This window comes from Mycolicibacterium wolinskyi str. Jessa 2025, from assembly GCF_049241375.1.
GTDB classification, from domain to species: Bacteria; Actinomycetota; Actinomycetes; order Mycobacteriales; family Mycobacteriaceae; genus Mycobacterium; species Mycobacterium wolinskyi.
In genome coordinates this window covers 6060337-6175679 of sequence record NZ_CP185960.1, presented here as the reverse complement: position 1 = coordinate 6175679, position 115343 = coordinate 6060337, and the positions used below count along the sequence as shown (strand labels likewise).

Genomic DNA, 115343 nt, shown 5'->3' with positions numbered 1-115343 from the left:
ATGAACTTGCCGGAGTAGCGGCGGTCGGTCAGCGACTCGGGTGGATCCATATCGCTGGCCAGTCGATCGGCCACCTCCTGCTCGACTTGCTTTTCGATATCGGCGATCGCCGCCCCGGCAGACAAACCGCGCGACCACAGCAAGGGGAATTCGAGGCACCGACCGATGTACTCCTTCTCGTCCGGAAGCCACTCGGCGCGGTAGGTGTACTGAGTCATGGCTCGATCATCGCGGGGGACTCCGACAACCCGAGCACTGATATCACCCGTGATGGCGCACTTCAAAGGGCATTAGGCGTTCCGAAACGGCCGATGTCCTAATTTGTGGGGTGCATGGCGTAGACGACATCGCCGGATGTCCTCAACACTGGAGACGTGACGCGATCGGTGGTGATCCTCGGCTACTCCGGCGTGCAGGCGCTGGATCTGGTCGGGCCATTCGATGTGTTCACGAGCGCGACGTTGTGCCTGGCCGGCAAGGAGAACTCCGACGGCGGCTACGCCGTCACTCTCGCCTCCGTCGACGGCCAGCCCGTCACAACCCTCACCGGTCTCGAGTTCGTGGCCGCGCCGCCACCCGACCCCCACGGCTCGATCGACACCATCGTGATACCTGGCGGTATGGGTGCGGAGGCGGCGCGGCAGAATCCCGCTGTCATCGAGTGGATCAACACCGCGGCCGGCCACGCCCGACGGGTCGTCAGCGTATGCACCGGCGCGTTCCTGGCCGCGCAGGCCGGTCTGCTCGACGGTTGCCCGGCCACCACGCACTGGGCGTCGGCCAGTCGGCTGGCCGACGAATTTCCCACGGTGGCAGTCGATCCCGAGCCGATATTCGTGCGCAGTTCGGAACGGGTGTGGACGGCCGCTGGGGTCACCGCCGGAATCGACCTCGCGTTGTCGCTGGTCGAGGACGACTACGGCACCGAGGTCGCCCAGACCGTCGCCCGCTATCTGGTGCTCTATCTACGCAGACCGGGCGGGCAAACCCAGTTCGCCGCGCCCGTGTGGATGCCCCGGGCGAAACGTGCGCCGATCCGCGAAGTGCAGGAAGCCATCGAATCCGAACCCGGTGGCGCCCACAGCATTTCCGCGCTCGCCGAGCGAGCCGCCATGAGCCCACGGCATTTCACTCGGGTGTTCACCGACGAGGTGGGTGAGGCGCCCGGCGCGTACGTCGAGCGGATCCGTACCGATGCCGCCCGGCGTCAGCTCGAGGAATCCGACGACACCGTGACCGTCATCGCCGCCCGGTGCGGATTCGGAACCGCAGAGACCATGCGTCGCAACTTTGTTCGGCGACTAGGCATTTCACCCGATCAATACCGGAAAACCTTCGCGTGAGGAGACACCATGCAGATCGCCATCGTGCTGTACCCCAGCTTTACCGCGCTGGACTTCATCGGACCCTATGAAGTGTTGCGCGCCCTGCCCGACGCCGAGGTGCGGTTCGTCTGGCACGAGCCAGGGCCGATCACGGCCGACTCCGGCGTGTTGCTCGTCGGTGCCACGCACAGTTTCGACGAAACCCCGGCACCCGACGTCGTATTGGTGCCCGGCGGACCCGGCACGGTAACCACGGCCCGCGATGAGAAGGTGCTCGACTGGCTGCGGCGAGTCCATCCCGGCGCCACCTGGACCGCGTCGGTGTGTTCGGGATCGGTGGTGCTGGCGGCCGCGGGTCTGTTGGACGGCAAGCGTGCGACCTCGCACTGGTCAACGCTCAGCGCGCTCAAGGCATTTGGCGTCACGCCGGTCGGCGATCAGCGGATCGTGCACGAAGGAGACGTCATCACCGCTGCCGGAGTCTCGGCCGGCATCGACCTCGGCATGTGGCTGGCCGGCCAGATCGGCGGCGAGGCCAAGGCCAAGGCAATCCAATTGATGATCGAGTACGACCCGCAGCCGCCATTCGACTCCGGACACATGTCGAAGGCGTCGGCGACCACGAAGGCCGCAGCAACCGCCCTGCTGGGTAGAGACATGATCAAGCCCGAGCTGCTCAAGGACAGTGTCCTGCTGGCGTGGGACCGCGCAATCGCAAAGGTGCGTGGCCGCCGCACCGCGTGACCTTCCCCTGCACCGCGAGCGACCGTGTTTGTACGCCGACACGCCGCAAACTGCGTACAGATATGGTCGCTCGCGCTCTGCCGCAGTGCGCGATCACACGGCGACAAACCGGCGGCAAGGTCGCCGTACCACGTGATCTGATGCACTTAGCTCCATGAAGTAGCGTCGGCCGGGTGAATCTGGCATACGACGACCGAGGCAAGGGCGACCCGGTGCTGTTCATCGCCGGACGGGGCGGTGCGGGCCGCACGTGGCATCTGCATCAGGTGCCTGAGTTCCAGCGGGCCGGGTACCGGGTCATCACGTTCGACAACCGGGGGATCGGCGCCACCGAGAACGCCAGCGGCTTCACGACCGAGCAGGTGGTGGGTGACACGGCATCGCTCATCGACAAGGTGATCGGCGGGCCGGTCCGGGTCGTCGGGGTCTCGATGGGCTCCTACATCGCCCAAGAGTTGATGGTCACTCGGCCAGACCTGGTCAGCCAGGCCGTGTTGATGGCCACGCGTGGTCGCCATGACAAGGCCCGCGAGTTCTTCAACAACGCCGAGCGGGCGATCATCGACGCGAAGGTGACATTGCCGCCTGCCTATGACGCGAAAATCCGCCTGCTGGAGAGCTTTTCGCCGAAGACGTTGAATGACGACCGCGCGGTCACCGACTGGGCGGAAATGTTCACGATGTGGCCCACCAAGCACACGCCGGGGCTGCGCAGCCAGCTTGCGGTCGCGCCCGAAGGCAACCGCCTGCCGGCCTACCAGCACATCAAGGTCCCGGTGCTGGTGATCGGCTTTGCCGACGATCTCGTCATACCTCCGCATCTGGGCCGTGAGGTCGCCGACGCCATCCCGAACGGCCAATACCTGGAGATCCCCGACACCGGGCATCTGGGCTTCATCGAGAAACCGCAGGAAGTCAACGCCGCGATCCTCAAGTTCTTCAGTGCCCAGTAGGACCCGCCAGGTCGGCGAATAAGGTGGAGTGGTGAACCCATCGACGGCACAGGCCCGCGTCGTCGTCGACGAACTCATTCGTGGCGGCGTCCGCGACGTCGTGCTGTGCCCCGGCTCGCGCAACGCACCGCTGGCGTTCGCGCTGTCCGACGCCGATCGCGCCGGGCGGATCCGGCTGCACGTGCGCATCGACGAGCGCACCGCGGGCTATCTGGCGATCGGGCTCGCGGTGGCCGAGCGCGCCCCGGTGTGTGTGGCCATGACCTCGGGTACGGCCGTCGCAAACCTGGGCCCCGCGGTGGTCGAGGCGAACTACGCGCGGGTGCCGCTCATCGTGCTCAGCGCCAACCGGCCCTACGAACTTCTCGGCACGGGCGCCAACCAGACCTTCGAGCAGCTCGGCTACTTCGGAACCCAGGTGCGGGCGAACATCAGTCTCGGGCTCGCGGAAGATGCGCCAGACAAGTGGGACACGCTGAACGCGCAGTGGCGCTCGGCGACGTGCCGGGTGCTCGTGGCCGCCACCGGATCACGCAGCGCCAATGCCGGTCCGGTGCAGTTCGACATCCCGTTGCGTGAGCCCTTGGTGCCCGACACCGAGGACAACTCGTTTCCGCCGGGCCGCCCCGACGGCAAGCCGTGGACCTACACCCCGCCCGTGACGTTCGATCAGCCGCTCGACATCGACCTCACCCCCGACACCGTCGTGATCGCCGGTCACGGGGCCGGTGTGCATCCCAACCTGGCCGAACTGCCGACCGTCGCCGAGCCGACCGCCCCGCCTGCCGCGAACCCGTTGCATCCGATGGCGTTGCGCCTCGTGCACCCGCAGCAGGTGATCATGTTGGGCCGGCCGACGCTGCATCGCCCGGTGTCGGCGCTGCTCGCCGATCCGTCGGTTCCGGTGTTCGCGCTCACCACCGGCCCGCGTTGGCCCGATGTCTCGGGAAACTCCCAGGCCACCGGCACCCGGGCGGTCACAACGGGCGCCCCGAGCGCGGCATGGTTGCACCGGTGCGCCGAAGTGAACGACCACGCGGTCGCGGCCGTCCGCGATCAACTCAAGGCTCACCCCCTGACCACGGGTCTGCACGTCGCGGCCGCGGTCGCCGACGCGCTGCGCCCGGGTGACCAGCTCGTGCTCGGCGCGTCCAATCCCGTCCGCGATGCCGCGCTGGTCGGGCTGAACCCGCAGGGCGTGAAGGTGCGCTCCAACCGTGGGGTGGCCGGGATCGACGGGACGGTGTCGACGGCCATCGGCGCCGCGCTCGCACACGACGGCCGGACCGTGGCGTTGATCGGCGACCTGACGTTCGTCCACGACAGCTCGGGCCTGCTGATCGGGCCGACCGAGCCGATGCCGCGCAGCCTGACGATCGTGGTGTCCAACGACAACGGCGGAGGCATCTTCGAGCTGCTCGAACAGGGCGACCCGCGGTTCTCCGACGTGTCGTCGCGCGTCTTCGGCACCCCGCACGACGTCGACGTGGGTGCGCTGTGCCGCGCCTACCACGTCGAAAGCCGCCAGATCGAGGTCGACGCGTTGAGCGCGGCGCTCAACGAACCGTTCGAGGGCATGCGGGTGCTGGAGGTGAAGGCCGACCGGTCGTCGCTGCGTGCTCTGCACGCGTCGATCAAGGCAGCCCTGTGAGGGTGCCCGCGGTCGTCAAGCGGCTCAAGGCCGCCGCGCAGCCGTTGCTTCCGCATCTGTACGGAGAGCCCGGTGAGACCCGTTCCCAGCGCATCATCCGGCGCGTCCGCATCGGGATCGTGGTCGTGGCGTGCCTGGTGACGTTGCAGTCGGTGCTGCTGGTTCTGGGTGCCTGGCGCAACGACCGCCAGATCGAGCGCAACATGGGGGTCGCGGCCGCCGAAGTGCTCAGTGCCGGGCCCCGACGCTCGACGATCGAATTCGTGACGCCCGATCGGGTGACCTATCGCCCCGAGCTCGGCGTGCTGTACCCGTCCGAACTCGACACGGGCATGCGGATCTACGTCGAGTACGACAAGAACGATCCCGATCTGGTGCGGGTGCGCGACCGCGACGCGTCACTGGCGATCATCCCGGCCGGGTCGATCGCGGTCGTGGGCTGGGTGGTCGCCGGCGCGGCGCTCATGGGTTTGGCGGTCGTCCAGCGCCGGCTCAACCCTTCGCCTTCGACATGAGTTTCGACAACCAGTTGTTGTCGTAGATGTCGACCTTCTCGTCCCCGGCGAGGTCATAGACCGTCGGCGTCCCGCCGTAACTGTCGATGTCCATGAGGAATCCGGTGTTCTGATCGGCCATCTCGACCACGTCGACGCCCTGCTCACCGGCAGCGATCTTGGCCACCTGCTCGGAGCCGACCCCGCTTTCGCGCGCCATGTCGGCCAGTTCCTCGTCGGATGGCCCGTCCCCGCCCTGGTCTTGATGACCCCACAGGTCCTCGACGAAAGCCTGGAACGCGACGCCGTCCGTGCCGGGGCCCGCGGCCAGGAACAGCGCGTTGCTCACCCGGGCCGAATAGTCGGTGCCGTCATCGAGAAAGGTCATCGGGCGATACGTGATGGCGAGCTGGCCCAGGTTGACGTAGCTGGCCATCTCCTCGCCGAAGTCGTGCTGCAGCTGGGCGCAGTGCGGGCACTGCGGTTCGGTGAACACTTCGATGCGCGCAGTGGCCTTCGGGAAGCCGATGAGAATGCCGGACCCGTCCTCGGTGATCTCGCTGGGCGGCTTGTTCGGATCCGGCTGTGCGGAGCCGTCGACCACCTGGCTGCAGCCGGCAGCGGTCAACATCGCCGCTGCCAGCAGCGCACCGAGACCGCGCGATAACCGCATGTCGGCAACATTAGCCCGGTTGCCTGATCCGTTCGCGGGCATCAGGTTTTTGCGTGTCGTATCCCCGCAGGCAACCTCTTCGACAGTTCTCGGGGAGACTATCTTGACGTGCGCGTTGCAATCGTCGCAGAGTCGTTCCTCCCGAATGTCAACGGCGTCACCAACTCGGTGCTTCGGGTGATCGAGCATCTCCGCCGCACGGGTCATGAGGTTCTCGTCATCGCTCCGGATACGCCACGCGGCCAGCCGCCCGCCGACCGCGTGCACGACGGTGTGCGGGTGCATCGCGTGCCGTCGCGCATGTTCCCGAAAGTGACCTCGCTGCCGCTGGGCGTGCCCCGGCCGCGGATGGTGAGCGTTCTGCGTGGATTCGATCCCGACGTCGTGCACCTCGCGTCGCCTGCGCTGCTGGGCTGGGGTGGCGTGCACGCCGCCCGGTACCTTGGCGTGCCGACCGTGGCGGTGTTCCAGACCGACGTGGCCGGCTTCGCCGAGAGCTACGGGATCGGCATGCTGTCACGGGCGTCGTGGGCGTGGACCCGCCGCCTGCACAGCAAAGCCGACCGCACCCTGGCGCCGTCGACGTCGGCGATGGAAAACCTTGCCGCCCATCGGATTCCACGCGTGTACAAGTGGGGACGCGGCGTCGACATCACCGGCTTCGCGCCGTCGGCCCGCGATCAGGAACTGCGTGCGGCGTGGTCGCCCGACGGTCGGCCGATCGTCGGATTCGTCGGACGGCTCGCACCCGAGAAGCATGTCGAGCGGTTGGCCGCGCTCGCCGGTCGTGATGATCTGCAGCTCGTGGTGGTCGGTGACGGCGTCGACCGGGAAAAGCTCGGATCCGTGCTGCCCTCAGCGGTTTTCACCGGCGAGTTACGGGGTGAGGCGCTCGCGGCGGCATACGCCAGCATGGACGTGTTCGTTCACCCCGGCGAGCACGAGACGTTCTGCCAGGCCGTGCAGGAGGCGATGGCCTCGGGTCTGCCGGTGATCGCACCCGACGCAGGCGGCCCGCGGGATCTGGTGTCGCCGTACCGGACCGGGCTACTGCTGCCCGTCGCCGAATTCGAGGCCGCGCTGCCCGCCGCGGTCGAGCATCTGATCGCCGAACGTTCGCGGTACTCCGTGGCGGCCCGCCGCAGCGTGCTCGGCCGCACCTGGCCGGCGATCTGCGACGAGCTGATCGGCCACTACGAGGCCGTGCAAGGCCAGCGCCGGCTGCGCGCGGCCTGATCTACTGCTGGGTCGCGAGCCAGGGGATCAGCCCACCGGCGAGCACGTGCTGGACCTGACGCGGTGAAAGCCGGTGCCGCACATCGAACGACGTGTTCTGCGTGGTGTTGGTGACCGTGATCGGCTGACCGTCCGAAAGGGCTTGGCGCACACCGGCGATGGTCAGCACATCGTCCTGCGCCACGGTGTCGTAGTCGGCGGCGTCGGCGAATTCCAATGCCAGCACACCGAAATTGGCGAGGTTTTGCCAGTGGATGCGGGCGAACGACTTGGCGATCACCACGAGCAGCCCCAGGTGGCGGGGCGCGATGGCAGCGTGTTCACGTGACGAGCCCTGGCCGTAATTGTCGCCACCGACGATGATATGGCCCGGCACGGCCTGTGCCCGCTCAGGATAGCTTTCGTCGACCTGGGTGAAGCTGAACATCGCGAGCTTCGGGATGTTCGACCGGAACGGCAGCGCCCGCGCGCCTGCCGGGGAGATCTCGTCGGTCGAGATGTTGTCGCCCACCTTGAGCAGCACGGGCGCCTCGATGTCGTCGGGCAGCGGGGTGAGGTCGGGCAGGCTGGAGATGTTGGGGCCCTTGACCACTTCCACATTGCGGGCCTGCTCGGGTTCGGGCGGGGCGACGAGCATGGCGGTGTTGACACTGTGATGGGACGGCAGCTTCAGCGTGGGGTAGGGGATGCCCTCGTCACGGGCCCATTGCCGAGGGTCGGTGATGACGCCCGTGATCGCCGATGCCGCAGCGGTTTCCGGCGAACACAGCCACACCGAATCCTCCTTGGTGCCAGACCGGCCGGGGAAGTTTCGCGGCATCGTGCGCAACGAGTTGCGTCCCGTCGCCGGGGCCTGCCCCATGCCGATGCAGCCCATGCAGCCGGCCTGATGGATCCGCGCGCCGTTGATGACCAGTTCGGTCGTCGCACCCATTTCCGTGAGGTCGGTCAGGATTTCGCGTGAGGTCGGATTCACATCGAAGCTGACCTCGGGTGAGGTCTGGTGGCCGCGCACCATCGCCGCCGCGATCGCGAAGTCGCGCAACCCCGGATTGGCACTGGACCCGATGACCACCTGCGACACCGGCTCACCGGCCACCTCGGACACCGGAACCACGTTGCCCGGCGACGACGGCTTGGCGATCAGCGGTTCGAGTTGCGACAGGTCGATGACTTCGTCGATGTCGTAACCGGCGCCGTCGTCGGCGAGCAGCTCGGTCCAGTCGCCGCCGCGGTCCTCGGCTTCGAGGAACTCACGCACCGCTTCGTCGCTCGGGAACACTGTTGTGGTGGCACCGAGTTCGGCACCCATGTTCGCGATGACGTGCCGGTCCATGGCCGACAACCCGGCGAGTCCCGGTCCGTAGTACTCCATGATCCGGTTGACGCCGCCCTTGACGTCGTGGCGTCGCAACATCTCCAGGATGACGTCCTTGGCCGAACACCATTCCGGGAGTTCACCTTCCAGCCGGATACCCCACACCTCGGGCATCCGCAGATGCAATGGCTCACCGGCGATGGCCAACGCCACTTCCAGGCCGCCGACGCCGATCGCGAGCATCCCCAGCGACCCGGCCGCCGGGGTGTGGGAGTCCGAACCCACCATGGTCTTGCCCGGCACACCGAACCGCTGCATGTGGGTGGGATGCGATACGCCGTTGCCGGGCTTGGAGAACCACAGGCCGAAGTGCTGCGCGGCGGTACGCAGATACTCGTGATCTTCGGCGTTCTTCTCGTCGGTCTGCAACAGGTTGTGGTCGACGTACTGCACGCTCACGTCGGTGCGGGCCCGGTCCAGACCCAGCGACTCGAGTTCCTGCATCACCAACGTGCCGGTGGCGTCCTGCGTCAGCGTCTGATCGATGTGGATGGCGATCTCTTCACCGGGTGTCATCGTCCCGGACACCAGATGGGAACCGATCAACTTCTGCGTGACGCTCTCGGGCATTCACATAGGCTTCCCGGCCTGCTACCGGGTGAAACGACCTCAGGAGCGGAGGAACTCCAGAAGATCGGCGTTGATGGTCTCGGCCTGCGTTGTCGGCATGCCGTGCGGGAAGCCCGGATAAGTCTTGAGCGTCGAGTTGGGCAGCAGTTTTGCCGACAGCGGCCCGGAATTCGCGTACGGCACGATCTGGTCGTCGTCGCCGTGCATCACCAACGACGGAATCGTGATCTTCTTGAGGTCCTCGGTGAAGTCGGTCTGCGAGAACGCGACGATGCCGTCGTAGTGAGCTTTGGCGCCGCCCATCATGCCTTGGCGCCACCAATTGGCGATGATCGCCTCCGACGGTTCGACGCCGTCCCGGTTGAACCCATAGAACGGGCCTGACGGCAGGTTCCGGTAGAACTCCGACCGGTTCGCCGCGAGCTGCGCCTGCAGATCGTCGAACACCGATTTGGGCAGGCCACCGGGATTGGCGTCGGTCTGCACCATCAACGGCGGGACCGAGCTGATCAGCACGGCCTTGGCCGCCCGGTCCTGACCGTGGCGGGCCAGGTAATGCGTCAGCTCGCCGCCGCCGGTCGAGTGCCCGACGTGAATCGCGTCGTACAGGTCGAGATGTTCGACGACGGCGGCGAGATCGTCCGCGTAATGGTCCATGTCGTGACCGTCGGCCACCTGCTCCGAACGGCCGTGCCCGCGCCGGTCGTGGGCGATCACGCGGTAGCCGTGGTGCAGGAAGAACAGCATCTGGGTGTCCCAGTCATCGGACGACAACGGCCAGCCGTGACTGAACACGATGGGCTGGCCCGAACCCCAGTCCTTGTAGAAGATCTCGACGTTGTCAGAGGTGGTGATGGTGGGCATGGCGCTTAACCTACGCCGCCCGGCCTACCCCTGTGCCTCGATCGAAACCGGCTGCCATTCCTCCCAGGTCTTCAGCCGGCTCGCGTAGTCGGCCTTGGCCAGTTGCAGCGGCAGCTCGCCGAAGAACACCCGCAGCGGCGGATTCTCGGCATCGACGATCTTGAGCACCGCGGCGGCCGATGCCTTCGGATCACCGGACTTCGCGGTGCGCTGTGCCCGGGCCCGCTGGGCGGCTTCGCGGGCCTCGTCGTACGCCGGCAGCGGCGTGGCGTGCTTGGCCGACGATCCGGCCCAGTCGGTGTCGAACCCGCCCGGCTCGATCAGCGTCACATGGATGCCGAACGGCGCGACCTCCTGAGCCAGCGACTGTGAGAAACCCTCCAGCGCCCACTTCGACGCGTGGTACATGCCCACGAGCGGGAACGCGGTGATCCCCCCGATCGACGACACCTGGATGATGTGCCCGCTGCCCTGCGCGCGCAGATACGGCAGCGCGGCCTGGGTGATCCACAGTGCGCCGAACACGTTGGTTTCGATCTGCTCGCGGGCCTCGGCCTCCGACAGCTCCTCGATGAACCCGAACTGTCCGTAGCCGGCGTTGTTGACGACGATGTCGAGGCGGCCGAAATGATCATGGGCCTGCGTGACCGCGGCGAAGTCGGCTTCGCGGTCGTTCACGTCGAGTCTGAGCGCAAGCAGCGCATCGCCGTATTTGTCGGCCAGGTCGGTGAGGGTCGAGGTGTCGCGGGCGGTCGCGGCGACCTTGTCGCCGCGTTCGAGGGCCGCGATCGTCCACTCCCGCCCGAAGCCGCGTGACGCACCAGTGATGAACCAGACTTTTGCACTCATATCGGGCTACAGCGGGCCTGCGGCTCTCCCCATTCCCGGATTACGGAAGTTCACAGGTAGCGTCGGCGACGTGAGTCGAGCCAGCCTGGAGAAGAACCCCCACGAAGTCGCGTCGATGTTCGACGCCGTGGCGCGGCGCTACGACCTGACCAACACCGTGCTCTCGCTCGGGCAGGACCGGTTCTGGCGCCGCGAGACCCGCTCCGCGTTGCGCATCGGGCCTGGTGACAAAGTGCTCGACCTGGCGGCAGGCACTGCGGTGTCGACGGTTGAGCTCGCGACGTCGGGGGCGTGGTGCGTCGCCGCGGACTTCTCGGTCGGCATGTTGGCCGCCGGTGCCGGGCGGCCGGTGCCCAAGGTGGGTGCCGACGCGACGCGGCTCCCGTTCGCCGACGGCGTGTTCGATGCGGTGACGATCAGCTTCGGGCTGCGCAATGTCGTCGATCACGTGGCGGGGTTGCGCGAGATGGCCCGCGTAACGCGGCCGGGTGGGCGCCTGGTGGTGTGTGAGTTCTCCACGCCGACCAATCGCATGTTCGCGACGCTCTACAAGGAGTACCTGATGCAGGCGCTGCCGCGGATGGCGAGCGCGGTGTCGAGCAATCCCGACGCCTACGTGTATCTCGCCGAGTCGATCCGAGCCTGGCCGACGCAGGCAGAGTTGGCACGTCAGATCGCCGACGCCGGGTGGTCCCAGGTGCGCTGGCGCAACCTGACCGGCGGGATCGTCGCGCTGCATGCGGCGACGAAACCGTTGTAACTGTCGGCACCTGGAGCGGGGTATGCCCGTGCCCGCCTATGAGCGACAATGTCGCTGAAAACGCCTCTGGCGCAACACTTGTCCCTTCGTTACCAAGCGCCGAGTCACATCAAGCCCAGCGCCCTCATCGGCCACGTGAGTCTCACGATCTGGCCTGCCCGATTGCGAGCGACTTTGTCGCTGGTAGGCGGGCACCCCGAAATATGTTGCGACTGTTGCCAATGCGATGCCGGAGTCAGATGTGAATCGCAAAGTTGGTGCCTGCGTGACAGACGGTGCCAGGTTGGCGATCTCAGCGACAATGTCGCGCATAGGCGGGCGCAACGGTCGCGTCCAATGAAAGGGTCTGTGCGGCAACCTCCTCCAGCGCACGATGATGGCCTGCGCGGTGATGTGAACATTCACCGGCATCTGCGAGCGGCTGGATGTGAACCCGCTTACTGAAAACAATTCCCAACAACTTTAGGATGGCCGGGTGAAATCGGTACCTGTGTTGGCGATCGCGGGCTACCTCGGCGCCGGCAAGACGACGTTGCTCAACCATCTGTTGTGGAACAGCCGCGGCGTGCGCATCGGCGCTCTGGTGAACGACTTCGGCGCCGTCAACATCGACGCCATGCTCGTGGCCGGCCAGGTCGACGCGATGGCGTCACTCTCCAACGGTTGCATCTGCTGTGCGGTCGACGCCGAGGAAGCCGGTGAGATGCTCGGCAAGCTCGCCGCGGTCAAGCCACGTCTGGACCTCATCGTCGTGGAAGCCAGTGGCCTGGCCGAGCCCGCCGCGCTCGCGCGCACGATCGCCACCGCCGACGACAAGCGCTATCACTACGCCGGGCTCGTGCTCATGGTCGACGCCGTGGAATCCGCGCGGGGCGATCTCGGGCACAGCGTGCGGGTCGCCGATCTCGTCGTGCTCAACAAGGCCGACCAGGTGAGCGCCGACGAGCTCGCGGCCGTAAGGGCGAAAGTGGCCACGCTCAGCCCGCGCGTGCCCATCGTGCCGACCGAGTTCGGCCGGCTGGACCCCGCTCTGTTGATCGACCCGTCTGAGCAGGCACCGCGCGCCGGGCAGCTGAGTCTCGACGAAATGCTGTGGGCGGACCACGATCACCACGAGCACGAGCACGCCGCGTTTCAGAGCGTCGAGTTCATCTCAGAGACTCCGCTCGACCCGCGCCGGTTCATGGCGTTCCTGCAGAACCGGCCCGCGGGTCTCTACCGGGCGAAAGGCTTCGTCGACTTCGGCGCCGCCGGATCGGGCCGCAAGTTCGTCATGCAGCTGGTCGGCTCGTCGTTGCGGTTCGAAAAGCAGCGGTGGGGGAGCGGCGAGCCGCACCGCACAGCGCTGGTGTTCATCGGCACGGAGATGTGCGCCGATTCCGTGCGCGACGCGTTGGCCGAATGTGTGAGTGTCCCAGGCGAAAACGACGAGCAGGGGATTCTCGGAGTGCTGCGCTACGTCGGGTGATGCTGAGCAGTCGATGCGTGAGTTCTACACCCACCGCATGTCGAAGCCGGCCCTGCGCTCCGCGAGCTGCTGCTCGCGCTGCTCGGGTGTCACGAACTCCACGTTCGGTAGGTCGTCCAACTCGTCATGCGACACGACCTGCTGATTGACGATCCGCGGCGCGTTGTTCGGATCGCCGCCGAGGTTCTGGAATCGGATCGAGATCAGACCCTGGTTCAGGCCGCCCGTCGAAACCCAGTTCGCCGCACCAGGATCGCTCGGCGAGATGACGACGGTATAGGTGCCGTCCGGGTTCGCCGTCATCTGGTCGTTGTTCAGGCTGGTCGGCTGGTCCCAGTAGTTGTCGGTGATGGTCCAGTCGTTGTAGGTCGGTACGACGAAGTAGCCCGCGTCGCCCGGATCGATCGTCAGCACCAAGGCTTCGTCGTCGTCGAGCTGGAACTGGCCGTTGCTCTGCTTCTGGTTCGCCAGGAACTCCGCGTTGCTGGCCGGCTCACTCATCACGTTGGGATCGCCCGCGGTCGCCAACTCCATGTACTTGGCCTGCTCGTTGGCGCCTCGCACGATCAGGATCAGCGCCGTGACCGTGCCACGCACCGCGGGCGGCATATTCGGCAGCGGCGGGATGGCCGACACGATCGACGTCAGCACCGGGCTCTGATTCACCACTGAGCCGAGGAACGTGAAGCCGCCCAGCTGAGCGAACAGGCTGTCGGGCGGGCCGCCGACGCGTTGGATCTCCAGGCCCATCGGCTTCTCGGCGTTCCAGTCGCCCAACGTGTTTCGGGACGCGATGATGGTGGAGCCCGGAGTGAGCTGCAGGTGGTTCGGCCGACCGTCGGCCGGTTCGGCGCTCACCGTGATCTCGAATGTGCCGTCATCGTCGATCTCGAATTCGTCGTCGACCGTCAGCAGTTGCGATGTTGTCCCGGCCGTGCCCTCCAGCACGCTGAAGCTCGTGTCGGCCGGCATGTCGTCGCGGAAGTCCCCGTCGCCGTCGACGTCGTAGAACTGGCCCCTGATCACGTACTCCGACGATGCGCTGACCCCGGTGAAGCGGTAGATGGTGTCGGGATTGTCGTAGAGGATCCGCGTACCGCCCGCACTCTGGCCGTTCCACGTGTGCGGTGGCGCGACCTGCGTGACGAACTTCGGATTCATCGGGTTGAGCAGTTGCTGCTGAAACGCTGCGGCCAAAACGAATTCGTCGACGGCGTTGTCCAGCGCGGCGAGGTTGTCAGCGTCGGGACCGCCCGGGAACTGTTGGTGGCCGGCCACCAGGAACCCGGCTTTCAGAACGACTTTCATGAGCCGCACCGGCAGGGTCTTCACGGTCCTGGCGGCGATCTGCTCGGCTTCCAACTGCTCCGGCGTCTTGAGCGGGCTGTCCTCGGTGGACACGGATACAGTCTGCGCTGCGACAGTCGTTGCCGGAGCGGTCTTCACGGTCTTGGCGGGGCCGGCGTCATGCCCGATCTCACGACGCACGATCGCGGCCTTGACCCACTCGGCCGGTGTTGGCGGCGGCTCGACCGGATCCTTGTTCGCCTCTGCCGACAGGCCAAGCGTGGACAGCACTTTCGCGGCCGGCCGCTCGGTGCGCCGGGGCGTTGTTCGTTGGGGCCGGTCCGTGGGTTCTGAATCCGTTGCGGAAGATACGTTTTCGCCGTCGGCCGAACGTGACTCCGACGAATCACGCTGCGCGGAGCGTTTGATCGCGTCCCGAATGGAGTTCTTCTTCGGCTTTGCCGGTTTGGCCTTCTCCGCGGACTTGACCGACGGCCCGGCCGAGGTTTCCGACGACTCTGACGAAGTCGATTCTCCGGTGTCGGCAGACGCGATACCCGGACTGTTGGCCACCGCGATTCCAATGCCGAGCGCGACTGCCAACCCGCCGACGCGACCGATGAATTGACTGCCGGGGCGATACCGGTTCGGATTCACGAATTGACACGTTAGGCCGCGTATGGGTGTGCCGGGCGCGAATTCGGGTAACAAGTACTTCATGCGACCGAACACACTGGTTAAGACCGCATCCGCAGCGCTCGCCACCGCGCTGGTCGGTGGATTGGCGAGCCGCCCGGCGGAGTCGTCGTGGTACGCCGCGCTGCGCAAGCCGTGGTTCCAGCCGCCGCGGCAGGCGTTCCCGATCGTCTGGCCGATTCTCTACGCCGACATCGCGGCAGTGTCGGCCTCGACGCTGGAGAAGATGCGTGCCGAGAACCGGAGTGATCAAGCGCGGGCGTTCACCGCGGCGCTTGGCGCCAACCTCGTCATGAATGCCGGCTGGTCGTGGATCTTCTTCTCGCAGCGGCGGTTGGGCACGGCGGCGGTGGCCGCGGCTGCGCTCACCGTCAGCAGCGCCGACCTCACGTGCCGGGCGGTTCAGGCCCAAGGCCCGCGGGCGGCGGTACTCGCGCCCTATCCGCTGTGGTGTGCGTTCGCGACCGCGCTCTCGACGCGGATCTGGATGCTCAACCGCGGCCGCTAGCGCCTTCACCCGCCTCAGCTGAACGGCTTGCGCTGATCCAGCCGTCGCGACGCGAGGCCGGCGGTCCGCCACACTCGGGCGATCGCGTCGGCGTCTTCGTCGGTCACCAGATTGCCCATCACCCGCACGGCGATCCGCATCAACGTCGTCGACCGCATGGCAACCGGCCCCGTCAATGGCAGGAACCGCGGCAGAGTGAGGAGAAGCGCCAATCGCCGCGCCACCGAGAACCCGCGTGCGTAGTGCTCGGTCAGCAGGGCGGGCCACGCGCGTGACAGATCTCCGGATCCCAGAAGTTCGGCGGCCAGCCGGCCGGTCTCCAACCCGTAGTCGATGCCCTCGCCGTTGAGCGGGTTCACGCATGCCGCGGCATCACCGATGAGCATCCAGTTCGGCCCGGCCACTCCGGACACCGCGCCACCCATCGGCAGCAGTGCCGACAGCCCGGCCCGCGGCTCACCGGTGAAACCCCACTCCTCGCGGCGCAGGCCGGCGTAGTAGGACATCAGGGGGCGAAGTGCCGCGTCGGCCGGTCGTTTCGAGGTGGCCAGAGCGCCGACGCCGATGTTCACCTCGCCGTTGCCGAGCGGGAAGATCCAGCCGTAGCCCGGCAGCACCTTGCCCTCGGGGGAGCGCAGTTCGAGATGCGACGTGATCCACGGTTCGTTCGCGCGCGGCGTGGCGATGTAGCCGCGGATGGCCACGCCGTAGACGGTTTCCTTGTGCCACGTCCGACCGAGGACGCGGCCGAGAGTCGAGCGGGCCCCGTCTGCCACGATCAACTCGGTGCAGCTCACCGAGCTGCCGTCGTCGAGCAACACGGTGTCCACGCGCCCTTGTGAATCGTGCTGTACCCCAACTGCTTTGACGCCGAGAAGCATCTTCGCGCCGTCGTCGGCGGCGACCGAGCGGATCCGGTCGTCGAGCTCGGTGCGCGGCACCGCGCTCCCGGTCGACGGGAACGACGGGCCCGGCCACGGCACTTCGACGTCCGCGCCGAAACCCGACATCCGCAGACCGCGGTGCCGGATGCGGGTGTCGAGCCACGGCCCCATCCCGAGCCGTTCGAGCTCGGCGACCGCGCGCGGCGTCAACCCGTCACCGCACGCCTTGTCGCGGGGGAATTGCGCGGCGTCGATCACAAGCACGTCGCGGCCGGCGCGCGCCGCCCACGCGGCGGCCGCCGAACCCGCTGGTCCGGCTCCTACGACGACCACATCCGCATTGGTGCTCACGCTTCCCAGTATGTTGGCAGGGTGAGGACACCAGCGACCGTGGTGGCAGGCGTTGACTTCGGCGATGCGGCATTCGCCGCCGATGTCCGCGACGGTGTGGCCCGGATCGAAGACATGATGTCGGAAGAACTGGGCAAAGCCGACGAGTTGATGGCCGAAGCCGTCCAGCATCTGTTCCAGGCCGGTGGCAAACGGTTCCGCCCGTTGTTCACGGTGCTGTCCGCGCAGCTCGGGCCGCAGCCCGATGCCTGGCAGGTCACGGTGGCCGGCTCGGTGATCGAGCTCGTGCATCTCGCGACGCTCTACCACGACGACGTGATGGACGAGGCGCAGGTGCGCCGCGGCGCCCCGAGCGCCAACGCCCGGTGGGGCAACAACATCGCCATCCTCGCAGGCGACTATCTGTTCGCGACCGCGTCGCGGCTCGTGTCGCGGCTCGGACCGGACGCCGTGCGTGTGATTGCTGACACATTCGCGCAATTGGTCACCGGTCAGATGCGGGAGACGCGGGGCGCGGCCGACCACGTCGACTCGATCGACCACTACCTCAAGGTGGTCTACGAGAAGACGGCCTGCCTGATCGCGGCGTCGGGCCGCTTCGGTGCGACGTTCTCGGGCTCCGACGATGAGCAGATCGAGCGGCTGAGCCGGCTCGGCGGCATCGTCGGCACGGCGTTCCAGATCTCCGACGACATCATCGACATCGACAGCGACCCCGACGAGTCGGGCAAGGTTCCCGGCACTGACCTGCGCGAAGGCGTGCACACGCTGCCGGTGCTGTACGCCCTCAGGGAGACCGGGCCGGAGGCCGACCGGCTGCGCGAACTGCTGGCCGGGCCGGTTGAGCGCGACGAGGACGTGGCCGAGGCGCTGAGCCTGTTGCGCGGGTCGCCGGGCATGGCCCGGGCCAAGGAGACCGTCGCCTCCTACGCGGCCCAGGCGCGCGAGGAACTGGCCAACTTGCCCGAGGGGCCGGGTCGCCACGCACTCGCGTCCCTGGTGGACTACACGGTCAACCGCCACGGCTGATGCGGAACCCAGGAGGGGTTGCTGAGCGTTGAATCGGCGTCAACTTTCCTAGTTTGTAAAGCGAGGAACTCCGATGACCTGGAATCCGCACGCGAACAGGCTCAAGACATTCCTGCTCCTGGTGGGCATGTCGGCGCTGATTGTGTTCATCGGTGCGCTGTTCCAGAGCCGCGCGATCCTTGGCCTGGCGGTGCTGTTCGCCGTCGGCATGAACGTCTACGTCTACTTCAACAGCGACAAGCTGGCGCTGCGGGCCATGCACGCCCAGCCGATCACCGAAGTCCAGGCGCCCGAGATCTATCGGATCGTCCGCGAGTTGGCCACCACCGCGCATCAGCCGATGCCACGCCTCTACATCTCCGACACCGCCAACCCCAATGCGTTCGCCACCGGCCGCAATCCGCGCAACGCCGCGGTGTGCTGTACGACCGGCATCCTGCAACTCCTCAACGAGCGCGAACTGCGTGCGGTGCTGGGCCATGAGCTTTCCCACGTCTACAACCGCGACATCCTCATTTCGTGTGTGGCAGGCGCGATGGCGTCGGTGATCACGGCCCTCGCCAACATGGCGATGTTCGCGAGCATGTTCGGCGGCAACCGCGAGGGCGGCAATCCTCTTGCGATGCTGCTGGTTTCGTTCCTCGGCCCGATCGCGGCCACGGTCGTCAAGCTCGCCGTGTCACGGTCGCGCGAATACCAGGCCGACCAGTCCGGTGCCGAGCTGACCGGCGATCCGCTCGCGCTCGCCTCGGCGCTGCGCAAGATCTCCGGTGGGGTAGAGGCCGCGCCGCTGCCGCCGCAGCCCCAGCTCGCCGACCAGGCCCATCTGATGATCGCGAGCCCGTTCCGCGCCGGCGAGCGCATCGGCAAGCTGTTCTCGACCCACCCGCCGATCGCCGACCGCATCCGCCGCCTCGAGGACATGGCGGGCCGCGGCCTCTGACCTCTCTTGCCCCTCTTGCACCGCGAGCGACCGTGTTTGTACGCCGACACACCGTGATCTGCGTACCTACGCGGTCGCTCGTACCGTTTCAGCGCCCTCGATAGATACCCCCTGGGGGTACTTGTGCCCATCGCCTGACCCGCGTAGCGTCAGCTACGTCAGATACCCCCTAGGGGTATACATGAGAGGAGCGAGCGATGACGGTGACGACCACGACGGACTGGTCTCTGCGGGGCGAATGGTTCGATGTGTGCAGCTGCAAGTTGCCTTGCCCGTGCAGCTTTGCCCAGGAGCCCACGCATGGCGACTGCCTGTTCACGCTCGTCTGGAAGATCCACGAGGGCTACTACGGCGCAACGGATCTCAGCGACCTCGGCGTGGTCGCGATCGGCGAGTTCAAGGGCAACATGTGGGTCGGCGACCCGGACGCCACGATGTCGCTGATGTTCTACATCGACGACAAGGCCGATGCGGACCAGCGTCATGCGCTTGAGCAGATCTTCACCGGGTATGAGGGTGGCTGGCCCGGCGAATTCGGCAGTCTCATCGGTGAATTGCGGGGTATCGAGTACGCCCCGATCACGTTCGATGCGGCTGAGGATCTGGCGTATTGGCGGGCCGAGATCCCGGGCAAGGTGGACGTTCGTGTGGAGGCGCTGACCGGGCCGACGGCCGATCCGAACAAGCGGGTGACGACAGTCAACGCGCCGGGCGCCGAGGTGGGCCCGGGCCAGGTGGCCACATGGGGCGTGGTCAAGAAGGACGAGGCTGTCGGTTTCGACTTCTCGCATGAGTATCGCGGCGGGTCGAGCAAGCACTTCCCGTTCGACTGGCGTCCGGAGTCCTGACGGCACTGCGCGAGCGACCGGGTTTGTACGCGATTCACGGAGTGTCGCTGTACAAACACGGTCGCTCGCGGTGCAAGGGGACCCAAGGGGACCCAAGTGGACCCGCTACGCGGCGTCGGCCAGGGTTTCGACGTAGGTCGGGGTCACGCGCAGGACGCCGGCGCTGGGGATGTCGTAGAACAGCCCGATCACGTTGACGCCTTGGGCCAGTGGGTGTTCGCGCAGGGTCTGCACCTGGACCGCGATGTTGACCATCGACAACTGATCCACCAACCCGAACCCGGCTGCCGCAGCTGACCGAGCGACCGGGTGCCGCCCGTCGTCGAAGGCCTCCAGCGTCGGATTGCCCTCGGCCAGCCAGGTTTTCAGATACTCGTCACTGGCACCGCGAGGTTGCATGTTGCCGAGCAGGGCATTCATGGCTCCGCAGCTGGAGTGCCCGCAGACCACGATGGAGCTGACATGAAGCCGGTCGACCGCGAACGCGATCGCGGCCTCCATGGACGCGTCGGTCTGGCCGGCCGGGATCATGTTGCCGACATTGCGGACGGTGAACAGGTCGCCGGGGCCGCTGCTGGTGATGACGTTGGGCACGATGCGCGAATCGGTGCACGTGATGAACAACGTCTCCGGCCGCTGGGCGTGCTCGAGCTCCTTCATGTGCGGACGCAGCACCGGCGCGGTGCGGCGATGGTACGTCGCCAGCCCGTCCAGCACCGACGTCGAGTTCTCCTGCTGCTGCCACGAGCTCCACGGCACCACACCGGACCGCTTGTCGAACGGCGTGAACGCCCGAATCGGCGGTCCCGCAACAGCACTGGCCATCTCAACCGCGCCGACGTCATGGATGTCGACCGTGCCGCCGGTGGCCACGTGCTGGCGCTGCCATTCGTCGATCGCCTGGTGTGCGGCGTGGTCGATGAAGTCCACGCACAGCTCGACGGTGACGTTGGCGCCCGTTGGCACGGTGGCCAACGCGCTGGTCAGCTTGGGCAGCGACAGGAACGTGCACGAGCCTTCGACGACGACGCGCCAGGTGTTCTCACCGACGGGCTCGGCGTGAATCTTGGCCCGCACCACGCGCCACACGGTCAGCGCGATCGCCAGGGCCAGCCCGATCAGCACACCCTCCAGCAGGTTGAGGAACACGACGCCAAGGACCGTCACCACGTACACCACCAAATCGCCGGTACGCCGGGCGGTTTCGATGTGCGCGCGCTTGACCAGCTCGCAGCCGATGACGATCAGCAGGCCGGCCAGGGCCGCGGTCGGGATCAACTGGGCCAGCCCGGCGAACGGCAACGCGAACACCAGGACCCAGACGCCGTGCATGATCGCCGACGCCCGGGTGCGGGCACCCGCGGCGACGTTGGACGAGCTGCGCACGATGACGCCGGTGACGGGCAGGCCGCCGACCGCGCCGGAGATCATGTTGGCCGTACCCTGGCCGAGCATCTCGCGGTCGAAGTTCGTCCGCGGCCCGGTGTGCATGCGGTCGACGGCCACCGCGCACAGCAGGCTTTCGACGCTTGCGATGAGCGCCACGGTCAACACACCCGCGGCGAACGCGCTCCAGTTGCCGTCGGGCAGGCTCGGCAGCGCGAGGGCGTCGATCAGCGAGCCGTCCAGCTGGATGCGGGGCACGTTCTGGATGGAGCTGAACGGCAACAGCACGCTCAGCGCCGTCACGCCGACGATGGCGACCAGCGGGCCGGGGACCTTGCGCACCGCCGCAGGCATCCGTTTCCAGCCCACCAGAATCGCGATGACCAGCACGCCGAGGAACAGCCCCGGACCGTGCGCGGACATCAGCTGACCGGGCAGCTCGGTGACGTTCGCCCACGCCGAGCTGTTGGAGCTACCGCCCAGCAGGACGTGCACCTGCTGCAGCGCGATGGTGATGCCGATGCCGGCCAGCATCGCGTGCACGACGACGGGCGAGATCGCCAGCGCGGCACGCGCCACCCGGCTGAGGCCGAACAGCACCTGCAGCACGCCCGCACACACGGTGATCGCACACGTGACGGCCCAGCCGAACTGCGACACCAGTCCCGCGACGACGACGGTCAACCCGGCGGCGGGTCCACTGACCTGAAGCGGGGACCCGCCCAGTGCGCCCGCGACGATGCCGCCGACGATCGCGGCGATGATGCCGGCGAGCACCGGTGCGCCCGAGGCGACCGCGATGCCCAGCGACAGCGGGAGCGCGACCAGGAACACCACGAGCGAGGCGGGCAGGTCGTACCGCAGCACCGCCTCGGCTCTGTCTTTTAATGGAATCGTTTGCTGCATCTCGTGCTCCCGTCCGGGGTGGGGTGGGCATCCGGGCAGGCGTCGTCGCGGGCCCGGTCAGTGTGCTGACACCGTTGTCACTGATACGTGGTTGAAAGACGTTGCACGACAGCGCGACACAAGTCGACTTATGGTCCGCTGCGGTAAAACAACATCCAATTGCTGTGGGCGAGAGTATTTATCGATTTCTGAACCCGTCAAGGAAGCGTGGCGGACACATAGAGAACCCAAATCTTCGCGCCTACCCCGTAGGGTGCGAATTAGGGTGCTATGCAGGCAAAACATCCCACGCGGAAATACCGGTGGTTACCAAGAATTAACGGATACGTATGAAAAGCTCTGTATCGCAACAAATCTGGGTCGGCTCACGTAGTGATCTTGAAGGTGATACACGTCATAGTCGTTTGTATTCAATGGGTTTACCTGAGAACTCGATATGAACTTCGTGACAGGCATCTATGCGCTCCGCACAATGGGATCATGACGATGATGTCGGTATCCCCGCGTTCTCAGCAACCGCGGCAGGCCATCCTCGGCCAGTTGCCGCGGATCCATCGCGCCGATGGTTCGCCGATCCGGGTGTTGCTGGTGGACGATGAGCCGGCACTGACCAATCTGGTCAAGATGGCGCTGCACTACGAGGGCTGGACCGTCGACGTCGCGCACAACGGACACGACGCGGTGACCAAGTTCGATGAGACCGAGCCCGATGTGGTGGTGCTCGACATCATGTTGCCCGATATCGACGGCCTGCAGATTCTGCAACGAGTGCGTGAGGCCGACGGCTACACGCCCACGCTGTTTCTCACCGCGCGCGATTCGGTGTTGGACCGCGTGTCCGGTCTGACGGCCGGCGCCGACGACTACATGACCAAGCCGTTCAGCCTCGAGGAGCTCGTGGCCCGGCTGCGCGGTCTGCTGCGCAGGTCGAGCCACACCACGCCGCCCGCCGACGAGGTGCTCAAGGTCGGGGACATGGTGCTCGACGGGGCCAGCCGCGAGGTGACGCGCGCTGGTGAGCCCATCGGGTTGACCGTCACAGAGTTCGAGCTGCTGCGCTTTCTCATGCGCAACCCCAGGCGGGCGCTGAGCCGTGCCGAGATCCTCGACCGGGTGTGGAATTACGGCTTCGGCGGCAAGTCGAGCATCGTCGACCTCTACATCTCCTATCTGCGCAAGAAAGTGGACGCCGGCCGCGAGCCGATGATCCACACCGTGCGCGGCGTGGGCTATATGTTGCGCCCCGCCGACACGGTGCAATGACAGGCCCTCGATGGTGGCCGCGCTCGCTGCGCAGGCAACTGGTGCTCGGGGTGACGTCGATCGTGTCGGTGGTGCTGCTGTCCGTCGGCGTGCTGTCGGTCTACAGCCTGCACACCTACGTGTCGACGATGAGCGACACCGAGGTGTCGCGGTCGCTGGCCGCGTTCAGTCACTCCTACGACAAGCTCCGCGAAAAAGAGGAAAAGCACCAGATCACCAAGGACGAGGAAGCGCTCACCGCGTTCGTCGGCCAGGCGCCGGGCAACCTGATCGCGGTGCTGCACGACGGCGAGGTCGTGCAATCGGCGATGTTCTCCGACGGCGAGCCGCACCCCGCGCCCGATGCGGTCGTCAAGGCGCTCGACGCACAGTCGTGGGATCAGCACGAGCCGCGCACGATCAAGCTCCCGGTGCTGGGTTCCTACCGGGTGTGCAGCCAGCCCGCCGGCGACGGGGACGTGCTGGTCTCGGGCGTTTCCCTGGACAGCGCAAACCTGATGATCGCCCGCAAGACCGTGACGGTTGCCGTCATCATCATCGTCGCGCTCATCGTGACGGCGGTCGCGACCATCGCGGTGGTGCGCTTCGCGTTGCGGCCGTTGCGCCGGGTGGCGGCCACCGCGGCCAAGGTGGCGACGCTGCGGCTCGACGGTGACGATCACCGGATCACGGCTCGGGTGCGCGACAAGGACACCGATCCGGACAACGAGGTCGGCATCGTGGGCGAGACGCTGAACCAGCTGCTCGCGAACGTCGACAGCGCGCTCGCCGAACTCGCCGCCTCGGACCGGCGCACCCGGCAGTTCCTCACCGACGCCAGCCACGAGTTGCGCACGCCGTTGGCCGCGATCCAGGGATACGCCGAACTCACCCGGCAGGACAGCGCGAACCTTCCGCCGACCACCGAATACGCGCTCGCCCGCATCGAAGCGGAAGCGCGCCGGATGACGGTGCTCGTCAGCGACCTGTTGCTGTTGTCGCGGCTCGGCGAGGGCCAGGACTTGGAGACCGACGACGTCGACCTCAGCGATCTGATCGTCGACGTCGTCAACGACGCCGCGGTGTCGGCGCCGACGCACACGTGGGTGGCGCGGCTGCCCGACGAACCGGTCTGGGTCCGCGGGGACCACATCCGCCTGCATCAGGTCGTGAGCAACCTGCTGACGAACGCCAGAATGCACACGCCGCCCGGTGTGACCGTCACCATCACGCTTGCCGTCGATGGTGAATACGCCGAATTGACCGTCGCCGATGACGGGCCGGGCATCGACGCCGAATTGTTACCGAACCTGTTCGGGCGTTTTGTGCGGGCCGATAAATCGCGCTCGCGTGAATTGGGGAGCACCGGCCTGGGGCTCGCGATCGTCGCGTCGATTGTTCAAGCTCACAAAGGCAGCGTGACTGTGGCCTCGGACGCGGACGAGACGGTATTTACCGTGCGTATCCCCATGTCAGTGCGGGTTTCGACGCCGCAGGTGCCGGCTCTGTGAATTCTTTGAATTCGGCCTGAATTCGATTGCCGCATAACCGTGTGTGTTCGATATGAATTGATGGAATTGCCTGAATTATCCGCCTAGGCTGAAAGCAAGTTCAGTCGAATAAGAAAGGCAATTCGCAGCATGAGAAAAACGGTTATCGCGACGCTCACCGCCGGCCTGGCGCTCACCGGACTGGCACTCGCCGGCCCGGCCGCCGCCGCACCGACAGGTCAGACCTCGGCGCAGCAGACCATCAAGGATCTGCAAGCCGAGGGCTACCGCGTCATCCAGACGAAGGTCGGCAGCGGCTCGATCGACAACTGCACCGTCAGCGCGGTCCGTCCGGGCCGCGACATCACCGAGTTGCGGGCGGCCCCGCGCGGCAACACCGAGGAAGTGGTCCGCTACACCACGGTCTACGTCGATCTGAAGTGCGGCTGAGCGTCCCGTAATTGACGCCAGAGCGGTTGGCCCCGCTGTTGGGGCCGGGTTAGGGTTACCGCGTGCGGAGCAGAATGCTGATCGGCCTGGTAAGCGCCGCGGGGGCGGCTTTCATGAGCGTTCCCGGAGTCGCGGCGGCAGAGCCGGCGCCGCCACCCCCGCCGGTAGTGCCGAACGTCAACGCGTTCGCACCGGTGAAGACGTCGGAATACGCGGTCATGGACAACAACTGGTACGCCTTCGCCACACCTGAGGGTGTCACGTGCGTCCTGCAGCGCTCCGGTGGTTACGGCTGCAGCGGACCGATTCCCGCCGCACCCAACGGGGCCAACCTGGTGAGCGGCGGGCCGGGTGTTCCCGGCTTCGCCAGCTCCCCGGCCCCGGTGTTCGCCGCGGCCGGGGCGGCCAAGCCGCTGCCGCCGAACAGCCGCATCAGCTACCAGACCGTGAGCTGCGGGACCGACGGCGTGATGACCGCGTGCATCGACGGGCGCAACCAGGCCGGGTTCGTGATCAGCCCGGCCGGCAGCTTCGTCATCGGCGAACAGCCGTCGGATTTCAAGCCCACCTTCCAGATCGGCTAGTTCAGCCGATCCCTTCCAGCGTCTCCACCTCACTGGTCCCGATCTTCGAGATCACGTGCGGTGAACGGCGACTCAGGATCAGGTACCACGCGAGCGCCACGATCACCGTCGCGATGAACAGCCACGGGATGACGTTCAGCGGGTAGGCCGGGACCGGATAGACGTTGGCGTAGAACACATATGCCATCGATGCGATGGCCACTGCGGCGGCAGGCCACACCAGCGGTACGCGAGCGTCGATGCTGCGCAGGAACTTCACCGCGGCCAGGGCCGCGGCGGCATAGGCCACCATGTAGCCGTACGTGCCGTAGGTGTCCACCCAGGTGACGACGTTCATCGGGTCGACGCCGTTGAGGTACATCACGATCGACACGGCGATGACGAACGGGCTGACCGTGAGCAGCGCGCGGTGCGGGGTCAGGTGTGTGGGGTGGGTGCGGCCGATCGCGGACGGCACCACGCCTTCCTTGCCCATCACGTACAGGATGCGCCCGATGACGTTCATGGGTGCGACGACGACGGCGAAAAACGATGCGGCGATACCGAAGTTGAGGATCGGGTTGAACCACGTCGGCATGCCGACCAGCGTCGCGATGTCGTCAAGAGGCTGCGCGGATTCGCCGAGCGCGGGCCCGAGCGCGGCGACCTGTGTGTAGGCGGCGAAGATGTAGAGCACGCCGACGCCGGCCGCACTCCACATGATCGCGCGCGGCACCGCACGGTAGGGATCCTTGGCCTCGCGAGCCAGGGCGTCCGAGCTCGAGAAGCCGACGAACCCGAGGATCGCCAGCACCATGCCGACCGCGATGCCCGACGGCTGGGCGCCGGTCAGGTCGAACTGGTCGGCGTCGAACGCGTCAGATCCCAGATGGACCAGTGTCACGACGAGCAGCAGCGCGATGATGAAGATCGAGATCAGTTCCAGCACAAGCGAAACGCGGGCCGACAGGCGGATGCCGCGAATGGTGAACAGCGTCGCGAGGGCACCGAGGACGATGGCCAGCACGATCTGGGCGACGAGTCCCTGCACCGGAATGCCGAGCTGGTTGAGCAGCGTTGCGGTGTAGGCCACCGAGCCGCTGAGCGATCCGGCCGCGATACCGAAGCAGCCGATCAGCAGGCTCACCCCGGTCAGGTAAGCCCCGAACGGGCCCAAAGTCGTTGCGGCATAGCTGTAGAGCGATCCGGCCGAGGACCGCCGTTTGGCGAACTGCGATATGCAGTAGCCGACCGACAGGATCACGACCGTCGCGAGTGCGAACGAGATCCAGGTGCCATTGCTCGCGGTCGTGTAGATGGCGGCGGCGGTGAACGCGATGACAGCGCTCGGGGCGATGTTGGCGATGGCCTGCGCGGCGAGTTCGCCGCCGCCCATCACGCCGCGCCGCAGCCCGGCGTCACCGGCCGCGGTGCCGGTCTGAAGGTCTTCGGACACTGAGTCTCTCGATTCTGATCAGGCGGAGGGGATGAGGAGTTGGCGCAGCGCGTGTCCGGCGGCGAGGTCGTCGAGCGCGGCCGCGGCTTCGTCGAGCGGCCTGCGCCCGGAGATCATCGAGGCGAGGTCGAGGTTGCCCGCCATGACCTCGTCGACGAGCGCGGGGATGTCACGTTCGGGCACGGCGGATCCGTAATTGGAGCCGAGGATTCGCTGATCGCCTTCGGCAAGCGCGAGCGGGTCGAAGGTCGCGCGCTCGCCTGCCGGGGGCAGGCCGACGATGACCGCCGCGCCCCCCAGGCCCAGGGCGGCGATGGCCTGCTCGGTGGTGACGATCTTGCCGATCGCGTCGAACACATAGTCGAAGCCGTCGGCGACGATATCGCGCAACGCAGCCACGACATCGTCGGTCGCGGACGCGTCCACCACATCGGTGGCACCGAGTTTGCGTGCCAGATCGAGCTTTTCGGCCACGACGTCGACCGCGACGATGCGTTCCGCACCGGCCAGCCGCGCGCCCTGGACACACGCCAGGCCGACGCCACCGCAGCCGATCACCGCTACGGTCGAACCGGGCTGGACTCCGGCGGTGTTGCGGACCGCACCAACGCCGGTCGCGATCGCGCAGCCGACGATGGCGATGTCCTCGAGCGGTGCGTCCTTGCGGACCTTGATCGCGCCGCTGCGCGGGACGACCACCTGTTCGGCATACGACGAGACGCCGAGGTAGTGGTGGATCGGGCCGCGCTCGTTGGACAGCCGCGTGGTGCCGTCGTACAACGTGCCACCCGCCGCGACGACCGAGGCGACCAGCGAACACTGCGCCGGCAGGCCGGCCTTACATGCCCGGCACTCGCCACAGCCGGGAACCCAGCTCAGCACCACATGGTCGCCGGGCTCGAGGTCGTCGACGCCCGCGCCCACCGCGGTGACCACGCCGGAGCCCTCGTGCCCGAGCACGACCGGTGCCGGGACGTCCCAGGCGCGGGTGGTGACGTGCAGGTCGGAGTGGCATACGCCCGCGGCGGCGACCTTGACGCGGACCTCGCCCGGGCCGGGCGCGGCGAGGTCGACCGTCTCGACCGTGATGGTGCCGTCGCCGTCGAAGACGGCGGCCCGGATCTGTGTCGTGTCCTGCGATTGGTCGGTTTGAGGTGCGGACACCGCCGTGCCTTTCTTTAATCGGGGGGGCATGACCGCGTGTAGGGTTCAATGCCATAAAACGCTGCGACGTGTTTTACACCACTAAACGAATGGCCGTCAACACACGGGGGAGGACTGCTGTGCCGGACAGCGCAGAGACGGGGATGGGCCGTGCCGGGGCCCGGCTGCGCGAGTTCCGCCGCGAGCGCGGGCTGAGCCTGACGGAGGTGGCCGCGCGGGCCGAGGTGACGAAGGGTTTCCTGAGCCTCGCCGAGCGCGGCATGACCAATGTGTCGGTTCCGGTGCTGATGCGGATCTGCGACGCGTTGGAGATCGGGATCGGTGACCTGTTCGAGTACCCCTCCGCGCCGGTCGTGCGCAGTGGGGCCGGCGCACCGCTCGAGATGGGCGGGGTCGACGTACGCGAGGAGCTGCTGACCCCGAAAGCCGAGCGGCACGTGCAGGTGATGCACACCGTGATGCGCCCGGGCGGCGGTTCGGGCGGAGCCTATCGACTCGACGCCGCAACGGTTTTCGTCTACGTGCTGCGGGGCCGGCTCAGCATCGCCGTCGACGGCGAGAACACCGTCCTCGACACCGGCGACTGCCTCACGTTCGACGCGACGCGGCTGCACGACTGGCACAATCCGACCGACGGCGAGGCCGAAGTGCTGTGGACGATCGCCCCGCCCGTCGGTGCCGAGGACTTCCGCGCCGCCGTGCGCGGCGACTGAGGCTCAGAATCCCGAGCTGTGCACCTCGTGGCCGGTCTTCTCGGCCATGAGGCCGCGATAGGCCTCCTCGACGGTCGAGCCGTGGTTGATCACCGCGTCGACCTCGCGGGCGATCGGCATGTTGAGGCCGAACTTGTCGGCGAACTCCATGATCACGCTCGCGGCTTTGACGCCCTCGGCGACCTGGTTCATCGAGGCGATGATCTCGTCGATCTTCTTGCCCGCGCCGAGTTGCTCGCCGACGTGGCGGTTGCGGCTGCGCTGGCTGGTGCAGGTGACGATGAGATCGCCCATGCCGGCCAGGCCGGCGAACGTGTCGCGGTGCCCGCCTGCCGCCTCGCCCATCTTGGCCATCTCGCGGACCGCCCGCGCCATCACCATGGCGCGCGTGTTCTCGCCGATGCCGAGTGAGTAGCCCATGCCGACTGCGATGGCATAGACGTTCTTCAACGCCCCGGCCATCTCGACACCGGTCACGTCATCGGTGGTGTATGTGCGAAAACGCTTGGTGCGGAACAACTCCGCGAGCTTGGCCGCCAAGTGCTGGTCGGGCATGGCGAGCACGGCCGCGGCGGCATAGCCCTCGGCGACCTCGCGCGCGATGTTCGGCCCGGCCAGGATGCCCGCCGGGTGACCCGGCAGCACCTCGTCGACGATCTCGCTCATCCGCATGTTGGTGCCTTGTTCCAATCCCTTGACCAGCGACACCACCGGCACCCACGGGCGGAGCTCGCGCGCCAGCTCCATGAGCACACCGCGGAAGCCGTGCGACGGCACACCCATCACGATCACGTCGGCACAGTTGGCGGCCTCCGAGAAGTCGTTGGTGGCCTTGAGGTTTTCCGGCAGCGCCACCTCGTCGCCCAGATACCGGGAGTTGCGGTGATTGTCGTTGATGTCCTTTGCGGTCTCCGCCGAGCGCACCCACTGCAGCGTCGGGCCGCGCCGCGCGCAGATCGAGGCCACGGTGGTGCCCCAGGAGCCGCCACCGAGGACGACGACGTTCGGTTCGCGTTGCGCTGGTGCCATGGCGATCAGCGTATTGCCGGGATGCGGCCCTTGACCGCAAGTTGCTGAACTGTCTCAGCCGCGTTTGGCGGCGCGGATCGAGCGCGAGCCGATCGCCGCCGCGGTGAGGCAGGCCAGCGCGACCGCCGCGGCGAACCAGGGAAAGACCGTCGCGAGGTTCCACCGGGTGGCGGCCCAGCCCGCGAGCAGCGTGGGAACGGCCATCGCGGTGTAGGCCAGCACGTAGAACGCCGACATCGTCTCGCCGCGTTGGTCGGCGGGGACGACGTGCGAGAGGTGGCGCAACGACCCGCCGAACCCGAGCCCGAAGGTCGCGCCGAGCAGCGCCGCGGCCACGAACACCAGCGGCCAGGAGTGCGTCAATAGCACCGGGACCGTCAGCAGGAGCGTGATCGCCATACCGACGTCGCCCAGGATCGCGGCGCGGTGGGCCGGGATACGCGTTGCGGCGAGCTGGACCAGCGCCGCGGAGAACGCAGTCACCCCGACCACGCCTCCGCCGAACACCAGGTTGTCGATGTGAGTCTGGTGCGCGGCCAGCGAAGGATAGAGCGACAGCAGTACCCCGAGCACCGACCACGACGCCATCGCGCCGAGTGCGGCGAACCAGAAGTCGGACCGGATCTCTTGGGACACCGCGGGTTTGGAGATCCGGATCGGCCCCGACGACCGGGTGGTGTGCGTTTCCCGCAGCGCGATCACGCCGACGCCGACGATGACGCAGACGACAGCCACCACGGCGTACGGTGTGCGCAACGGATGCGGGGCGTACTGCGCCAGCATGGCCGAGCCGACGATCGCGACCGTCATCCCGATGTTGAACGCGACACCGCTGAGCTGGCCGGAGCGCACCCCGAGGTGCGGCCGCAGGTCGAGGAGCGCGGCCGCGGCGACCACCACGATCGAGCCGACGGCGGCACCGTGGATGGTCCTGGCGACCAGCAGCAGTGCCATGGTGTCGGCCACCAGGAACACTCCGAGTCCCACGATCATCGCGACGAGCGCGAAGAGCAGCACCGGCTTGCGGCCGATGACGTCGGAGATCCGGCCCGACACCAGCACGGCCGCCAGGGCCGCGATGGCATAGACGGCGAACACGATCGTGGTGGCCAGTGGCGTCAGGTGCCAGGCCGTCTCGTAGATGCCGTACAGCGGTGCGGGCACACCCGATACCCCGAGTGCGACGCCGCTGAGGACAAGCAGCAGCGGGTAGGCCCAGCGCTGCGTGCGCTGTTCTTTCAGACCGAGCGCGCCATCCACCGCGACGGGCGTCATCGTCACTCCTCTTGGGGTAGGTTTGATGATGATCGAACTTCACCGAGCGTACGCCGGGTTCGATCGTCATCAAACTTATTTACCGGTGATGGAGGGCACATGGGAGAGGCGTCAGTAGCCGGGGCGGTCCGCCGTCCTGTCGCGTCGATCCACCAGGTGCTGTGCGCGCTGCAGGATCCCGTGCGACTGGAGATGGTGCGCCGCCTCCACAACGCCGGCGGTCCGGTGAGGTGCGCGGCCCTCTACGACGGCATCAACAAATCGACGGCCACCCACCACTTCAACATCCTGCGCGACGCCGGACTCATCGAGCGCGAGCCCGCCGACGGGCACACGCACCAGCGGCTGCGGACCGAGGACGTCGATGCCGCGATCCCGGGTCTGCTGGATTCGATTGTCGGGCAAGCCAACCGGGAAGCCGGCCAGGCCGGCTGAGTCGGCCCCGGCATTTTTCTCGCATTTTCGCGCGTTTCCCCTACGCCAGTAAAGTTAACGTGCATACTGACCGCGAGGCATGGGGCAGGCGCACCGGGGCGTTCGGTGCGCCTTTCGTCGCTGGGTGCCCGGCTCGTGCTCAATCGTGTGCCCATTCGTTCGAATATGTTGACTGATCCCGGTTTCCGCGCGATCTCAGCCGCAGCGGCCGGGCCGCTGCGGCGATGCCACTGACGGCTGGCGTGGTGCCTTCTTGTCTGAATCGCCCGGGTTCGACGCATTAAGTGAATGAGAATTCGGCAAAACGTTGACGACGGTACAGCGACGGCTATACCGTGCCAACCACTGCGAGTTAAGGCTCCGCGGGCGTCGGGAGGGATTCAACTGTGCCTACTCAATCTCGTAAAGAGAGAGGATGACCGCGTCGTCTGAGCGCGTGTCTGACGAGGTCGGGCGGGATCGCGGGCTCGATGCCATCGAAGACTGGACCACCGGCTACGTCAGGCGCCATCCGATCGCGTCGCTCACCACGGTCGGCGACCAGTTCGTCCTCGGAGTGCGCACCCTGCAGTACTTGTTCACCGACCTGTTCACCGGCCGGTTCCAGTGGCAGGAGTTCATCCGGCAGGGCGCCTTCATGTCGGGCACGGCCGTGCTGCCGACGATCCTGGTGGCGCTGCCGATCGGGGTGACACTGTCGATCCAGTTCGCACTGTTGGCCGGGCAGGTCGGCGCCACATCGCTCGCCGGCGCCGCCAGCGGTCTTGCCGTCATCCGGCAAGCCGCGTCGCTCACGGCCGCGATCCTGATGGCCGCCGCGGTCGGATCGGCGATCACCGCCGACCTGGGTTCGCGCACGATGCGCGAGGAAACCGACGCGATGGAGGTCATGGGCGTCTCCGTGGTGCGGCGTCTCGTGGTGCCGCGGTTCGCCGCGGCCGTCATGGTCGGCGTCGCACTCACCGGCGTCGTGTGCTTCGTCGGGTTCCTGGCCAGTTACCTCTTCAACGTCTACTTCCAGAACGGTGCGCCAGGCAGCTTCGTCGCGACCTTCTCGTCGTTCGCGACCACCGAGGACATGATCGTCGCCTTGATCAAAGCGGTGATCTTCGGCGCGATCGTCGCCGTGGTGTCGTGCCAGAAGGGGCTGTCCACCGTCGGCGGGCCGACGGGTGTCGCGAACTCGGTCAACGCGGCCGTCGTCGAATCGATCCTGGTGCTGATGGTCGTCAACGTCGCGATCAGCCAGCTCTACATCATGCTGTTCCCGCGAGTGGGGCTGTGACATGACGGCATCGACGTTCGTGCCGCCACTGCTGGCGCCGCTGGTCCGGCTCTACCGGAGCACCTCGACGCCGGTCATCCGGCTCGGGCACATGCTGGTGTTCTTCGCCCAGGCCGTCGTGGCCGTCCCGATCGCGCTGCGCCATTACCGCAAAGAGTTCGTCCGGCTGCTGTCCGATATCACTTGGGGCAACGGTTCTCTCGTCGTCGGCGGCGGCACCGCGGGAGTGGCGATCGTGCTGGGCGTCACCGTCGGCGCGCTCGTCGGCATCGAGGGGTACAACTTCTTGGACCTGCTCGGGCTCGGGCCTGCCACCGGCATCATCTCCTCGTTGGTGAACACCCGCGAGCTGGCGCCGATCGCGGCGTCGCTGGCGTTCGCGACGCAGGCGGGCTGCCGGTTCACCGCGCAGCTGGGTTCGATGCGCATCGCCGAGGAGATCGATGCGTTGAACGCCTTGGCAATTCGGCCGATTCCGTATCTGGTGACGACGCGGTTGATGGCCTCGGTGGTCGCGATCGTGCCGCTCTACGTCGCGTGCCTGGCGGTGAGTTACCTGACGAGCCAGCTCGTGGTCTTCGCGATCAGCGGCGGTTCGACCGGTTCCTATCTGCACTACTTCACGATGATGTTGTCCGGTCAGGACATCCTCTACTCGTTGCTCAAGGCCATCGTCTTCGTGTGGATCGCGTCGACGATCCAGTGCTACTACGGCTTTTACGCGAGCGGCGGCCCGGTCGGGGTCGGCGTAGCGGCCGGCCATGCCATGAGGGCGAGCATCACCGTCGTGATCATGGTCAACATGCTGCTCACCATGGCGCTGTGGAGCGTCGATTCCGGGGCGAGGTTCGGGGGGTGAACAACCACATTGCCGAATTCCATTGAGCTGGACGGACGCGGGCCGTCAGACCGCCAACTGCTGGGCTGCGGGGTGGCGCTGCTGGCGGTTGCGTCGATCGTGACGGCGCTGCTGTTGGTCAAGTCGACCGGCCGGCTCGACCCCTACGTCAGAGTGGTGGCCAACCTCGTCAACGTCGGCGACGGGCTGCCCCAGCGATCGGACGTGAAGTACCACGGCGTGCTGGTCGGCATGGTTCAGGAGGTGACCCCGGCTGCGCACGGCAACCCCAACTACGTGCACATCGACCTGAATCCGCAATACGCCAAGTCCATTCCGGCCACCGTCACCGCGCGCGTCGTGCCCAGCAACGTGTTTGCGGTGTCGTCGGTGCAGTTGGTCGATAAGGGGCCCGGCCCCGCCATCCAGGCCGGTGCGCACATCCCGGAGGACACCGAGTTGCCGACGGTGTTGTTCCAGACCACCATCAGCAAGCTGCGTGACATCTTGGCCGCGACCGGACGCGGCCGCGAGGACACGACGGTCGGCATTCTGGCCGCCGTCAACGCGGCGACCGAGGATCGTCGTACCGAACTCCTCGCCAGCGGCGCCCAGTTGAACCGGCTCATCGACGAAACCAACGCGATCGTGGCGGCTGAACCGGACGGGACGACGGTCTCGGCGCTCATCGATGCCACCCGTGGATTGCAGGCCACCGCACCGGAACTGCTCGACTCGCTGCATCAAGCGGTCGAACCGATGCGTGTGCTGGTCGAGCAACGTTCGCAACTCGACACCTTGATCAGCGGCGGCATGCACACCATGAACACCACGCATACCGCGCTCAACAACCATACCGACCGGATGGTCAACATCACCTCCGAGTTGACCCCGGTGCTCGGCAACCTGGCGCAGACCTCACGGCACTGGGTGCCTGCCTTCGTCAAGCTGAATCAGCTGTCGGACAAGTTTTTCGACGAGGTGTGGATGCATGATCGCGACACCGGCAACATGCGAGTGAACCTGTCGTTCACGCCCAGCTACACCTATACCCGCGCCGACTGTCCGCAATACGGGGAGCTGAAGGGCCCGAGTTGCTACACCGCGCCGCTGGTGGGAACCCGACCGGCCCTGCCCGACGTGCTGCTACCGCAGAACTATCAGCCGCCGAAGGATCTGGCCCCACCGCCGGGCACGGTGCTGGGGGAGAACGGCAACCTCATCGCCGTCGGTCCGCCGCTGATCAACCCGAATCCGAGCCTGGCGGATCCCAATCCGCCACTGCCGCCGGGGATGACGCCGCAGCCACCGGTGCCCGGGACCGCGAACCCGGCACTGGTACCCACCCCGCCGCCCCCGGTGAACCAGTCCCCGATCGCGCCCGTCGCGCCCAATCCGTGGAACCCGCCCCCACCCGCACCCGCGCCGCCACCCGGTCCACCGCCCCTACTTCCGGCGGAGGCCGCACCCGCGTCGTTCGGCGGCAACGTCGGCCCGGTCGGCAGTGTGCAGGAACGTGCGCAACTCAGCGTCATCACCGGTCAGCCGGCCTCGACGGCCACCCAGCTGCTGCTCGGCCCGGTGGCGCGGGGCATGACCGTGTCCATTTCTGAGGAGCCCCGATGAGGTACCGCGGCGCACTGATCGGCCTGTCGCTGTTCATGGTGGTGGCGGTGGCATTGACCTGGCTGGTCTACGTCACGCTGCGCCGTGACGTGGCCGGTAAGACGGTGCCGTACGCCGCGATGTTCACCGACGTGTTCGGCTTGCGCGAAGGCGACGACGTCCGGATGGCGGGCGTTCGGGTCGGCCGGGTGGAAAGCATTGAGCTCCAAGGCGATCTGGCCAAGGTATCGTTCGTCGTGCAGAGCGACCAGCAGGTGCTGGGCACCACCGTCGCCTCGGTCACCTACCAGAACATCGTCGGGCAGCGCTACCTCGGACTGTCGTTGGGCAAGCTCGGCGACCCGGGACACCTGCCGCCGGGCAGTGTGATTCCCGTCGAGCGCACCGATCCGTCGTTCGACGTCGATACGCTCCTCAACGGCTACGAGCCGTTGTTCAGCGTGCTCGACCCGCAGAACGCCGACAACCTCACCAAAGGCGTCATCCAATCGCTGCAGGGCGACGAGGGCTCCATCACGGCGCTGGTCGATCAGACCAGCAAGCTCACCGAATCGTTCGCGGGGCAGGACGAGCAACTCGGCGAGGTGATCACCGATCTGAACGTCGTGACGGCCAACCTCGCCCGCCACAACGACGACCTGGACCACATCATCGGTGAAGCCCGAACGGTGGTGTCCACGTTCGACGCCCGGCGCCCGCAGTTGGTGGATTCGATGGGCTCGATCGCCAAGGTGGTGCGCCAACTGTCGACGATCTCCGACGAGGTGTACCCGTCGCTGAACGAGCTCGTCACGCGCGAGCCGGGGTTCGCCGCGCACATGGTGGGCCTCGAGCCGCAGCTGGCGTTCACCGGCGCCAACCTTCCGCTGCTGCTCAAGGGATTCGCGCGCATCACCAGTGAGGGCACCTACGCCAACGCCTACGCGTGTGACCTCAACATCCAGGGTTTCTTCCCGGGGCTCAACGACGTCGTGCCGATCATCGTCGACGCCGCAACCCCCGGCAACAAGGCGCAGTACACCCCCAAGTGCAGGAACATGGCCAATGGCTGATCAAACACCCAAGCCGCGGCGCAGGCGCCCGCCCCTGGAGAACCGCAACCGGACGTTGTTGGGAGTCATTGCGGTAGCGGTCGTTTCGGTGCTCGTGGCGACACTGCTGTTGATCAAGGTCGCCAACATCGGCTATCGCGAGTACACCGCGCAGTTCCTTCAGGCGGCGGCCCTGCGGCCGGGCAACCCCATCACCGTCGCCGGAATCCCGGTCGGCGAGGTGATGAGCATGAAGCTCGCGGGCGATCATGTCGAAGCCGCTCTCAAGGTCCGCAATGACGTTGCGCTCGGCGAGGACTCGCGGGCCTCCATCAAGATCACCACGATCTTGGGATCACGCTACCTGGCGCTGTACCCCGGAGGGCCGGGGTCGTTGCCGGACAACACCTTCGGCCTCACCCATACCGAGGTGCCCTACGACCTGCAGGAAGCCCTGGCCGACGTCACCAGAACATACGAACAGGTCGACACCGACAAGTTCGCCCAGTCGCTGGCCATCCTGGGGGAACAGATGAAGACTCTGCCGCCAGTGGTACCGCAGGCGCTGGAGAACACCCACACGCTGTCGACGATCATCGCGCAGCGCCGCGACCAGTTGGGTGAGCTGCTCAAAACCACGGAACTCATCAGCAACACGCTCCGCCGCCAGCAGGCGACGATCGGAAACCTGGTGAACCAAGGCAATTCGCTGCTCGGCGAGTTCGTCGCACGACGTGCCACGTTCCACGCGATGATGGACGCGCTCACCAATCTCGTCCAGACGTTGAGCAACATCGTCATCGACGACCGCCCCGAGCTGGAGGAACTGCTGCGCAATCTGCGTGAGCTGTCCGGCATGCTCGGCCAACACGACGATCTGCTGCGCAGCATCCTGCAATCCGCCCCGATCGCATTGCGCGGCCTTGCCAATGCGACCGGCACCGGCAACGCCGTCGACTTCAACGCCACCAACGGCCTGCTGATCGACTCCTGGATGTGCGCGATCAGCGGTCGGGCCAAGCAGTTCAACATGCTCCAGTACTTCAAGGACTGCAAATGAGAATCGGAAAGTCCCGGCTCGTGGTCCTGGGTATCGCCACGCTCACCGCGGCGGCAGTGGCCGTCACGGCGGCAGTGATCTACACCAAGGATCAGCTCGACACCATCTCGGTGACCGCCCAGTTCGACAGCGCGGCAGGCCTTTACGAAGGCAACACCGTGGCGGTGCTCGGGATGCCCGTGGGCAAGGTCACCAAGATCACCCCGAAGGGCGGCTACGTCGAAGTCGACTTCACCGTCGACCGGGACGTCAAGATCCCGGCCGACGCGCAGGCGGTCACCATCTCGAATTCGATCCTGACCGACCGGCAGATCGAACTGACCCCGCCCTATCGCGGCGGCGACGTCTTGGCCGATCACGCCACCATCGGATTGCACCGTACCCAGACCCCGGTCGAATTCGCCCGGGTGCTCGACGTTCTCGACAAGCTCTCGGTTTCGCTGCGGGGCGACGGCAAGGGCAACGGCCCGGTGGCAGACGTCGTCAACGCCAGCGCCGCGATCGCCGACGGGAACGGCCAGCGGATGAAGGACGCCCTCGGCGAGCTGTCGAATGCGTTGCGGCTGAGCGCCGACAAGGGCACCGTGACGAGAGACCAGCTCACCACGATCATCCGCAATCTCAGTTCGTTGTCGGAGGCAACCGCCCGTAACGACGCGACGATGCGCGAATTCGGTTCGTCGGTGCGTGCGCTCAGCCAGATCCTGGCCGATGAGGATTTGGGCACCGGGACCACCGGTAAGAAGATCAACGAGGTGCTGACGCATACGGCCGAAGTTCTCAACACCCACCGGGATGCGATCAAGGACATCGTCGCCAACGGCGACACCGTTCTGACGACCGCGGTCGATCACGAGCGTGATCTCGCCGAGTTCCTCGATGTCGCGCCGATGACGCTGGACAACCTGTACAACGTCGTCGACCAGAAGAACGGCGCGCTGCGGGTCAAGGTGCTCACCGATCGGGTGTTGTTCGACAACCAGTTCATCAAAGAGATCTGCAACGTCATGGGGCTGCGGCAGTTGGGTTGCAGCACCGGCACATTGCAGGACTTCGGGCCGGATTTCGGAATCTCCAACATGCTCGACGGGCTTGCGGCGATGGGGCAGCGGTGATGGGTAGAGATCGGATGCGACGGGCGCCCGTGGTGCTCGCACTGACTGCATGCCTCGCGGTCTCGGGGTGTGCGACGGAAGGTTTGGCGAGCCTGCCACTGCCCGCACCGGGTGTCGGGTCGGGCGGCTATCGGGTGACGGCGGTGTTCTCCAATGCGCTCAACCTGCCCGCCAACGCGAAAGTGAAACTGGCCGGCGCGGACGTCGGCCAGATGGAGTCGATGGTGGCGCGCAATTACACCGCGGTGACCACCCTGCGGATCATGGACGGGGTTCGGTTGCCGCAGGGCAGCACCGCCGAACTGCGTTCTGCCACACCGTTGGGCGACGTCTTCGTCGCCATCAAGCCACCGAGCCCGGCCGACGCCGATGCGCCGTTGCTGAAGGACGGCGACACCATCCCGCTGGAATCGACCGCGGCGGCGGCCACCGTCGAATCGGTGCTGAGCTCGGCGGCAGTTCTGGTGAACGGCGGTGCGGTGCGCAACTTCACCAACATCATCAACGGTTTGGGCAAGGCGACCGGCGACCAGGGCCAGGCCTTCGGCAACCTCATCCGCAAGACCAACCACACTCTCGGCACGCTCAACGGCAGATCCGAACAGATTTCGACGGCGATCACCGAGACCTCCTTGCTCGTCGAACAGCTCGAGGCCAAGAACCAGACGATCAGTGAGGTGATGGCGCAAGCCCGCCCGGCCACCGACACGCTGGCCGCCCACACCACGCAGATCGCCGATCTGGTGGAGCAGGTCGGCGACGTCTCCGACCAGCTGCGGAAGTTCCCGTCGATCGCCGGTACCGACACCAGCGGCCGCAGCGTGATCGCCGATGCGAACACGGTCGCGGGGGCGTGGAACGACGTCGTGCTGACCCCCGACGCCACCCTGTATGCGCTCAACCGGCTGATGCCGCCGTTCGTCAAGGGCACGACCAGCAACGCGATCGCGGTGAATGCGAGCATCGATCGATTGATTCTCGGAAGCATCCCGGACATCGGTTTCGCCGGAGACCCGGGCCTGCACGGCCCCAAGTGGCACAACTGGCATCAGCTGGTTGGCGCATTCAGGTACACGCTGTTGCGCCTGCAGGAAAAGGTCGTCGGCAGGGGGCCCGCCGTTCCGCAGGTGCCGGTCATACCCAGCCCGACCGAGCCGGGCCAACTCGAGGTCGCACCGCATGCGGGGGGACCGGTTCCGGCGGCGCCGCCACCGGAACCGGCCCCGGTGCCCGGTCCGCTTCCTGCCGAGGCGCCGCGATGATCGGCACCGCGGCGGACCGACTCGTCGGCCTCGTCCGGTACGGCTACCGGCGCCGGGCGTGGCTGTCGGCGGCCGGCCTCGTCATGGTCCTGGTGGTGGCGACCGGCTATCTGCTGCTCGGTGCGCTTCGGGTGAACCCGTTCGCGTCGCAGTACAAGGTGACCGTCCAACTGCCCGAGTCGGCCGGCCTGCTGCCCAATCAGGACGTGACGTTGCGCGGTGTGCCGATCGGGCGCGTGCAACAACTCGACATCACCCCGTCCGGCGTCAACGCTCTGGTCAACGTCAAATCGACCGTGAAGATCCCGGAGTCAAGCGCCGTCCGGGTTTCCGGCCTGTCGCCGGCCGGCGAGCAGTACATCGACTTCGTGCCCGAGTCGGATCGGGGGCCGTTCCTCGCCGACGGCAGTGTGATCGCACTCGGTAAGGCCACGGTGCCGGTCAGTCTCGCGGAGCTGCTGGCCAACGCCGACGGGGCGCTCGCCCAAACCGACACGGCCAAGCTCGAACTCATCAGACGGGAGCTGAGTCTCAGCGACGCCGGACCCCAGAAGCTGGCGGACATCATCGACGGCGGCACGTTCCTGCTGTCCACGCTCGACTCGGTGTTGCCGGAGACCAGCAGCCTGCTGCGCAGCAGCCGTTCGGTGTTCACGCTCATCGCCGACAAGAACGCCGGAATCGACGTTGCGTCAGACAATCTCACCGAGTCGTTCGTGGGTATCAACAAAATGCGCGACGGTTACCGCAGGCTCACCGACCAGGCGCCGGGAACACTGACCTCGGTCGACAACCTGTTCATCGACAACTCCGACACCATGGTGCAGCTGCTCGGCAACCTGACCACGACGTCGCGGCTGCTCTATCTGCGGGTGCCTGCGCTCAACGCGTTGTTCCCGAGCTACCGCACGTCGCTGCTCGACGCGCTCGGCACGACGATGCACGACCACGGGCTGTGGGCGACCGGCGACATCTACCCGCGGTACTCCTGCGACTACGGAACACCGCGCCTCCCACCGTCTTCGGCCGACTACCCCGAACCGTTCATGTACACGTACTGCCGCGACGACCACCCCGGAATCCTGATCCGCGGGGCCAAGAACGCGCCGCGGCCGGCCGGCGACGACACCGCCGGACCGCCGCCGGGCGCCGACCTCGGCAGGCAGACTGACCCGACCCCGAAGGGCCGGTACACGATTCCCACCCCATACGGCGGCCCGACACTGCCGATCGAGCCGCCCCGCTGAACGAGGAGATGACGTTGTCTGTGACGACTGACAATGACACCGACAAGGACACCGAACTCGACGACAAAGAGGTCGACGAGACGTCCGAAGAGGTCGATTCGACTGACGAGAAAGCCGACCCCGCAGAAGAATCCGACGACAAGCGGGTGACCGAGCGCCGGTCACCACGCAGGGTTCTGATCGGAGCGGTTGCCGCCGTGCTGATCGCCGCGTTGGCCGGTGCGGGGTACCTCGGCTGGCAGCTGTGGCAACAACAACAGGTCGAGCGTGCCGGGCAGGCCGCGCAGCAGGCCGCCGTCGCGTATGCGGCGGTACTCACCAGCATCGACACGGCGAAGGTCGACGAGAACTTCACACAGGTGCTCGACGGTGCGACGGGTGAGTTCAAGGACATGTACTCGAAGTCCGCCACGGAACTGCGCCAGTTGCTGATCGACAACAAGGCCTCCGCGCACGGCGTGGTGCTGGAATCGGCCGTGCAGTCAGCGACCAAGGACAAGGTCGTGGTGCTGCTGTTCGTCGACCAGTCGGTGTCGAACACGCATGTGCCCGACCCGCGCATCGACCGCAGCCGGATCAAGATGACGATGGAGAACGTCGACGGCCGCTGGCGGGCAAGCAAAGTCGAGTTGCCTTGATGGACTCAGCCATGCGTCGCACGATGGTGGGGGCGGTGGCGGTAGCGGTGGCACTCGCCACCGCGCCGTCCGCGGCCGCGTCGGCTCCGACGTTCTGTGATGAGCTGGGCGGCAACTGGGATGGCCACTTCTGCACCACGTCGGTGGTGTCGGAGCGAAAAGCGGTCCGAAACATCAAGATGGCGCTGCCCGGCGATCTGGTGGACAACCCCGTCATCCGGGAGTATCTGACCAACCTGATGAACAACTGGCGCAACGCCGCGAAGAAGATGGTCCAGGACAGCTTCGGCGAGCAGCACTTCCAGGTGTTCCATCGCGGTGACGCGATGAGCGTCGTCTTCCATGAGATCTACTCGGGTACTTTCGGTACCGACGCCCTCGCGCACCCGAACGCACCCATCCTCAGTGATGCCTACCGCACCTTCACCTTCGCAGGTGGGCGACAGTTGCAGTTGGCCGATCTGTTCAAGCCGGATGTCGATCACCGGGCCGAAATCCCGGGCCTTGGTGCGCCGTTCATCGTCGCCGCGCTCGATGCCGCACCGCCGCCGCACCAGCCAGGCACGTATCCGTTCACCCCGGACCGCTGGACACCGGACAAGGTGTTTTCCGGCGGCTACAAGGCCTGGGCGCTGACGCCCGACGAACTCATCCTCTACATGCCGGACTATCCGGTCGGGCGTGACAGCCCGATCGATTTCACGCCTGGACTCATGCAGTGGTCGATGGACGGCGGCACCGTACAAGCGCACATTCCGCTCAGCGCGCTGAGCCCCGTCCTGCGCCCCGAGTTCGGCGGCGTCTGAGTATGCCCTCCGATCTGGTCGCGTAACGAGTATCGACATGGTGCGCACCATCGGGATCGGCCAACTACGCGGCGATACCCGCAACTACGTCGAACGGGTCGCGGCCGGCGAGACATTCGAGGTGCTGCGCCGCGGGCGACGCATCGCTCGACTGCAGGCCGCACACGGCTGCCACGACATGCTCATCGCCGTGCCGCTCAACGAATTGCGTACGCGCGCCGCCCGCGTGTTCGACCGGGTCGCGGCAGGGGAGACGATCGCCGTCGAATACCACGGCCGGACCGTCGCCGCGTTACGGCCGTGCACCGGCGATGTCCGCGCGAAGCCATCCCGGATACCGGCCGCCGCGCGACAGACGCCGGTGGCCTAGCGAGCCGCATCGCATTCGACTCGGCCCGATGTTAAAGGGTTACGGGACATCGCTTCGCTGCCAACATGAGGCGGGTCATCAAGCGATTCCACAGGGGGTGGGCCGTCGTGCGCCCAATGAGATCGATCGTCGCGGTGCTCGGTGCGCTGGTACTGGTGCTGACCGCGTGCTCCGGAGGTGAGGCGCCGAGCGTAGACGGCAAGACCGTGGTGCGGTACCAAGGCTGGGCCGGTGAAGTCGAGTTTCCCGAACTCGCCGAAGAACTCGGCTACTACCAGAAGATCAAGCTGAACTGGGTCGGCAACACCACGAGCGGGCCGCAGGACATCCAGTCGGTCGCGACCGGCGACATCGACGTGGGCTCCGCATTCAACGGCGCGGTGGTCAAGCTCAACGCCGCAGGCGCGCCGATCACCTCGGTGCTCAGCTCCTACGGTGCCGACGACGCCGAATACACCGGGTACTACGTGCTGGAGGACAGCCCCATTCGGACCGCGCGCGATCTGATCGGCAAGAAGGTCGGGATGAACACACTGGGTGCCCATCACGAGTTCCTCACGCGCGAATGGCTGGCGAAAGAGGGGCTTACCAACGAGGAGATCAAGACGGTAACCCTCACCGTGGTCCCACCGGTCAACACCGAGCAGGCCCTGCGGGAAAAGCAGATCGACGTCGCGGCGCTCAACACCATCTGGCGTGAGACGGCCACCGAGCGTGGCGGTATCCGGCCGTTGTTCACCGACAAGTCGCTGTTCGGTGCCTTCAGCTACGGCACGTACGTCATGCGCGACGACTTCATCGCAAAGAACCGCGACGCCGCAGCGGATTTCGTCCAGGGCACCGCACGCGCGATCCGCTGGACACAAGTGACGCCGCGCGATGAGGTCGTGGCCAAGTTCCGCGAGATCATCGACAAGCGCAACCGCAACGAGGACACCAAGACCATCGAATATTGGCGCAGCCCGGGTATCCCGGTGCCCGGCGCGGTGATCGCCGAACGCGAACTACAAACGTGGATCGATTGGCTCGTGCGCAACGGCGAACTCGAATCGGGAAAACTCAAGGCGACAGATCTCTACACCAACGAGTTCAATCCCTACGCCAACGGCACATACCCCGAGGGCAGTGGTCCCGATGGCCGGGCATTGGCGAAGAAATGAGCACCACGCCCAAGTTGCGCCTGCGCAACGTCACCAAGCAGTTCGAGATCCGCGGTGAGAAGACGAGTTTCACCGCGCTGCAGGACATCAGCATCGACCTGGCCGACGGCGAATTTCTGGTGCTGGTCGGTCCGAGCGGCTGCGGCAAGTCGACGCTGCTCGACCTGCTCGGCGGGTTGAGCACGCCGACATCAGGCGAGATTCTGCTCGACGGTACACCGGTCACCGGCCCGGGGCTCGATCGCGGCATCGTCTTCCAGCAGTACGCCTTGCTGCCGTGGCGGACCGCGCGCAAGAACATCGAATTCGGCCTGGAGGCAAAGGGCTTACCGGGTTCAGAACGGCGAGAACGCGCCGAGCACTACCTCGAGTTGGTCGGCCTGCAGGCGTTCGCAGACCGCTATCCGCATGAATTGTCGGGCGGGATGAAGCAGCGCGTCGCGATCGCGCGCAGTCTGGCGTTCGATCCAGAGGTGCTGCTGATGGACGAGCCCTTCGCCGCGCTCGACGCCCAGACCAGAGAGTCGCTGCAGGACGAGCTTCTGCAGATATGGCAAGCGACGGGCAAGACCATCCTGTTCATCACGCACGGCATCGACGAGGCGCTGTACCTCGGGCAGCGGGTCGCGGTGCTGACGTCGCGTCCCGGGCGAATCAAGAAGATCGTCGATGTCGCCATCGACCGCACCGGCGAGGACATCCGCTCCAGCGCGGGCTTCCGCGAACAACGTCACCACATCTGGACGCTGCTGCACGACGAGGTCGAACGGGCACGATCACAGGAGGTTTCGCATGTCTAGTGCGCTCGCGGTCGCCGACATCGACACCCCCGTAGCCACGGTTCCGGAACCCGCCGCGCCCCGGCGTGTCAATGCATTGACGTGGCGGGTGCTGCGCTCCACGAGCGTCATCGCCGCGTTCCTGGCGGTGTGGGAGCTGGCACCTCGAATCGGATTGGTGGACAAGGTCTTCCTCCCGCCGTTCAGTGACGTGGTGACCGCCTGGCTCACGATCGCGGGCAACGGGCAGCTGTGGGAACACGTTTCGGCAAGCCTGTCGCGTGCCCTGGCCGGGCTCGCCGTGGCCATCGTCGCAAGTATCCCGCTGGGCATCGCGATCGCGTGGTATCGGCCGGTCGCCGAGTTTCTGAACCCGCTGCTCGAACTGTTCCGCAACACCGCGGCGCTGGCGTTGCTGCCGGTGTTCATCCTCATCCTCGGGATCGGCGAAACCTCCAAGGTCGCGCTCGTCATCTATGCGTCGTCGTTCCCGATTCTGCTCAACACGATCTCGGGGGTGCGCACGGTTGACCCGCTGCTGATCAAATCGGCGCGTTCGCTGGGGCTTTCCCCGATCCGGCTGTTCCAGAAGGTGATCCTGCCCGCCGCGGTGCCGACCATATTCACGGGTCTGCGGATGGCGGCCGCATCGTCGATCCTCGTGCTCATCGCCGCCGAGATGGTCGGCGCCAAAGCGGGGCTCGGTTATCTGATCACCGCATCGCAGCTGAACTTCCAGATCCCGAACATGTACGCCGGCATCGTCACGATCGCACTTGTGGGTGTTGTCTTCAACGGCATCCTCGTCGCGATCGAAGGGCGGTTGTCCGGCTGGCGGGCCACGGCCCAGTAAAGGACGACATGTCGCGACAACTGCATCTCAACGCGTTCCTCATGGGTGTCGGCCACCACGAAGCGGCGTGGCGACATCCGCGCACCGATGCGCGAAAGCTGACCGATGTCAAACACTTTCAGCGGTTGGCGCAGCTTGCCGAACGCGGCAGGCTCGACTCGGTGTTCTTCGCCGACGGGCTCGCGGTCGGGGCCAGGATCAAGCACAACACGCAGGCGATCTTCGAACCCATCACACTGCTGACCGCGATGGCGGTGGTCACCGAGCGCGTCGGTTTGATCGCGACTGCCAGCACCGGCTACCTCAACCCGTACACGCTGGCGCGTAGCTTCGCCTCACTCGACCACATCAGCAACGGTCGCGCCGGGTGGAACATCGTGACCTCGGCCGGCGCGGACGAGGCCGCGAATTTCGGGCTCGACGGCATCCCGGACCACGCCGGCCGATACCGGCGTGCTACCGAATTCGTCGACGTCGCAACGGCATTGTGGGACAGCTGGGAGGACGACGCGCTCGTCCTGGACGCCACCACAGGCATATTCGCCGACCCTGACAAGGTGCATCCGATCGACCACTCGGGTGAGCAATTCAAGGTCGCGGGCCCGCTGAACTCGCCGCGCTCGGTGCAGGGCATGCCGCTGCTGGTGCAGGCCGGCTCCTCGGAAGCAGGCAAGGACTTCGCGGCCCGCTATGCCGAGGCGATCTTCACCGCGCAGCGGTCGGTCGAGGAGGGGGTGGCGTTCTATCGCGACGTCAAGGCGCGCGCGGCGAAGTTCGGCCGCAGCCCCGACGAGGTGAAGATCCTGCCCGGAATCGTGCCGTATCTCGCGCCGACCGAGGAGGCGGCCCGCGAGTTGGAGCAGCAGTTCACCGATCTCATCTCGCCCGAGTACTCACTGCGCCAGCTGTCGCAGATGCTCGGCGTCGATCTCACTTCACACGCCCTCGACGCGCCACTGCCATCATTGCCGCCCATCGAACAGATCCAGGGCAACAAGAGCCGCTACCAATTGGTCAAGGACTTGGCCGGCCGGGAGTCGTTGACGGTCCGGGAACTGATCGCCAAGCTCGGTGGCGGCCGCGGCCACCGCACGTTCGCCGGAACTCCCGAGCAGGTTGCCGACAATCTCGAGGAATGGTTCGAGGCCGGTGCAGCCGACGGATTCAACGTCATGCCGCCATACCTGCCCGGCGGCCTGGAGGACTTCGTCGACCACGTGGTGCCGATCCTGCAGAAGCGTGGCCTGTTCCGCACCGAGTACACCGCGACCACGTTGCGCGGCCACTACGGCCTGGCGCACCGGCCGAGCAGATATACGCCGACAGCGGCCGAAACGAGCGCCTGACCCGCTGAGCAGTCGACTAGCACCGCATCGAGTCTGCGGTGAGGGCGCAAAACATCGAGAACACCCCGCCCTCAGCGCAGACTCAACGCTGCCGCGCGGGTTCTATCGATAGTTGACGAACTGCAGCGCCACGTCGAGGTCGGATCCCTTCAGCAGCGCAATCACGGCCTGCAGGTCATCGCGCTTCTTCGAGCTCACCCGGATCTCGTCGCCCTGAATCTGGGCTTTGACGCCCTTGGGGCCCTCGTCGCGGATGATCTTGGTGATCTTCTTGGCCTGCTCGCTGCTGATGCCCTGCTTGATGGTCCCGGTGACCTTGTACGTCTTGCCGCTGGGCTGCGGGTCTTCCGCGTCGAACGCCTTCATCGAGATGTCACGACGCACCAATTTCTCCTTGAACACGTCGACCGCGGCCTTGACGCGCTCCTCGGTGCTGGAGGTGAGTTCGATCACCTCTTCGCCCTTCCACGCGATCGTGGTGTCGGTACCACGGAAGTCGAACCGAGTGGACAGCTCCTTGGCGGCCTGGTTGAGCGCGTTGTCGACCTCCTGGCGGTCGACCTTGCTGACGACATCGAAGCTGGAATCCGCCATTGGATGCCTCTCCTCTCCTCGCTGTGGTGCTGCCGGTTTGTAACTTAGGTACATCCTCGTTGTACCCTGCTATTCGCACCAAACCGGGAACGGGGCGGAGCACCAACCCGGCAGGTTGCCCGAGTGGCCAATGGGAGCGGACTGTAAATCCGTCGGCTTACGCCTACGCAGGTTCGAATCCTGCACCTGCCACACAGGTCAGCCCCACTTTCGAGTGGGGCTGACTGCTTTCTAGGACCCGACCGCCCGCAGACCGCCCGCAGTAGCTTCCGCGGCCGTGTCGAACGCGGTCGCCACAGCGTCGAGGTCGTCCGGGAACAGATGCCCGTACCGGTCGAGAGTCAGCACCGCGGTCTTGTGCCCGAGCAGCCGCTGCACCACCTTCACGTTCGCGCCCGCACTGATCGCCAACGACGCGCACGTGTGCCGCAGATCGTGCAACCGCACGCCCGCGCACCCGTCGACTACCGCCGCCGCCTTTTGGAACGTGTACCGCGCCTGCCCGAGGGTCAGGTACCCGCCACTGCGCGCCGACGTGAACACCAACGCCTGGCCGTCCCGGCCGTCGATCTCTGTCGCGAGCAGCCGGGCGACGAACTCGGGCACCGGCACCGTCCGGCTGCTGTGATTCTTCGTCGGGCCCTCCACCAACCCGGTCTTGCGGACGTAGGTCACCGATCGGCGCACCCGAATACGCCGGGCTGCCACGTCGACGTCGGCAACCTGGAGCGCGGCCGCCTCGCCGAACCGCAGGCCGCAGTAGCCGAGCAGAAACACGAGGGTGCGCAGGTGGCCGGATGCCACCGCGACGCGGTGGAGTTGGTCGTGGGTGAGGTACCGCTGCTCGGTCTCGGGTAGACGGGGCAGGTCCATGCCGTCGGCCGGGTTGACCGATAGGTGTTTGGCGCGGACGGAGAACTTCAGCACCGCGCCGACGAGCTGGTGGGTCTGCCGCACCCGCGACGCCGACAACCCGCTGCCCTCGAACCGCACTGACCCGTCAGCGGACAGGCCTGTGATCCACACCTGAAGATCGTCGTACCGGACGCCCCGCAGCGGCACATACGCCAACGCGGCAAGACGATGGTGTCCAGGATCGACCGGTACCCGGCGACGGTCTTCGGCGATCGGGTGGCTTTCGTGGCGATCCACCGCTCGGCCATCGCGCCGAACGTCACCGCCGACTTCGCCGGGTCCGTCCACGTGCCGGTTACCTGGTCGCTGACCTGGTTGTTGAGCCACGTCTGCGCGTCGGCTTTCCGGCCGAACAGCTTCTCGCGTTCGCGCCCGTCGTCGCCGACGTAGCGCGCACGCCACCGTGATCCCTTGCCGTGGTTGGCCGATGGCTCCGTCTTAGCGGTGCCGTCGGGTTGGCGGACGGTGCGAGTCCAGCGGTCCTCGACGCCTGCACGGCGATTGCGTGGTGCGGTCATGTGTTGGTCTCTCTGTCGGATGCGCGAGGTGCGTGCGGACATCATTTCACGTCGCCAACGCGCCTAACATGCTCTGCGCCAAGCTATTTGATAGCCGTCGGCGGTAGCAGGTCATCGCCTACTGCACCCTCGACATACTTCCGTGCGTACGTCGACTCCGTGATTTCAGACATCGGTCCTGGTCGCGGATGCGAGGTAGTGGCAAAGATGCCGGAATGTGGTTGCAATACAACAGGTATCGCAATTGCCGACGCTTCCGAAATAGCTATGTGGTGTGCCAGATTGGCACACACCACCGGCGATAACCACGCCAACACAACCGTCCGAAAGGCAGGTGCGAAATGCCACCCGTCAGCACCCTGTCCATGACCACCCGCGAGGTCGCCCAACTCACTGGCTTGTCCGAGTCGACGCTCCGGTGGTGGCGGATGCAGGGAGGCAAGCAAGGGCCGCCGTCGCTGGTTCTCGGCCAGAAGTCGGTCCGATACCGCCGCACCTCCGTCATGGCGTGGATTGCAGCGCAGGAGGAAGCGACGCGGGTAGGGAGCATCGAATAAGCCTGCACCACAATCGAAATGGACCAAGGTGACAGGGTGGTGTGGCAGTGGGGCACAGAAACCCTATCCACGTGATCGGTGAGCCGATGCGAAAAGGGGTGACGTGGATATCCGATGAGCTTATTCGCGCGGGCGCGCACGACCGGGCGCTCGGGTCCGATGGATTCCTGGTGATGGCCTTTCTGCTGTCATGGGCGACACCGGCCGGGGCCGCGGGACGCGTATGGGAGACGTCGGCGTCGCACATATCCGATGAGTTCGGCTGGGGGCGCAACCGGGAGCGGGCGCGGGCTGCAATCGAGAGAGCCAAGAAGGACGGCCGCCTGATCGTCCGCGAATACATGCGCGACGGCGCGACCGTGCGCAGTCGGCGGTCATATGTAGTTGCGGCGGGGGGCCGCCGATTCACCGACGAGGAGAAGCTCGTATGGGAGCGGTCGATCGTCCTTCCGTCTCGGATCGAGACGCCCTGGCGCAGCTGATGGCCGAACGTCGCGACGCCGGGGGCAATCCCACCCCGTCGCAGCCGTCGGCCCGGCTCGTGGCGTTCACCGCGAAGCTGCGCCGTACTGTCGATTCGGCTCATGCACTGGCGGCTGACGATACGACCGCTGATCACGAGCAATGCGTTGAACCGCCAGCTCGAAGCGCCAGTGTCCGTGCGGCACAGCGGCAATCCGGTCACTCTGGCGCGCATGACATCGGCACCGCAGACGCGGCCCGGCGGCTCGGTATTACGGCCAACGGTGTGCGCGACCTCATGCGGCGTGGCCGGTTGGTTGGCCGCCGGGCCGGTGGCCGGTGGCTGGTCGACGCCGCATCGGTCGACGCGCACGCGGCGCGTACGGCGGCACGCCGGGCTGGGTGAGCGTCGTGCCTGACCTCCGCACGATCCGCGGCGTCGAGCTGATGAAGGTCGGCACATGGAACACCGTGTCGCACCCCGACGGATGGACCGTCACCGCGGACGGTCTGCGGTCGATCGTCGCAGCCCACAAGGCGCGGGTTCTGCCGCCGCCGCGGCTCAAGCTCGGGCATACCGACCCCCGCTTCGACGGCGGCCCGGCGTTGGGGCGGGTCGACAACCTTCGGCTCGCCGACGGCGGCAACACCCTCGTCGGCGACTATGTGGCAGCCATTGCCCCGTTACTGCCATCCGGCTATCCGCAGCGTTCGGTGGAGTGCTGGTTCGACATCGAAGGCCAGGACGGCCGCGTGTGGCCGCTGGTCCTCACCGCTGTCGCGCTGTTGGGCGACACCATGCCCGGTGTCTCCACCCTCGCGGACCTTCCCGCCCTGTACGACGTCGCCGCATCCGGCCGCCGCGTCGTACTGGTTGCATCCGCACCGCTCGTTGGTAGGCCGGCCAACCACCGCGCCCGTGCTGTCGCCGTGGCACGCGCCCGCCGAACACGTTCCGCACGTTTCGTTTCCCACGAAAGGACACCCTCGTGAGCACCGTCATTCAGCAGCCCTGGGTCTACAGCCCGGGCGAGGCCATCACCGCGAAGCCACCGCGCCCGTCGCGGCCCGGCGCGTGGTGCGCGTGTCGGGGAACCGCACCGCCAACGGCAACCTAGCCGTCGGCCCCGCCGGTGCCGGTGCGATCGGCCTCGGCGTCGCGGCCAACGACGCCGCCACCGGGCAGCTCGTCCGCGTCGCCCGCGGCGGCGTGGTGCGCGTGATCGCCGAGGCCGCGATCACCGCCGGTGCCGCCGTGCAAGTCGGGGCCGCTGCCGGGGTGGTCACAGCCACGACCGGGACCGTCGTCGGGCACGCCGTCACAGGAGCCGCCGCGGGCGGCATCGCCGAAATCGCCTGGCCCGCCTGACTCCCCGGGAGCGATCCGATGGCCACGTTTCCCGTTCACCCTGCCGACCACCTTCGGTCCACCGGAAGGAACACCCATGCCTAGCGCACTCGTCCCGGAGCTCAACGGCCGCGTCTTGTCGGTCGATGCCGCGCTCCGACAGCCGTCCATCATCCAGGCCCAGATCGCCCGCCTCGCCGACGAGGTGCTACTGCTGCCGAAATTCCTGCGCCAGCTCGGCACACCCGTGACCGGCGGCAGCATCCTGTTCCACGCCGTGCAGGCGTCGGACTTCTACTCGTCCGACGTGGAGATGCGCACCCCCGGCGCTGAGTACCGGGTCGTTGAGGGCGTCGACCCGACCCCGCAGCTCGCCGTCGTCGAGGACTGGGGCGGCAAGTTTTTCATCGGCGACGAACAGATCACCCGCAACCTGGCGAATTACCTCGACCAGCAGACCACCCAGCTCGCCAATACCATTGCGCGCAAACTGGATACGCGCCTCATGACGGAGGTTGCGGCGGCCGGAATTGCCACCCTCACACCCGCGACCGGCTGGGGTGACCTGACGTTCGTCGGGCCGCTCACCGACCTCACCCCGTCGGCGGCTCGACCCACCGCGCACTTCGCCGAGGTGCAGGAAATGGCCGACCTCGAGGAACTCGGCGTGACACACGACCTGCTGATCGTGCACCCCGAGGCCCGGCAGCTGCGCACGGCGTACGCCGAAGACCTCGACGCCATGCTCGAATCTGCCGGGTTCACCAACGGCATGTTCGCCAATCCGCGCGTACCGATTGGCGTCGCGTACACCGTGCAGCAGGACATGGTCGGCACCGTCGGCTGGGAATCCGCCGGGCTGGTTACCGAGGTCATCGACGACCGCCACAAGCGCGGCAAGTGGGTGCAGGCCTACGCCGTACCCGCGATGGCGATCGACCGGCCGTACGCCGCCAAGAAGATCAACGGACTCAGCGCGTAGCGCGCGGAAGGGATTGCTCAACAATGGAATTCACGCCGGAACAGATCACCGCACTACTCGATGCGCTCGGGCTGCCCGCCGACACCACCGACGCGCAACTCGTCGTCGACACCGCCGTAGACCTCGCCGCCCAGGTCGAGACACTCGACCCGGCCCAGCCGTCCACCGTCGCAGCTGCGGCGCGGCGTAACGGCATGGAGGTGCTCGCAACCGCCGACGCCGAAGCGCTGCGCCGCGACGCCGCCGAAGGCCGACGCGTCGCCGCCGCCGCCGCCGCGAAGGCGAAGGTGGAGGCGTCCGTCGACGACGCGATCAGCAAGGGCAAAATCACGCACGGCCGCCGCAAGCACTGGGTGTCGGTCATCGAAGCCGACCCCGGCATGGCCGACGTACTCGCCAGCTACCCCGACGAGATGGCCGTGCCATTGTCGGAGGTCGGTCACGCCGCCGACAACAGCGCCGACCTCGACAAGCCCGCGGCCTGGTTCTACTAACCGATAGACGCTCCGGGGACCACGCGCGGAAGGCGGACCGCGCGCCCCAGGGATCGCCGGACCGTCACGGTTGCCATCCGGGTCACGGTCCGGCACGCGGTGCGCCCGGTTATGTCTCCTTCGTCCGGGCCGGGCGCACCGCACCAACACCCAAGGAGAAGCTTCGTGGTGTCACAGCGCAGCAGTGGCGGCCGTCCACCCACCCTCGACCTAACGGACCCTGGCCCGCCGTCGAACGGTCCCCACTGAACCGCCGGAATTCCCCCGCGGTCTGTCCCGGTGCCAGTGCGGCACACCGTCGTTCCAACCCGAAGAACACGCCAACAGTTGCCCACTCGGCCCGTCCCGGCTGGTGTCGACGAACCCGAATGCGCACGCCGACCAACAGCCCGAGTGGCAGCGCGGCTTCTAGCGGCACCCGGCAGGCCACCCCGATATTGTCGGCCACGCCCCCCCCGACGACTAACCACGCGGTAGTCGCAATTTTTTTCTGCGCGGCGTGATTGAACGGCCGCAACCGCGATCGACGGGGTGTCGGGGCCCTCGAAGCAGGAGACTTATTGTGGCGCAGGGATTTTCGTGAAGTGCGGGGGTCGCGGACCGACTCACAGATCGTTGTAGGGTGCGCCGTGCTGCTCCAGAACGCTCCGGAATCCGTCGTCCATCTCTGCGAGCCCGGCTGCGATTGGGGATAGCGGGTGGGTGCTGTAATACCACACGATGCTTTCCCATTTGATCGGGGTGAGCTCGGGCAGTTGCGCCAGGTTGGGAATCCTTTTGGCCGTTGGTGATACCTCGGCAACCATGATTCCCTCCGACCGGTTGTGGTACTTGAAGGCCTTGAATAGTTCCTTACCGGTTTCCTCGCCCACAAGCCGGATCGCAACGACGGCGACGTGACCGAGCGACCAGGATACTTGCGTTAGGCCAAGTCCCCGTCCACCGGCCGGTGTGATTGGCCCGACGCCAGCGAACGTGTGGCTGTGGCTTGGGTAAAGCGTGCGCCCAACGAAAATATGCCAGTCGGCGATGTCGTCGCCGCTATAGAGCGAGGTGAAATCCTCCGGCTGGGGCACCCTGGGGTGTTCGTGCCGTGACCGCAACACAGCGACCTTGATGGCCCAGCGCCGTAGGTCGACGGGGTCGCATTCGCCGTTGTAAGGGTCGAGTATCCACGGTTCCACGGCGGAATCCAGGTCGTTCATCCAGCCGTTGTTGCAGTAGTCGCACACGGGTTTCACTACAACTTCGAACAGCGGTTCCGGCCGTGATGACTTGGGTGTGAAATCCCGCCCGTAACGCGTAAATTCCCGATCGCCCATCGGTTGATTGTTAGGTAGTGGGCTGACCACGATCTTGTCTTTCCAGGATGACCGAAAGATGTGTTCGCGGGTCATAATGACTGCTTGTGATGCCGGGTCGTTGGGGTCGACGAGGTCCCCCTTGGCCCGGTCGCAGAACATGCATCGGCGCTGTACAGCAGCCTGCTCGGTCATGGCGTCCGACGATAGCCACGTATGCGCGCCGGTCGATGCCGCGACATGCAATTTGGCCTCACGGGCGACGCCTTTGAATCCACTATCTATCGAGGTCGGTGAGCATCGGCGTGTAGATCGGAGCGGATTCGTAGGTGCGGCCACCGCTGGTGATCGTGGCAACCAGACGTTGTGATCGACCGTCGACCGCCTGAGTGACCACGGCAGCCGCGCGCACGGTCGCCGCCGACGTGAAGAACGTCTCCTCGCCGCCGGGCGGGATCGTGCACGGTATTGCGGGGGAGCCGGGCGCTAGGGCCGGAAACTGGCGCGGCCCGGCGGGCAGCACACGAAAATCCCACCCCGTCACGCGCAGATCGGCTCGACCCCGGTTGACCACTCTGACACCGACGATCCGGTCGTCGGGGTCGGCGTCGAACTGCGCCTCGAGCGCGAGCAACGTTGGCCGCGCGTCCACGGTGGCGTCGACCGGGAACGCGCCGCCGCCGTAGTGCGCGCCAATGACCGGCACGAGTCGCGGTCGTGCGCCGGACAGGAGGTATTGCGCGACGTTCCAACCGAGCGACAGCGCGGCGAGCACGGTGCCGACGATGCCGAGAACAAGCGCGGCGACGGTCACTGCGTGCCCGCTGGCGGGTCGGCTTCGAGCAGATCGCATTGGTCGACCCACCGGGCAAGCAGGCTGAGCGTCGACAGGCGCTCGGCGGCCTCCTGCGGTGTCATCTCACCTAACCCGTGGGTGGCGGGGTTGCGGATGGTCATTTGCGCACCGGGCGCGAATTGGCGCAACCCGGCATTCATTGAAACCACGGTTTGGTGAGTCGGGTCACCTGGCCAACGGAGACGTGGCTTGCCCGGTTCGGGTTTCTGGTCGGAGAACACCTGTTGCCATAACGCGGTGTCGGGGATGTCGTAACGGCCGGTCCGCGACTTCACCATCGAGAGCACGCCCTCTGCGCCCGCCGCCACTGCTTGCCGATAGTGCTCGTCGCGCCACAATCGGGCCGCTTGACCCCACACCGCCGGATGCATTTCAGAGACGTCGACGGTCGGCGGTAACTCGGCAAGTGCCCTGTCGGCCATCTCCTCAAGCGAACCGATCATCTGATTGCACGCGTCGAGGATGTTCGACGGTTCGAGCATTGGCTTCGGTTGTGTGACGGTCTGCCACGCTGCGATCGGATCAACAACTTGGGTTTCGCTGCCGGGGCGAGCGACACCAATCACGCAACCGGTGATGTGAGGTGCCCGCCGGGCTCGCCCGGCGGCTTCGGACACGCGTGCCCGGAGCGCCTCAATCTTGGTGGGATCGGTGCCGTCTAGGGGCGAGATTGCAGGCACCATGCCCATGCCGGGGCCACGGTAGGTCGGCGTGTGCAGCTCGAGGAATGAACTGAACGCGTCGCGGAACTCTTCGACGTGCTTCGCGAGTTCGCGGAGGTAGGTCGGGTTGCGTTCGGGGTCGGCCATGACTGCTGACGCTACTTCCGGCCATGCCTGTTATCAGGCCACGACATGCGGGTGAGCCGATCTGCCCGAACCCGCGTCAACAGTCGTTCCGCAGGGCGATTACTTCGCTCTCGAGCTGCTTGACCGCCCGGTAGATGGCGATCATCAGGCCTGGGCCGCTGTACTTCTGCGCGGCGTCCCACAGTTCAGCCGACACCGGGAGGTCTTCCGGTCGGTCCTCTTTGAACGGGTGCTGGGTGCTCATGCCGCGAACCTCTCACAGGGCACCGACAAGTACGCCGATCGCCCGCAGACCGCCCGCAGGATTCCTGTGACGCACCGTTGCGCGCCAACCACGCCAACGCGCTGACCTGCCGGTTTGTTGACACCCCATCGCACACCAACAACACAAACGCCAAGAAGGACAGACTGTAAATCCGTCGGCTTACGCCTACGCAGGTTCGAATCCTGCACCTGCCACAAGAACACTCAGGCCCCCTCATCCGAGGGGGCGTGAGTGCGTTCGCGGCGCGGTCGCCCTAGTGCGATTTCGCGCCCAGAATGTGCCAGCCGGTGTGGTGGCCGATGAAGTCACGGGCGATGAACAACACGCCCACGACCACGACGGCGAGCACAAGCGCGACGAGCACCCAGCTGACGCCGATCAAGACTCGATTGCGTGGCGAGCCCGAGGACGAGCCCGCGCCGATGGCGTTGAGGCGGACACCCGCGGCGAATACGGCGGGCACCGCGGCGCCCACGAGAAGGCCGAACAGCAAGATCTTGCCGACTGCGGCGAGGTTGATCCAGGCATTCATGGTGGTTCTCCCGTTCCTACACGCGGTCCATGGCAGTGCCCGCGCCTGCGGTGAGGCTGCCTTGCCATTCGTCGTTGACGTTGGTGTGGTCGATCGGTGGTTTGCGTGACTTGAGCCAGATCGGCACTGCCGCCCCGAGAAGCAGCACGAAGCCGGTGACGGTGCCGGCGAAGCCGCCGATGCCGTGCACGACGAAATAGGTGAGGGCTCCAACGAGGCCCGCGGCGGGCAGCGTGATCAGCCAGGCGGTGACCATGCTGCGGGCGACTCCCCAGCGCACCTCGGCGCCGCGGCCGACGCCGCTGCCGAGAATCGAACCGGTGGCGACGTGTGTGGTCGACAGTGAGTAGCCGAAGCTGCTGGAAAGCAGAATGATTGCGGCGGACGAGCATTCGGCGGCCATGCCCTGCGGTGCCTCGGTGTCGACCAGGCCCTTGCCCAGAGTGCGGATGACGCGCCAACCGCCCGAGTACGTGCCGAGCGCGATCGCGACGGCACACGCCACGACGACCCAGAACGGCGGCATGGTGTCGGACGAGCTTGCGGCGCCGTAGGAGATCAGTGCCAGAAAGATCACGCCCATTGTCTTCTGGGCGTCGTTGGTGCCGTGTGCGAGGGAGATCAGTGATGCCGATCCGATCTGGCCGTACCGGAATCCGGTCTCGGTACGGGCGCCGGGGATGCCGCGCACCATGCGGTAGACGAGCCAGCTGCCGAGTCCGGCGACCAGGCCGGCGATGAGCGGGGCCAGCACGGCAGGCACGATCACCGTCGACACCACGCCCTGCCAGATCACGCCGTGGCCGCCGGCCGCGGCGAGCATCGCGCCGATGATGCCGCCGATCAGCGCGTGCGATGAGCTTGACGGGATACCGAGGAGCCAGGTCAACAGGTTCCAGGTGATGCCGCCGACGAGTCCGGCGAACACCAGTTCCAGCGTGACGAGGTTGGCGTCGACGAGGCCTTTCGCGATCGTGGCCGCCACCGCGGTGGACAGGAACGCGCCAACCAGATTGAGCACCGCCGACAACGCGACCGCCGTCCGCGGCTTGAGTGCACCGCTCGCGATCGACGTGGCCATGGCGTTGCCGGTGTCATGGAAACCGTTCGTGAAGTCGAACACAAGAGCGGTGATCACAACGATGCAAAGCAGAAGAAACTGGACGTCCACGGGCAATTAGTATGACTTTTAAAACTACGAGAACCTAATTAACCTGGTGCGTTCTTCGTCACGTCTCGCTGATGGATGTCGTGAGGGCGCTCCAGGGGCAGGCGGACCGGTGAGGTGCTTTCCCGTCAATGTTCGCGAATTCCGGTAGGGCCCACGGCCATCCGTGAATTTCGCTGTGCTGCACGGTATCCGGCAGCTCATCGCGTGGTGTTGACCCCGAGCGGGACGAATGGGGTAGCAAAGGCTGAGCGCGCCTCGTGGGGCCGGTGTCGTGTCACAATGTGCCGCACTGACGACTCTGGCGAATCGCGCATCCGGCCCTCAAAGGCATTGCAATATTGAAGGTTTCCTTTGGATCTTGTGAAAGCTCTGTGCCTCCACTTTCTCAAGGAGCGCTCAATGGGGCGCTGTGTCAGCATGAGTCGGTGGGGAGACTGAGAATCGCAGGGGTGGTTGCCGTTGCGGCAGCGGCGACTTCCCTGATGCCAAACGCAATGATGCCGTCTGCGAATGCCGCGCCCTGCCCGGACGCCGAGGTGATCTTCGCTCGCGGTACCACCGAATTGCCCGGCGTCGGACCGACTGGCGACGCGTTCGTCGAATCGCTGCGCTCGCAGCTCGGCGCGAAGACGGTCAATGTCTATGCCGTCAATTACCCTGCGACAACCGATTTCCCCACCGCCGTCCAAGGAATTTCCGACGCGCGGGCCCGCATCGTCTCCACTGCCGCCAACTGCCCCGACACCAAGATGGTGCTCGGCGGCTTCTCCCAGGGCGCGGCGGTAATGGGATTCGTCACGGCAAGCGTTGTGCCCGACGGGGTTTCGCCGGTGGACGTGCCGACGCCGATGCCGCCTGAGATCGCCGACCACGTCGCGGCCGTCGCATTGTTCGGAAAACCGTCCAACCGCTTCATGCGGGTGCTCAACGACCCGCCGGTCGTCGTCGGCCCGCACTACGAGGCCAAGGCCATCGATCTGTGCGTCCAGAACGACTTGGTGTGCGACCCGCAGGGCAGGAGTTTCGCCGCGCACAACCAGTACTCCGAGGCCGGTCTCGTGGCCGAGGGAGCGGCGTTCGTCGCGCGGAAACTTCAGGCCAGCTGGGCCGAGGATCCCGCGGCGACCCCGGCACCCGCCGCGCCGCAGGCACCGGCAGCACCCACGCCCGCACCGCTTTCCGGGCCTGCCGCCACGCCGCCGCCCGCACAGCACATCGTCACGACGCCGCTGCCCAGGGGTCCGCTGCCCGGTCCCGCGGCACCGGCTGAACCGCAGCCGGTCGCGCCGCTCGCGTGATCGTCGGTCAAGAGACCGCGATCTACGGACTGAGCGGCACCGTCGTCACGGGCGAATCTCCGTAGTCGCCGCCGCCTGAGTCGCCGCCGCTCGATGAATCGCCACCCGACGGCGCCTCCGGGTACACCGGCGAGGCCGGGACCTCGGGTGCCGGCTCCACTGGTTGCTCAACCGGCGGCGTGTAGGTCGGAGGCGGCGTATAGGACGGTTCCTCCACCGGTGGCACCGAAGGCTCCGAGGACGGCGGCGTCTGCGGTGCCGAGGTGGTCGGGTCGACCGTGGTCGGCGGCGCAGTCGTCGTCGGCGGTTTCGTCGTGGTCGGTGGCGTGATGGGCGGTGTAGTCGTCGGCGGGGTGGTTGTGGGTGGTGTTGTGGTCGGCGGAGTCGTCGTCGGTGGCGTCGTGGTCGGCGGCGTTGTCGGTGGCGTCGTCGGTGTCACCCACGGCGGCGTCCACGGGGTCAGCGGCGGCAACACGATCACCGGAGGGACCGGAACCGGCACGGGAACCGGCGCCGGAGCCTGCACCGGCGGGGGAGCCGGCGCTGCCGGCGGCGCGGCAGGTGCCGGCGCTTGCACGCGTGGTGCCTGGTTGGCCGGGCGATCGCCGGTGCCCGAGCGCACGCTCGGTGCGGCAGGAGCGGCAGGCGGCGGCGTCAGTACGGCAACGGGCAACGCGACCGGATCCGGCTCATGCGGAACGGGCGGGAGGTAATTGCCGGGCACGGTGTTCGCCTGCGTCGCGGTCACGGGCTGCGCGCTGACGTCGGCCGCGGGCCGGACGTTGGTCACGACCGTGACGGCCAGCGTGGCGAAACTCACCACGACGAACATCACGGCGCTGCCCATGAGCAGCATCCGGGGCGGTGGCGGCGCGATGGCGGTCGTGTACTCCGCCTCGTCGGCCTGTTCGGGGACGAACTCGTTGAGCGGGTCCATCGGCATCTCGTCGGGCCAGGGCTCGCTCTCGGTCTCCTGCGAATACGCGAGGTCCGGGCCCACCGCGCCCTCGGTGGCCGCCTCGCTTGCGGGGGCCATCTGGGTCGCGTCCGCTGCTGCCGCGGCGGCGGGGGCCATTTGTGTCGCTTCCGCGGCCGGGGCGAGCTGTGTCGCGTCGGCCGCGGGTGCCATCTGCGTGGCCGCACCGGCGGGTGCGAAACCGTCGGCCGCCTGAGCCGCGCCGCGCGCGATCGCATACCCCGCGTCGGCGGGCACCTCGACCGGCGCGGTCGAACGAAGCTCTGCGGCAACAGAATCAAGATCGAGTCGTTGTCCGACGAGCATCACGCGCATCGGTGCGTCAGCCGCGGGCACCTGCTGCAGCACGGCGGCGCAGGCGGCAGCCGCACCGGCGGCACCGACCGGCACCGTCGCCAGAATCGAGGTCGCCTCGTCGTTCTCGCCGACCACGGTCAACGATGCGGTGTCGTCGTCGGACAGAAGCAACGCCGCATCGGCGCCCGCGCTGCGGGCCAGGGCCGCGGCGGCCTCGGCCTCGGCCACCACCTCGACGTTCGGCACACCCGCGCTCTGCACGGTCTGGCGCAGCGTGTCGGCTTCGGACGCGTCGGGCAGGCACAGCCGAGTCGCCGCGACCTGGTTGCCCGATTCGGTCACCGCGCGGAATGTGCCGATGATGGTGTCGGCCAGCTCGGTCAATCCGTCGTCGGACAGGTCCAGCGCGTACTGGTCAAGTAGCTGCCCGCCGCTGGCGGGCGAGCCGATCATCGCCAGGCGCGCCACCCGCCCGGTGACCGCTACCCCGAGGACAACGTCCACGGTTTCCACACTCCTTGCCTCACGCATGTTGTACGCGCTCCGACGGTTCAGTCCAAGCTACCGCCGACGCTGCTTGTGCGTCGGAGCAAAAATGAGCACGCTGGTTGAGACGTCTCGCGACATCACTCATGAGAGGAATCGGTAGGTGACCGACCAGCGTTACGACGCGCCCGCCACTGTCCAGGTGGCGACCATGGCTGCGCCCACCGTGGCGAAGTCGCCGCGGGTCGGCTACGTGCCCACCCGGACGAACCGGGTGCGCGACGGCAGCGCGGTCGCGTTGCTCGTCCTGGCGCTGCTGCTCCCGTGGAACCTCGAGTTCGGTGTCGGTGTCCCCTCCAGTGACGGGTCACTGTTCGCCGTCCTGGCCGTGGTCACCCTGCTGGCGATCGTCGCCGCGCTGACGCCGCACCTCGGACCGTTCCGGCTCACGGCTGCCAACCCCGATGTGCGGCGCACCGGCCGGATCCGGCTTGTCCTGAGCTTGGCCTACCTCGTCGTGGTGATCGGCTTCGTCGGCTTCCATCTGGTGCAGACCGTCGGTGACGGCGGTACGGGAGCGGTCGCGCCGGGTGTCGGGCCGGGCATGCTGCTCGGCATCGCGGGGGCCCTGTTGGCAGCGCAGCCGCCGATCACGTCGATCACGATCGAGGACAACAAGTTTCGCCGCTGGTATGCGGTGTCGCGGGTGATCGGCTTCGTCTCGATCGCGCTTGCGACGCTGTCGGTCGCGTTCAACCTGTACTGGCGCCTGCGCTATCTGTTCGTGACGCAGGTCGACTTCGGCGGCCACGACGTCGCGGTGATCGTCACGACGCTGCTCTACGGCGCGGAGGCGATGATCGCGCTGGTCATCGCGTCGCGCTGGCTCACCGAACGGACCGCTGCCGCCCGGCTCGCCACGACGGCGATCGGCATCTCGGGTGCGCTCGCGGCGGCGGTGGTGTGGGTTTTCGGCATCGGCCGCGACATCGACGCGTTCCACGGCATCGCCCAGAACACGTCGACCGCCGCCGTCGGCTACGAGGGTTATCTCGCGTGGGCGGCCGCCGCGGCGATCGTCGCGCCGACGACGCTGTACGCGGTCTTCCTGATCAAGCCGCCGACCATCGGCGCGTACCGGGGTGCCGCGCAGAAGTGCCTGACGCTCATCGCCTTCTGGTCGTTCGCGGCCGCGGCCCTGCGCGTCGTGGACTACCTGATCGCCCTGTCGCTCGACCTGCCCAGGGCGCTGTACGACAGCGTCGCGATGACGGTGTTCAGCCTCATCACGGCCGTCATCGCCCGGTGGCTGCACCGACAGCTCAGCAACGGGGCGATGGCGACGAGCGTCACCGCGGCGTTCAGCGCGGTGTTGTTCGTGTTCGCCGTCGCCGATGTGGCCATCGGTGTCGCCCTCGCGCCGCGCTACGCCGCGCCTGCGCCCGACGCGATCTACGGCAACAACCTCGCCCAGCAGATCACCAGCACCTTCGACGTCACCGTGTGCGCGCTGAGCCTCATCGTCCTGGTCGTCATGCTGTTCACCGGTCCGCTTGCGGGGTATCTGGTCCGCCGTGACACGCGCGCCGCCAAGGCTGCGCCGGTGCCGCCCGCGGCGCCCGAACCCACCGAGGACCTCTCCGCCCCGCCGACAATCGTGCGCCGGCCGCAGGCCGCGGCGGTGCCGAGAATCGTTCGGCTCAAAGAGGATTCGACGACAGTCCTGCCTGCACCGCCGACGACGGAGCTTCAGGTGCCCACACTGCGGATCCAACGCAGGCCCAGCTCGGGCCCGCTTGGACCGTCGTCAGAGGGTTAGTGCTTGCGCCCGACCACCAAATACGCGGCAGGAATCACGCCCGGCGTGCTCAACACGCCCAATGCGCCGGCCCACAGCCACTTGGGCCCGTTCACCTGATCCGCTTTGCGGCCGGCGAGGTCGCGCAGTGCCCAGGCGCGCAGGCCGGCGTCTGCCGCGGCCATGCCGATGATCGCCGCTTTGGCGGTGGTGGACAGCTCGCTCCAGCGCTTCTTGGCCACTGCAGACTTCCTTTCGGTGAACGGGGATGTGCTCTCTCTACGGTACCGACCGAGGCGCCCGCTGAGACTGCGCACACGGTCGCTGAGAGCGCGAGATAGCAGCCCTGGGTGCAGTCTCGCGACGTGGCGGCGAATAATCAATGGCGCGACCACGTTTGCCCGCGTACCGTTCTGCGGGCCGGTGATGTGAGCCGGATGTTGATCGGTTACCACTACGGATGGAGAGGTCGCAGGTTCGAATCCTGCCCGCCCTACACGGGGCGGTAGCTCAGTCGGTAGAGCACTTATTTCCGGTCGATGACTCACACGCCCACATCGCTTGGCGCACAACTTCAATGCCGCGGGCCGGCAGTCGATCGGTTATCCGGTGCAATTCAGGTTCGACTCCTGACGTGACAGCTCGACTGTTGCGTTTCCGGTCGACGTCTCACACGCTCGCGGCCCCGCAAGACCCACGACAACGAAAGGAGTAGCCCCATGGACATTCTGAAGACGATCAGCCTGCGCCGGACACCACAGGCGCTGGCCGCCAAGCCGGAGCAGGTGCCCAATGCCGCTGGCGGCTACACCTTTTCGGTCGACGACTGGGCGCGGGTGCACCGCTTCCTGACGCTCGGTACCGACGGTGGGACGTACTACACCGCAGACCGTGAACTGACGCGCGACAACGCCGACGTGGTGTTGCGTGCTGCGAACCGCGATCCGATCGGGCTCGTGAACCGCATCGTCGAGGTTTCCGAAGCGGGCCGTGCGCCCAAGCAGAACCCGGCGCTGTTCGCGTTGGCCATCGCGGCGTCGGCAGACAACGTCGACGGTCGGCGTGCGGCGCTGGCGGCACTGCCGCGGGTCGCGCGCACCGGTACCCACCTGTTCCTGTTCGCGGGTTACGTCGAGCAGTTCCGTGGTTGGGGACCGACGCTGCGTCGCGCAGTCGGCCAGTGGTACACCGAGCGGCCGGTCGACGCGCTGGCCCACCAGCTCGTCAAGTACCGGCAGCGCGGCGGGTGGAGCCACCGCGACATGTTGCGGCTGGCCAGCCCGTCGGGCGTGGGCGATCCGGCCCGGCGCATGGCGTTCAACTGGGCGGCAGGCAAGGGTCTCGGTGACTACACCGAGGCGCCGGTCCGGCTGACCGGCGAGCAGCTGAAGGCCGGGCAGCGCACCGCGGTCCGGCCGGTTCTGCGTGCCGACTTCGTGCCCGACGAGCTCGCGATCATCGCCGACTTCGAGGACGCGCAGGCGGCGTCGACGGCGGCCCAGTGGGCCGAGATCGTCGGCCGCGGCCACGGTCTGTCGTGGGAGATGCTGCCCGACGCAGCGCTGGCCGAGCCGGCGGTGTGGGAGGCGCTGATCGCGCGCGGTATGCCGCAGACGGCACTGATGCGTCAGCTGCCGCGGCTCACCCGGCTCGGGCTGCTGTCCGGTGCGGTCGGCGAGACCGTGGCCGGTCAGCTGACCGACGCCGAGCGCCTCAAGAAGGCTCGTGTCCACCCGGTGAATGTGCTTGTGGCGCAGCGTACCTACGCCTCCGGCCAGGGTGCGCGCGGGCAGGCCACCTGGACGCCCGTCGCGCGGATCTCCGATGCGCTCGACGCCGCGTTCTACGCGGCCTACGGCGCGGTGCGACCGGCGAACAAGCGCACGCTGCTGGCGCTCGACATCTCGGGCTCGATGAGCTCGCGCGTGTCGGGTCTACCGGTGACGTGCCGTGAGGCGTCGGCAGCGCTCGCGATGGTGACCGCGGCGACCGAGCGGCAGCACCGGATCGTCGGGTTCACCGCCGGTGCCGGCGGTTGGTCCAGCACGGCCATCACCGAGCTGGACATCAGCCCGCGTCGTCGTCTCGACGATGTGTGCGCGTACACCCAGGCGCTCCCGATGGGCGCCACGGACTGCGCGCAGCCGATGATCTGGGCGCTCAAGAATCGGGTGAAGGTGGATACGTTCCACATCTACACCGATAACGAGACCTGGTACGGAAACATTCACCCGCACCAGGCGCTGGAGCGGTACCGCCAGAAGATGGGTATCGATGCACGGCTCGTGGTTGTGGCAATGACCGCGACCCGCAACTCGATCGCCGATCCGGCCGACCCGCGTCAGCTCGACATCTCCGGGTTCGACTCGGCGGTGCCGACGCTGCTCGCGGATTTCTCGCGCGGCGACATCTGACGGCGGAGGCCGGGGGTGATGGTCATTCGACCGTCAGCCCCGGCCTTCCCCGCTATTCGGGATTGCACAATTTCCAGGATTCGTCTTCACGCTTGAGCTTGAAGGTCTTCGTCGGTGCCGGCGGCCGCGTCACTTCGACCGTGGCTTCGTCGCCGGTCACGGTGATCGATTCGATGTTCACCGGGCGGCGGCTGGCCGGTTCGATCGGCCCGCCGTTGTCGAGATCGCCCTCGAATCCCTCGGTGAACTCGGCGGCTTCCGCCCGGCACATCAACGTCGCCATCTTCTCGGTATCGGCGGTGTCGGAGGCTTCGGCGAATTCGTCGACCGCGGCACGGATCTGGGCGCGCCGCTGCTCGCTCTGGTGGTGGCGGAAACCGAGGAAGCCGCCGACGCCCGCGACGAGCATCACCACCACCACTGCCGTCAGAATCCATTTGCGCCGTGAGCGTTTCGGTGGCTGCCACCCGTACGGTGGACCCGGCGGTGGTGCCCACTGAGGCGGCTGCGGTGGCTGCGGCGGCGGGCCCCACCCGGGTGGCGGGCCCCAGCCGGGTGGCGGGGACTGGGGGACGGGCGGCCAGGGTCCGGGATAGCTCACTGCGCACCCCTAAAGCGGTAGGTTCATGAACTGGTCGAGCGCTTCACCGAACGGCTTCACCTCGAAGTCGGGTTCGAAATATGTGATGGCAAGGCCGGCAGGCAGATCCGGTGAGGTGCACAGGCTCGCATCCGACCCGCCCTCGGTCACGAACAGCAGCCGCTGCGTGCCGGGGAACTCGTAGTCGTCCTCTTCCCATTCCAGGATGTCGTTGCTGTCGGGGTCACCCCATCGCGCGGCCAGGGTCGTCATATGGCGTGGTGCGATGAACCCGCACGACTCGCCGTCCCACGTCGTGAAGCCGGCATGGGTCTGCCGCAGAAACCCGCGCGCCGGCTCGGGCAGAGACTCGAAATACGGCGGGGTGGTGGCGCCGAACGTTCGTGGGTCTTCACCGACCCACACCGCGAGCTCGCCTTCCTCGGTGCGCAGTACGTAATCGAGTGAGGGCGCATCCAGCCAATCGTGTTTGGCCGCCCGCACGTCGACCAGCTGGCTGTGCAACGCGTCGGCGAATCGCGGTATGAGATCGAGGAACTCGGCGTCCCATTGCTGTATTGCGATGCGCTTGCGTTCCTCGGGATCGGACGATTCCACCACAGGCCACCACGATTCGTGCACCGCCGTGCGGGTCTGTGCGCTCGGCGTCAGGATGCTGATGGGCTTGGTGTCCCAACTCGCTGCGGCGGCAAGGGCCGCCTCGTCGATACCGGCCATCTCAGGCAAAACCGTCCTCGTCGCTCATGGGTTGGGCAATTGACTGTCGGCCAATTGGGCGATCATGTCCGTCAGTTCGCGGCGTTTGCGGTCCTGCAGCGCGACCTGCTCTTTCTGCCAGTCCGGGTCGACGTCCTGCATGTCCGCGGCTGATTTGGAGTTCTTGTTCCTGGTGTTGACCTCCGACGGTAGCCACTGCAGGTTCGACGCGGCGTTGAGCACTTCCCACATGTTCTCGGGTGTCAGTTCCAAGAACCGGGGCAGGTAGAGGATTTCCACCTTGGGAACGATGTGGTCGGCCGATACGGCCGGGGCACCGTTGGGTTTCGAGCCGACGGTGTATCCGGACGGATGGCTGTCGCCGACACTGGGTCGCCGCTCGCCCTGCAATGGCACGTTGGGGTATGGCTTCAGCGGCGTGACCTGGTTCTTGACGACGTCCCAGACCGGCCGCAGCGCGTGGTCCTTCGGAACGGTGACCCGGCCGTCGCCGAGCTTGACCGGCGGCGTGGGTGACGTCCACTGCGGGCGGGCGGCGGCCGCGGCCTTGCCGAGATCGCTGAGGACCGTGGGTTTGAGGGCCTTCGGCGCGGGGCCGTTGTCGCGAAGTTTGCCGATGGCGAGCTGACAGGCCTGCAGGCTCGCGACCAGGGCGTCCTTCTCGGCGTTGAGCTGATCGGCCTCGCGGTTGTACGGAATGACGATCTCGGGCGGCCCGGGCCCGCCGCCGCGCGCGTTGTGCTCGGCGATCCTGGCTTGATTGTCGTCCAGGGCGGCGACCTGGGCGGGGCACCCTTGGCCGTCCGCGCGGGCAGGCGCCGGTTGAACAAGGCCGGACACCAGCGCCATGAGGAGTACGAGGACCGCAAGGATTGCGGGGCATCGTCGGCGTGTCATCACCGTCATGTCTGTCTCCCACCAGGGGTGCCGAGACGTCGGATTCGGACGTAGAAATCGATCGTAAGACCGCTCAGGAGGCCACTGATGCACCAAATTCGGAGGGCATCGGGAGGGCAGTTGTAGGGCTCGAAGATCGTGAGATTCCGCATCAAGACGAGCCACAATCGAGAGTAAGCGCCGTCACACCGGTAACCTCAACTCTGGAGTATCAGCCAGAACGGGGGATCGATATGGACCTCGTGCTCGGCCTCGCGATGACGTCGAGAGCCGTCCGGTGGGTGCTCGTCGACGGAACGACGGGCGAGGGCGATCCCGTCGACCGTGGTGCGATCACGATCGATGACGTCGAGACGTACGACCCTGCGGGTCTGCTGAAGGGCTTGGTCGAAGACACCGAAGCCGCAGGCAACCGCCTTCACGCGATCGGCGTCACCTGGACCGCTGACGCCGCGCCGCTGGCCGGTCATGTCCTGCAGTCGCTGGAGGACCGCGGGTTCGGCAACGTCGTCGCAGTCTCGGAGGTCGAGGCCGCAGGCGTCCTGGCCGGCGGTATCGCCGAGATCGCGGGCTACGACGAGATCGCGGTGTGCATCATCGAATCGGATGCCGCCGTCGCGGCAACCGTCACACCCGACGCGGTCTCGGCGGACCGGATCGACCGGTCTCCGCAGGACACAACAGCCGCCGAGCTGATCGAGAACATCAAGGCCGTACTCGAAGAGTCCACCGGCGGGCACACCGACGCGATCTTCGTGCTCGGCTCCGATTGCGACGAGTCGATCGTCGCGGCGCTCACCGACATGGCGACCGTTCCCGTCATCTCCGCCGCCGAATCTGATCTGGCCTACGCGCGTGGCGCGGGCCTGGCGGCGGCGCTCGCGGTGAACACGCCTGCCGATACGACGCGGTCCAGGTGGGGCCTGCACCTGACGAAGGTCGGCGCGCTGAGCTCGGTCCTCGCCGCCGCCGTGGTGACCTTCGTCGTCGCCACGTCGGCCGCGGTCGGCATCAAGCTGCATCCCGGCGCGGTGGCGCCGTCGGCCGAGGTCGCCAACATCAGCGAACCCGCGCCCGCTGCGCGCCAGGAGCCGGCTCCGAAGGCCGTCCCCAAACCGGCGCCGCCTGCCGAGAAGCCACCTGCCCGGCCCGCGGCGAAACCGCCCGCGCCTGAGCCGGCGGCCCCGGCGCCCGCTCCTGCCCCGGTGGCCGAGGTCGACAATGCGCCCGCCTACTCGCCGCCCGAGTACGTGCCGCCCGCACCCCCGCCGGAACCGGTGTACGTGCCACCGCCACCGCCACCGGCGTTCGTGCCGCCGCCTGCCCCACCGCCGGTGACCTACCCGCAGCCGCGGTTGCGCGACCGCATCATCGAGCGCATCCCGATCATCAACCGGTTCCACGAGCCGAAGCCGTGGGGTTGAGCATCCGACTGTGCGCTCACACACTCGACCGTGCGCTGAGGTCGCCGAAACCGCGCCGGCGTCGCCCCCACCGCACACTCGCGAAGGGGTGACCCCTACCTCGCTAACCGAGCCTGCTCGGCGCGCACCATCTCATCTTGATGCGGCGGCGCCTGGTCGGGGCGTTGTGCGAGCCGGCGAATCGGCTCGTCGATACTGCCGCGTGCCAGCAGCCGGTGCACCCGCACCGTGTGGAGTTCACTGATGCGCTGTGTTCGCCCGATCACCCGCTGCTCGGCTCGCGGCTCCCACTGCGGCTCGGCGATCATGAACACCGCTGGTACCGTCAACCGCCGCAGATCGAGAGGGCCGGCGTCGATGTGCGCCAGCAGCGTCGCGGGACCGCGATCGGCCGCGAACGCGTCGACCGCGGCCTGGCGATCCGGCACGGAATCGTCGAGCGGACCGAACATATTGCCCGGCAACGCCTTCCGGATGACGTCGAGCACCGCCGGGAAGTGAGAGAAGACCACGACGTGTGCTCGGTCGATGTGTGCCTCGTTGGTGAGCTCGATCAGCCGGTCCAGCTTGGCGCCCGGCGCAGGCGCCCCGGATGGCCACGCCGCCTGGCGGATCGCGGTGAAATTCCCGCTCGACACCGCACGCCGGTAGCGGTCCCGGTCGGCGCTGGTGAGGCGCACCCACTCCTCGGTCGAAATACGCTGTGGCAGTTCGTCGATCACGTCGCGGAAGTCACGGCGTAGATACACCCGGTCCACTGCCCGCCGGAACGCCACCGAGCCCTGCGCGCCCGTCGCCGGAGTCACCTCGCCGGCGACGTCGGGTTGCAGAAAGTCGGCGAGGTGGCGGAATCCCTCGATCCGGTTGTGCATCGCGACGCCGGACAGGAACAGAACCCGGTCGTCGGAGGTCAGGACATTGCGCACGGCGCGGGCACGGTCGGATTTGGGGTCACGCAGCAGATGCGCTTCGTCGACGATCACCAGCCCGGGCCGTTCTGGCAGGGTGATCCGTCGCAGCATGTCGAACGTGACGATGGCCAAGCCGCCCTTGTCTTTCCATTCGACCAAGCGGGCTTCGCGCTGACTGCCACGAATTTCGATCGGGGTCAGTGCGGTGTGCTTCGCAGTCTCGTCGGCCCAGTGGATGCTCGCGTTGGCCGGGCAGATCACGAGTGTGTGGCGCATCTTGTCGGCGGCCGCCAGATGTGCGGCGACGGCGAGAGCCTGAATGCTCTTGCCGAGACCCAGCTCGTCACAAAGCAACACCCGCCGGCGTGCCACCGCGTACTGGGCGCCGAACAACTGGTAGTCGCGCAGCTCGGTCCGCAGCAGTGACCGGTCGAGACCCGTTCGTTCGACTTGCACAGCGACGCGCGCTCCGACGAAACCTTGTGCGGCGTCCGCATCGGTTGTCCCCGAGGAGAATTCACCGAGAAGCCGGTCGACGGTCGCGGCGTCGCGCCCATACACGCTCCAGCTATCGGGCTCGGGCCTGCGGGCGTCCTCGATCCGGTCGATGAGCTCTGCAACCTTGTTGACCAGTGGATCGGGCGCGACCGGTGGGGCGTCGTCGCGTCGGCGCCGTCCGGATCCGTTCTGCATCCCGACGCGCGCCCGCAACCGGGGAAGTAGCCGGCGCAACTGTTTGACCGGTGCATCCGCGCGGATGAGGACCATCAGGTTGGTCAGCAGCGCGGTGTCGGCCTCAGATTCCCGGTCCAGCCGGGGCCGGGTGGTCGAGCGGATGTGGTCGGCCTTGGCCTGGGCCGCGGACTGAACCGCCTGCGCGGTCGCGATGTCGACACCGGGAACCTGGGTCAGGATGCGCGGCGCGACACCGTGGATGTCCGCGACCGTGCGGTACTGCGAATTGATCAGCGCGCTGATGCGGGCCCCGCGCGGAAGATAGGGGCGCAGGCTGTCGACCGGCGCGGATTTCAGCGCCTGGTCGACCACGACATCGGTGTTGGACCGGACGCTCGCGGCGATCTCCGCGCGGAGCTTGCCCATGTCGGCGAGCAGGCCATCGGCTCGCCGCACGAGGTCTGCGCGGTCCATGACTGTCGATCATCTCATCTCGCGGTGATCGCCGGGCCCGCGAATTCCGTCGGGACGGGCTGCTCAGGAACTGTTGCGCTGCGACCTCGTGTTTGCGGTGCACGCTGAGTAGCGTGGTGTGATGAGTGACAGCCCGTCAGCTGAGTTCTTGGCAGGCCTGCCCGCTGACACTCGCCCGATCGCCGAGCGACTCATATCCACGATTGCCGGACACGCGCCGTTCGACGCCGCCGTCAAGTGGCGGCAGCTGACGTTCGCGGTCGACGGGGACTTCGACCACTGGGTCTGCGCTGTCGCCGCCACCAAGCGACAGGTGCATCTGGCGTTTCACTTCGGCAGTCTGTTGCGTGAGCCCGAAGTGGGGTTCGAACCATCGGAATCGAAGTACGTGCGAAAACTACGGTATCGCTCGGTCGAGGATGTGGACGAAGCCGTTGTGCAGGAGCTGGTCACCCAAGCGCTTGAGGAATTGCCCCGATTCAAGGGTTGAGGTGCCTCGAAATCAACGAAAAGGTCGATGCGCCAGTCGAATTCCGACCTTTGTGTCGGTCTCGGCGCATACTCAGATCATGTCGTTCTTGGTGAGCCAGCGCATCACTGGCCAGCCGATGAACACCGGTAGCCAGCACGTCAGCACGCGGTAGAGCAGCACCGCGGGCACGCCGATCGCGGCGGGCACGCCGAACGCCGCGAGGCCGCCGATCAGCGCCGCCTCCACCGCCCCGACGCCGCCGGGGGTTGGTGCGGCAGAGGCCAGCGTGCCGCCGATCATCGTGACGACCGTGACGGTGACGAACGACGTGTTTCCGCCGAACGCCTCGACGCTGGCCCACAGTGCCAGGGCCGCACCGAGAGTCGTGCCCGCTGCGCCGAGGACGATCAGCGCGAGCCGCTGCGGTTCGCGTGCGAGCTTCACCAGATCGTCGGTGACTTCTTGAAGCCTGGGCCGTACGGCCGAGGCCAACCACCGGCGCAGATTGGGCACCGCGAGGAACACACCGGTGAGGCCCAGCGCGACGCCGGCGATCAGATACAGCACCGTCGAGCTCGGGACGAAATGCGACAGGTCGGCCGAGGCGCCGGCCACGGTACTGAAGAAGATCAGCAGCAGCACGTGCACGATCACCTGCACCGACTGTTGCAAGGCCACCGCAGCGGTGGCGCGCGCGGTGCTCAAGCCACCCTTCTGCAGGAACCGGGTACTCAGCGCAAGGCCGCCCACGCCTGCCGGGGTGGTGGTCGCGGCGAAAGTGTTGGCGATCTGCATGATTGACAGGTTGCGGAGGCTCACCAGCCGGTCGGCGCAGGCCCACAGGGCGGCGGCCGCGCCCACATAGCGCAATGCCGACACCGCGAGTCCGAGTAACGCCCACCACCAGTTCGCGGTGAGCAGCTCGGAGAAGAAGGTCGGCACCGCGCTGATGAACGGATAGGCGACATAGACCAGCGCCACGAGCAGAACCAGCTGGATCACCTGGTTGCGGGTGAACCGCGTGATCGTCTCGGCCTTGATCTGGTCGGCGCCGGTCTGGCGCATCACCTCGTCGCGGGCGCGGGAGATGACCTCTTTGGCGTCGGCGACCGAATCCCGAACCGGTGCCGGCACGGCGGTTTTGGTGAGCCGGCGGGACGCGGTGAGCACGGCTTCGCGGCCGAACGCTTCGATGGCCGCGGTGACCGCCGATGGTGCGTCGTACAGCGCGGTCGTGGTGACGAGCAGCTGGGCGATATCGGACTGCAGCTGGGCGTCGGTGGCGCCGTACTCGGCGCTGCCGAAACCGCCGAACAGCACCGCGCCGTCGTCGACGGTGATTTCCTTGCTGCGCAGATCGCCGTGCGAGATCTGGTGATCGTGCAGCATGCGCAACGCATTCCAGACGCGGCCGACCGTGGTCTCGGTGGTGCACTGGTCCAGCGGCGTCCCGCGTTTGTGGTTGTGGGCGTACAGCGTCCAGCCTCGGTCGAGCGCGGCGACCGACATCGTCGACGTGCTCGCCAGGCCGAGGTCGCCGATCGCGATCGCCATCAGCGCGCGGTGCTCGACGGCGCGGCGCATCGAGGTCTGCAGCGGCGCGGTTTCGTTCGCGCGCAGCCGGAACTTGCGCCACAGCTGACGGACCGCGCCGCCGCTGCGCTGATTGGGGCCGTACAGCTCGACCACGGCGGTGGCGTCGGGATCGAGCGATGCGGCGTCGAGCAGCAGCGGTCCGGCGCCGGCGGGCCGGACCACCGTGAACGCCGAGACCTGGAAACCGCGCCGCGCGAGTGCGCGCACCGCGCCGTCGAGCGGAACCTCAAGGGCCGGGGTGCCGACGACCCAGACCACCAGCGCGCCGACGAACCAGCCCACCGCCAGCCCCAACAGCGACCGGGCCGGCACGACGGCGCTCACGACGAGATGGATGGGGACGAACGCGAGCAGCAGCGTCCACCACCACCGGCGCAGACGTCGCGGCAGCCAGGGCCCTGACACCGTCAGCACGGCGGCGAGCATGCCGATCCAGCGTGGGTCGTCGAGGAATTGCGAAAACTGGGTATCGAGCCGGTCGTCGAGGTCGAAATGCCAGCGCGGCGCGGCGATGCCGTTGGCGGTGATCGACAGCGAGAGAATCGCGATGGCTCCGGCAGCCGCATAGGCGCCGAGCAGTTTCCACTGGCGGCCCAGGATCAGGCTGACGAGGATCACGAACGGCAGCGCGACGATCGCGATGCCGTAGGCCAGGTAGACGAGGTTGGACTGCGTGGGCGTGAGCACGCCGACGATCTCGGAGATCGACCGCTCCAGCGCCACCCACTCGTAGCGTGTGATCAGCGAGCTCGTGATGACCGTCGCGAGGAACAGGGTCGCCAGCGCCAGCCGAAGGATGTCGTTGGTGCGGCGGGTCAACGGTTGCAGCAATCTGCCGGTGACAGTGATGTCCCGTCCGTCGACGCGCATGTTCCCCCTTTCGCTGCTCGCGACAAAGGTAGCCGGGCAGATGTGCTCTGTCGGTCATTGGCGGCGATCTCGGCAGTTACGAAATCACATCGGTCCCATCAGCCACAGCGTGTGCGAATCAGTTCTTACGGAGAACCAGCGAATTCCGCGAACAGTTGTGATCGAGACCTACACACATAAGAAAAGTGATGTAACTTCGATCGACACAATTGACGTGCCGGATAGGCCGCCCCCGAGGAGTTAACGGTGGACGCGACACCATTCGGGCACTATCAGCTGCAGAAGCTGATCGGCCGCGGCGGGATGGGCGAGGTCTACCAGGCCTACGACACCAAAACCGACCGCATCGTCGCGCTCAAAGTCCTTCCGCCGCACCTCGCGCAGGACACGTCGTTCCAGGACCGGTTCAAGCGGGAGTCGCACGCCGCGGCCGGCGTCAACGATCCGCACGTGGTGCCGATCCACGGCTTCGGCGAAATCGACGGCCGCCTTTACCTCGACATGCGACTCATCGAGGGCCGCAATCTCGGGGCGATGCTGACCAAGACCGACAAGCCGCTGGAACCGGCGTTCGCGGTCAACATGGTCGAGCAGGTCGCGATGGCTCTCGACGCCGCGCATCACGCCGGTCTGATCCACCGCGACGTGAAGCCGTCGAACATCCTCATCACCGACAACGACTTCGTGTACCTCATCGACTTCGGCCTGGCCCGTACGGCGGGCGAGGCAGGCATGACCACCGCGGGCAGCACACTCGGCACGCTCGCGTACATGGCGCCCGAGCGGTTCGACGCGGGCAAGGTCGACCCTCGTTCCGATGTTTACGCGCTGGCCTGCGTGCTGTACGAATGCCTCACGGGCGCAAGGCCTTATCCCGCCGACAGCCTCGAGCAGCAGATCGCCGGGCACATGGTGTCGCCGCCCCCGCGTCCGTCCGAGAAGGAGGCGCGGCTCGCGGCGTTCGACGACGTGATCGCCAAGGGGATGGCGAAAAAGCCGTCCAAGCGGTATCAGTCCGCGGGCGAGTTGGCGGCTGCCGCGCGTGCGGCGCTTTCGGTGCCCGTGCGTACGACGGGGCGGTCGGGCCGGCATTCGGCGGCGCGTCCCCGGGTGCGGGCGCCACGACGCGTGGCCGCGATTGCGGGGGCGACGGTTCTGGTGGCGGCGTTGCTCGCGGTCGGGGTGTGGCAGCTGCGGGACGGCGGCGGTGTCGGCCGCGATCCGAGCTTGGCCGATTCGGCGTCGACGACGGGGCCCGTCGAGGCGCCGACGGGTGCGGTGCCCGAGATCGCGGCGACCGTGCCCGCCGAGATCCGCGAGACCGGGCGCCTGGTGATCGGCGTGAATGTGCCGTACGCGCCCAACGAGTTCAAGAATTCCGACGGTGAGATCGTGGGCTTCGACGTCGATTTGATGAAAGCCGTCGCGCGCACGCTCGGGTTGGTGCCGGACTTCCGCGAGACCGGCTTCGAAGGCATCCTGCCGTCGGTGCAGGACGGCAATTTCAACGTCGGGATGTCGTCGATCACCGACACCGCCGAGCGCGAAGCCGTCGTCGACTTCGTCACCTACTTTCAGGCCGGCACGCTGTGGGCGCAAAAGACCGGGTCGGCCGTCGACCCCACCGCGGCGTGCGGGCTGCGAGTCGGCGTGGCGTACAGCACGATTCAGGAAACCGAGGAAATCCCGGCGAAATCCGATGCGTGCGTGGCGGCCGGGCTGCCGCCGATCGAGAAGGTCGTGCACACCCATCAGGACGAGGTGACCGCGGCGCTCATCGCCGGGGAAGTCGATGCCATGACGGCCGATTCGCCCGTGACCGGGTTCGCGATCAAGTTGAGCGGCGGGGCGTTGCAGCCCGCGGGCGAGGTGTTCGACTCCGCACCGTACGGGTGGCCGGTCGCGAAGGGCTCCGGGCTTGCCGAGTGGTTGCGGCTGGCGCTCGAACACGTGATGGGCACCGGTGAGTACCGCACGATCGCGACCATGTGGGGCGTGGAGAAAGGCATGATCACCCAGCCGGTGATCAATGGGGCGTTTCGGTAGTCAGAGTGAGTTGCGGCCCGCGATGGTCTTGACGAGCTGGACGGCTTTGCCGTCGTCGAGGTCGTATCCCGTGAGCCGCACATCGACGACCATGTCGTCGACCGCCAGGATCGCGCGCCGGCTGCCGTAACCCGGGAGGTCCGGCGAGACATCGTGCGTCACGTCGATGCCGTCGACGACGTCCGGGGCCGCGAGCTGGAACAGATCGGGCGACTTGTCGCCGTCCTCGGTGATGGTCAAGGTGTCGTTCGCGCATTGCTGCCACACCGACACCGTGCGAGCGACGACCGCCCGCGCCGCGGCCGGGCTGTCGAATTTGATGACGGCCTGATCGACCTCGAGGTTGCCTTCCTCGTCGGCGAGCAGCGTTTCGCGGAACTGCCGGTAGTCGCTGTCGCGGTACACCCAGTCCATCGCATTGCCGATGACGACGACGCATTCGGGGCGCGACGCGTGCTCGCCCGGGTCGAGTTTCGCGGGCACCCGCAGCGCGGTCTTGGGGCGCAGGGAGTCGGTGCCGAGGATGATGTTGACCTCGGACTCGCTCGCGAGCATGCTGCCCAGGACGTCGACCTCTGGACTGCCGTCGGGCTCCTCGGCTTGGCGCGTGCAGCCGCCGAGGACGAGCACCGCAACCGCGAGCCCGGCGACGGCCTTCTTGACGGCCATGGCACCCCCTTCGAACTGTGTGCCAATCCTATTTCGCGGTGGGGGTCGGCCTCGACACGAGTTTTTCCGGGTGCGTTCCCCCGATCGGGGGACACGCAGTTGGACCCGTGGATGGGCCGGTCGCCCGATACTGCCCGGGCTCGTGGCGCGGCATTCTTGTTTCAACGCCGGAACACACCGGACAAACGAAAAGCCTTACCCGACCAAGGAGTCGACATGACCATCACCCGCCGCGTTGCCGCCGGTTTCACGCTCGCCGCCGCCCCCGCGCTGATCTTCCTGGGCGTCGCCACGGCCAACGCCGAAACCTCGCCGACCACCACCGGCCCGACGGTCACCCATCACGAGGCCTTCCCGAACCAGTCCCACGTGCCCCAGCCCGGCACCTCCGTGCATCACCACCACCAGCGCAACCACGCCAAGTAACCGAGGGGAGAGCCCGGACGCCATCGTGCTCCGGGCTCTTTCCATTTTCGGTTCGGGTCTGGGAAGTCACACAGGCCACACCAGTACCGCCAAGGCGGTGGGCAAATCGTTCTGAAACGCGCTATCACCGGTGTTAGCGCCGTTGCGAACGGGCTATTCCGGGCTACGCAGCTTGACCATCCGCGTCGTCGAACTCTCATCGAGCTCGACGATGTCGGAGCGGGACCGCAGGAAATCACTGAAAGACTTGAACCCCAACGACTTTTCGTTGAACGACGGGTCCATCCGCTTCATCTGCGCCTTGACCGCCGAGTTGTGCAGCCACTCGACGTCGTCTTTCTCCAGGCCGATCTGCAGCGCGCGGCGCAGGAGCGCGGTGGCCTCGTGTTGCGGATCGGGCTCGGCTTTCTTGCGGGTGCGCTTGGGTTGTTTCGGTTCGGGCTCAGGGGTTGGGGTGGGGATGCCGGGCAGCGAGTCGTACACGACGAACTCGTCGCACGCGGCCGCCAGCGCGCGGCTCGACGCCCCCGCGACACCGATACCCACCACATAACGACCCAGCCGTTTGCAGCGTTGAGCGAGCGGTATGTAGTCGGAGTCGCCGGCGACGATCACCACGTGTGTCAGGTCGGGGAGACGGAACATGTCTTCGACGGCGTCGACCGCGAGCCGGATGTCGGCACCGTTCTTGCCGTAGGCCGCCGCCGGGAACAACTGCACCAAGTCGACGGCCCTGCCCACCAACTGCTGGCGGTACCCCGCATTAACATCTGCTGACCAGTCGGCGTACGCACGGGTGAGAACCAGCGTTCCGAACGACGACGCGAAGTCCAGGATGGCGGCCACGTCTACCGTCGAGCGCTCCAGCTTGTCCGGTTCGAGCCCCTTGGCCTTGTCGCGCTGAAACGAGTTGCGGCCGTTGACCTGGTCATACCGGGAGATCACGATGTTGTCGAAGTCGAGGTAAACCGCGACTCGGGTCGGCGTGGGCTCGGTCATCAGACCAGTGTTGCCCATCGTCGTCGCGTTGTGGCACTGATCCGGGTTCGCACCTACGCTGGGGGACTCACGCCGAGGTGGCCCCGACCTGCCGACGCACATCGACAGACGGAAACCACGTGGCAATCAGCGACATCGCGGCTTACGCGCAACTGAGTCCTACCGAGATCGAGGCGTTCGGCGCCGAACTCGACACCATCCGCAGCGACATCGAGGAAACTCTCGGCGAGCGCGACGCGGCTTACATCCGGCGCACCATCCTGTTCCAACGGACGCTCGACGTGGTGGCGCGGCTTGTGCTCGCCGGCACGAAGTCGAAAACCGGCTGGGTGGTGGGCACCGCGGCGCTGGCCTACGCGAAATCCGTTGAGAACATGGAGATCGGGCACAACGTCGGCCACGGCCAGTGGGATTGGATGAACGATCCCGAGATCCACTCCACCACCTGGGAATGGGACATGGTGGGCCCGTCCGCGCAGTGGCGCTACTCGCACAACTACCACCATCACGTGTTCAGCAATGTGATCGGCGTGGACGACGATCTCGGCTTCGGCATACTGCGCATGACCCGCGATCAACAGTGGGAGCCGCAGCATCTTGTGCAGCCGCTGCGAAATATGTTGTTGGCACTCGTGTTCGAGTGGGGCATCGCCCTGCACGACTTCTACTCCGCGCGTGATCGAGCCGACACCGAGGAAGGCAAGAATGCGGCGCGGCGGACGCTGCGCGCGAAGATCGGCCGCCAACTCGCCAAGGACTACGTGATTCTTCCCGCGCTGAGCGGGCGGCGCTGGCGGCGAACGCTCGTCGCGAACCTGACCGCCAATCTGTTGCGCAATCTCTGGGCGTACGTGGTGATCTTCTGCGGACATTTTCCTGACGGCGCCGAGAAGTTCACTCCCGATACGTTGCAGCAGGAGACCAAGGCTGAGTGGTACTTACGCCAGATGGTCGGCGCGGCGAACTTCAAAGCCGGTCCGATACTTGCGTTTTCAAGCGGGAATTTGTGCTACCAGATCGAGCACCACCTGTTTCCGGACCTGCCCAGCAACCGCCTGGCACAGATCAGCGAACGCGTCAGCGCGCTCTGCGAGAAATACGGCGTGCCGTACACCAGTGGGCCGCTGCCCCGGCAGTACCTGCAAACCGTCCGGATCATCTTCAAGCTCGCCCTGCCTGATTCCGGGTGGCGTGGCGTGTTCGCGCGCGCCGGTGCGCCGTGTGGAGCAGTTCGATCACCGTAGTGCTCGTGCGAGGTCCGGGATTGACGATGGCGACCCAGCCCTGCCGACCGTAGACGGGGTGGACGATGACGGTGTCGTCTTGGGGCTCCGCCGTCTCGGCTGACCCAGTGGCGATATTCAGCCGGAATGCGCCGGGCCGGTCGAGGCGGCACGAGGCGTCGTCCGGATAGTCCTTGGTGATGATGGTGGCGAACGGTTGCGTCCGCGGGACGACGCCGTCGGGCGCGTAGTAGAAGAAGACATCGCCCCACGCGATCTCGGGCGAGCCGTCACCCGCGCGCGGCTGAAGGACCAGGACGCCGTCCATCGCGCTGATCAGGTCGATGAGTTCTCGGATCGTCATAGGCTCAAGCGTCACATTCATGTGCTTATGTGGGGTTAGGCGTCGTTGTACTGGAGCATCAGGTGAAAAGTCTCAACTCGGGTTTGCGGACCGCCGATGTGTCACGGCTGACCGGTTACTCGGTGCAGCAGATCCGCAATCTGGAGCGCGACGGTGTACTGCCTGCCGCGCGACGCACCGCGTCGGGGTATCGGGTGTACGGAGACGTGCACGTCCAGGCGGCTGCCGCGTACCGGGCGTTCGCCGCGGCGGTCGGACCGGTCGACGCCAAACGGATCCTGCGGGCCGTTCACCATGAGTCCGCTACCGCGCTCGAGCTGGTAGACGAGGCCCATGCGCGGTTGCACGGCGAGCGCCAGGATTTGCGCCTGGCACAGGAGGCGGTTGGCGTGATCGCGGACGAGCCGGTCGACGATGCCGTGGCTGCCGATTCGATGTCGATCTCAGAGCTGGCCCGGGCGTTGGGGATTCGAGTGTCGACGTTGCGGCACTGGGAGTTCGAGGGGCTTGTCCGGCCGGGCCGCGCCGCGGGCGGCGTCCGGCGGTATGCGCCGACGGATGTGCGCGACGTACGGATCATCCACCAGCTGCGGCAGGCGGGGTATCGGATTGCCCCGCTACGTGCGCTGATGCCCCAGCTACGCGCGGGTCGGGACTGGGACTCGGTCCGCGCCACCTTGGTTTCACGCGATGCCGATCTGGGTAGACGATCACGCGAACTCGTGGTCGGTGCGGCATCGCTGCACCGGCTGCTGTTCTCGGCTGACGAATCCGACCTAAGCCGGGCTGTGCAGTCCTAAAGTGGAAACTGTCACCGCAACAGATGGCTCATGAACGGAGAGACGAGAGCACAGATCATGGTTGCGAAGACCACCGGCGATGGATTGGCCGACGTCGTCGTTACCGCGGTCACCTCGACCACTTCGCTTGCGCCGCAGGCGGAGGAGACGTGGCAGCTGCTGCTCGAGGGGCGGAGCGGTATCCGCACCCTCGACAAGTCATTCGTCACGGAGTTCGAATCACCGGTGCGGATCGGCGGACAGCTCACCGAGAGCTTCGACCAGACATTGAGCCGCGTTGAGCGGCGCAGGCTTTCGTATATGGAGCAGATGTCGACGGTGCTCGGCCGGCGGCTCTGGGAAAGCGCCGGATCTCCCGACATCGACACCACGCGGTTGCTCGTCTCGATCGGGCTGGCGCTGGGCACCACCGAGGAGATCGTTCTTCAGTACGACACCTGGCAGGAGAAGGGCCTGCGCGCGGTACCGCCGACCGCGATCCAGAAGTACATGCCCAACGCGCCGGCCGCCGCGGTCGGATTGGAGCGTAAGGCCAAGGCGGGCATCATCTCTCCGCTGATGGCCGACGCTTCGGGTGCGGCCGCCATCGCGCATGCGTGGCGCGAGATCATCCTCGGCGACGCCGACATCGCGATCTGCGGTGGCGTCGAGACGTGGATCGAGGCCGTGCCCGTCGCGGCATTTCTGCAGATGGGCATGATGTCGACCTACAACGACGATCCGGCGGCCGCGTGCCGCCCGTTCGACAAGGACCGCGACGGCATGGTGTTCGGCGAAGGCGGTGCGCTGATGCTCATCGAAACCGAAGAGCACGCCAAGGCGCGCGGCGCGCCAATACTCGCCCGGCTCATGGGCGTCGGCATCACGTCGGATTGCTATGACCTCGTCGAACCCGATCCCGAAGGGGAACTGGCCAGCGACGCCATCAGCCGCGCCATCCACCTCGCCGGAATCACGCCCGCCGACATCGACTACGTCAACGCTCACGCGACCGGGACGCTCGCCGGCGACAAGGCCGAGGCCCGCGCACTCCATACCGCGCTCGGCACTCACGCACCCGCGGTGTATGCGCCCAAAGCGGCGTTGGGACATTCGTTGGGCTCGGCCGGTGCGGTCGAGGCTGTGGTGACGGTGCAGTCGCTACGCGATCAGGTCATACCGGCCACGCTCAACCTCAAGAACCGCGATCCCGAGATCGACCTCGACGTGGTGGCCGACGAGCCACGCCGCGGCAGTTACCGCTATGCGATCAGCAACTCGTTCGGGTTCGGCGGGCACAACGTGGTGTTGGCCTTCGGCGCCTACTGATTTCGCTTGTTGAACGTGAACTGGGCGACTTCGGAGATGCCGCGCCGGAAGAAGTCCGCGCAGCCGGTGAGGTAGTGCATATAGCGGTCGAAGACCTCCTGCGACGTGGTGGCGATCGCCTCGTCGCGGCGGGCCGTCAGGTTTTCCGCCCAGGTGTCGAGCGTGCGGACGTAGTGCTCGTTCATGAGCTGCGTCTCGTCGGTGGAAAAGCCTGCTTTGTCCGAGAATTCGACCATGTCGACGTCGGACGGTAACTGCCCGCCGGGGAAGATCTCTTTGCCGATGAACCGCATGAACTTCATGTCGGTCAACGTCACCGGGATGCCGTGCTCACGCCAGTAGTTGATCGGATGGGTGAAGATCGTCTCGATCACCATGCGCCCATCGGCGGGCATCACCCGATGCGCCATGTCGAAAAACGCCGCATAGCGCGACTTCCCGAAGGCCTCGAACGCCTCGATGCTGACGATACGGTCCACCGGATCGTCGAACTGCTCCCAGCCCTTCAGGTGCACGAGGTGCTGGCGGTCTGAGCCGGTTTGTTCCAAAAGGCTTTGGCAGAAGGCGTATTGATTGTTGCTCAACGTCAGACCGATGACATTGACGTCGTACTTCTCCATCGCGCGTTTCATCAGCGCACCCCAGCCGCAGCCGACGTCGAGAAGCGTCATACCCGGCTGTAGACCCAGCTTGTCGAGGGCCAGGTCGATCTTGGCCATCTGCGCTTCTTCGAGCGTCATGTCGTCGCGCTCATAGAACGCGCAACTGTAGGTGCGTGACGGATCTTGAAACAGCCCGAAGAACTCGTCGGAGAGGTCGTAGTGGGCTTGCACGTCCTCGAAATACGGCCGCATCTCGGCCGTCCCCCCGTTAGCCATGTGCGGTGACCTCCCTCTGAGCTATACCGTCTTCTCGCTGGTGAACTGGCATACGTCGGTGTAGCCCTTGCGGAACAGGTCCGCGCAACCGGTCAGGTACTTCAAGTAGCGCTCGTAGACCTCTTCGGAGGTGATCGCGATGGCCTCGTCCTTCTTGGCTTCCAGGTTGGCTGCCCAGGTGTCGAGCGTTTTCACATAGTGCGGGCGTAGGCGCTGTTTGCGCGTGACGTGGAAGCCCGCGCCGACGGCGGAGTCCTCCACCATCTTGATCAGCGGGATCCGGCCACCCGGGTAGATCTCGGTGACGATGAACCTGAAGAACCGCATGAGCGACATCGTCGTCGGCAGCCCCATCTCGGCCACTTCTTCTTTGCTCGTCGAGACGATCGTGTGCAGGAGCATCACGCCGTCATCGGGCATCAGCTCATAGGTCTTCTTGAAGTAATAGTCGTACTTTTCGAAGCCGAAGTGCTCGAACGCGCCGATCGACACGATGCGGTCCACCGGTTCGTCGAACTCTTCCCACGGCTGCAGCCGAACCTCTTTGCTGCGCTTGCTGTCAGACTCGGCGAAGCGCTGTTCGATGTGCGCGAGCTGATTGTGCGAAAGCGTCAGCCCGATGACGTTGACGTCGTATTTCTCGACCGCGCGCATGATCGTCGAACCCCAGCCGCAACCGATGTCGAGCAAAGTCATGCCAGGTTGCAGGCCCAGCTTGCCCAGTGCCAGATCGACTTTCGCCATCTGGGCTTCTTCGAGTGTCATGTCGTCGCGCTCGAAGTAGGCACAGCTGTAGGTCTGCGTGGGGTCCTGCCACAGCCGGAAGAACTCGTTGGACAGGTCGTAATGGGAGCGGACCTCATCGGCCGTCGATCCGTGGCGTTCGCCGGGACGGGCTCCGATGAACGTTGTTGCGGTTTTCGTTTCGCGTGAAGTATCAGTCAATTTCCGCCCCGTATGACGTTCGGTCGGCTAGCTGAACTGACGTACCGCTTCTTCATACGTCGTTCTCGGACCTTACTCCTCGCACCCATTGTCCGGGTAGTACACGCGCTGATCGGTTTGGTGTGGCTGTGGGGTCGTTGTGAAAATGTGCGTGATACTTGCGTTTTCAAGGGCTCTGGCTAGGTGAGTCGCGCCATCGCTCGTCGCGCATATGTTCGGGTCGGTGGCCAACTGTTCTTCAGGTGCGGCTCGATCAGGTGGCGCACCCCGGTGGCCTTCATCTTGATCAGTGCGGGGATCACGATCACGGCCCAGTGGTCGAGGTACGGCAGGACGATGTCGCGCGACTGCGTGGTCTTGACCTTGCCGAAGTATGCGGTCAGGAAGAACTTGTCGCTGCTGTCGTCGTCGAGTTCGTTGAACAACTCGACAATCTCGTCGAAATGTCGAGCTGTCGCGATGCGGGCCAGTACCTGCCCGGCCATGCCCGCCGACGCGGTGGAGCGCGGCGGCCGGCGCCGGATCTGTGTGGTCACCACATCGATGGCGCGTTGGTTGCCACGGGCCGCCGAATCGTGGAGACGGTGGATCAGCCGACAGCGCATGACGTCGCGGTGGCGGGTCTCCGGCCCCGGGACTCGTTCCTCCAGGTGCTCGAGCCAGTCGATTGCGATGGGAATGGCTTTCGGGGCGGTGCGCTCGGGGATTTGATTGATTGTGTAGCAACGGAATCCGGCGTTTGCGAGGTCTTCCATCAGGCGCCGATCAAATCCCTTCTCGCCGTGCTGGTATTTGGCCGGCACGTTGTCCAGCCAGTCGTCGCCTTCGGGCAATCCCGGGTAGGTCCTCGGAATGGGTTGTGGCGGTGGCAAATCCCTGCGGGCCTTGCGCGCGGCGGCTGCCGCCTCTTTGTCGACTGTGCCGGTGGATTCGATCTCGGATATGCCGCGGCGCAGGCGCGCGATCACGTCGTCATCCACGGCGTCGGTGCACTCCGCGGCCTCCTCAGGTCTGTTTCTGATCCTAGGTGCGCTCGCGGGGTCCTTCGTGCGGTGATTTCGGTTTTGGGCGTTCGTCACATTCGCCTCATCAGCCACCTCCGTATCCGGAGGAGAAGTGGTACATGCTTTCGAAACGCGATATCACGGGTGATACGTACACCAACTGTTCGCGTACTGGCATCGCGACAGGAGGGCTCAATACGGCTCCGCGTCACCGGCGCGCAAGGTGCGGCGCAGACACTTCTCCGTGTCGCTGTCTCGTCGCACCGTGCTCAGGGGTGCGGTGGCGTTGGCGGCATTGCCCGTCGCCGGCTTCACCGCCGATCGTCGGCTCCATTCCAGAGACCCTTTCACGCTCGGTGTCGCCTCAGGTGAGCCGACTTCCGATGGCGTGGTGATCTGGACGCGGCTGGCGCCCGACCCCCTCGCCGATGACGGGCTCGGCGGTATGCCGGCACGGGCCGTCGACGTGGAATGGGAAGTGGCTGCCGACGAGCGGTTCACCAGCATCGAGCAACGCGGAATAGCGACGGCCGCACCGCAATACGCGCACAGCGTGCACGTTGAGCTGGCCGGCTTACGCCCCGGCCGCGATTACTTCTACCGATTTCGCGCGGTCGGCCACCTGTCACCGGCCGGGCGTACCCGCACTGCGCCCGAGCCCGGATCGCTTGTGCCGCTGAGCCTGTGTGTCGCTTCATGCTCGAACTACGAGCAGGGCTGGTTTACGGCTTATCGCAGGCTTGCTGAGGAACGTCCCGATCTCGTTGTCCACCTTGGTGATTACCAGTACGAGTACGCCGCCCGTGATGGCGGTGTGCGGCGCCACGCCGGGCCCGAGACTACGACGCTCGCGAACTACCGGCAGCGGCACGCGCAATACAAGACTGACCCGGATCTGCAGGCCGCGCACGCTTCGGCGCCATGGCTCGTGGTGTTCGACGACCATGAGCTGGCCGACAACTGGGCCGGTGATGTGCCCGCCAAATCGCAGGCTGGGTTCCTGGACCGCCGAGCCACAGCGCTGCGGGCGTACTACGAGAACATGCCGCTGCGCCGGTCGTCGTTGCCGCACGGTGCCGACATGCAGCTTTACCGGCGCGTGCACTGGGGCGCGCTCGCGACGTTCCACATGCTCGACACCCGTCAATACCGCACCGATCAGGCGTGTGGTGACAGGATCTCTGACTGTTCAGCTGGTCTGGATTCGGCTCGGTCTCTCACCGGTGATGCGCAGGAACGATGGCTGCTCAACGGTTTTCAGCAATCCCGGGCACGCTGGGACATGCTTGGGCAACAGGTCTTCTTCTCACAGGTGGATCTGACGCCCGGGCCCGGCCGCGGCGTCAATCCCGATGCCTGGGACGGTTATGCCGCCAACCGTGACCGTATCGTCGCGGGGCTCGTCGACTCGCCCGTGCGCAACGCCGTCGTCCTCACCGGCGACATCCATTCTCACTGGGCCGCCGAGGTGCGGGACCGGTCCGGGGCGACGGTCGCGACCGAGTTCGTCACCACCTCGATCAGCTCCGGCGGCGATGGGTCAGCCGATACGCGCGCCGCGGTGCGTGCGGAGAATCCGCACATCCGGTACTTCGCCGACCGGCGCGGCTACATCCGTGCGCGCATTTCCGCCGACGAACTGCGTGCGGATTTCCGGGAGCTGCCCTACGTGACACGGCCCGACGCTGCGGTGCACACCGGGGCGTCGTTCGTGGTGCCCGACCGAGAGCGCGCATTGCACGCGCTGTGACGCGTCTCGGGGTCATACTGCGTGTGTGGCTGTCCGCAGATCTTTAGCCCGCGCGGTGGTCGCGGTTGCCTGCAGCGTGATGTTGGTGATCGCGTGCGGCAACGACGTCGAGTCGCGCGGTGAGCCTGCTGGCGGACTTGCTGAGATCGCGACGAATCTTGATGTGCCGTGGGGTATCGCGTTTCTGCCCGATGGCAGTGCGTTGATCGCCGAGCGGGACAGTGCCGCGATCAAGCATCTGGCGGCTGGTGTGGTTCGCGACGTTGGCTCCGTCGCCGGGGTGGCGGCGCGTGGCGAAGGCGGTCTGCTCGGGCTGGCCACTGCGGGTGCGACCGTGTACGCCTATCTGACGACCGGTGAGGACAACCGGGTGGTGCAGATGCGCTTCGACGATGGGACGTTGAGTGCTCAATCGCCGATTCTCACCGGCATTCCCGCGGGTTCCCGCCACGACGGCGGACGAATCGTGTTCGGCCCGGACGGCAAGCTGTATGTCGCGACGGGCGAAGTTGGCGATCCACAGCTCGCCCAAGATCGAGCATCGTTGGGCGGCAAGATACTTCGCATCAATCCCGATGGTTCGGTACCAGCGGGCAACCCGGATCCGGCGTCGCCGGTGTGGTCATACGGCCATCGCAACATTCAGGGATTGGCATGGGACTCCGCCGGCCGACTCTGGGCCACGGAGTACGGCGCGAATCGGGTCGACGAACTCAACCTGATCCGGCCGGGAGTCAACTACGGCTGGCCGATGGCCGAAGGTCGTGCCGGGACTGAGGGTTTGGAGGACCCGGTGATCGAGTGGGGCACCGACGAAGCGTCGCCCTCGGGGTTGGCGTACTTCGGCGGCTCACTGTGGGTCGCGGCGCTCCGCGGTGAGCGGCTATTTCAGATCCCGGTCGCGGGTGACGGTTCCGTCGGTGCCCCGGTTCCGTTGTTCGTCGGACAGTACGGGCGGTTGCGCACAGTCGTTCCGGCGCCCGACGGGACGTTGTGGTTCTCGACGAGCAATCGCGACGGCCGGGGGAGCGCGCGTGCGGGTGATGATCGGATTCTGCAGTTTCGGCCTTGAGCGTGTTGGCTATCGCGCCATCGAGAGTGCGCGCGCTTTCTCCAAGAACTCGCGTTCATCTGGTGTAGCCGCGGACAGGGGGGTAGGTGGAGCATCCGGTGACCCGGGTGCACCGAGGAAACGAGCGGTCCCGCGATGTCCGACGCGCAGCGGGGTTTTGTAGATGTGGAATGCAGTTATCGGTCAGCGGCGTCTGCGAAAGCTGCGACTAGCGGTCAGCAGTCCACGCAACGTTCGCGAAGGATGTTGTGCTGTGCCACGGACTCCGGGCAGGGGAATGCGGCTTTCCTTGTGCCTGAGCGGAGTTCGGCAATGCGAGCGATGACCTGCTCATAGCTGAGGCCGGTCTCGGCGAGCAGTCATCCGATCACCGTGCTGGTGCGGCCTTTACCGTGCGACAAGAGGCCCTTTCTGGGCTTCGAAGAATAGGATAGTGCAGAAATTCGTCAGGACCGACCTCCTCAGAAAAATCATAGAAGATGACCGCCAAGCCGTATCAAGCCGAACTGCTCGAACACCTCGACGCCGAACGGGCCTGCGCGACCGACACCGCAAGCTGATCGTCGCCGCCACCGGCAAGATCGCCAGTACTTCGGCATCCGTGACGGCACCGATCTGGTGGAGCTGCGGTGGAAGCGCGGCGGGTACGGCTTGGCCCACCGGTGTGGCCCAGCGCGAAGGGCCCCTGGGCGATCAGCTTGCGGCGGAGCGCTGATCGCACCAGCCCACAACGTGCCGGTGCCTGACTGGAACAACATCGAAGAAATTCGCTGTTACGCAGATCTGGCGGAAGCCGCTGCCACGCTGGTGGATGAGTCCAAATCGCCCAACATCCAACATGACTCGGTGATCACCACGCCTGAATCACGCTGATTTCGGCGTCCAATACTCCATCGGACACTGTCCAAGCATCGCGGGACTGAAAATGCAGGCCCGACGCCCCGGAGTATGCTTAACGCGTGTCACCGACGGGCTCCTGGGCCTCGAGTCCGGGACGACGACGCAATATGCAGGCGAACCGTTCGCGAGACACCAAACCAGAACTCGAAGTCCGCCGACGTCTCCATCGCCTCGGTCTTCGTTACCGGGTGGCAATCGCCCCAGAGCCCGGTCTGCGTCGCCGCGCAGACATTGTGTTCACGCGTGCACGTGTCGCCGTGTTCATCGACGGCTGCTTCTGGCATGGATGCCCTCAGCATGGCCGATCTAACTTCAACCACAACGCCGACTACTGGCCCACAAAGATTGCCGCCAACGCGGCTCGTGACGCAGACACGAACGCGCGCCTGAGTGAAGCCGGTTGGCTCGTCTTGCGGTACTGGGAACATGAGGACGCCATCAAGATCGTCGAGAACATCCGGGAGGCCGTCCGAACGAAAACCCGATTCCCCTAGGCGAACGAAGAGAAGTAGCCAAGAGTGGGGTCCGCAAACGTCCCGATCACGAGTCCGCGATCGAGGAAACGGTTGAACTCTTCGCAGCTGGTCTCTGGAAGTAGCGCGCAGCCGTGACAGGCAGCCAGGTTGCACGAGTCTGGACCCTGCCCCTTCTCGCCGGCATCCATGCAGACTGGGTCGGTCGAGCACCAGCGGGCGTCTGAGATTGCCGAGGCGAAGACGGAGCGCAGGTTGTCAGGACGCGCCATGCGAACCAGACCGCCCATGGTGCCCTCTGAGTCCCCAGCTGCCGTGTAGATCAAGAGCCCCGCCATCTCCCGCCTGCTGGTCGTGGAGACGTAGAGCCGCTCACGGAGCGACGCGGAGCTGTAGCCGCAGGCGAAAACCAACTCGTTGATGAGAAGGTGCGCGAGCGTATGCAATAGCACGAATCGCGGGGTAAGGGTGCGGTCCTGAAGACCGCGCTGCGAGGCGACCTGACCGTAGTGATCGGTCATCTTCTCGGCGCGGGCTTGGACTTCGGCGCGAGCCTCCCACACAGCGAGGCGCGCTGGGTCGAGCTCGAAATAGATACCCTCACCCTTGACGACGTAGGCAGGCAGCCAGTCCTGGACCGGTGGCAGCGGGTGTCGGCGTAGCAATGCCTTTCCGGCGCTCAACTTCAGCACGTCGTCTCTGACGCGGGTGAAGCCGCGCATTGCTCGGGTCTCACGAAGCACGTCGACGGAGCGGACGCGCTCCAGATAGGCATCGAGGTCGGTGTGGAGACCGGGGTCGGTCGCCGTCAAATAATCATCTTTCGGCGTCTCGCGGATGTGCTTGAACTCCGGGTAACGCCACTCGTCGTCGCCGGTGAGAAGCTCGGCGTCGGTTTCTTCGCCGGACTCCGGTTCTTCCTCGCCAACCCCTAGTAGGTCGCGGTACCCGGCGATGAGCTCCTCATCGGAAATGGGGCCAAACAATTCCGGCGGCACGTTCTTAAGGAGCTGTTCTCGGAGCATGTTCACGTCGAGTTCGGCGCCAAAGATGCTGTGCAGCGTGCGCATGGTGCCGCTAACAGCTGGATGCCCCATCAGCTCATGCATCTCTTCACTGACTGCCCCTTCCTTCCGCGGCAGATAGATCGAGGACTCGACCTTCGGAAAGTAGACGTTGCCGGCGGCGCGCAGGGCACCGCGCATTGGCTGGTCACATGCTCCGTCGAGTTTCGCTAGCCACGGGCGAGCACCAGTGCAGAGGTACGGGTCGTCGGGCGAAGCGAGCTGGTCGCTGAGGGTGGTGTGCTCTTCACCGTTGACGTAGCGCGCTTCGGTGATGCCCCGGAGGTTGCGCTCATTGCCGCAGGCGTCGCAAACGACCCGCTGCCCTTCCAGACCACCGCCGCCAAGCGACTTAAGGCGCAGTATCCCTGTACAGGTCGGCCGATGTGAGCGGTGCACCCACTTCTCAAAAGGGAAGTCGTCGAGGTGGCCAGCGTCGCAAACGGCAACAAATGGCACCTGCGACATCCGCGGCTTGTACTTCCAGTCGGCGTGCTTTCTGTCCTTGCAGAAGACCGATTGCCGCATAGTGAGCGTAGAGAGTTCGAGCCGCTTGCAGAACATGCAGAAGCACCAACGAGGGAAGCGGAGCACCGGCACGGTCAGCTTGACGTTGCGGTTGTCGTTGCCCTGTCCCTGGTAGCGGAAGTCGGGCGGCAGCCGAAACTCCGAAACCCGCAACCGTGCCTCAAGCCGCCAGTCGTGCTCCTGATATTCCTCGAGTGCCAGCGTGCTGGCGTCGTTGGGCTCATACCAATGGTCGAGACCCGCCGTGATGACCGACGTGCCGTTAACGAGCACGCTCATCGCACCCACGCCGAACGGCGTGACGAGCTGGGCTCGCCGCATTGCTCCGGTACTCATAATCCGTCCTCTGTGTGGGCATCGGCGTGGGCGTAGGCGAGGGAGATCGCCAGACGGCACTCGGCGTCGACGTTCCTCATGCTGGTGGGCACATCCCAGATGGTCGCTTTGCTGTCAAGGTCGGGCAGCGTGCCGGCGTACCGCATGAGGCCCTGCTTCGGGTCTCCCCACGGCGGCGGGTTGGCTTCCCACTGTGTCCGTTCCCAGCCGTCCCACTGACGGGCGCGCTTCTCAGCCATCTTCTCCAATACCGGTACCTCACCCTCGTCTGCGATGAGGGCGCGCTCGCGGAGCAGCCCGATTGCCTGATCGAACGCCTGCGCCGGGAACGGGTACGGCGCAAGGTCTCCGTCTGAGACCTGGCGGACGTACGCCACAGCGGCGGCGTGGAGCGCGCGGCGCAGCACCGGCGTGGCGAACGGCGTAACCGACGTGGGTTCAACCTGGGCATAGAGCTGCTGGTGGTAGGTGCGGAAGCGCTCGTAGTGGCTGCGATCTCTAGGCTTGGCGGCACCGTAAATGGTGATGACCAGGCCAGGGCTAACGTCGGCCCGGCGGCCGACGCGGCCAGAGACCTGGATGTACTGCGCAGTGGTCTTCGGCTGGCCGACGATGGTCATCAAACCAAGGCGGTCGATGTCGACCCCAACTTCGATGATGTTTGATGCGAGGCAAATGTCGATCGCCGCCTGACGCTCCTGTCCGGGCGCGTAGCGGACCTGCAATTGCTCGATCGCCTTGGGAATCTCGTCCGAGCGGCGGCGGGACGTCAGCTCCATGGTCCGGTTCGGCCAGCGGGGATCGATGCCATCGCGACGCACCAGACCCGTCAGGTAGTCAGGCACGTCGGACTCCAGCAGCGAGACGGTGTTGCCGAGTTCGCGCAGCGAGTTCAGGAAGTTGAGGTTGGTCCAGTAGCCGTCACGGTCATCCTCGGGCACCTTCGTGGCGCCCTGCAGGGTGGCGGCAGCGACCCGAGTCTGGACGGTCTGCATCGACCCGAGCGAGGCACTCATGATCCCCAAGTAACGCCGTCCCGGTTCCAGTTCCCCACTGGGCAGCCGGGAGGGCTCGGCGAAGAATGAGCGGCCTTCCTCCAGCCCATGCGGCGGGAATAGGGCGACGTCTTCGCGACCGAACAGTCCCTTGATCTGATCCTCGTAACGTCGGATCGTGGCGGTTGAGGCGATGATCTTGGGTGGGAGGGGGGTCTCGCCGCGGCGGTCTGTGCACAGCTCGTCGATAATTGGCTCGTAGAGCCCGACCATCGAGCCCAGCGGCCCCGAGATGAGGTGTAGTTCGTCCTGGATGATCAGGCCGGGCGGCGAAACTTCGCGCACGCCCCGCTCGCCGAAACCGAAGAGGTTCCGTGCCTCGGGACGCCACGCCATCATGGCGAACTTGTCAACAGTCCCAATGACGATCGAGGGACGTACCGCATAGATGTCTTCGTCAACGACGTGGATGGGTAGTCCGGCTCGGCGGGAGTAGCGGCACTGGGAGTCAACACACCGCAAGACGACCTTCTGCCCGACCTGCTCGTACCCAATGACGTCTTGCCCGCCCCTGCCCTTGGGTTTGGTGCCCATTTGGGTACCGCACCAGGGGCAGCGCAGAAGGAGAAAAAGGTTCTGCTCATGCGGGTTACGGCGCAGCTTCCCGAGTACGTCGACGGCCGTCTTCCAGCTATTCGGCGTCGATGATCCACCAAGCCAGATTCCAATCCCGAACGGCGAGGCTCCGAGCGAGTCCTGGTTGTTGTCGCGGATGTCTTCGAGTACGCACACCAACGAGGCAGCACGGAGGAACTGCTGGGCGGTGAGTAGCCGCAGCGTGTACCGCATCAGGGTGTCGGTCCCCGCATCGTCCGGGTTGCGGAGCCGCCGAGCCAACAAGCTGATTGCGCTGGCACCGAGGTATGCCTCGGTCTTACCGCCACCAGTCGGGAAGAAGATTAGGTCAACGAGCGAGCGCGTTTTCAGGGTCTGGTCAACCAGTTCGGGCAGGCTGGCGAGGATAAAGGCGATTTGGAAGGGTCGCCAGGTGCCTCTGCCCTCGGGGATATCCGGCGTGGGATGTGTTCCGTTGACGCGGAGGACATCATCCTTACCGCGCTCAACTTCGCGTAGCGGGAAGTTGGACCGCACCTGTTGGTAGAGCATGGCCTCATTGGCCCAGCGGAATGCCCAGGTCGCCCTGAGGTCCGACCCCACCAGCGCCCAACCTTCCTGCATCCGCTTGAGAGCGTCGCGAGCTAACTCCATGTGCCGAGTCGCTGCGGGGCGGAAGCGCTCAGGAAGGTCGTCTATCTCTGATGTCCGGGCCGCAATCCACTCGCTGTAGAGCCGAAGTACGTTTTCGACCTGCTGTTTACCTTCATCGGTGCCGTTAGCAAGCTCCTTCATACTGACCGTGATGGCCTGGCGCTGTCCTTCGGCGTCCAACAGGTAATTGCCGTGGTCGTCGGTCCTGTAGATGTTCGGAGTCAGGCTGACCACCTCGTAGGCGGGCAACGCGACTGCCTTCACGAACGGCACGGGGGACCCCGCACCGCCATCCCACTCGGCGGCGCAGCCGTGGCCGATCGCGTAGGTGCGCTTGTTGCGGTAAAGCAGGTCGATGGACTGCTCTTCGTCGTCTCGGTCAGGCAGCTCAACTTCTGGATAGGGCTCGATCACCAGACCCTCGGCAGCAACCGTGAAGCCCATCTGGAACAAGGCGCTTCGGGGTCCGGTGCCCACCACATTGTTGACCACGGCAACGGTGACGAGCCGTAGCTCCGGATTGTCCACACCCGGCACCGGTCGGCTGAACACCCGCGTCGTAGGAGTGATGCCGGGCGGGTCGCCCTCATGGACTGTGGGCACGACCTTGAGCCGGTTCGTTTCGTCCCGAAGCATGTTTCCCGGGACGGTGCCCACCAGCGTGAAGGGGCGGCGACGCCACCAGTCGACGGGCTTGCTGACACCTGGGATGTGGACAATAAGCCTCTCATAATGTGCGCCAGTCACCCGGATTCGCAGCGAACCGACCCCAGCGACACGGCACTGGAACGACATCGCCATGGCGGACGGTTTGAAGCTGTTTGCGTCGGCCAGGTCGAAGTCATCGGAGTCGGCCTCGTCATGACGCAGCGATCCCTTGATCTCGACTGGCGGGCCAGCAGGGTCATCCTCGCTGGTCGCTAGGCCGGGAACGCCGGTCAGGTCGACGTCGCCGCCATCCGTTGTTGTCGGTGCTTCGAGTGTGGTGCCTCCCCTGGCACCACCGCTGTAAAGAACGCCGATGCCGTAACGCGACAGCGGAGTCCCGATGGTAAGGATCTCCTGCTTGGTGGTCGCGTCATGGAACTGTCCTCTACTCTCCTCGGCAGTAGCGAAGGTGATCGTGCCACTCGCGCAGTCGAGGGGCTTCCCGATGGGTTCCTCGCCGAGGGGACCAAACAGTTCGCGCCGCAGCTCGGCCTCAATGATGCCGCGGGCTTCAAGTCCGCTCATACGTTGCCTCCTATGGTTTTCCGGAGTGTGTTCGTTTCAATGAGGGCGACTAGCCGGTCGGTGGCGCGGGTCATTCCGACGTAGAGCAGTGAGTCGAAATTGTCGGTGGGGGCTGCTTGGTCGAGGTCGGTGACGACGACGGCCGGCGCTTCCAGGCCCTTGAATGCATGGATGGTGGAGTACTGCAGCTGGCCGGGACGGGCTGGGAGTCCGTCGGCGGCTTTCAGGATCTGCCGTAGCCACTGGTCTTCGGTCGTGGCAGCAGTCGCACTTTCACGCTGAGGACTAAGTACGACGATCTCGTTCAGCTCGTAGCCCTCGTCCCTAAGCCCCCGGATGGCGGCCACGAGGAGCGCCGACTGGTCCTGACCTGCGTGGTATTGCAGAAAGGTTGGGTCGACGCCGTCATCGAGACGACGAAACTGCTGGTAGCCCGGCTGGAGGTGGCTTAGGAGGTTCACCTGGTAGCCAATGCGCGGACGGTTGCGACAGTTCTGCATTAGCTTGTGGCTTGTCAAGTAGGGCGCACGGGCGCGAAGTCGTTCGCGTCCGGTCTCGTTCTCGTAGATCGCCTGGCGCTCGAAGTCGCCGAACAGCAGCACCCTTCCTTCCTTCAGCCCGCCGTCGACCATGAGGTCGAGGACGTCGAGGTATGGATCGGTGGCGATGTCTTGGATCTCGTCGACGATCAGGAAATCGCTCGTCAGCGACATGTAGCCGTCGATGAGTGCCTCCATTGCGCGCTCCGGCAGTTCCTCGCTCCAAAACTCAGGTGCCGGATTAGCCTGGGCATAGGACAGCCCGGCGAGATGAAGCAGCTCCCGATGGAATGTGCCTACCGCAAGGCCGTCGAGGTGTCCCATCTCCCCGCGCAGGCGCTTGCCGAGAAAGCGGTTGAAGCACATCAGGCGTCCCCGCTTCCCGCTCGCCAGCTCGCGGCGGGCTGATTCCATGGCGAGGAACGTTTTGCCCGAGCCCGCTGGCCCCGAGAACAGCACGCTGCGGTTCTCAGCTGCGGCATCGAGCGCTAGGAACTGCTCCTCCACGAAGGACATCAGCTGGGACTCACGGGCCCGTCGCCGATCTTTTGCGACCGTTACCAGCTCGAACTTTGGGCGCAGCAGTCCAGCGATACGCTCGGCAGTTTCACCGTCGGGGCCGACGCCGCCATAGGAGAAGTACTTAATCTTGTCGTCGAGGTGCTTGGTCCCCGCAGCGAGCGTCCTGAGGACCGCTGCCGGTGCAGCTTTCAGGCTTTCGGAGTCCAGCACTTGCCAGTCGTGCCACTCTAGGTTTGTCGGCAGCATGGCGCGGGCGCGGACGCCGGTGAACCAGACAGCTGAGAGCATAGGCACCGAGCGCAGGTCGACACGTTTTTTCTCCAGGTACTCACGAAGGCTGTGCATCGCTTCGCGGGCCTGCTGGAAAGGGCCCCGAGCGGTTGGTGCATCATTTCCGAGTTTCCATGTCCCATCGCTGCGGCGGTCGATCGACTGGTGCGACTTGACCTCGATGACCAGGATGCCGGTATCCGGGACGATAACGACGAAGTCGGCCTCGCCTTCGACCTGACGCACATGATCCGCGATGGCCAGGGAGTGGAGCACGATCCAGTTGTCGGTCTGGGCTCCCGCTTTCAGCGCCGCATACACGGCCTTCTCGCCTGGGGGCGAATCGTCCGGGCAGAATGCCGGCATCATTCGAGCCACTTCCCACTCCGATCTTCAAAGGGCACCCTCGCATCGTGCTGAGACACGATCGATGAGAAAGGCGCAATTGCCAGAACGCGGGTCGCCAGGATGCCCCGGAACCCCTCGGTCTCCACGTCAAGGCCAAGATGACCCTTCGCCTCCAGCTGTGAGAGGTCGGCGGCGGACACCGCATCTTCGAGCTGCTTCCCGATCTCGGCGCTTACTTGGTAGAGCGTCTTACGCAGAAGGGTGGCGTAGCCAAAGGTGGGCTGGACCGGAATGCCGAGCCACTGCAGGAGTCGTTCGAAGTCCTGGTCGCTATGCGGGCGGATCAGGTTGGGGTTGGTCCAAGCCCGCGCCCGGTCGGCGGCCTTGACTCCTACTGCCCGTAGCTGCTTCACGACCTGCCGGTATCCGGCGCGACGAATTTGCTGAGTCAGCAGGTTTTTCCAGGTCTCCTGCGCCTCGTTGATCACTGCACCGCGGGCCAGGCGGGCAATTGCAGCCTGGTGCAGCGCGTTGCGCTCGGTTTCACCTTGCCGCAGCAGTAGATATGTGCCCGCCCGTACTGCTGGGACCTCTGTGTAGGTGACACGCTCGCCGGCGGGCTGTGCCGGGTCCAGGGAGCGGATTCTTTCCCCGTCGTCGAGCCAGATAGCGAGGTTGCCACTGAGCAGCACCTTGCGGGCCTCGACCTCCTCACTGGTCGGCTCACGTTCGGCATCCCCGCGGTTCCCCCATACCGGCTGCGGAAGGTAGTCACTCTCATACTCGGGCTCATCCGGCGGGCCGAGCTCCGGCGTGGTCGTGTCGCCTTCGGTGAAAACCTTGGCTTCGATTCGAATCGCCCCTTCGGCGTAGGCCGCGATGGCTGACCGGGGTACGTTGCGGTCACCGAACCAGGCAGGTAGCAGGAAGCTGACCCCGCTGGTGGCCGGGGCCGTTACCAGCGATGACGGGAAGAACCGGGGCGGTCCAACGACATATGCCTGTTCACGCCGGGGCTGGTCCCGGTCGAGTTCGCCTGCAGTGAGCACCAGTACGTCGCACTCGTGCAACCATGCCTCTAGCCCTGCCGCGGCGGGTTTGTTGGCAGCGATCACGACGGTGGAACTGGCACCAACCTCCTCGATAGAACAAAGCAGCACCTTCCCGACCATAGGATCGGTCGAAGCCACCAATTCGGCTGCGGCAGAGATCTCGTCAAGCAGCCCCTGGTCACCGATGGCCCCACGTAGACGTGCGGCGTTCTTGGTGACCTGTTCAGCCAAATAGAGCAGGCTGGGGTTGAACTCCAGAGGCTGGGGCTGGCTAATGTGCCGCCACCGGAGGGCCCTTGCGGCGCCGGCCAGGTCGTCGAGGTAGCCGCTACCTTCCTCTTTGAGCAGCACCATGAGACGGCGGACAGCAGCGTTGAATTGTGCTCCAACGAGATCCCCGACGGCGACGATCTCAACACCGCTACGAAGGAGGCAGGCAGAGGCGGCGTAGAGGTGGTTCACCGCATCGATTCGGCTCATAGCGCCACCGTGAATGCCAAGGCTTCGACTCCAGCAGGCGGGCGCCAGGCAAGGTCGTCCGAGAGCGACAAGGGCTCGCCACGAGTGTTGCGCAGCTGAATCACGAGTTCTGCTGCTGTCTCATCCGCAACGGAGCGATCCAGTACACAGATCACGACCAGTGCTTCAGTCTGGGCCAGGTACTTGATCGCTCCGTTCCCATCGAGAATTACTGCAGTCACGTCTTCCGGGATGGGCAGATGGTCTGCGAGCCTGGCTGAGGCATAGACCCTGGTGAACCAAGTTGCGGCCTGCCCACTCTGCGGCATGAGCAAAGACCCGATTCGGCTTGACGGCAATTGGTCGTTCTCCCGAGCAAGGTATGCTTCGAAGTCCTCCCTCAGCCATGCCAACGTGCCGACAATCGCCAGGTCCGCGGCTGGCTTGGCCAGGCGAGCATCCCAGGCCAGATCGAGCCCTGCCATTCGCTCAACGCTGCCTGGCTCCGGACGTAGTACACGTTCGGGTTGGTCAAACTCGTTGATTGGGGCAAGCGCTCGGATCCCGTCTACCCTCCAAGACGACCCGGCGAATCGAGCCCGGGGGGGTTGGACTCGTTCGTCTAGGGACGAGAAAACCCCGGTGATCACCTCACGGCTGTTGACAGCCCTGAGTGGTTGTCCCGGTTCCATCTCACGCAGAGTGTCCACGGGCTCCTTGAGAATCGGTGCCTCGCTTGCGAGGACCCAACCGCAACCGATCAGAGACGCTGCAAAATCTCGCTTAGGTACTGACAGAGCGATAACCAACTGTCGACCGGTGAACTTCCGCGAACAGCGAGCGGCGCGCGTTCCCAGTGCCAGGAGCGGCCCAATCCACGGTGCCGCTCGACCTGGCTCGTCGGCAGACTCTGACAGCGCAAGCTGGACGCGTCCACCCCCGGGAGACGCCATGGTCAGGTATTCCCCCTTTGACCTCGGTGCCTGCTGTTAGCGGGAGTGTAGCGAGGGCCTCCGACAGAATCCGAAGAACTGGCGTGGCGACGACGCAACCTTGGCGCGCGGGTATCGGCGGGCAGCCTTGTGGATCAACGTATTGCGTAATCGGACAACAAGGTGTCGGTGCGGCCGACATTCTCGAGGTCATGGGTGACGTAGGCGGCGGTGCCGGAGGGTGTCATTCCGGCGATCGCAAGCGCACTGCGGTGCGCTGATCCCGTGCGGCCAGAACTTCGGAGCCCGGCCGTAGTGTACCGACTAGCCGAACGTCCGCGGCGACAACACCTATGCGCTCCGGGCGATAGCTGGCCCGTCGTTTGCCTCGTGCTGAAGCAGTGAGCTGCCGCCGAGCGCATGCGCGATCGATGCCCCTACGGCTTCCGCCACCGGCGGCGGGAAGGCATTGCCGATCTGGCGGTAAGCCGCCGTCTTCCGCCCGTAAAAGCGCCACGTCGGCGGAAACCCTTGGATCGCTGCGGCCATCTCAAGTGTCAGCCGAGGTATGTGTTTGACGGGAGTGTGTGCATCGGGGCCAGTATTTGCAAGCCCCTTTCCGTCTACGCCGAGTTCAAGCCAAGCGGCGCGAGCGCGAGTGGGACCCAGGTCGGGGCCGCCATGTTTGCGTGATCCGCCGACAAGGGTGGGGCCAATGCCGCTAGCCCGCTTTGCCCAAGCTGCAGCTCCTGACCACCCATCGCGAGCCATGAGCGGGTGCAATACTTCACCTACCGTCGGGGTGGTCGGTTGTGGGTCCGGCCAACGAAACTGATCGAATAATTTGCGCTTTATCGCCACCAGGATGAATCGCGGCCGCAGCTGGGGCACACCGAAGTCGCTTGCCTGTATGACTTGCCAATCTGCCGCGTAGCCGAGGCGCTGCAGTCGATCAAGGATCGATTTGCGATACGGCTCGAATTTCGCCGTTGATAGTCCCCGAACGTTCTCCAGCATGACCGCTGTGGGTTTAGCTTCCGCGACAAGCCTGAGAGCTTCCGGGAAGAGATCTCGTTCGTCGTCTGCCCCGAGTTGTTTTCCCGCGATGGAGAAAGGGGGGCAGGGGACTCCCCCCGCGAGTAGGTCAATGCCACGGTAAGGGTGGCCGTCGATTTCCCGAACGTCGCCTTCGTGCACCTTCCACTGCGGTCGATTGATTCGCAGTGTTTCGCATGGCTCGGGCTCGATCTCTACCGCGAGTTCATGCGTGAATCCCGCGTTTTCCAAGCCGAGCGACTGCCCGCCCGCGCCTGCGCAGATCTCCAAGCAGCTCAAGGTGTTCGTCATGTGTCCATCTCCGTTCCTATCGAACGTACGTTCGATGTGACTGTCATCATGACGTACTCCTCTGACAAGGAAGCACCGCCTCGTCGTAGGTTAGCGACGCGACGACCAGTGCTTGCGGACCCACGCCGGGGAGGGCGGGCTGCGACTTCAGTGGGACGATCGTGCAGCATGGCTGCTATCCACCGGTCGAACACCGAGCGGGAGGGTAGCCCAACGGGCATCTTTACACCGTCTGGGCTACCGTTTCCGCAAGGACTATTCGATCCGGATGCATGCGCGACTCAATCGTCCTGACTGGCTACTCCTCTCTAACTCCCCTTTCTGGAAGGATCGGAGCCTCGCAGGTAAGGTCGTCGTGTGTTGCGCGTCTCCAACGTTTACCGGAGATCACCGGATCACCTTCGCCGCCCGGCGCAACACGGACTGAGATGTAGTGTTTGTCATCCGGCACAGGAACTCCCAGCGCTTCCGCGAGGTGAGCGTGGTAGCCACTCAGAATGACGTAGCCCTCGGGCTTGAGTGCGCTGCGCGCACCGCCGTTGAAGCGAACCCGCTTCTGGTCGTCTAACTGCATGGCTACGGTACGCACGGTGTTGCGGTGGACGAGTCGTCCCTCGGCCGCCCGAAACAGCCGATTTACGCGCTGCGTACCGTATCGGTTGTCAAAGATGTGAGCGACGACGTCGTCCGGCAACTGCAGCAGTATGCTCGCGGGCATCGCAGTGTTGCGCCACAGCCACTTGATGGCGCCGCGGCCTGCCGCGTTGAGGGAACTTTTCTTGTCTCTATTCGCCCCTTCGCGTCGATGAGCTGAAGTGACGCGAACCACGCCGAGTGAGAACTTTGCGTCGGGGTCACTCGCTGTAGCGACCAAAGCGATCTCGTCGAATATCTCGGGCGGAAGCATCCAGCCTCCATCGGCCTGGCTCCACTTGGCATCGACTTGATGGCCGGCGATGCGGTAGTCGGTCTGGTCGCCGCCCTCGAACTCGAACTCACGTTGTGCGTTGATCTCGAAGACGGTGCCGAAGTGGGTTTTCTCGGTCTTCATCAGTTGCGACCAGCGGAAGCGGCCAGTTTCGGGACCGTTGTAGATCATGTCGTAGGTATGCCGAAGAACAGCGCCCCAACGTTGCCCGGTCGGGTCGAGTCTAAGTATTTCGTCCGCGACCTCTTCGATGGCGGAATCCTGGTCCTTCTGATGCGCGTGGTCTCCAGTCACCCGCGGAATGTACTAGATACGCGTTGTCGGCGTGCGGTGGGATGGGATCACGTTTCGCGAACGGCCTTCGCGCTGGAACACGACCGCAATTCCCAACGCTTCGTACACTTCTGACAATGACGGGAATTGATGCGTCGGTAGAGCTGGTCAGAGAGCTTGACCGCCTGGGCCGGACAAGTGCCGTGGCTAAGCATGCTCCGAGGTCGAAAGCGCTCTACGCCTACCTGACCCGCGGAATGCAGCCGCAAGCTACGTCGGGGCTGGCTCGAACTGAATTTATTGAGCTTGCGACCGAACTTATTGAGAGGCTAGGGGTTTGGTGGTCTCAGGACGCATACAGCCGAATGCCGGTGATGGTCCCGTGGTGTGTCAGGGACCGTTCGTGCCGGTACGATCAAGGGCCTGAATCTTGGGGCGCCCCACGTGCGGATGCGTACTTTCGTGACGACAACTCCATCATTAAGAAGCTACCGCTTACGTGCGCTGTAACGGCCCCGCTGGGGCATCCGTACCGCGGCGGTCGGCCGTGGCGTGGGTTCACTGCTTGTCACATCTGGCGCGATATGCCTGACGGGACGTTAGCCGGAGCTGATCCATGGCTGTACTCGTTCATGCCGAACTTGATCTGGTTGCCCTCGTGGATTGCTCCATTGACGGACCGCCAGTCGTCGGAAGTGCAGCAGATTCTGCAGCGGACAAGCATCGCGTTGTTTGCACGTGGCCGGGTACCGCGGCGACTGCGACCCTACACAGAGTACGCGTGGGCGAAGCTTCATCCGCCCGCTCACGGTCGAACATTGTCGGCAGACCGCGTGGCGACGTTCGAGCCCGACGACAGCTGGTTTCGCAGGCGAATCAAGTACCTGGATAAGTTCGTTGGCGGATGTGAGACGATCCTGTCAGGGGGCAGCCTGACGTCAAAGCTGATCAGTTCGCGCTACACCGCCGGTCTTCCAACGCTCGACACGGTCGCGGTCGCGGCCTTCAGTACGGCTCTTAGAGATTACCGCGATGCGCTCGAACCTAGGTTTGACTGTCTCACGCCAACTTCCGCGTTGTCGGAGAGTCGAAGCAGCGAGCCCTCGATCGGGCGGCTCGTTCCGCCGACTGGGAGTTGATAACCCTGACGCCGCCCACCAACGGAATCCTCCGGAGCTGGCTGACGGCGAAGGGCTACCCCTCGACGCTCGCCGACCTGCACGACGAACTAAACGCCCGCATCACCGACACCGATTTCAAGATCGGTCCGTCGTATTTCATGCGGGACAAGATTGCCAATGACCCCACCGGGGCCGCCCTGAAACTGATGTGGCGCACAGACATCCTGCCGCTGCTCGAAGAGCACCAATACGGCGACCGTAACATCAACGTGAACGCCCGCTACGGTCTGGACGCGCTGACCAAGAGTTTGGCGGCCCACCCGGTCGGTGCTACAGCCGAGGCGGAAACGGTACCAGCGTCCGATTCAGACGACGATTACTCCACCGCCGCTGATCCTCGCTGAGGGCGGTCCTGCCCTCCAGGCATCCCTGACCGACACGGAGTGCCGAGTCCTGACCGCGTTGGGCATCGTCACCGTCACACCGACCGTCACCGAGGGCCTATATGACGTGATCGCCGGCCGGAAGGTGGGGGCCGTAGCCATCGGTGAGCGCCAACTCACCGTGCGTCCGAAGATCACCGATCTGAACCGCCTCCTGTTTCTCCTCGGCTACGCCCGGAATCCGGGATCTGGCGTGACGACCCGATCGGTCTGATGGGGGCCGACGAGCTGCTACCGGGCGTTGCGGAGGCTTCGCCCGGATCGCCACCCGAGCCGACGAACGAGGACTGCTGCAGGGCTACCGGACGATCTCTGACACCCTGCCGGTGCTGCGCGGGCGGATTCTGGCCGACGAGCAGATGAGCCGGTTCTACGGGCTTCCAGTGCCGATCGCCGTCGAGTACGACGACTTCACCACCGACATAGCTGAAAATCAGCTGCTAGCGATGGCGACGCTGCGGCTGTTGACCGTGCCCCGGGTGAGCGAACCCGCGCGGCGGCTGCTCCTGAGGCTGCGTCGCACATTGGCCGACGTCTCCGTGACTCCGCAGGGCACAGCGATCCTGACGTGGCAGCCTAGCCGCCTCAACTCCCGCTACGGTTCGGCCTTGCGGCTCGCCGAAATTATCTTGGCCGCCGAGTCTTTCGAACATCACCTGGGCAGCGTCACCGTGACCGGCTACGTGTTTGACATGTGGCGCATCTTCGAGGATTTCGTCACCACCGCGCTGAGCGAAACGCTGAATCAACACGGCTGGCACTGCGAGACCCAAGCGCCCTTGCACCTCGACGACGCGAAGCAAGTCGACATGCAACCAGACCTGCTGTGCCGTCGTAACGGGACGGTCGCGGCGGTCGTCGACGCCAAGTACAAGGCCGAAAAACCGGAAGGCTTTCCCAACGCCGACCTCTACCAGATGCTCGCCTACTGCACGGTACTCGGACTCGATGAGGGCACCTGGTGTACGCCAAAGGAAATGAACAGGTGCGCGTTCATACCGTGCGGCCCGCCGGCGTCACCATTCACTGCCATGCACTCGACCTTGGCCTGGATGCCGAAGACGTCGGCTATCCCCGTGATTAGGACATGGGTAGGGGTCCGTACTCCTAATCTTGTATGACCGGCCTGGGAGCCGCTTGTCGGTGGGTTTTGTCATTCTGTTCGGCTCGCGTCCGCGGTTGATCGGAACAGACATATGGAGGCGATCGATGAGGTCACTGTCCTGTGATGTGCGCCTTGGTTCCGCCGGGGCTGCTCAACACCCAACGCGTCGGCAACCATGACGTTTCAATACCGCGACGCGGTCGAAATGCCGAAAACTCTGGCGAGGATCGTCGGCGCATGTTTACATGTGCTGGCAAATTTGTCGGACCCTCTTCCCAACCTCTCGTGCTACGTCAGGCGGGTGGCGGCCGTCCGCACGAGGCCATGAAGTCAGAGGCGTTGACAATGATTACCGTCAATCATTCGCGCAATGAGGGCAATGGCAATGGCGATGGCCGGTAAAAAGCGCGTTCACGAGCTCGCCAAAGAACTGGGCGTCACGAGCAAGGAGCTCTTGGCGCGGCTCGGAGAGGAGGGTGAGGTCGTCAAGTCTGCTTCGTCGATCCTCAACGCTCCAGTCGTACGTCGGCTGCGTGAGTCCTACGTAACCACTGTCGAGAAGCTGGCGCCCGAACTTGGCGTCCCCGATAAGGCGGTGCTCGGCTATCTTCGCCACCTCGGGTTTGATGTGCACACTTCGGATACCGCAGTCACGCCGCAACTGGCCACCAAGCTACGTCAAAGGTTCCAACCGGTCCGGAATCCGGTCGAGCGAAGTCAGGGGCATAATGACGAACCGAAATCTGCAGGAGCTGAACGATGTTCAGGTGGCCAGTCTCAATCTGTACGGACGACGCCAGAGCCAACGTATCTCTACATGTGCGACGCTACGACTTCTGTCGTTCACCATCGGGACTACCTCAACGGCCACAATGACCGAGCGCTGTGCGGCCATCAATGCGCCCGGCCCAGCGTGCCCCCGGAGGTCGACCCATCGCAGGTATGCGAAGCCTGCCGGGTGAGGCTGCCCGAGTATCACGAAAGTGATGGCGCGCAGGATTTCAGGAGGCCACCGCCGAGCTGGCGCAACTTCGCACTGAGTACCGGCAGCTCGAAGCGCGTTGCAAGGCGCAACAGAGACTCCTCTCGAAGCTGCAGCAAGAGATCCAGAGATCGAAACAGAATCTGCAGCAGAAGCCGAAGCCTCACCAGGCATCTAAGACAAACACGAGGCAGAAGTCAGCAACCCGAGTCAAGCAACCGAGAAAGCAGGCGCGAGCGACTCCACAGGTCACCCGCAACACCCGCGGACGTCTCGTTGACCCGAAAGTTGTGCAGAAGAGGGTTCGGGAAATGCTTGCGCCGCAACGGCCAAAGAGTGTCGCCGAGAAGTGGGCTGACGAAGCAGCGCGGCACACGATGCGTTCTCACAAGCCAAGCAGCTGGCGGATCGGCCGGTCGCCTGGGAGCTACAGCTAACTGACTGACCATGATGCGACGGTGGTTTCATCGACCCATTCGCGAGAGTTCGATCGCCTATAGGAGGACAACACGATGAGTGACGGCAAACTCGTCCGCGACTTAATTCCGGATCTCATCCGCGAGTCGGGTCGGATGGTGGAAGTTCGCCAGTTGGCCGGGCACGAACTGGCGCACGCATTGGTAGACAAGCTCCTGGAAGAAGTTCAAGAAGCAGCCGAGGTGGTTAACGACCGTAACAGGTTGATCGACGAGTTGGCTGATGTCACGGAAGTTTTGTCGACACTGCTGAAATGTCACGGGATCGAGGAGCAGGAGGTCGCGGACGCAGCTGCGGCAAAGACGCGGCAGCGTGGTGGATTTGGTTCCGGGACTTGGTTGGTCAGCGATGTTCCGCGGGCAGTACGCCAATACACCACGAAGAACGTCGAGCGGCAGCGTAATCGCTGGATCCCTGAACGTTGGATCGAGGTCTTCTCCGGTCACGAAGACGCGCACGCCGACCTGACGGCGCATGTGCAGGAGGCTGGAGGTATCGCCCGTAGATTCCTCCATGCTCAGGCTGCGAGAGATCCTGTCGATCTGTTCTTGATGACGATGGCGTGGGGATATCAACCGAAAGACTATGGCCCTCAGCGCACGGCGGCCGTACTGAGGCGTGATGGTGCGGCCGACAGCATCAGGGCGATCGTCGAACTGACTCGCAGCGAAGGTGCAGCTGCCGGGTGGAACGCATTGCTGAACACCCACAAGATCACCGGATTTGGCATGTCCTTCGGGACAAAACTGCTTTACTATGCCGGATACACCACTGCGCAGCCCCCACGGCCGCTGGTGCTCGACGAACGGGTCCGTGCCGCTTTGGCGGTTACCGCACCTGGCACAGTGCCCGCGAAAGGGCTTGTCTGCCAAGCAGATTATCTGCGCTATCTCGAACTTGCCGAGAAGTGGGCTGAGGACCCGTTGTGGAAACAAGAACCCGACGTGGTCGAGTACGCGCTGTTTGCCCATGGAGGCAAGGGGGGATGACCTTTGCTTCGCAAGCCGATCGTCGGCGACCAACCCGAACAAGTCCGCGACGGCGTCTCTAACAACGCCGAGGTGGAGGAGTATATGAGCGTCGAGATATTTCAGGACCGGGACGATGACTACCTGAAGTGGGTAAATGGGCACAGCACGGGTTACGTGATCAACGTCGGCCGCAGCTTGAGCGGTGTGGCCAAGCTGCACAACGCCGCGTGCCGCACGATCATCAGCACGCCACCTTTTACCGAGTCCTACATCAAGGTCTGCTCAACGGCGCTTCGTGACCTCGACGAATGGGTTTTGGGCTACCCACGCATCGCCCTGTCGCAGTGCGGGACGTGCCAACCACCCGGGTACATCGCTTCCAGCCCGGGCTCGGCACCGGCCCACCTGGTTGTGCCGGTGCCCGACACCACTGATGCTGAGCCGGAAACGATGGCAGCGCATGGGTGGGAGATCGAAGGACCTGACGCCGGCAGCCGGTGGGTCCGGTTGTGGACCGACCGTTACCTCCCGTACGAGCGGCTCACCGATGATCAGCGGGCCGCTCGCGCAGCGCTCCGCGAATCCGTCCGATGCCTATCAGCAGAGCCCGGTGAGATACTGCACGCAAGTTTCGCCGGCTTAAAGCCCGAGGGCGCGGACGTTGAGAATCTGGTGCTCTACAACATCGACGACACCGCAGGAGGCTGCTTCCAACTCGCCACCCAGCACGGAGTCCGCATTGAAACGGCAAATGCATCACACGGCAACGCGCCATCTGGTCGATCACATGCGTGCTCATATGAGTATGCACTGACGAGCCCGGACAGCCTTTTCACTCATTGGCGGCCCATGCGGCCACTGGCTCACTTCACGGAAGCAGATCTTGGAAAGTTCCCGTCCGACAAGCGATTAGAACAGGTTTGGCTCGCCATTCACCACACGAAAGACGTCCATATCGCCGAGAAGCCCGTCGCTGAGTCGGAGCGGCTTGTGGTCCGCCTTACCCTCAGCCACCCATGGTCACACACAGCAGGGGCGAACCCCGGACTTGTCAAAGCGCTCATCGACGGCACCATCGCCGCGTTCCAGTGCCACCGCGACACATCATCTGTCGATGACATCGGCTCGCGTCTGGCCCACACCACCGGCAAGCCGGTGGGGCTGATCAAACCCCTGCTGCTCGACGACAGCCATGCCGTCCTGGGCGCCGCCGGCCGGCTCGTTTACCTGCGGGGAAGCGGAGTGCAATGGAATCCGGCCGACCACTTGGTTGTGGCTGCGCAGATTGTGTGCCGCCAAGGACATGAGAGCAAGTGGTCGTTGTCGGGCGAGATCCACGCAGCCGAACCGGTGTCGTGATGCCGTAGCAGCTCCTAAAAGTGCTGTCTCCTCGGATAAATGACGCATTAGTTAGCTTGTCACGACTTGGGATGCGGGACGCTCAGTAGTGTCTCTCGAATCTCATGGGCGTCGCCAGCGAGGTTGACCGTCAAGAATCGGTACCGGTGGCCCTGGATGATCGCCGACTCGTCCAGCTGCTGCCGCACAACGGGATACAACAGCACACCCTCAGCAGTAAGAGATAATTCGTCGCGACCATGTTGTGATTGCACATAGGCGTACAGCTGGAAGATGTGATCGCGTGAGAGCTTGGGTAAGCCATACTGATTCGGTTTGAGGGCATCCGCAAACTTGGTTTCGACGATGATGCGACGGTCGCCTGTCTCAAGCAGCGTGTCGGTCTTCATGATCGGAAGTACTGCCATCAGACCGTCCGTCGGGTTCACAACGGGCCAATGATGTTGTGTCTCGCCACCGGCCACCGGCCACCGACCATTGCGGCGGCAGCGCTGCCTTATAGAACCCTCGCACTGCGGCCTCGTACAACCGGCGCACTTCGGCGGCCTCACGTTCGGGATCGCGACCTTGTGCTCTGCCGGCATCTTCGGCGGGGATCTCCATCTGTAACAACAGGCGGGCGGCGTTCACGGCCTCGGCATCGTCTTGTTCGTTGCGGCCCAAAGTGAGCTGGCCGGCTTCGCGGGAGGTGACCAACCGCGGTGTGACCCCATACTGGGTCAGTGCCTCGGCAAGTCCTCGGGCGCGCCGCTCCAGGGTGTGGTCATCAACCCGTCGTGCGGCGATCATCAGGGCCGTGAGCAGGACCCGGTTGCGCAGGTTGTCGACCGACAGCTCATCGAAGCGGCAGGCCACCCTGCCTTGGGCGAGCAGCTTTTTCGACTCGGTCGTTAGTAGGTCAATCTGGCCACGAACCCTGGCGAGTGTGGAGACACGTTCGCGGTACTGACGGCCGAGGCTGCGTTGCAGCCGCCGTTCGACGGCGGTCACCAGGACTTCGGAGACCAACTCAAACAGGTCGTCGGGGTTGTCCTCCACGCTCCGGTCCCGGAGGAAATCGCTGCGCTGATACAGCCGCGACGCATATAGCATCAGCAGCCAGAGGTTTCGCACCGGGATACCGGTGCTGCCACTGGCGATGACACCCGGTTGGGTCACCGCGAGCCGATCAACGCTGCCGTCTCTGCTGCAACTTTCGCCGGGTCGTCGAACCAGTACTCGGCGAGCAGCGGCCGGATCTCCTGTGCGACAACGCCTCGGATCCAGCCCGTGGGGTCGTCGATCGTGGAAGCGTGCGCCGGAGTGAAGAAACTATGACCAATGCGGTACTGCTCACCCAACGAGCGATCGTCGCTGATCCGCTGGTTGAGCACACCGATCCGATCCGCCAACGCTGCGAGAATCGTCGTGTCGACACCGTTCCGCACCGAAACCCATTTGCGCCAGGCGTCATTGAACTGCGGTGACAGGTCGGCGAAGGCGAACCTTCGGCGCAGCGCAAAGTCGACTATTGCCAACGACCGGTCCGCCAGATTCATCGTTCCAATGATGTAGAGGTTTGCCGGGATATAGAAGGGATCTTCGCCGGGTTTGCGGTAGGTGAGGGTCAATGCCTCGGCAAGGTCACGCTTATCTGCTTCCAACAGCGTGAGCAATTCGCCGAAGATCTGTGCCAAATTGCCGCGGTTGATCTCTTCGATCACCAAGACGTGCTTGCTGCCGGGCGTACTCTCCGCCCTCTTCATGACTTCCAGGAACAGTCCGTCGACGAGGGTCAGCGTGCCGTCGCCGCTTGGGCGCCATCCCCGCACGAAGTCTTCGTAGGACAATGTCGGATGGAACTGAACGGACTGGAGTAGACCGGCGGAACCTGCTCCGATGAGTGCTCGCCCCAGGCGCTTGGCCAGCCAGGTCTTGCCGGTTCCAGGCGGCCCCTGCAGGATCAGGTTCTTCTTGCGTTCCAGGGCATCGAGGTAGCCGAGCAGCGTCTCCTCTGTAACGAAGCAGCCGTCTTCGATGATGTTGGAGACTCCGTAAGCGGGTGTACCGGGGGTTTCTTCTTCGGTGGTCTCGTCCTCGCCTTCATCGACCACTTCGGGCGCGTCGTCGCCGAATCGCTCCGCCCAGTACGTGGAGTTCCGGAACTCTTTGTAGTCTTGGTCTGCCCCGCTGAACGTGAAGTCAATGAGCGCCTTGGATTTCCAATCGGTCGGCTTCACGCGCCAAACGGTCTGCTGATTCGTATAGAAGTACCACTCTCGAACTGGTTCTTGCTCATCCCAGTCGACATCGACGGTGTAGCCATCACCGTGGTTATTGATGACGGTGCCTGTGGCCTTGATTGCCATCACCGAGACACGGTTTCCCTTGGGGTCGAAGGGCAGATCATGCTTGCGTGTGAAAGCCGCCTTGATGGCGATGCGTTCGCCCGGTTTCATGGCCTTCACCATGTCGAGATACTTGCCCTGGTTGCCGTTGACCCAGCGTCCGCTCTCCAGGAACTGCTCAGTCTGGTCGCCTACGGGACCGTCGTAGTTGTCTTCGGTGACTGTGTAGAACGCACCGACAAACCAATAGGACGGGAGATGCTCCGTGTCAACCGCGATGGCCGTCGAGGTACGTTTCTTGGGCACGTATGCCTGGAAGGCCGGGACGGCTTCCAGGTCGGCCTCGGTGATTTCCACAGGATGATCGGCAAGCATCTGCCTGCCGAAGTCGGTGATCCGGCTCTCGCCGTTCTTGACCTTCTCGATGGCCTGCGCACGAGTGAGAAATGACAGGGCCCAGCCGGGCTCTGTTGTCGGCCTGGCCCTGCCCCGACGGCAACGCCACCGCGCGTTGTGCATCGGACAGGCGCAAGCGATCGATCGCCGCGGGTTTCAGGTCACGTGTCCTCCAGACTTGCCCGTCGCTGAGCACTTCGAGGATGGGCCTGGCGAACTTGGGCCAAGGAGGAACATCCGCGGCGGAGTCCTGTTCGCTCATGGTTCGTCACCGTCTGTCAGTGCCTTCGGAGACAGTCCTTTCATGAACCGCAAAAGCGCATTGAGCTGTTGTGACATGCGGTGCATCGTCTCATTGCGCGCCGACAATCCGATGGCGAATGGTGTTGTTAGTTCGACCGTAGGGGCGTGTGGGTTGAGACCGAGCGGTCCAGGGCCCGTGGACCCGCGCCGCAGTTGGTTCCGGCATTGTCGGCTCCGGTCGAATCTTGAGCAGTTTCTTCCGGTCGAAAAGTGAGCAGGTGTTACGGGGTTGAGTCTGCCTGACGGTCGGCTTCGACGGACGGCAGTGACTCGATTGCGGTGTGTTTGATGCGGTAGCTGGCGCCTTTGAGGGCGATGACGTCGGCGTGGTGCACGATCCGGTCGATCATGGCTGAGGCGATGGTGGCTTCCCCGAAGACCTGTCCCCAGCGGGAAAACGGCAGGTTGGAGGTCAAGATGATCGACGATTTCTCGTAGCGGGTGGAGACCAGCTGGAAGAGCAGGTTGGCCGCTTCGGTGTCGAAGGGGATGTAGCCGACCTCGTCGATGACGATCAACCCGTAGCGCGAGATCTTGCGCAGTTCGGCCTCGAGGCGGTCGATGCGGTGCGCTTCGGCCAGCCGGCTGATCCAGCCGGTGGCCGGGGCGAACGCGACCCGATGCCCGGCCTGGGCAGCAGCGATCGCCAGCGCGGTCGCCAGATGGGTTTTGCCGGTGCCCGGCGGGCCGAGGAGCACGATGTTGCGAGCTTCGGCCAGCCATCCACCGGCTTCCAACCGGGCGATCTGGGCCCGGTCTACGGCGGGTTGAGCGGTGAAGTCGAAGTCGGTGATCGTCTTGATGGCGGGGAATCCTGCGTATCGAATGCGTTGGCGGGCACCGGATTCAGCGCGGGCATTGGATTCCACCGCCAGCACGGCTGCCAGGTAATCCTCCAGTGACCAGTTAGCGGCTCGACCTTGTTCGGCCAGCCGGTGGTAGTGCGCGGCGATGCGCGGCGCTTTGAGCAGCCGGGCTTGGTGGGTGATCAGTTTGTCGGCCTCACCCGGGGCGGCGGCGCGTTTGATGGCGGCCATCAAGCGACCTCCTCGCCGGTTCCGAACGCCGCATCGTAGGCACTCAGATCAGCGACCTGGACCTCGACGTCGAGATGACTACTGGCTGCTGGACGGTTGCGGTAGTGCTCGCGCAGCACCGAGGCCGCCGCAAGATGCGCTGGGTCGGATACCAATCCGTTTGTCCCCCAGAGCCGTTGGTGATCAGCGACCATCCGATCGCCGCAGCAGGCCACGACACGGTCCAAGCCGGCGGTCACGGTGATCATCCGGCCGATCGACTCGGGATGCACCGAGTAAGCATTACCACCCAGGCTGACGTAGTAGTCGCGCCCCAGCCGGGTGCTGACCATGGTGCCCGTGGTCGGGGCCACCGGCGGCAACGCGACCATCGCCTGCCGATCCAGCCCGAGCGCCTCGGCAGGCACCAATCGGGTGGCGGCGTGGCGGCGTAGGTTGGCCACCCTGGTCAGCCAGTCGCCCAACTGGGCGTTGAAATCCTGTGGTGAGCGAAACGTCCGGCCGGGCAGAAACGAGGTCCCCAGATAGCCGTTGGCCCGCTCCACCACCCCTTTGGTTTCTGGGTCATAGGGGCGGGCCTGGATGAGCCGGGTGCCCAGCACCCCGCAGAACCCGGCCACCCCGTCAGCCAGGCGACCACGCTGACCGATACCGGACTCGTTGTCCCACAACAGAGTTCGAGGAACCGCCCCAATGTGGCCGGACAGCAGTTGCCACATCCCCGCCAGCAGGTCCCCGGTGACCCGCGACGGGATCATCACCGCGGCGATGAACCGCGAGTACGCGGCCACCATCACCAACACCGGAAACGAGCGCAGCACCCCGGCGTGATCAGGCACCAGCCGGCCAGGAAACCACAGATCACACTGCACCTGCTCACCCGGTCGATGCACCAGCCGATCACACGGATCAGCCGGGGCGTACTCCGGGCGGATCCGCGCCACGTTCTCGCCGAACCACGAATGCCCACCAGTCCATCCGACCCGCTCGGCGATCACCGTCGCGGCCATCGTCGGATACTGCGCCAACAGCGCCCGCACCGCCGGCTCCACCTGCGCCCACGCCGACGTCGTCACCGGCGGACGTTCATAGCGCGGAGGCGACTCCGAACGCACCGCCTTGGCCACGGTGTTGCGGGCCAGGCCCAGCCGCCGGGCAATCTCAGCCTGCGACAGCTTCTCCGACCGGTACAACCGGCGGATCTCAGCCCAATCCTCCACAGTGATCACTCTCCAATCGTTGAAGGGTGCTCACTTTTCGACCGGAACTACCTGCTCAATTATCGACCGGAACCGACACGGCATGGATGATCGTCGTGGCCTGGGAACAGTTGTGTAAGAACGGAAGTCTCAGTCAGATCGAGTTGTTGAACGATCTGAACGTCAAACGTTCTGCCTTCGTTTGTGCGTTGCTCGCCCAGTTCCCTGATGTCGTGGTGGTGCAAGATCGTCCGACCGTCCTGGAAAGGATCACCGCCCGAAGAAGAAGGACACGATTCGTACGCCCAGGCACGGCTGGGAGGGAATACTGGCGGCTCAATCGCATCGACGATGGCAGCCTCCAGTGACCGGCCATCAGCCAGCAGGAAGCCCAGGCAAACGTCGACCGAACCAAGCTGTGGACGTTGACTCCGGATCGGCAAGTTCCGCCCGAATTGGATTGTGACCGAGGGCCTATGTCCGCCGGATACGGGGCGCGGTGGGTTGGGATAGGCTGTCCGCTTCAAAGCCAACCGCTACTCGGTGGGCGCCTCGGCCAGGAGTTCGTCCAACGTGTGGCCGGACACGGCGGCCCTGCCTTCCCAGTACGCCCGTGTGCGCCAGTTGACGTACGCCGGCCCGCCCCACCTACTGCCCACCACGCTCTGCGGGTCTTCTCCGTGGGAGACGGCGAGCTCCGCTTCTTGTGCTGCCCACCCGGATTCGCTTGCCGGGACGGTGATAATGCTGCCGTCCTGACCTAGCCACCTGAACCCTCCGAGGATCAGGATTTCGCCGGGGTACGGGACACAAGGGGTGTCTTGTCCATCGTCTTGGTACCACCCAGAGCCCTCGTAAGGCGGTGGTTCCATTAGCGAGCTACCTCCAACCCTGGTAACAGCACCGGCGTCGAACGTATCGCGCCCTTGTCCATCGCTTGATCGTCACTTCGATCCCGGCGCATGAAAATATTCTGCGATTGTGCCACGCGCACACTGTGCCGCTTCGGAGGTCTGGGGGCACGCCCCAGCTGGACCCACTTCCCTATGGGGCGCTGCGAATGTGCAGTTCTCGCGAAGTAAACCCTGCGGATAGGGGCGGCAAAAGCCGCACATTCGTCACAGCGTCGGCTCGGGCACACGGCCTCAATTCGGGCAGGTGGATTCCTGTAGCGTCAACCGCCGCAACGCCTACCGAAACACCGGATTCTGGGTTCGCGTCGGGCAGAACCGTCAGCACATCGGCCAACGCCTCATCGGTACCGATGCCCCGCAACCGTGCGCCGTAGAGCGCCGCCACCGGCGGCGTGCGGCTGTGGGACTCCAACGCAGCGAGCAACGCCTCCGGCTGTGTGCCACATTCGTGGACGTCGCCGATGATGTCGTAACCCTGCACGGTGGCTGTGGGCATCGCGTGGCTCCTCTCATCGCTGTTCCCGACCTGCGTCGAGGTAACGGGAGATGATCGCATCCGGATGTGACAAGTCAGGTTCGCGCCGTCCTGATCGCCCGAAATGACCATCGCGACAAATTTGTCGGCCGAGCGTTGTTAGATCGTGGGCATGCCGCAGGAGGATGGGGCGACGATCGATGTCGCCACGCAGGCCGAACAGTCTATCCATGACGTGATCTTGGAGCTGCTCGACAACGACGAGGCCTTGTCGACGTCGGTCAAGAGCGTCGTGCTCGACACGCTCGCAGAGGTGGAAGGGCACAACGCCTCCGCAGCCGAGAATGAGATGGCTGCAACCTTTCTCACCTCCATCGCGGTGGCGGGGTTCCGGGGCGTCGGGCCACGCGCGCAGTTGGACCTGTATCCCGCTCCGGGGCTGATGGTCGTCAGCGGGCGCAACGGGTCCGGCAAGTCCAGCTTTGCGGAGGCGCTGGAGCTCACGCTCACGGGCACTAGCTACCGGTGGCTCAAGAAGGAGTCGTTGTGGGCCGAGACCTGGCAGAACCTGCACCACCCCGAGCCCTGCGAAATCGAGGTCGGATTTACGAGGGAAGCGGCCGGCCCGTTCACCGTCGGTATCCAATGGCGTGATGGCGCGGCGCTTGCCGACCGTCGGACGTGGACGCAGGCCGGGACAGGAAAACGCGTCGAAGGAAACGACGCACTCGGCTGGTCGCGCCCGCTCGAGCTGTACCGCCCGGTGCTGTCCTACGAGGAGCTTGGCAGGTTGTTCGACGGCGGACCGTCGGCGCTGTACGACGCGCTGGCAAAACTCCTTGGCTTGGAGGCTCTGGCCGATGCAGAGAAGAGGCTCGCTGCGCGGCTCAAAGACATCAAAGCTGCGCGCGAAGTCGCTGACGCAGAACGCAAACGAGTGCTGGCGGAGCTAGGTAACCACACCGACGAACGTGCCGCGCGTGCGCTCAAGCTGCTGCGCAAGCGCCCGGTGCCCGTGGATGAGGTCCTCGCGTTGGCGACCGGGGCGGGGGAGTTGCAGTCCGACGTCGTACCCGCCTTGCGTGCGTTGACCCAGTTGGAGACGCCGACGCTCGATGTGGTCGACGCGGCGGTGAAGCGATTGCGGAGGGCGGCGCAGGCGGCGGCCGGCGCGGCGACTGCAATGATCGATCTCGCGGACCAGCGCGCCGACCTATTGCGTTCCGCGCTGCGGTTTCATGACCTGGCCGGCGACACCGAATGCCCGGTGTGCGCGCAGGGCCGCCTTGACGACGAGTGGGTAGCCGCCGCGCAGGAGAGCATCGCACGCACTGAGGACCAGCTGGCCGAATACGGCTCCACGGCACAAGAACTCAAGGCTGCGCGTTCGACGTTGATCGCTCTGGTCCAGGATCTTCCCGTTGCGGAGTTGACCGGTGTGGAACTGGAGGCGTTGCCTGTCTACAACGACGCCGTGGCCGCCGCGCGACAGATCCCGGTCGGCGACGACGCATTGGCGAGCCATGCCGAGTCGGC

At 65.6% G+C, this 115343-nt stretch carries 108 protein-coding genes, 1 tRNA gene and 3 pseudogenes (2 of these 112 only partly in view); 63 read left to right on the top strand and 49 right to left on the bottom strand.

All coding sequences use genetic code 11. The features are described from left to right. Positions 1–218: the 5' portion of a type II toxin-antitoxin system HicB family antitoxin gene (locus ACOI2T_RS30580; protein ID WP_409502251.1), read on the bottom strand. 130 nt of this gene lie to the left of the window's left edge; the window shows 218 of its 348 coding nt (coding positions 1–218); its start codon is at positions 216–218; the stop codon falls past the left edge of the window. A 156-nt stretch (positions 219–374) separates the two neighbouring features. Between ACOI2T_RS30580 and ACOI2T_RS30575 the strand changes: the two genes are divergently transcribed. From ACOI2T_RS30575 to ACOI2T_RS30555, 5 genes are all read left to right on the top strand, one after another. Continuing rightward, on the top strand, positions 375–1343 hold the full coding sequence (locus tag ACOI2T_RS30575) for a GlxA family transcriptional regulator (RefSeq protein WP_409502250.1): 969 nt from the start codon (positions 375–377) through the stop codon (positions 1341–1343). 9 nt (positions 1344–1352) lie between these two features. After that, complete coding sequence (locus tag ACOI2T_RS30570; protein ID WP_067859083.1) at positions 1353–2069, top strand: DJ-1/PfpI family protein; 717 nt, start codon at positions 1353–1355, stop codon at positions 2067–2069. Positions 2070–2242: 173 nt separating this feature from the next. Further along, positions 2243–3022: an alpha/beta fold hydrolase gene (locus tag ACOI2T_RS30565; RefSeq protein WP_409502249.1), complete on the top strand. Its 780-nt coding sequence runs from the start codon at positions 2243–2245 to the stop codon at positions 3020–3022. A 31-nt stretch (positions 3023–3053) separates the two neighbouring features. After that, on the top strand, positions 3054–4673 hold the full coding sequence (gene menD, locus ACOI2T_RS30560) for a 2-succinyl-5-enolpyruvyl-6-hydroxy-3-cyclohexene-1-carboxylic-acid synthase (protein ID WP_409502248.1): 1620 nt from the start codon (positions 3054–3056) through the stop codon (positions 4671–4673). Next, a complete protein-coding gene (locus tag ACOI2T_RS30555) occupies positions 4670–5188 on the top strand; it encodes a DUF3592 domain-containing protein (protein WP_085147425.1) in 519 nt (172 codons plus the stop codon). Before menD ends, ACOI2T_RS30555 begins: the two co-directional genes overlap by 4 nt. Here ACOI2T_RS30555 and ACOI2T_RS30550 read toward each other — a convergent pair. Beyond that, positions 5166–5840 (bottom strand): DsbA family protein, encoded by a 675-nt coding sequence (locus tag ACOI2T_RS30550; RefSeq protein WP_409502247.1) that lies wholly within the window; start codon positions 5838–5840, stop codon positions 5166–5168. The two genes, ACOI2T_RS30555 and ACOI2T_RS30550, sit on opposite strands and share 23 nt — an antisense overlap. Before the next feature lie 108 nt (positions 5841–5948). On the opposite strand from ACOI2T_RS30550, the gene ACOI2T_RS30545 reads away from it, so the two are divergent. Beyond that, complete coding sequence (locus tag ACOI2T_RS30545) at positions 5949–7076, top strand: glycosyltransferase family 4 protein (RefSeq protein WP_409502246.1); 1128 nt, start codon at positions 5949–5951, stop codon at positions 7074–7076. A 1-nt stretch (position 7077) separates the two neighbouring features. Here ACOI2T_RS30545 and ACOI2T_RS30540 read toward each other — a convergent pair whose 3' ends face one another. The 3 genes from ACOI2T_RS30540 to ACOI2T_RS30530 are packed head-to-tail and all read right to left on the bottom strand — an operon-like array spanning position 7078 to position 10737. Then, positions 7078–9024, bottom strand: coding sequence for an aconitate hydratase (locus ACOI2T_RS30540; protein WP_409502245.1), 1947 nt, complete (start codon positions 9022–9024; stop codon positions 7078–7080). A gap of 39 nt (positions 9025–9063) precedes the next feature. After that, on the bottom strand, positions 9064–9888 hold the full coding sequence (locus ACOI2T_RS30535; RefSeq protein ID WP_409502244.1) for an alpha/beta fold hydrolase: 825 nt from the start codon (positions 9886–9888) through the stop codon (positions 9064–9066). Positions 9889–9912: 24 nt separating this feature from the next. Then, positions 9913–10737: an SDR family oxidoreductase gene (locus ACOI2T_RS30530; protein ID WP_409502243.1), complete on the bottom strand. Its 825-nt coding sequence runs from the start codon at positions 10735–10737 to the stop codon at positions 9913–9915. Positions 10738–10807: 70 nt separating this feature from the next. Here ACOI2T_RS30530 and ACOI2T_RS30525 point away from each other — a divergent pair, with 70 nt between their 5' ends. Both ACOI2T_RS30525 and ACOI2T_RS30520 read left to right on the top strand, forming a co-directional pair. Continuing rightward, entirely contained in the window at positions 10808–11497 is a 690-nt protein-coding gene (locus ACOI2T_RS30525; protein WP_409502242.1) for a demethylmenaquinone methyltransferase, read from the top strand. A gap of 475 nt (positions 11498–11972) precedes the next feature. Next, positions 11973–12965 (top strand): CobW family GTP-binding protein, encoded by a 993-nt coding sequence (locus tag ACOI2T_RS30520; protein ID WP_409502241.1) that lies wholly within the window; start codon positions 11973–11975, stop codon positions 12963–12965. A 24-nt stretch (positions 12966–12989) separates the two neighbouring features. On the opposite strand, the gene ACOI2T_RS30515 is transcribed toward ACOI2T_RS30520, so the two are convergent. After that, positions 12990–14909 (bottom strand): DUF1214 domain-containing protein, encoded by a 1920-nt coding sequence (locus ACOI2T_RS30515; protein ID WP_409502240.1) that lies wholly within the window; start codon positions 14907–14909, stop codon positions 12990–12992. A 61-nt stretch (positions 14910–14970) separates the two neighbouring features. On the opposite strand from ACOI2T_RS30515, the gene ACOI2T_RS30510 reads away from it, so the two are divergent. Continuing rightward, on the top strand, positions 14971–15456 hold the full coding sequence (locus ACOI2T_RS30510) for a TspO/MBR family protein (RefSeq protein ID WP_409502239.1): 486 nt from the start codon (positions 14971–14973) through the stop codon (positions 15454–15456). Between the two features lie 14 nt (positions 15457–15470). Here ACOI2T_RS30510 and menJ read toward each other — a convergent pair whose 3' ends face one another. Further along, positions 15471–16691, bottom strand: a complete 1221-nt coding sequence (gene menJ, locus ACOI2T_RS30505) for a menaquinone reductase MenJ (RefSeq protein WP_409502238.1) — start codon at positions 16689–16691, stop codon at positions 15471–15473. Between the two features lie 21 nt (positions 16692–16712). Between menJ and grcC1 the strand changes: the two genes are divergently transcribed. The 3 genes from grcC1 to ACOI2T_RS30490 all read left to right on the top strand — a co-directional run bounded on the left by grcC1 (position 16713) and on the right by ACOI2T_RS30490 (position 19511). Continuing rightward, the gene (grcC1, locus tag ACOI2T_RS30500) at positions 16713–17720 is read left to right on the top strand and encodes a nonaprenyl/(2E,6E)-farnesyl/geranylgeranyl diphosphat synthase (protein WP_207626444.1); all 1008 of its coding nucleotides are present in this window, start codon (positions 16713–16715) and stop codon (positions 17718–17720) included. Between the two features lie 73 nt (positions 17721–17793). After that, positions 17794–18663 carry a zinc metalloprotease HtpX gene (gene htpX, locus ACOI2T_RS30495; RefSeq protein ID WP_067859046.1) on the top strand — a complete coding sequence of 290 codons (870 nt, stop codon included), beginning with the start codon at positions 17794–17796 and terminating at the stop codon, positions 18661–18663. Between the two features lie 197 nt (positions 18664–18860). Further along, positions 18861–19511, top strand: a complete 651-nt coding sequence (locus ACOI2T_RS30490) for a DUF1326 domain-containing protein (protein WP_409502237.1) — start codon at positions 18861–18863, stop codon at positions 19509–19511. 105 nt (positions 19512–19616) lie between these two features. Here ACOI2T_RS30490 and ACOI2T_RS30485 read toward each other — a convergent pair whose 3' ends face one another. Continuing rightward, positions 19617–21803, bottom strand: coding sequence for a SulP family inorganic anion transporter (locus ACOI2T_RS30485; protein WP_409502236.1), 2187 nt, complete (start codon positions 21801–21803; stop codon positions 19617–19619). Positions 21804–22283: 480 nt separating this feature from the next. On the opposite strand from ACOI2T_RS30485, the gene ACOI2T_RS30480 reads away from it, so the two are divergent. The 4 genes from ACOI2T_RS30480 (at position 22284) to ACOI2T_RS30465 (ending at position 25569) form a co-directional block, all read left to right on the top strand. Then, the gene (locus ACOI2T_RS30480) at positions 22284–23066 is read left to right on the top strand and encodes a response regulator transcription factor (protein WP_067859036.1); all 783 of its coding nucleotides are present in this window, start codon (positions 22284–22286) and stop codon (positions 23064–23066) included. Continuing rightward, positions 23063–24556, top strand: coding sequence for a sensor histidine kinase (locus ACOI2T_RS30475; protein ID WP_409502235.1), 1494 nt, complete (start codon positions 23063–23065; stop codon positions 24554–24556). The genes ACOI2T_RS30480 and ACOI2T_RS30475 overlap by 4 nt, the downstream gene beginning before the upstream one ends. A gap of 129 nt (positions 24557–24685) precedes the next feature. Continuing rightward, positions 24686–24985, top strand: a complete 300-nt coding sequence (locus tag ACOI2T_RS30470) for a hypothetical protein (RefSeq protein ID WP_067859028.1) — start codon at positions 24686–24688, stop codon at positions 24983–24985. A 62-nt stretch (positions 24986–25047) separates the two neighbouring features. Beyond that, positions 25048–25569 (top strand): hypothetical protein, encoded by a 522-nt coding sequence (locus tag ACOI2T_RS30465; RefSeq protein WP_067859025.1) that lies wholly within the window; start codon positions 25048–25050, stop codon positions 25567–25569. A gap of 1 nt (position 25570) precedes the next feature. Here the strand turns inward: ACOI2T_RS30465 and ACOI2T_RS30460 are convergent, their stop codons facing one another. Then, a complete protein-coding gene (locus ACOI2T_RS30460; protein ID WP_409502234.1) occupies positions 25571–27004 on the bottom strand; it encodes an APC family permease in 1434 nt (477 codons plus the stop codon). 18 nt (positions 27005–27022) lie between these two features. Then, a complete protein-coding gene (locus ACOI2T_RS30455) occupies positions 27023–28168 on the bottom strand; it encodes a Zn-dependent alcohol dehydrogenase (RefSeq protein ID WP_421874992.1) in 1146 nt (381 codons plus the stop codon). A 119-nt stretch (positions 28169–28287) separates the two neighbouring features. Here ACOI2T_RS30455 and ACOI2T_RS30450 point away from each other — a divergent pair, with 119 nt between their 5' ends. Further along, a complete protein-coding gene (locus ACOI2T_RS30450; RefSeq protein ID WP_234791052.1) occupies positions 28288–28881 on the top strand; it encodes a helix-turn-helix domain-containing protein in 594 nt (197 codons plus the stop codon). 3 nt (positions 28882–28884) lie between these two features. On the opposite strand, the gene ACOI2T_RS30445 is transcribed toward ACOI2T_RS30450, so the two are convergent. Both ACOI2T_RS30445 and ACOI2T_RS30440 read right to left on the bottom strand, forming a co-directional pair. After that, positions 28885–29910 (bottom strand): NAD(P)H-dependent glycerol-3-phosphate dehydrogenase, encoded by a 1026-nt coding sequence (locus tag ACOI2T_RS30445; protein ID WP_067859015.1) that lies wholly within the window; start codon positions 29908–29910, stop codon positions 28885–28887. Between the two features lie 54 nt (positions 29911–29964). Next, on the bottom strand, positions 29965–31185 hold the full coding sequence (locus ACOI2T_RS30440; RefSeq protein ID WP_409502232.1) for an MFS transporter: 1221 nt from the start codon (positions 31183–31185) through the stop codon (positions 29965–29967). 99 nt (positions 31186–31284) lie between these two features. Between ACOI2T_RS30440 and ACOI2T_RS30435 the strand changes: the two genes are divergently transcribed. From ACOI2T_RS30435 to ACOI2T_RS30360, 16 genes are all read left to right on the top strand, one after another. Next, complete coding sequence (locus ACOI2T_RS30435) at positions 31285–31620, top strand: ArsR/SmtB family transcription factor (protein ID WP_067859009.1); 336 nt, start codon at positions 31285–31287, stop codon at positions 31618–31620. A gap of 415 nt (positions 31621–32035) precedes the next feature. Next, on the top strand, positions 32036–32905 hold the full coding sequence (locus tag ACOI2T_RS30430; protein WP_409502231.1) for an MlaE family ABC transporter permease: 870 nt from the start codon (positions 32036–32038) through the stop codon (positions 32903–32905). Between the two features lies 1 nt (position 32906). Further along, positions 32907–33764: an ABC transporter permease gene (locus ACOI2T_RS30425; protein WP_409502230.1), complete on the top strand. Its 858-nt coding sequence runs from the start codon at positions 32907–32909 to the stop codon at positions 33762–33764. Positions 33765–33773: 9 nt separating this feature from the next. Further along, positions 33774–35369: an MlaD family protein gene (locus ACOI2T_RS30420; protein WP_409502229.1), complete on the top strand. Its 1596-nt coding sequence runs from the start codon at positions 33774–33776 to the stop codon at positions 35367–35369. Beyond that, complete coding sequence (locus tag ACOI2T_RS30415) at positions 35366–36421, top strand: MCE family protein (RefSeq protein ID WP_409502228.1); 1056 nt, start codon at positions 35366–35368, stop codon at positions 36419–36421. Before ACOI2T_RS30420 ends, ACOI2T_RS30415 begins: the two co-directional genes overlap by 4 nt. After that, positions 36414–37460: an MCE family protein gene (locus tag ACOI2T_RS30410; protein WP_409502227.1), complete on the top strand. Its 1047-nt coding sequence runs from the start codon at positions 36414–36416 to the stop codon at positions 37458–37460. Before ACOI2T_RS30415 ends, ACOI2T_RS30410 begins: the two co-directional genes overlap by 8 nt. Next, positions 37457–38575: an MCE family protein gene (locus ACOI2T_RS30405; RefSeq protein ID WP_409502226.1), complete on the top strand. Its 1119-nt coding sequence runs from the start codon at positions 37457–37459 to the stop codon at positions 38573–38575. Before ACOI2T_RS30410 ends, ACOI2T_RS30405 begins: the two co-directional genes overlap by 4 nt. 14 nt (positions 38576–38589) lie before the next feature. Continuing rightward, a complete protein-coding gene (locus ACOI2T_RS30400) occupies positions 38590–39837 on the top strand; it encodes an MCE family protein (RefSeq protein ID WP_409502225.1) in 1248 nt (415 codons plus the stop codon). Further along, positions 39834–41084, top strand: coding sequence for an MlaD family protein (locus tag ACOI2T_RS30395; RefSeq protein WP_409502224.1), 1251 nt, complete (start codon positions 39834–39836; stop codon positions 41082–41084). The genes ACOI2T_RS30400 and ACOI2T_RS30395 overlap by 4 nt, the downstream gene beginning before the upstream one ends. An 8-nt stretch (positions 41085–41092) precedes the next feature. Further along, positions 41093–41722, top strand: a complete 630-nt coding sequence (locus tag ACOI2T_RS30390) for an Rv1363c family protein (RefSeq protein WP_409502223.1) — start codon at positions 41093–41095, stop codon at positions 41720–41722. Beyond that, positions 41722–42528, top strand: coding sequence for an RsiV family protein (locus tag ACOI2T_RS30385; RefSeq protein ID WP_409502222.1), 807 nt, complete (start codon positions 41722–41724; stop codon positions 42526–42528). Before ACOI2T_RS30390 ends, ACOI2T_RS30385 begins: the two co-directional genes overlap by 1 nt. Before the next feature lie 37 nt (positions 42529–42565). Further along, a complete protein-coding gene (locus ACOI2T_RS30380; protein WP_085146398.1) occupies positions 42566–42898 on the top strand; it encodes a type II toxin-antitoxin system Phd/YefM family antitoxin in 333 nt (110 codons plus the stop codon). A gap of 116 nt (positions 42899–43014) precedes the next feature. Continuing rightward, positions 43015–44058 carry an ABC transporter substrate-binding protein gene (locus ACOI2T_RS30375; RefSeq protein ID WP_409502372.1) on the top strand — a complete coding sequence of 348 codons (1044 nt, stop codon included), beginning with the start codon at positions 43015–43017 and terminating at the stop codon, positions 44056–44058. After that, positions 44055–44858, top strand: a complete 804-nt coding sequence (locus tag ACOI2T_RS30370; RefSeq protein WP_409502221.1) for an ABC transporter ATP-binding protein — start codon at positions 44055–44057, stop codon at positions 44856–44858. The genes ACOI2T_RS30375 and ACOI2T_RS30370 overlap by 4 nt, the downstream gene beginning before the upstream one ends. After that, a complete protein-coding gene (locus tag ACOI2T_RS30365; protein ID WP_409502220.1) occupies positions 44851–45690 on the top strand; it encodes an ABC transporter permease in 840 nt (279 codons plus the stop codon). The genes ACOI2T_RS30370 and ACOI2T_RS30365 overlap by 8 nt, the downstream gene beginning before the upstream one ends. A gap of 8 nt (positions 45691–45698) precedes the next feature. After that, entirely contained in the window at positions 45699–47036 is a 1338-nt protein-coding gene (locus ACOI2T_RS30360) for an LLM class flavin-dependent oxidoreductase (protein ID WP_409502219.1), read from the top strand. Between the two features lie 102 nt (positions 47037–47138). Here ACOI2T_RS30360 and ACOI2T_RS30355 read toward each other — a convergent pair whose 3' ends face one another. Further along, positions 47139–47630: a YajQ family cyclic di-GMP-binding protein gene (locus tag ACOI2T_RS30355; protein ID WP_067858972.1), complete on the bottom strand. Its 492-nt coding sequence runs from the start codon at positions 47628–47630 to the stop codon at positions 47139–47141. Positions 47631–47739: 109 nt separating this feature from the next. Here ACOI2T_RS30355 and ACOI2T_RS30350 point away from each other — a divergent pair. Continuing rightward, positions 47740–47822, top strand: a tRNA-Tyr gene (locus ACOI2T_RS30350). A 39-nt stretch (positions 47823–47861) separates the two neighbouring features. Here ACOI2T_RS30350 and ACOI2T_RS30345 read toward each other — a convergent pair. Beyond that, positions 47862–48833 (bottom strand): tyrosine-type recombinase/integrase, encoded by a 972-nt coding sequence (locus ACOI2T_RS30345; RefSeq protein WP_421874985.1) that lies wholly within the window; start codon positions 48831–48833, stop codon positions 47862–47864. Positions 48834–48898: 65 nt separating this feature from the next. After that, a pseudogene (locus ACOI2T_RS36425) lies at positions 48899–49063 on the bottom strand (site-specific integrase); the annotation flags it as partial. A 341-nt stretch (positions 49064–49404) separates the two neighbouring features. On the opposite strand from ACOI2T_RS36425, the gene ACOI2T_RS30340 reads away from it, so the two are divergent. From ACOI2T_RS30340 to ACOI2T_RS30310, 7 genes are all read left to right on the top strand, one after another. Continuing rightward, positions 49405–49620: a helix-turn-helix transcriptional regulator gene (locus ACOI2T_RS30340; protein ID WP_409502216.1), complete on the top strand. Its 216-nt coding sequence runs from the start codon at positions 49405–49407 to the stop codon at positions 49618–49620. Between the two features lie 71 nt (positions 49621–49691). Then, entirely contained in the window at positions 49692–50102 is a 411-nt protein-coding gene (locus ACOI2T_RS30335) for a hypothetical protein (protein WP_409502215.1), read from the top strand. Then, complete coding sequence (locus tag ACOI2T_RS30330) at positions 50102–50488, top strand: helix-turn-helix domain-containing protein (RefSeq protein ID WP_409502214.1); 387 nt, start codon at positions 50102–50104, stop codon at positions 50486–50488. The genes ACOI2T_RS30335 and ACOI2T_RS30330 overlap by 1 nt, the downstream gene beginning before the upstream one ends. A 5-nt stretch (positions 50489–50493) precedes the next feature. Then, positions 50494–51075, top strand: a complete 582-nt coding sequence (locus ACOI2T_RS30325; protein ID WP_409502213.1) for a hypothetical protein — start codon at positions 50494–50496, stop codon at positions 51073–51075. Between the two features lie 91 nt (positions 51076–51166). Next, positions 51167–51451, top strand: a complete 285-nt coding sequence (locus tag ACOI2T_RS30320) for a capsid cement protein (RefSeq protein WP_409502212.1) — start codon at positions 51167–51169, stop codon at positions 51449–51451. A 76-nt stretch (positions 51452–51527) separates the two neighbouring features. Beyond that, a complete protein-coding gene (locus tag ACOI2T_RS30315; RefSeq protein ID WP_409502211.1) occupies positions 51528–52412 on the top strand; it encodes a major capsid protein in 885 nt (294 codons plus the stop codon). A gap of 23 nt (positions 52413–52435) precedes the next feature. After that, positions 52436–52906, top strand: coding sequence for a hypothetical protein (locus ACOI2T_RS30310; protein ID WP_409502210.1), 471 nt, complete (start codon positions 52436–52438; stop codon positions 52904–52906). 605 nt (positions 52907–53511) lie between these two features. Here the strand turns inward: ACOI2T_RS30310 and ACOI2T_RS30305 are convergent. From ACOI2T_RS30305 to ACOI2T_RS30280, 6 genes are all read right to left on the bottom strand, one after another. Next, positions 53512–54402 (bottom strand): hypothetical protein, encoded by an 891-nt coding sequence (locus tag ACOI2T_RS30305; protein WP_409502209.1) that lies wholly within the window; start codon positions 54400–54402, stop codon positions 53512–53514. Positions 54403–54484: 82 nt separating this feature from the next. Beyond that, positions 54485–55021, bottom strand: a complete 537-nt coding sequence (locus ACOI2T_RS30300) for a hypothetical protein (RefSeq protein WP_409502208.1) — start codon at positions 55019–55021, stop codon at positions 54485–54487. Beyond that, complete coding sequence (locus ACOI2T_RS30295; RefSeq protein ID WP_409502207.1) at positions 55018–55872, bottom strand: TIGR02391 family protein; 855 nt, start codon at positions 55870–55872, stop codon at positions 55018–55020. The genes ACOI2T_RS30300 and ACOI2T_RS30295 overlap by 4 nt, the downstream gene beginning before the upstream one ends. 76 nt (positions 55873–55948) lie before the next feature. Then, positions 55949–56116, bottom strand: coding sequence for a hypothetical protein (locus tag ACOI2T_RS30290; protein ID WP_409502206.1), 168 nt, complete (start codon positions 56114–56116; stop codon positions 55949–55951). Between the two features lie 274 nt (positions 56117–56390). Beyond that, positions 56391–56669 carry a hypothetical protein gene (locus ACOI2T_RS30285; RefSeq protein WP_409502205.1) on the bottom strand — a complete coding sequence of 93 codons (279 nt, stop codon included), beginning with the start codon at positions 56667–56669 and terminating at the stop codon, positions 56391–56393. A 16-nt stretch (positions 56670–56685) separates the two neighbouring features. Continuing rightward, positions 56686–57840 (bottom strand): inorganic phosphate transporter, encoded by a 1155-nt coding sequence (locus tag ACOI2T_RS30280; protein WP_085146409.1) that lies wholly within the window; start codon positions 57838–57840, stop codon positions 56686–56688. Positions 57841–58322: 482 nt separating this feature from the next. Between ACOI2T_RS30280 and ACOI2T_RS30275 the strand changes: the two genes are divergently transcribed. Next, the gene (locus ACOI2T_RS30275) at positions 58323–59138 is read left to right on the top strand and encodes a cutinase family protein (RefSeq protein ID WP_409502204.1); all 816 of its coding nucleotides are present in this window, start codon (positions 58323–58325) and stop codon (positions 59136–59138) included. A 22-nt stretch (positions 59139–59160) separates the two neighbouring features. Here ACOI2T_RS30275 and ACOI2T_RS30270 read toward each other — a convergent pair whose 3' ends face one another. Continuing rightward, positions 59161–60915, bottom strand: coding sequence for a DUF7159 family protein (locus tag ACOI2T_RS30270; protein ID WP_409502203.1), 1755 nt, complete (start codon positions 60913–60915; stop codon positions 59161–59163). 145 nt (positions 60916–61060) lie between these two features. Here ACOI2T_RS30270 and ACOI2T_RS30265 point away from each other — a divergent pair, with 145 nt between their 5' ends. Beyond that, positions 61061–62716, top strand: a complete 1656-nt coding sequence (locus ACOI2T_RS30265; protein WP_409502202.1) for a DUF7937 domain-containing protein — start codon at positions 61061–61063, stop codon at positions 62714–62716. On the opposite strand, the gene ACOI2T_RS30260 is transcribed toward ACOI2T_RS30265, so the two are convergent. Next, on the bottom strand, positions 62713–62937 hold the full coding sequence (locus ACOI2T_RS30260) for a hypothetical protein (protein WP_409502382.1): 225 nt from the start codon (positions 62935–62937) through the stop codon (positions 62713–62715). The genes ACOI2T_RS30265 and ACOI2T_RS30260 overlap by 4 nt on opposite strands. A gap of 477 nt (positions 62938–63414) precedes the next feature. On the opposite strand from ACOI2T_RS30260, the gene ACOI2T_RS30255 reads away from it, so the two are divergent. Further along, complete coding sequence (locus ACOI2T_RS30255; RefSeq protein ID WP_409502201.1) at positions 63415–65109, top strand: TROVE domain-containing protein; 1695 nt, start codon at positions 63415–63417, stop codon at positions 65107–65109. Positions 65110–65161: 52 nt separating this feature from the next. Here the strand turns inward: ACOI2T_RS30255 and ACOI2T_RS30250 are convergent, their stop codons facing one another. Genes ACOI2T_RS30250 through ACOI2T_RS30240 form a run of 3 tightly spaced genes read right to left on the bottom strand, consistent with a single transcriptional unit; the run spans position 65162 to position 67333 of the window. Then, complete coding sequence (locus ACOI2T_RS30250) at positions 65162–65710, bottom strand: Rv0361 family membrane protein (protein WP_409502200.1); 549 nt, start codon at positions 65708–65710, stop codon at positions 65162–65164. A 9-nt stretch (positions 65711–65719) separates the two neighbouring features. Continuing rightward, positions 65720–66436, bottom strand: coding sequence for a hypothetical protein (locus tag ACOI2T_RS30245; protein ID WP_409502199.1), 717 nt, complete (start codon positions 66434–66436; stop codon positions 65720–65722). A 15-nt stretch (positions 66437–66451) separates the two neighbouring features. Continuing rightward, complete coding sequence (locus tag ACOI2T_RS30240) at positions 66452–67333, bottom strand: hypothetical protein (RefSeq protein WP_131807591.1); 882 nt, start codon at positions 67331–67333, stop codon at positions 66452–66454. A 224-nt stretch (positions 67334–67557) separates the two neighbouring features. Here ACOI2T_RS30240 and ACOI2T_RS30235 point away from each other — a divergent pair, with 224 nt between their 5' ends. Then, complete coding sequence (locus tag ACOI2T_RS30235) at positions 67558–68748, top strand: DUF7159 family protein (RefSeq protein WP_409502198.1); 1191 nt, start codon at positions 67558–67560, stop codon at positions 68746–68748. A 95-nt stretch (positions 68749–68843) separates the two neighbouring features. Here the strand turns inward: ACOI2T_RS30235 and ACOI2T_RS30230 are convergent, their stop codons facing one another. After that, the gene (locus ACOI2T_RS30230; RefSeq protein ID WP_409502197.1) at positions 68844–70808 is read right to left on the bottom strand and encodes an SNF2-related protein; all 1965 of its coding nucleotides are present in this window, start codon (positions 70806–70808) and stop codon (positions 68844–68846) included. 121 nt (positions 70809–70929) lie between these two features. Here ACOI2T_RS30230 and ACOI2T_RS30225 point away from each other — a divergent pair, with 121 nt between their 5' ends. Further along, the gene (locus tag ACOI2T_RS30225) at positions 70930–71298 is read left to right on the top strand and encodes a DUF1801 domain-containing protein (protein WP_409502196.1); all 369 of its coding nucleotides are present in this window, start codon (positions 70930–70932) and stop codon (positions 71296–71298) included. Between the two features lie 72 nt (positions 71299–71370). Here ACOI2T_RS30225 and ACOI2T_RS30220 read toward each other — a convergent pair whose 3' ends face one another. Continuing rightward, complete coding sequence (locus ACOI2T_RS30220; RefSeq protein WP_409502195.1) at positions 71371–73746, bottom strand: flippase-like domain-containing protein; 2376 nt, start codon at positions 73744–73746, stop codon at positions 71371–71373. A gap of 246 nt (positions 73747–73992) precedes the next feature. Here ACOI2T_RS30220 and stpK7 point away from each other — a divergent pair, with 246 nt between their 5' ends. After that, positions 73993–75792: a serine/threonine protein kinase StpK7 gene (stpK7, locus tag ACOI2T_RS30215; protein WP_409502194.1), complete on the top strand. Its 1800-nt coding sequence runs from the start codon at positions 73993–73995 to the stop codon at positions 75790–75792. Here stpK7 and ACOI2T_RS30210 read toward each other — a convergent pair whose 3' ends face one another. Continuing rightward, the gene (locus ACOI2T_RS30210) at positions 75793–76461 is read right to left on the bottom strand and encodes a sensor domain-containing protein (protein ID WP_409502193.1); all 669 of its coding nucleotides are present in this window, start codon (positions 76459–76461) and stop codon (positions 75793–75795) included. A 216-nt stretch (positions 76462–76677) separates the two neighbouring features. On the opposite strand from ACOI2T_RS30210, the gene ACOI2T_RS30205 reads away from it, so the two are divergent. Then, positions 76678–76887, top strand: coding sequence for a hypothetical protein (locus ACOI2T_RS30205; RefSeq protein ID WP_409502192.1), 210 nt, complete (start codon positions 76678–76680; stop codon positions 76885–76887). Between the two features lie 153 nt (positions 76888–77040). Here the strand turns inward: ACOI2T_RS30205 and ACOI2T_RS30200 are convergent, their stop codons facing one another. After that, the gene (locus ACOI2T_RS30200; RefSeq protein ID WP_409502191.1) at positions 77041–77886 is read right to left on the bottom strand and encodes an NYN domain-containing protein; all 846 of its coding nucleotides are present in this window, start codon (positions 77884–77886) and stop codon (positions 77041–77043) included. A gap of 119 nt (positions 77887–78005) precedes the next feature. Here ACOI2T_RS30200 and ACOI2T_RS30195 point away from each other — a divergent pair, with 119 nt between their 5' ends. Next, positions 78006–79130 (top strand): fatty acid desaturase family protein, encoded by a 1125-nt coding sequence (locus ACOI2T_RS30195; RefSeq protein ID WP_409502190.1) that lies wholly within the window; start codon positions 78006–78008, stop codon positions 79128–79130. On the opposite strand, the gene ACOI2T_RS30190 is transcribed toward ACOI2T_RS30195, so the two are convergent. Next, positions 79048–79473: a DUF6194 family protein gene (locus ACOI2T_RS30190; protein WP_409502189.1), complete on the bottom strand. Its 426-nt coding sequence runs from the start codon at positions 79471–79473 to the stop codon at positions 79048–79050. The genes ACOI2T_RS30195 and ACOI2T_RS30190 overlap by 83 nt on opposite strands. 62 nt (positions 79474–79535) lie before the next feature. Between ACOI2T_RS30190 and ACOI2T_RS30185 the strand changes: the two genes are divergently transcribed. Next, positions 79536–80273 (top strand): MerR family transcriptional regulator, encoded by a 738-nt coding sequence (locus tag ACOI2T_RS30185; protein WP_409502188.1) that lies wholly within the window; start codon positions 79536–79538, stop codon positions 80271–80273. 57 nt (positions 80274–80330) lie between these two features. Further along, on the top strand, positions 80331–81581 hold the full coding sequence (locus ACOI2T_RS30180; protein WP_409502187.1) for a KasA/KasB family beta-ketoacyl-ACP synthase: 1251 nt from the start codon (positions 80331–80333) through the stop codon (positions 81579–81581). On the opposite strand, the gene ACOI2T_RS30175 is transcribed toward ACOI2T_RS30180, so the two are convergent. From ACOI2T_RS30175 to ACOI2T_RS30165, 3 genes are all read right to left on the bottom strand, one after another. Beyond that, complete coding sequence (locus tag ACOI2T_RS30175; protein WP_067856127.1) at positions 81575–82459, bottom strand: cyclopropane mycolic acid synthase family methyltransferase; 885 nt, start codon at positions 82457–82459, stop codon at positions 81575–81577. The two genes, ACOI2T_RS30180 and ACOI2T_RS30175, sit on opposite strands and share 7 nt — an antisense overlap. A gap of 21 nt (positions 82460–82480) precedes the next feature. Further along, positions 82481–83362 (bottom strand): cyclopropane mycolic acid synthase family methyltransferase, encoded by an 882-nt coding sequence (locus ACOI2T_RS30170; protein ID WP_409502371.1) that lies wholly within the window; start codon positions 83360–83362, stop codon positions 82481–82483. 221 nt (positions 83363–83583) lie between these two features. Further along, positions 83584–84384, bottom strand: a complete 801-nt coding sequence (locus ACOI2T_RS30165; protein WP_409502186.1) for a HEAT repeat domain-containing protein — start codon at positions 84382–84384, stop codon at positions 83584–83586. A 268-nt stretch (positions 84385–84652) separates the two neighbouring features. On the opposite strand from ACOI2T_RS30165, the gene ACOI2T_RS30160 reads away from it, so the two are divergent. From ACOI2T_RS30160 to vsr, 4 genes are all read left to right on the top strand, one after another. Continuing rightward, positions 84653–86158, top strand: coding sequence for an alkaline phosphatase D family protein (locus tag ACOI2T_RS30160; protein ID WP_409502185.1), 1506 nt, complete (start codon positions 84653–84655; stop codon positions 86156–86158). 55 nt (positions 86159–86213) lie between these two features. Next, complete coding sequence (locus ACOI2T_RS30155) at positions 86214–87230, top strand: PQQ-dependent sugar dehydrogenase (protein WP_409502370.1); 1017 nt, start codon at positions 86214–86216, stop codon at positions 87228–87230. A 738-nt stretch (positions 87231–87968) separates the two neighbouring features. Beyond that, positions 87969–88103, top strand: a complete 135-nt coding sequence (locus ACOI2T_RS30150) for a hypothetical protein (RefSeq protein WP_409502184.1) — start codon at positions 87969–87971, stop codon at positions 88101–88103. A 134-nt stretch (positions 88104–88237) separates the two neighbouring features. Then, positions 88238–88624: a DNA mismatch endonuclease Vsr gene (gene vsr, locus ACOI2T_RS30145; protein ID WP_421874975.1), complete on the top strand. Its 387-nt coding sequence runs from the start codon at positions 88238–88240 to the stop codon at positions 88622–88624. Here the strand turns inward: vsr and drmB are convergent. The 7 genes from drmB to ACOI2T_RS30110 form a co-directional block, all read right to left on the bottom strand. Continuing rightward, positions 88621–90531 carry a DrmB family protein gene (gene drmB / locus ACOI2T_RS30140; RefSeq protein ID WP_409502182.1) on the bottom strand — a complete coding sequence of 637 codons (1911 nt, stop codon included), beginning with the start codon at positions 90529–90531 and terminating at the stop codon, positions 88621–88623. The genes vsr and drmB overlap by 4 nt on opposite strands. Beyond that, the gene (locus tag ACOI2T_RS30135) at positions 90528–94028 is read right to left on the bottom strand and encodes a helicase-related protein (RefSeq protein ID WP_409502181.1); all 3501 of its coding nucleotides are present in this window, start codon (positions 94026–94028) and stop codon (positions 90528–90530) included. The genes drmB and ACOI2T_RS30135 overlap by 4 nt, the downstream gene beginning before the upstream one ends. Continuing rightward, complete coding sequence (locus ACOI2T_RS30130; protein WP_409502180.1) at positions 94025–95728, bottom strand: nuclease-related domain-containing DEAD/DEAH box helicase; 1704 nt, start codon at positions 95726–95728, stop codon at positions 94025–94027. Before ACOI2T_RS30130 ends, ACOI2T_RS30135 begins: the two co-directional genes overlap by 4 nt. After that, on the bottom strand, positions 95725–97239 hold the full coding sequence (locus ACOI2T_RS30125; protein ID WP_409502179.1) for a DISARM anti-phage system protein DrmE domain-containing protein: 1515 nt from the start codon (positions 97237–97239) through the stop codon (positions 95725–95727). Before ACOI2T_RS30125 ends, ACOI2T_RS30130 begins: the two co-directional genes overlap by 4 nt. Further along, on the bottom strand, positions 97236–97703 hold the full coding sequence (locus ACOI2T_RS30120) for a hypothetical protein (protein WP_409502178.1): 468 nt from the start codon (positions 97701–97703) through the stop codon (positions 97236–97238). Before ACOI2T_RS30120 ends, ACOI2T_RS30125 begins: the two co-directional genes overlap by 4 nt. A 798-nt stretch (positions 97704–98501) precedes the next feature. Beyond that, complete coding sequence (locus ACOI2T_RS30115; protein ID WP_409502177.1) at positions 98502–99497, bottom strand: DNA cytosine methyltransferase; 996 nt, start codon at positions 99495–99497, stop codon at positions 98502–98504. Between the two features lie 298 nt (positions 99498–99795). Continuing rightward, complete coding sequence (locus tag ACOI2T_RS30110) at positions 99796–100719, bottom strand: NaeI family type II restriction endonuclease (RefSeq protein WP_409502176.1); 924 nt, start codon at positions 100717–100719, stop codon at positions 99796–99798. A 1114-nt stretch (positions 100720–101833) separates the two neighbouring features. Between ACOI2T_RS30110 and ACOI2T_RS30105 the strand changes: the two genes are divergently transcribed. The 6 genes and pseudogenes from ACOI2T_RS30105 (at position 101834) to ACOI2T_RS30080 (ending at position 107156) form a co-directional block, all read left to right on the top strand. After that, on the top strand, positions 101834–102223 hold the full coding sequence (locus tag ACOI2T_RS30105) for a hypothetical protein (RefSeq protein ID WP_409502175.1): 390 nt from the start codon (positions 101834–101836) through the stop codon (positions 102221–102223). Positions 102224–102281: 58 nt separating this feature from the next. Continuing rightward, a complete protein-coding gene (locus ACOI2T_RS30100; protein WP_409502174.1) occupies positions 102282–102476 on the top strand; it encodes a hypothetical protein in 195 nt (64 codons plus the stop codon). A gap of 46 nt (positions 102477–102522) precedes the next feature. Further along, a complete protein-coding gene (locus ACOI2T_RS30095) occupies positions 102523–103383 on the top strand; it encodes an McrC family protein (RefSeq protein ID WP_409502369.1) in 861 nt (286 codons plus the stop codon). Between the two features lie 375 nt (positions 103384–103758). Further along, positions 103759–103911 (top strand): annotated as a pseudogene (locus tag ACOI2T_RS30090) (translation initiation factor IF-2 N-terminal domain-containing protein); the annotation flags it as partial. A 950-nt stretch (positions 103912–104861) separates the two neighbouring features. Further along, positions 104862–105815, top strand: a complete 954-nt coding sequence (locus ACOI2T_RS30085) for an 8-oxoguanine DNA glycosylase OGG fold protein (protein WP_409502173.1) — start codon at positions 104862–104864, stop codon at positions 105813–105815. A gap of 3 nt (positions 105816–105818) precedes the next feature. After that, the gene (locus ACOI2T_RS30080; protein WP_409502172.1) at positions 105819–107156 is read left to right on the top strand and encodes a hypothetical protein; all 1338 of its coding nucleotides are present in this window, start codon (positions 105819–105821) and stop codon (positions 107154–107156) included. A 59-nt stretch (positions 107157–107215) separates the two neighbouring features. Here ACOI2T_RS30080 and ACOI2T_RS30075 read toward each other — a convergent pair whose 3' ends face one another. From ACOI2T_RS30075 to istA, 6 genes and pseudogenes are all read right to left on the bottom strand, one after another. After that, entirely contained in the window at positions 107216–107545 is a 330-nt protein-coding gene (locus ACOI2T_RS30075) for an McrC family protein (RefSeq protein ID WP_409502171.1), read from the bottom strand. Beyond that, positions 107523–108314, bottom strand: a complete 792-nt coding sequence (locus ACOI2T_RS30070; protein ID WP_421874971.1) for a 5-methylcytosine restriction system specificity protein McrC — start codon at positions 108312–108314, stop codon at positions 107523–107525. The genes ACOI2T_RS30075 and ACOI2T_RS30070 overlap by 23 nt, the downstream gene beginning before the upstream one ends. Continuing rightward, entirely contained in the window at positions 108311–110002 is a 1692-nt protein-coding gene (locus ACOI2T_RS30065; RefSeq protein ID WP_421874969.1) for an AAA family ATPase, read from the bottom strand. The genes ACOI2T_RS30070 and ACOI2T_RS30065 overlap by 4 nt, the downstream gene beginning before the upstream one ends. 4 nt (positions 110003–110006) lie before the next feature. Further along, positions 110007–110141, bottom strand: a pseudogene (locus ACOI2T_RS30060) (hypothetical protein); the annotation flags it as partial. A gap of 262 nt (positions 110142–110403) precedes the next feature. Then, positions 110404–111219 (bottom strand): IS21-like element ISMyma9 family helper ATPase IstB, encoded by an 816-nt coding sequence (istB, locus tag ACOI2T_RS30055; protein WP_409502168.1) that lies wholly within the window; start codon positions 111217–111219, stop codon positions 110404–110406. Continuing rightward, complete coding sequence (gene istA / locus ACOI2T_RS30050) at positions 111219–112439, bottom strand: IS21 family transposase (protein ID WP_409502368.1); 1221 nt, start codon at positions 112437–112439, stop codon at positions 111219–111221. Before istA ends, istB begins: the two co-directional genes overlap by 1 nt. A 26-nt stretch (positions 112440–112465) precedes the next feature. Here istA and ACOI2T_RS30045 point away from each other — a divergent pair, with 26 nt between their 5' ends. Beyond that, complete coding sequence (locus ACOI2T_RS30045) at positions 112466–112786, top strand: hypothetical protein (protein ID WP_409502167.1); 321 nt, start codon at positions 112466–112468, stop codon at positions 112784–112786. 168 nt (positions 112787–112954) lie between these two features. Here ACOI2T_RS30045 and ACOI2T_RS30040 read toward each other — a convergent pair whose 3' ends face one another. After that, a complete protein-coding gene (locus ACOI2T_RS30040) occupies positions 112955–113080 on the bottom strand; it encodes a hypothetical protein (RefSeq protein WP_409502166.1) in 126 nt (41 codons plus the stop codon). 382 nt (positions 113081–113462) lie between these two features. After that, positions 113463–113828, bottom strand: a complete 366-nt coding sequence (locus tag ACOI2T_RS30035; RefSeq protein WP_409502165.1) for a hypothetical protein — start codon at positions 113826–113828, stop codon at positions 113463–113465. Between the two features lie 151 nt (positions 113829–113979). Here ACOI2T_RS30035 and ACOI2T_RS30030 point away from each other — a divergent pair, with 151 nt between their 5' ends. After that, positions 113980–115343 carry the 5' portion of an AAA family ATPase gene (locus tag ACOI2T_RS30030; RefSeq protein WP_409502164.1) on the top strand. The gene runs 1054 nt beyond the window's last position, so the window shows 1364 of its 2418 coding nt (coding positions 1–1364); the start codon lies at positions 113980–113982; the stop codon falls past the right edge of the window.

Coding starts and splice junctions, on each gene's coding strand:
- ACOI2T_RS30570 (WP_067859083.1), top strand. CDS start 1,353: ATGCAGATCGCCATCGTGCTGTACCCCAGCTTTACCGCGCTGGACTTC.
- ACOI2T_RS30550 (WP_409502247.1), bottom strand. CDS start 5,840: ATGCGGTTATCGCGCGGTCTCGGTGCGCTGCTGGCAGCGGCGATGTTG.
- ACOI2T_RS30540 (WP_409502245.1), bottom strand. CDS start 9,024: ATGCCCGAGAGCGTCACGCAGAAGTTGATCGGTTCCCATCTGGTGTCC.
- ACOI2T_RS30535 (WP_409502244.1), bottom strand. CDS start 9,888: ATGCCCACCATCACCACCTCTGACAACGTCGAGATCTTCTACAAGGAC.
- ACOI2T_RS30530 (WP_409502243.1), bottom strand. CDS start 10,737: ATGAGTGCAAAAGTCTGGTTCATCACTGGTGCGTCACGCGGCTTCGGG.
- ACOI2T_RS30510 (WP_409502239.1), top strand. CDS start 14,971: ATGCGACCGAACACACTGGTTAAGACCGCATCCGCAGCGCTCGCCACC.
- htpX (WP_067859046.1), top strand. CDS start 17,794: ATGACCTGGAATCCGCACGCGAACAGGCTCAAGACATTCCTGCTCCTG.
- ACOI2T_RS30490 (WP_409502237.1), top strand. CDS start 18,861: ATGACGGTGACGACCACGACGGACTGGTCTCTGCGGGGCGAATGGTTC.
- ACOI2T_RS30485 (WP_409502236.1), bottom strand. CDS start 21,803: ATGCAGCAAACGATTCCATTAAAAGACAGAGCCGAGGCGGTGCTGCGG.
- ACOI2T_RS30480 (WP_067859036.1), top strand. CDS start 22,284: ATGACGATGATGTCGGTATCCCCGCGTTCTCAGCAACCGCGGCAGGCC.
- ACOI2T_RS30475 (WP_409502235.1), top strand. CDS start 23,063: ATGACAGGCCCTCGATGGTGGCCGCGCTCGCTGCGCAGGCAACTGGTG.
- ACOI2T_RS30470 (WP_067859028.1), top strand. CDS start 24,686: ATGAGAAAAACGGTTATCGCGACGCTCACCGCCGGCCTGGCGCTCACC.
- ACOI2T_RS30445 (WP_067859015.1), bottom strand. CDS start 29,910: ATGGCACCAGCGCAACGCGAACCGAACGTCGTCGTCCTCGGTGGCGGC.
- ACOI2T_RS30440 (WP_409502232.1), bottom strand. CDS start 31,185: ATGACGCCCGTCGCGGTGGATGGCGCGCTCGGTCTGAAAGAACAGCGC.
- ACOI2T_RS30435 (WP_067859009.1), top strand. CDS start 31,285: ATGGGAGAGGCGTCAGTAGCCGGGGCGGTCCGCCGTCCTGTCGCGTCG.
- ACOI2T_RS30430 (WP_409502231.1), top strand. CDS start 32,036: ATGACCGCGTCGTCTGAGCGCGTGTCTGACGAGGTCGGGCGGGATCGC.
- ACOI2T_RS30425 (WP_409502230.1), top strand. CDS start 32,907: ATGACGGCATCGACGTTCGTGCCGCCACTGCTGGCGCCGCTGGTCCGG.
- ACOI2T_RS30415 (WP_409502228.1), top strand. CDS start 35,366: ATGAGGTACCGCGGCGCACTGATCGGCCTGTCGCTGTTCATGGTGGTG.
- ACOI2T_RS30410 (WP_409502227.1), top strand. CDS start 36,414: ATGGCTGATCAAACACCCAAGCCGCGGCGCAGGCGCCCGCCCCTGGAG.
- ACOI2T_RS30405 (WP_409502226.1), top strand. CDS start 37,457: ATGAGAATCGGAAAGTCCCGGCTCGTGGTCCTGGGTATCGCCACGCTC.
- ACOI2T_RS30400 (WP_409502225.1), top strand. CDS start 38,590: ATGCGACGGGCGCCCGTGGTGCTCGCACTGACTGCATGCCTCGCGGTC.
- ACOI2T_RS30395 (WP_409502224.1), top strand. CDS start 39,834: ATGATCGGCACCGCGGCGGACCGACTCGTCGGCCTCGTCCGGTACGGC.
- ACOI2T_RS30390 (WP_409502223.1), top strand. CDS start 41,093: ATGACGTTGTCTGTGACGACTGACAATGACACCGACAAGGACACCGAA.
- ACOI2T_RS30385 (WP_409502222.1), top strand. CDS start 41,722: ATGGACTCAGCCATGCGTCGCACGATGGTGGGGGCGGTGGCGGTAGCG.
- ACOI2T_RS30380 (WP_085146398.1), top strand. CDS start 42,566: ATGGTGCGCACCATCGGGATCGGCCAACTACGCGGCGATACCCGCAAC.
- ACOI2T_RS30375 (WP_409502372.1), top strand. CDS start 43,015: ATGAGATCGATCGTCGCGGTGCTCGGTGCGCTGGTACTGGTGCTGACC.
- ACOI2T_RS30370 (WP_409502221.1), top strand. CDS start 44,055: ATGAGCACCACGCCCAAGTTGCGCCTGCGCAACGTCACCAAGCAGTTC.
- ACOI2T_RS30365 (WP_409502220.1), top strand. CDS start 44,851: ATGTCTAGTGCGCTCGCGGTCGCCGACATCGACACCCCCGTAGCCACG.
- ACOI2T_RS30360 (WP_409502219.1), top strand. CDS start 45,699: ATGTCGCGACAACTGCATCTCAACGCGTTCCTCATGGGTGTCGGCCAC.
- ACOI2T_RS30355 (WP_067858972.1), bottom strand. CDS start 47,630: ATGGCGGATTCCAGCTTCGATGTCGTCAGCAAGGTCGACCGCCAGGAG.
- ACOI2T_RS30340 (WP_409502216.1), top strand. CDS start 49,405: ATGCCACCCGTCAGCACCCTGTCCATGACCACCCGCGAGGTCGCCCAA.
- ACOI2T_RS30330 (WP_409502214.1), top strand. CDS start 50,102: ATGGCCGAACGTCGCGACGCCGGGGGCAATCCCACCCCGTCGCAGCCG.
- ACOI2T_RS30315 (WP_409502211.1), top strand. CDS start 51,528: ATGCCTAGCGCACTCGTCCCGGAGCTCAACGGCCGCGTCTTGTCGGTC.
- ACOI2T_RS30310 (WP_409502210.1), top strand. CDS start 52,436: ATGGAATTCACGCCGGAACAGATCACCGCACTACTCGATGCGCTCGGG.
- ACOI2T_RS30305 (WP_409502209.1), bottom strand. CDS start 54,402: ATGACCGAGCAGGCTGCTGTACAGCGCCGATGCATGTTCTGCGACCGG.
- ACOI2T_RS30295 (WP_409502207.1), bottom strand. CDS start 55,872: ATGGCCGACCCCGAACGCAACCCGACCTACCTCCGCGAACTCGCGAAG.
- ACOI2T_RS30290 (WP_409502206.1), bottom strand. CDS start 56,116: ATGAGCACCCAGCACCCGTTCAAAGAGGACCGACCGGAAGACCTCCCG.
- ACOI2T_RS30285 (WP_409502205.1), bottom strand. CDS start 56,669: ATGAATGCCTGGATCAACCTCGCCGCAGTCGGCAAGATCTTGCTGTTC.
- ACOI2T_RS30275 (WP_409502204.1), top strand. CDS start 58,323: ATGCCAAACGCAATGATGCCGTCTGCGAATGCCGCGCCCTGCCCGGAC.
- ACOI2T_RS30255 (WP_409502201.1), top strand. CDS start 63,415: ATGGACATTCTGAAGACGATCAGCCTGCGCCGGACACCACAGGCGCTG.
- ACOI2T_RS30240 (WP_131807591.1), bottom strand. CDS start 67,333: ATGACGGTGATGACACGCCGACGATGCCCCGCAATCCTTGCGGTCCTC.
- ACOI2T_RS30235 (WP_409502198.1), top strand. CDS start 67,558: ATGGACCTCGTGCTCGGCCTCGCGATGACGTCGAGAGCCGTCCGGTGG.
- ACOI2T_RS30230 (WP_409502197.1), bottom strand. CDS start 70,808: ATGGACCGCGCAGACCTCGTGCGGCGAGCCGATGGCCTGCTCGCCGAC.
- ACOI2T_RS30225 (WP_409502196.1), top strand. CDS start 70,930: ATGAGTGACAGCCCGTCAGCTGAGTTCTTGGCAGGCCTGCCCGCTGAC.
- ACOI2T_RS30220 (WP_409502195.1), bottom strand. CDS start 73,746: ATGCGCGTCGACGGACGGGACATCACTGTCACCGGCAGATTGCTGCAA.
- ACOI2T_RS30210 (WP_409502193.1), bottom strand. CDS start 76,461: ATGGCCGTCAAGAAGGCCGTCGCCGGGCTCGCGGTTGCGGTGCTCGTC.
- ACOI2T_RS30205 (WP_409502192.1), top strand. CDS start 76,678: ATGACCATCACCCGCCGCGTTGCCGCCGGTTTCACGCTCGCCGCCGCC.
- ACOI2T_RS30200 (WP_409502191.1), bottom strand. CDS start 77,886: ATGACCGAGCCCACGCCGACCCGAGTCGCGGTTTACCTCGACTTCGAC.
- ACOI2T_RS30190 (WP_409502189.1), bottom strand. CDS start 79,473: ATGACGATCCGAGAACTCATCGACCTGATCAGCGCGATGGACGGCGTC.
- ACOI2T_RS30180 (WP_409502187.1), top strand. CDS start 80,331: ATGGTTGCGAAGACCACCGGCGATGGATTGGCCGACGTCGTCGTTACC.
- ACOI2T_RS30175 (WP_067856127.1), bottom strand. CDS start 82,459: ATGGCTAACGGGGGGACGGCCGAGATGCGGCCGTATTTCGAGGACGTG.
- vsr (WP_421874975.1), top strand. CDS start 88,238: ATGCAGGCGAACCGTTCGCGAGACACCAAACCAGAACTCGAAGTCCGC.
- drmB (WP_409502182.1), bottom strand. CDS start 90,531: ATGAGTACCGGAGCAATGCGGCGAGCCCAGCTCGTCACGCCGTTCGGC.
- ACOI2T_RS30135 (WP_409502181.1), bottom strand. CDS start 94,028: ATGAGCGGACTTGAAGCCCGCGGCATCATTGAGGCCGAGCTGCGGCGC.
- ACOI2T_RS30130 (WP_409502180.1), bottom strand. CDS start 95,728: ATGATGCCGGCATTCTGCCCGGACGATTCGCCCCCAGGCGAGAAGGCC.
- ACOI2T_RS30125 (WP_409502179.1), bottom strand. CDS start 97,239: ATGAGCCGAATCGATGCGGTGAACCACCTCTACGCCGCCTCTGCCTGC.
- ACOI2T_RS30120 (WP_409502178.1), bottom strand. CDS start 97,703: ATGGCAGGGCTCGATCTGGCCTGGGATGCTCGCCTGGCCAAGCCAGCC.
- ACOI2T_RS30115 (WP_409502177.1), bottom strand. CDS start 99,497: ATGACGAACACCTTGAGCTGCTTGGAGATCTGCGCAGGCGCGGGCGGG.
- ACOI2T_RS30085 (WP_409502173.1), top strand. CDS start 104,862: ATGAGTGACGGCAAACTCGTCCGCGACTTAATTCCGGATCTCATCCGC.
- ACOI2T_RS30075 (WP_409502171.1), bottom strand. CDS start 107,545: ATGAAGACCGACACGCTGCTTGAGACAGGCGACCGTCGCATCATCGTC.
- ACOI2T_RS30065 (WP_421874969.1), bottom strand. CDS start 110,002: ATGCACAACGCGCGGTGGCGTTGCCGTCGGGGCAGGGCCAGGCCGACA.
- istB (WP_409502168.1), bottom strand. CDS start 111,219: ATGGCCGCCATCAAACGCGCCGCCGCCCCGGGTGAGGCCGACAAACTG.
- ACOI2T_RS30035 (WP_409502165.1), bottom strand. CDS start 113,828: ATGCCCACAGCCACCGTGCAGGGTTACGACATCATCGGCGACGTCCAC.